The sequence below is a fragment of the Amycolatopsis sp. NPDC043885 genome (assembly GCF_056435685.1).
The window spans coordinates 1,516,425-1,628,071 of sequence record NZ_JBWKEA010000001.1 but is presented as its reverse complement, the minus strand read 5'-3'; the positions used below and the strand labels follow the sequence as shown (position 1 = coordinate 1,628,071).

Genomic DNA, 111,647 nt, shown 5'->3' with positions numbered 1-111,647 from the left:
GCGCCCGCCCGACCACCCGGACGTCGCCGAGCCAGCCGTGGAACGCCTGCTCGACGATCGAGTCGTAGGCGTAGGCGCCGATCAGCCACGAGCCACCGGGGTTCGCGATCCCCGCGGCCGGCGTCTTCGGGTTCCGCAGCACCGGGCAGCCGTCGACGTAGAGCGTCGTCCGCCTGCCGTCGTTGACCGCCGCGACGTGGATCCACTCCTCCAGCGTCAGTTCGTGCCCCCAGCAGGTCGAGATCCCGTTCTGGTTCACCGGGAACACCGCCCACTGGAACGCCGCACCGTCCGAAAGGGACAGTGTGGCCGAAGGCTCGCCGGGATCGTCGCCGGTCTTGCCTGCCTTACCGCCGGCGCCCTGCCTGCCGAAGATCGCGGCCCAGGCGTGCTTCCCGTCCTTGAAATCCGCGGGCAGCTTGACGAACGCCTCGACGGTGTAGCCGCGCGCGAACGTCTCCGCGTTCATCGGCGCGGAGTCCGCCGTGCGCAGATACCCGCCGCGAGCCGGTTTCTTGCCGCCCTCGAACCGCAGGCTCGACCTCGACGGCTGCCGTCCGGAGAACTCGCCGGAGAATCGCAACGCCTCGGGCGCGCTGTCGGGCAGGGTCACCCGGACCAGGTCGTTGCCCCGGCCCGAAAGGTCACGAATACCGTCTACGGGCGCGCCGTCCCGGCCTTCGAACCGCCAATAGGCCACGGTCCCGCGGATCAGTTGCCGTTCGGCCGGCCGCGCGGGCGGCACCGGAACCGGCGCGAACCCGGCGAACCTCGTCTCGAAGTCGATCTCCAGGCTGAAGTAGTCCGCCGGACCGGTGCGTTCGATCTCCCGCCGTTGCAGCTCGTTCAGCCGCGGCGCCTGGTCCGCCAGCCACGGCGAGACGGTGCGGACGTCGATCACGTTCCGCGCCAGGTCGAACCGGTAGAGCCGGATCATCGCGCTGCCGCCGTAGTAGCGGTCCTGGTAGTTCGTGATGTGCAGATGGACGTCGTGGCCCGCGTGGTTCCGCCTGACCGCGCGTCCCGGCGGCCAGAAGTGCCCGTTGAGTGTCAGGAAGATCTGGTCGTTCCCGGCGATCAGCTCGTCCCACACCTTCTGCCCGAACTCCGAGAACCGCGCCTGTCCGGCCTCGTCGGCCCATACCAATTCATGGATGGTCAGGATGGCCGGGAGCCGCGGATTCCGCGCGAGCACCGAGCGTGCCCATTCCAGCCCGCCCGCCGACGGCCGCCAGTCGAGCGCGAGCAGCAGCCACTCACGTCCGCCCGCACGGAAGACGTGGTGGCTGTTGTAGCCGTCCGGGCTCGCGCCGCGGAAGGTCCGCGAACCCCGCTGCCGGTGCGGCCCGAACGCGTCCAGGTACGGCGTGCGGCCGCGCTGGTCGTCGGTGGAGGACTTGATGTCGTGGTTGCCCGCCAGCGTGCTGTACGGGAAGCGGCGCCGGTCCAGGTGCTGGAACGAGCGGCTGATCTGCTCGAACTCGCCGGGCCGCCCGTTCTCGGTGAGGTCGCCGAGATGCGCCAGGAAGACGATGTTCTCGTCGCCGCCGGTGACGTACCGCAGGGTGGCGTCCAACGGCGCGGGGTCACCGCGGTCGGCGTCGAAGAGGTACTGGGTGTCGGGCAGCACCGCGAGGGTGAAGCGGCCGTCTTCGAAGTCCGGGCCGTGATGGCCGAAGGTCGCCGAAGCCGCGGGAGCACCTAGCGCGGGTAACGCGGAGACCGCCGCGCCGGCGCCGAGCAGGCCCGCGCCGCGCAGGAAGGTCCGTCTGGATGAGTCGTTCACGGCCGCAACCTACGGTCGCGGAGGCAACGCGTCCGCCAACCGCGGATGAACACTTGCCCCGCTCGGTAGCTTCGTCCCATGGGGAACGTCAAACGCTGGCCCGTGCTCGCCGGGGTCGGTGTGGTGGTGGCCGCGGCAGGCTGGTGGATCGTGGACGAGATGCCGTCGGTGGACGACGCCGTCGCGAGGGAGGCGCTGCCCGGAATCGACGAGCATCTGCGCGCGTTCGCCGGTTCCCGGGACGCGGGAATCCGCTGGGTGTGCACGCAGAAGGTGATCGAGACCAGGCCGGACGGCGACCTCGTCAAGATCGGCCTGGTAGCGAGCTGCGACGAGGTCGCGAAAGAGGGCGACGGTCTCGTCACGCACGGCGGATTCCGGCGGCAGCCGATGGTCTACCGCGTGGAGCGGACGCCCGGCGGATACCGCGTGCTCGACCGACGGGTCGCGAAGGACGGGGCGGGCTACTCGCCTTCGGTCAAGGAGATGTTCTCGTGGGTCGGCGCCCGCCGGGTGCTCGGCGGCGCGAGCCCGGACGACCCGAAGTCCGTGTCCGCCGCCGCGTTCGGCCTGCCCGAAAGCACCCCGGTGCGCACGGGCCGGTGATCAGTCGCCGTTGCGGTCGATCTTCTTCGGCACCACGAACCACATGACGACGAACAGCACCACCGTCACCACTCCGAGGATCGTCATCGCGATCGGGCCGAAGACGACCTTGGCGATGAGCGCGACGGTCGTCGTGATGGCGGCCGCGAGACAGCCGAGCCCGACCAGGACGGAACGGTTGCCGACGGTGAGGATCCGCTCACGGTTCCCGGTGCGGAACAGCAGCCGGTGCCACGCGGCGGGCGCCGTCAGCAGCACCGTCGAACAGACCGTGAGCAGGACCGCCGTCAGGTGGACGGATTTCTCGAACCCGCTCGCACCGTGGAACTCGTCGGTGAACACCACCGTGAGCAGGAAACCGAAGAGGATCTGGACACCGGCCTGCGCGACCCGCAGCTCCTGCAGGAGCTCACTGACGTTGCGGGTCAGGCGTTCGTTCTTCGTCTCGCCGGTGTGCTCGACCATTCAGCGGCTCCAGGACCATCGGTTGACGTCTGACCTTTTCGTGCCAGCCGAGCGACGTCACTGACACGACCACAACGGCGAGGCCCAGCCACTGAGTACCCGACAAATCGGCGTTCAAGCACAATACGCCGATGACCGCGGCCGTGACGGGGAACGCCAGCTCGGCCAGCGTCGCCCTGGCCGCGGGCGTCGACCGCAGGCCCACGTAATACAGGCTCAGCGCCAGCAGGCCGGGGACCAGCGCGAGCAGAGCGAGTCCGAGCGCGTTGTCCCAGCCGACCGCGAACTGACCGCCCTGGTACGCCACGATCCCCGCCGCGACCGGGAGCCCGACCGTGAAGCGCAGCGTGGTGACCTCCTTCGGCGCCAGTTCGGTGGAGAGCAGTCGTCCGAGCACCGTGCCCGCCGCCCACAACGCGGCCGCGCCGATCGCCAGCAGCGCCGCCTTCGCCGCGGCGACCTGGATGTTCAGCGGATCCTTGAAGGCCAGCAGCCAGGCACCGAGCAGCGCCGGGATCGCGAACAAGGCGTACCCCGGACGGACCCGCTCACGGAGCACGAAATACGCCGCCAGCACGGCGAACACCGGCTGGAGCTTCTGCAGCACCAACGGCGTCACGGGGTCGCCCAGTTTGAAGGCCGCGGTGAACATCGCCGTCGCGAGCGCGGAAGACCCGCCGCCGATGGCGAGCACGGCCAGCCATTCCCGCGGGCCGGTCCGGCGCAGCGCCCGGACGGCGCCGGGAATGAAGGGGCTCAGCACGAGCACCACCAGCAAGTGCTCCCAGAAGACGACCGTGGCCGCCGGAAGCGCCTCGGCGAGCGGGAGGCGCAAAAGCCCGTCGGTACCCCAAAGAGCGGCGGCGACCGCGACCAGCCAGGTGCGATCCGGAGGATTTGTACTCACTTACCCTGCCCATAGTTCGAGAATGATCGCCCGACCGAGTGACCACTCTGGCGTGTCCGATTCATGCGGACTAGGCAAGGGGCATGCGCCCCGTCCCCGCACTCTCGCTTGTCCTGTCCGCGGCCGCACTGGCCCTGACCGCCGGCGCCGGACCGGCCACCGCCGTCCCCGGCTCCCGCGTCCACGTGATCACCGCCAAGAGCGGTCTCACGAGCTACAAACCCGAACTGGTGCCGCCCGGCGCCCGCGCGCACGTCTTCGGGTTGACGTCCAAGCATCTCGGCACCTCGACCGCGATCCTCGTGACCGGCCTGCTGCCGAACCGTGAATACGGTGCCCACGCCCACACGAAGCCGTGCGGCGCCACCGGCGACCTCGCCGGACCGCACTACCAGAACGTCGAAGACCCGGTGAAGCCGTCGGTGGACCCGGCCTACGCCAACCCCCGCAACGAGATCTGGCTCGACCTCACCACCGACGCCACCGGCCGCGGCGCCGCCGTGTCCAAAGTGGACTGGACGTTCACCGACCGGCGCGCGAACTCCATCGTGATCCACGAAACGCATACGCACACCCACCCGGGCCACGCCGGGACCGCGGGGGCCCGGCTGGCCTGCGTGACCGTCGGCTTCTAGAACCCCCAGGTCCGTTCGGGCCGGATCCTGATCCGGACGTGGTACTCCCGGTCGAATTTCGGGACGTCGTAGTCGATCGCCGGATAGTGCTTCTCGTACTTTTCGAGGAAGCCCGGCTGCTCCGACGCGAGACCGTCCGGCAGGATCTCGGCCTTGCCGCCGATCACCAGGATCGAGCCCCCGTGCTCGTCGCTGTTGAAGTGGAGGCTCACCTCGGGGTTGGCCTCGATGTGCCGGGTCTTCGCCGTGTCCGGCTGGCTGAAGACGATGAAGTCGTCACCGTCGAGCACGAACCACACCGGGCGGGGCGAAGGGCGTCCCTTCGGGCTGATCGTGGTCAGCCAGGCGACGTTCTCCTTCGCCCGCTCGGCGAGCCGTGGGTCGGGTCGGTAGCTCATGAACCGACCAACCACGACCCGGCGGCATTTCTTCCTCGTCCGCTCAGCGGGACGCGACGAGTTTCGCGTACCGCGTCCCGGCGCCGAGCAGCACCAGGCCGGCGATGAGGAAGGCGGCGACCCTGGCCAGGCCGTCCAGCGCGGCGAGGTCGAACAGCACCAGCTTCAGCACCGCCGCGCCGACCAGTACGAAGCCGATCACCCGCAGGTTGACCGCGGAGATGCCGCGGACGAGCAGCACGAGCGCGGCGACCGTCCAGGACACCGTGATCACCACGTGGCCGACCAGGAACCCCGAGCGGCCGGGAACGGCCAGCATCGCGCCGCACAGCACCATCGCGCCCGCGCCGTAGAGCCCGCAGACCCCGGCGAAGAGCCACGGCACCACGTTCTCCGCCGCGGCCTTGAACAGCCCGAGCCGGTGCGCGACCCACGGAAGCGTGATCGAGACGGCCAGGATGGCGAGGGCCACCAGGAAGGCGGCGGCGAGGTCGGCGTCCGGACGGTTCCGGATCAGGAAGAAGAGCGTCGGCGGGACGTCGAAGACCAGCGCGATCATGCCGCCGATGACAGTGAAGCCCAGCCCGCCGAAGAGCGCCACGTGCTTCTTCGTCCACAGCGCGAGCAGTGCCAGCAAGACCCCTTCGCCGATGAGGATCGCCGAACGGGCACTGCCGTCGAACAGCGTCATCGTCGTCTGGAGAGCCGCGACCAGCCCGGCGGCGCCCGCGAGGTCACCCGTCCAGCCGTCGAGCCACTGTCCGGCCGCCCACACCGCGAGCAGCACCAGCGCGACCGAAGCCGTGACGAGCACGGCCGGGGTCTTCGGCAGGAACAACGCGGCGAGCAGCGAAGGCGCGGGGGCGACGGCGAGCAGGGCGAGCGCGGCGGCGTCCCCCGGCCGCTTGGCGGTGACGATCAGGGCCAGCGCGAGTCCCACGCCTCCCGCGGCCAGCGCGGCGGCGGTGTTGGCCGTGCTGCCGCCGAGACCGGCGAACGCCGTGCTGAAGACCGACGCGACCAGCGGCGGGATCCCGGCCGCGACCGCGACCGACGGCCACGACTGGCGCAGCTGCACCGGCGTCGAAGCGACCTGGACCACGAGCAGGAACGCGACCAGCTGCGGGGTGAAACCCTGCGTGATGATCGGCGCGCAGACCACGCAGCCGAGCACGACGGCCGTCGCGAGCAGCGACGACTTCCACCGCACGGCCAGCAGCAATCCGCCGACCGCGATCAGGAGCCCGATCGCGAGACCGGCGTAGGACGGCAGGTACTCGTACATCGTCGTCGCGGCGATGGCGTCGAGGTACAGCGCGCCGATCCCGGTCGCGGCGAGCGCGAACGCACCCGTGCGGCCGGCCGGCGTGCGGTGCAGGCGAAGCCCGATCCCGACCAGCGCCGCGCCGAGCACGGCACCGCCGATCACCCGCGGCAACGGGCCGAACCAGCCACGCTGGATCGCGAGCACGAGGAACAGCACGATGCCGAGCAACGTGACCGCGCCGCCGATCCAGGCCAGCAGTCTGCTGCCGGCGCCTTCCTTGCCCAGCTTCTCGGCGAGCGACACCTTCGGGGCAGGCTGGTACGGGCGGTAGGGCTGCTGATACTGCTGGCGGTACTGCTGCTGCCATTGCGCGTACTGGGCCTGCTGGTACTGAGCCTGCTGGTATTGCTGCTGGTAGTGGGCGTACTGCGGGTGCTGCTGGTACGGAGGGTGAGGGTACGACTGCTGCGGGGCCTGCTGGGCCTGGGGCTGCTCGGCTTGCGGCTGCGGTTTCTGCTGGGCCTCGGGCTGCTCGGCTTGCGGCTGCTGCGCCTCTTCGGCCTGCTTTTGGGGCGCCTGCTCAGGCGCCTCTTCGTGCTGCGGCCCCGCCGCGGACTGGACGGTCCGCAACTCCGTGCCGACCCGCGCGAGGCGGGCCCCAAGGTCGTCGATCTCCCCGGCGAGCCTGAGGAGCACATCCCCATCGGTGGTCATGGCGATCAGCATGCGGCCTGAGGACCCCCGAGGGATCCGTAGCACTACTCAATCGTGATGACGATGTGGTCGCGACCTGCGAGATCATCGCGATCGGGCCCACACCCGGAGGGCTCGCAGAAGGTCGATGTACCGGAAGCCCGGCCAGTTGGCGTCACAGAAGTACAGCTGGGAATCCTTCGCCTGCCAAAGCAGGAATCCGGACAGCCGGACCTCGCCGCTGGTCCGGATGATCAGGTCCGGATCGGGACTGCCCACTGTGTACAGATGCGCGGAAAGGGCGTCCACGGAAACGGACTCCGCGATCTCCACCAGGGGCTTGCCGTCCGCGGCCCCTTCGAGCACGAGATCGCGTACGGCGTCGACGATCTCCTCGCGGCTTCCGTACCCGATGGCGAGAGTCAGCTCAGGCCCCGTCGCACCGCGAGTGTCCTCTTCGGCCTGCTTCAGCACTTCGGCCGTGGACGACGGCAGCATGTCGAGACGCCCCACGGGAACGACACGCCAGTTCGCACCCGGCGCGGTGAGCCGGTCACGGACGACGTCCTCGATCACCTGCATCAAGAAGGCCATCTCCGGCGACGCGCGCTTCGTCAGGTTGTCGACCGAAGCGAGGTACACCGTCACGTGCCCGATACCGAGGCCTTCGCACCACGTCATCAACCGGGCGATGTGACGGGCGCCGTGCCGATGCCCCTCACGGACGTCCTCGAACCCCATCGCACGGGCCCAGCGACGATTGCCGTCGATGATCACGCCGACGTGCCGCGGCAGCGGGCCTCGGCGGAGGCGGGCGCGGAGCCGTCGGGCGTAGAGGTCGTCGAGTCTGGTCCGGACGCTCATGGAGGCGAAGCTACCGAAATCGGGGGTCGGCGCGCTGAACGCTCATGAGCTACGCTGGACGCGGAGTGTGACGCCGTGGGCATCACACGAGTCGCAGGGCCAGGTGCACCCGGGGAATACCGGGACCCTGGCCTTACGCATATCCGGGATCAGGCACGTGTGTCGACCTCCAGCTCGATCGCACACGTGGCCAGTTGGTCGGCGTAGTCGGGGAATCCTTGTCTTCGAGCGCGGACAGCCCCGGCGACGATGTCCGGAATCCACAACAGCGGCTCGTCCGCGCCACGAACGTGCCGACCCGGGCGTCAAGTTGGGCTGTGCGGCCTTCAGCGACCAAAAGGCCGACGTCGAGTAGGTGCAACTCCATCACCAGTCGCTGCATACACAGGGAACGGCCACGTTCCTGGCGTCGCACCGGCACCGGAGTACCCACCGCCACCAGGTGCAGTTCCTCGAAGTCGGCGACCTGTTTGACGACCCCTCGCTTCTGAGCATCGGCCAAGACGTTCCAGTGCAGCTTCCCCGTGCGTTCGGCCCTCATGTCCAGCATGGCCTTGCGCAGTTCGGCATGCCGTTCGACGGGCAGGACCGCGGCCGCGAGTACGTAGAAACCACCGTCGTCGTCTTCCCTGAACGATTCGTCGGCGAAGGCCTGCAGCACGGACATCCGCCGAGCCTAGGGATTCCCGCCCGGCTCGATAGGTACGGTCCGGCGCCCGGATTCGCGTTGCCGCAAGACCGCGCGGATCGTGTGAACACTCGGCCACCGTGTGGATTTTGGGACATCTGACGTCCCAAAATCCACACAGTCACGGCACGGGCTCACCGACGGCCTGTCGAGCTCTACTCCGAAGGCGTTCGCACAGTGCACTTCGACGACCTCCACTTTCCCGGGCTGACCGTGTGGAGAGACGAAGACGTGGCAGTCGAGAACGAGAAGTACCGCTTCCACCGTCTGCGCATCGAGCTGAGATCGCCGAAACACACGGGCGTGGTCGTCGCCGGCCGCTTGACCTATATCGACGGGACCTACCCCGACGGGCAGATGAAGTGGACCGTTATCGCCCCTCGCGGCGAGGAGATCGGCCACGGTGACCAGCCCACCTGCGAGTGACAGACACCACAGGCGACAATGGAGACGTGACAGCCACCCTGCGCAAGCCCAGCCTGAAGATCGGCCCCTACGAGGTCGATCCGCCGGTCGTGCTCGCTCCCATGGCGGGCATCACGAACGTCGCGTTCCGGCAGCTGTGCCAGGAGTACGGCGCCGGCATCTACGTCTGCGAGATGATCACCGCCCGCGCGGTGGTCGAGCGCCACCCCGGCACGATGCACATGATGACCTTCGGCGAGAACGAAAAGCCCAGGTCCATGCAGCTTTACGGGGTCGACCCCAAGACCATGGCCGAGGCCGTCCGCATCATCACCGGCGAGGGGCTCGCCGACCACATCGACAGCAACTTCGGCTGCCCGGTGGCGAAGGTGACGCGCAAGGGCGGCGGCGCGGCGTTGCCGTTCAAGCGCAAGCTGTTCGCGGACATCGTGCGTGAGTCGGCGAAGGCCGCGGCCGAGGCGGGGGTGCCGTTCACGGTCAAGTTCCGGGTGGGCATCGACGACGACCACCTCACTTACCTCGACGCCGGGCGGATCGCCGAGGCGGAGGGCGCGGCGGCGGTCAGCCTGCACGCGCGCACCGCCGCGCAGCGTTACTCCGGACAGGCCGACTGGACGAAGATCGCGGCCCTCAAGGAAGCGGTCACCAGCATTCCGGTGCTCGGCAACGGCGACATCTTCTCCGCCGAGGACGCGTTGCGCATGGTCGACGAGACCGGCTGCGACGGTGTCGTGGTCGGCCGCGGTTGCCTGGGCAGGCCGTGGCTGTTCGGCGAACTGGAAGCCGCCTTCGCCGGGCGCCCGCAGCCGACGCCGCCGAACCTCGGTGAGGTCGCGAAGGTGCTGCGCCGCCACACGGAACTGCTCGTCGAGCACGACGGCCACGACAAGGCCATGCGCGACATCCGCAAGCACATGGCTTGGTACTTCATGGGTTTCCCGGTCGGCTCCGAGCTTCGCCGCGGCTTCGCGATGTTGTCCAGCATGGACCAGCTCGACGATCTCATCGCCAAGCTCGACCACGACGCGCCCTTCCCCAGCGCGGCCACCGGGCCGCGCGGGCGGCAGGGTTCGCCGGGCAAGGTCACGCTGCCGCACGGCTGGCTCGACGACCCGGACGACGACTGCGTCCCCGAGGCCGAGGACATGCACTCGGGGGGCTGAAACGAAAAACGCTCCCGCCGGTCGGACCGGCGGGAGCGTTTTCTTTCACGACTCAGGTGCCCCTGGTCTTGTAGGCGAACTTCCACTGGCCGGTGTCGACCTCGAAACACCGCATGGTGATCGTGTAGTACCGGGCCATGTTGCTCTGCTCGATCTGGCAACTGTTCAGGCTGGAATACGGCCCGAGCTGACAGCCAGGATTCCCGTCACAGACCCCGGCGACCGAGACCGGTGCCTCTTCGGCCACCGCGACATTCGCCGCGGTGATACCGATGCCGCCCGCGAGCGCGACTGAAGCGGCGCCGACGGCGAGCCGGCGCCTCCAATTGTTCGACATGTGTTACCCCAGTTTCCCCAGTGCGGCCGGGCATCGACCGCCGCGTTATTAGACGATCAAGGAACCCTCCTCGTCAATCCCTTGCCGCCTGCCGGAAACCGGAGGCCCGTAAAGTCGGCGTCGTGATCGAGCAGCTGAGCATCCCCACCGCGGCCGGTTCCTTCGACGCCATCGCGGCGGGCCCCGAAGACGGCCGCCCTGTCCTGCTGCTGCACGGGTTTCCCGAAGCCGCGGTGGAATGGGAGCACCAGGTCGCGACGCTCGGCGTGCTCGGCTATCGCGCGGTGGCCCCGGATCAGCGCGGCTACTCCCCGGACGTCCGGCCGGAACAGGCGTCCGAGTACGGGATCGACGACCTCGTCGGCGACGTCATCGCGATCGCGGATCGCTTGGGGTGGAAAGAATTCGATCTTGTCGGACACGACTGGGGCGGCGCTGTCGCGTGGTGGACGGCCGACGCGCATCCGGGCAGGCTCCGGAGTCTCGCCGTGATTTCGACGCCGCATCCGGCGGCGCTGGCGGAGGCCATGAAGACCGACGAGGACCAGCATCTCCGGTCGGCGTACATGACCGAATGGCGGCAGACCCGGGTCACCGAACGGCGGATGCTCGAGAACAACGCCGACGCGCTGCGCCGCATGTTCGACTGGAAGGTGTCGCCGAGCAAGGTCGACGAGTACGTCCGGCGTCTGTCCGAACCGGGCGCGCTGACCGCCGCGCTCAACTGGTACCGCGCCGGCCGCCCCGGTGGGAAGATCGGCCCGATCGAGGTGCCGACGCTCTACATCTGGAGCACCGAGGACGCCGCCTTCGGCTCGACGGCCGCGCTCGACACCGCGAACCGGGTCACCGGCCCGTACCGCTTCGAGATGATCGAGGACGTCTCGCATTGGGTGGTGGAAGAGGCGCCCGAGGCCGTCACTTCTTTGCTCGTGGAGCACCTTTCGTCCCACTAACAGGGGTAACTCTGGTCGCGGTACCGGTTACAGCGAGCCTGCTGGTTCAGTGGGGCCGGTGAACAACATGACCGAAGTGGACACCGAACGCATCGTCTACGTCACCGAGGACGGTGAGCCGACCGGCGAAACAGCGCCCAAACTGGCCGCCCACCACGAGAACACCCGGCTGCATCTGGCCTTCTCCTGCTATCTGTTGCGCAGCAGCGACCAGGCCCTGCTGATCACCAGCCGCGCCGCCACCAAGAAGGTGTGGCCGAGGGTGTGGACCAACAGTGTCTGCGGGCATCCCGCACCGGGTGAACCGATCGAGGAGGCCGTCCGGCGCCGGGCCGCCTTCGAACTCGGCTTGTCCCGGCTGAACGGGCTCAGGTGTGTCCTCCCTTCCTATCGCTACTCGACGCCACCGTTCGAAGGCGTGGTCGAGAACGAGTTCTGCCCGGTCTTCGTCGCCTGGGTCGACGAAGATCCGGAACCGCATCCGGACGAGGTCGGCGACTGGCGCTGGCTGAGCTGGAATGATTACGCACTGTTGCTGAATGACGATGTGACTGACGTGAGTTACTGGGCGAAAGATCAGTTTTCGCAGCTCAAAGACGCGGAGCCGTTTTCGTCCTTACAGAACGGCACTCCGGTGCGTGACAATGACGCCGAGCCGTCGTCCTCTTGAGCGATATTCGCTTTGGCCCGTACTCATACCTCAAGAGATCCCTCCTATACGACGAAAACCAATTCGTGGCGGAGGTGAGCGTGGCAGCCGACGACGAGGCCGCGCTCCCATCGGGCGCGCCGACCACCGATCTGCTCACTTTGCATGAGTCGATCGCGCGAGTCCTCGCTACACAGGGTGATTGGCGCCGCGCGTACCACCACCTCAAATCCGCTTTGGACCTCGCCAGGGCAGGCAGCCTGCGGGACACCCTGACGTCCAGTTACAACCGCCGCTACCTCGATCAGTGGCTCCACGGCCCAGCCGTCGACCACCGCGGCCCGCCCGGCGTCGCCATCGCCTTGGTCGACCTCGACCTGTTCAAGGACGTCAACGACACTTTCGGGCATCTGGTCGGCGACCGCGTGCTCCGCGAGGTGGCCGACCTCCTGCAGCAGGGGCTCCCGCCGGAGGCGTTCTGCGCCCGCTACGGCGGCGAGGAGTTCGCGCTCGTCATCCCCGACGTCGACGCCGCCCGCGCCGTGCGCATCGCCGACACCGCCCGTATCCGGGTGGCCCGCCATCCGTGGCGCCGGATCCGTCCCGGCCTCGCCGTGACGATCAGCGTGGGACTCGCGCACGAAAGCCGCGCGGAACCGGATATCGCGGCGGAACCGGAACGGCAGTTGCGCAGCGCCGACGCTTTGTTGTATATGGCGAAACGGGCCGGGCGAAACAAAGTGGCCTATCAGGACGAAGAATCATCACGGACGATTCCGCAGCCGCTGAACGCGGCCGAGTCGGCCGGCGCCTAGCCACTCACTGGCCACTCGCCGCCACTCACACAGTAAGCGTCGCACTCTGCGTAGTGGTTTCGCACCTTTTAACGCAGCTTTAACCACGACCGCTCACCCGATCGCATGGACCGTTCGGCGCTTCTCGGTACCTTGAGTGAAGAAAATTCCGGGATGGTTGTCGTCACGAACCCGAGGTGTCCGTACGATAACGAAAGAGCTTCGACGAGTCGTGAAAGGAGACCGAGTGCCCGACGAGCACCACAACCCGGGGACCGGTCGCCACAGTCACACCGACAGAAGCGCCGGTGAGCGCGGCCGCAGGGCACGGCGACGCTCGATGGACACCCACGGCGGGATCAGCGTTTCCGACGTCGTCGCACGTCACACCGGTGAACGCCCGGTCTTCGATCCCACCGCCGAGGCGCCCGCTCCACGCCGACTCCGGCAGAGCGAACCGGCGTCCGAGCCTCCGAGACCCGGTGCTCGCGCCGCCCGGACGGAGCCGCCCGCGCCGCGTCGTCCGGCTGCTCCCGTCGAAAACCCGGCGCCCGCGCCTCGCGCGGCCAAACCCGCCACGCCGCGGGCACAGATGCCACCGCGGAACCCGCAACCGGCCGAGACCCCGCGTCCGCCTCGTGCGCGCCAGCCGCGCCGCACCTCACAGGCCGCGCCCAGCCCCGAAGCGCCGACTCAGCGCCGTCCGCCGTTGGTGAACCCGGGCGCGCAGCAGCAGCCCGCGGCACCGCCGTCCCCGCGTCGTCCCCGCCGCCCGGTGCAGCGGCCGGTGCAGCAGGTGCCGGTCCCGCCGAGGTCCGAGATGGACCGGCTCACGATGACCGACGAGCTCGAGGCGATCGACGACGCGACGATCACCAAGCGCAAGATCGACCACACGCTGGCCCGGTTCTCCGCCGCGCACGACGAACTCGAGGCCGAAGAGGCCAAGAAACGCGAGCGCCGCGAACGGCTCGCCGCCCGCCCCGCCGCGCTGCTGGAGCAGACCCGCACGGCACTGCAGCGGGTGGTCACGACCACCGATTCCGCACCCGCGGAAGCCGCCGAGGAATCGGCGCCGCAGACCCGTCTGCAGGAGAAGAAGGAACGCAAGACCAGGCAGACGGCCAAGGCGGGCCGGATCGCCGCCGCCGTGGTCGCCGCGCTCGTGTTCCTCTCCATCGGTTCGGCGTGGGGCGCCCAGACCTGGTTCGACGCGAAGTTCAACACCGTCGCTTCGCTCGACGAAGACTCGGCCGACATCCAGGACGCCGCCGGCCAGACCGGCGACGAGAACTTCCTGATGGTCGGTTCCGACAGTCGTGACGGCGCGGCCGCCGAAGACGGCGTCGGCGACGCCGACGGCACCCCGGGCGCCCGTTCGGACACGGTCATGATCGCGCACGTCCCCGCCGACCGGCAGCGGGTCGTCATGGTGTCCTTCCCGCGCGACCTCGAGATCAGCCGTCCCGAATGCAAGCGCTGGGACCCGGCGACGTCGTCGTACTCGGAAGAGTCCGCGCCGGCGCAGAAGATCGCGAAGCTGAACACCGCCTACGCGGTCGGCGGCCCGCAGTGCGTCACGAAGGTCATCCAGCAGATCACCGGCATGAAGATGAACCACTTCGTCGGGATCGACTTCAACGGCTTCAAATCCATGGTCGACGCCGTGCAGGGCGTCACCGTGTACAACGAGAAGCCGGTCGACGACACCACGCTCGGCATGATCATCCCGCAGGCGGGCGAGGTGCGGATCTCCGGCGACCAGGCGCTGAACTATGTCCGGGCGCGGCACGTCAAGGGCGACCCGACGTCGGACTACGGCCGGATCAAACGGCAGCAGGCCTTCCTCGGCGCGTTGCTGAAGACCGTGATGTCGAAGGAAGTCATCCTGGACACCGGCAAGCTCAGCGGGTTCATCGACGCGTTCGCCAAGGCCACCTTCGGCGAGAACCTCGGCATCAAGCAGATGATGACGTTGGCGAAGTCGATGCGCGGGATGGGATCGGACAAGGTCAAGTTCCTGACCGTGCCCACCACCGAAGAGGCGAACAAACGCGGCAACGAGGTGCTGGTCCAGAGCAAGGCGAAGGCCGTCTTCGACGCGCTGATCAACAACACCCCGCTGGAAGAGAAGGCGCCGGCGCCTCCCGCCGGCGAAACGGCGTCCACTCCGACCAGCTCCGCCAAGTCCGGCGGCGCCAAGAAGAGCAGCAGCTCAGGCTGAGGATCATTCGTTAGTCCGGGTTCACGTCGGGTTCACTCTGGGATGCGGCTTTTGACCCCAGTTCCGGCGTAGGGTTGGGCCATGCGTGAGGCTTACCATGTCGAACTCGAACAGCTCGCCGAGAACCTAGCGAGCATGTCACTCCAGGTCGCCGACGCGATGGAGCGGGCGACCCGGGCGTTGCTCGAGGTCGATCTCGGACTCGCCGAGCAGGTGATCAGCGACGACGCGAAGGTCGACGACGCGCGCGCCGAATGCGAGGAGCAGGCGTACGCGCTGCTGGCCCTGCAGGCACCCGTCGCGACCGACCTGCGGACCGTCCTCGCCGCGATCCACGCGGCGGAGAGCCTGGAGCGGATGGGCGATCTGGCCCTGCACGTGGCCAAGGCCGCGCGCCGCCGTCACCCGGATCCCGTGCTGCCCGACGAGGTGAAGGCCGACTTCGCCAAGATGGGCGAGGTCGGGGTGAACCTGGCCCGCCAGGTCGAGCAGGTCATCAAGTCCAAGGACGTCGAGGCCGCCCGCACGATCGAGTCGGACGACGACGAGGTCGACGAGATCCACAAGCACCTGTTCACGGTCATCATGGACCGGAACTGGGACCACGGCGTCGCCGCGGCGGTGGACGTCACGCTGCTGGGCCGCTTCTACGAGCGCTTCGCCGACCACGCCGTCTCGGTCGCGCGCCGGATGATCTTCGTGGTGACCGGCAAGATGCCCGGCTACGGACCCGACGAGCTGTAGGCACTTCGCTCTGGAGCCAAGGGGCCCTTCACCGCATCTCACGCGGTGAAGGGCCCCTTCGTCACGTCAGCGCCGGGCCTCACGTGGGTCGTGAGTGGCGATTCGGGTTCTAACCCGAATCGCCACTCACGACCACCCGACTCAGCCGAAGCGGCCCGAGATGTAGTCCTCGGTCGCCTTCTCGTCCGGGTTCGAGAAGATCTTCTCGGTGTCGTTCAGCTCCACCAGGCGCCCCGGCTGGCCGACGCCCGCCAGGTTGAAGAACGCGGTCTGGTCCGACACCCGCGCCGCCTGCTGCATGTTGTGCGTCACGATGACGATCGTGTACTCCTTCTTGAGCTCACCGATCAGGTCCTCGATGGCGAGCGTCGAGATCGGGTCGAGCGCGGAGCACGGCTCGTCCATCAGCAGCACGTCGGGCCGCACGGCGATCGCCCGCGCGATGCAGAGCCGCTGCTGCTGACCACCGGAGAGGCCGCCGCCCGGCTTGTTCAGCCGGTCCTTGACCTCGTTCCACAGGTTCGCGCCGCGCAGGGCGCGCTCGGCGACCTCGTCGAGCTCCTTCTTGCCCTTGGTGCCGCCCAGGCGCAGCCCGGCCACGACGTTGTCGCGGATGGACATCGTCGGGAACGGGTTGGGCCGCTGGAACACCATGCCGATCGTGCGGCGGACCTGCACCGGGTCGACCCCGGCGCCGTAGATGTCCTCGCCGTCGAGCAGCACCTCACCCTCGACGCGGGCGCCGGGGATGACCTCGTGCATGCGGTTCAGCGTGCGCAGGACGGTCGACTTGCCGCAGCCCGACGGGCCGATGAACGCGGTGACGTTCCGCGGCGGCACCGAGAGGGTGACGCCGTCCACGGCGTGGAATTTGCCGTAGTAGATGTCCACGTCTTTGACGTCGATTCGTTTGGCCATCTCAAACAGCTCACTTCTTCTTCGGGGCGACAAGACGGGCAAAGAGCATGGCGAGGAGGTTCACGATCGCGATGATCAGTACCAGGGTGAGCGCCGCACCCCAGATCCTGTCGAACGCGACGGTACCTTCGTCGAACGGGTTGCTGACCCGTTCGTTGTTCATCAGAAGCGGCAAAGCGGCCTGCTCGCCACCGAAGATGTCCCAGTTCACGTAGGCCGAGTAGCCCACGAGGACCAGCAGCGGCGCGGTCTCGCCCATGACCCGGGCGAGCGCCATCATGATGCCGCCGATGATGCCGGACAGCGCGGTCGGCAGGACGATCTTCATGATCGTCTTCCACTTCGGCACGCCGAGCGCGTAGGAGGCTTCGCGCAGGTCGTCCGGGACGATCCGCAGCATCTCCTCCGAGGAGCGCACGACCACCGGGATCATCAGCAGCACCAGGGCCAGCGACACGGCGAAACCGCTGCGCGGGAGGCCGAAGGTGGTGATCCACAGGGCGTAGACGAACAGCGCCGCGACGATCGAGGGGACACCGGAGAGGATGTCCACCATGAACGTGGTGATCTTCGCGAGTTTGCCGCGGCCGTATTCGACCAGGTAGATCGCGACCAGCATGCCGATCGGCACCGCGATGATCGCGCAGACCAGGCCCTGCAGCACCGAGCCGATGACGGCGTGGGCCACGCCGCCGCCGACCTCGTCCGACAAAACCGAGCCGAAGTCCTCGGTCCACCAGTTGCTGTAGGGGATCCGCTTGACACCGTTGATGACCACGGTGGCGAGCAGCCACACCAGCGGCACGACGGCGATAAGGAACGACAGCCAGATCAGCGCCGTGGCGAAGCCGTTCTTGACCTTCCTGGCCATGCTGACCTGCTGGAAGGCGGGGGTGGTGGCGGGGGTCTTCTCGAGCGTGGTGGACATGCTCAGTCCCCCTTCTTGGCGATGACGGATCGCGCGATGAAGTTGACGACGAGCGTCAGCAGGAACAGCACGAGACCCGCCGCGATGTACGCGCCCGCCGAGATCTCGTTGTTGAGTTCCGCGTAGTCCGCCGCGATCTTCGAGGCGAACGTGGCGCCGCCGTCGAAGAGGCTCCAGGTGAACTCGCGGCCGACCGCGCCGGTCAGGATGATCGCGAGCGCGATCGTCTCGCCGAGCGCGCGGCCGAGGCCGAGCATCGAAGCGCCGATGTAGCCCGCCTTGCCGAACGGGAGCACCGTGGTGCGGATGACCTCCCAGCGGGTGGCGCCCAGCGCCAGCGCGCCCTCGATATGCGGGGTCGGGGTCCGCTCGAACACCTCACGGGACAGCGAGGTGATGATCGGCAGGATCATCACGGCCAGCACGATGCCCGCGGTGAAGATGGTGCCGCGCAGGTCCGGCGAGACGTTGCCCGCCGCGAAGAGCGGGATCCACGAGAAGGTGTCGTTGACCCACTGGGAGAAGGGCTCGATCGCGGGCGCGAAGACCATCAGGCCCCACAGGCCGTAGATGATCGAGGGGACCGCGGCGAGCAGGTCGATCACGTACGCGAACGGCCGCGCCAGCCGCTTCGGCGCGTACTGGGTGAGGAAGAGGGCGATCCCGAGCGAGATCGGCATCGCGATGATCAGCGCCAGCAGGGACGAGTACACCGTGACCAGCAGCAGGCCCATGATCCCGAAGCGCATGTCGTCGGGGGTGGTCTGCCAGACCTGGCTGGTCAGGAAGTTCACGTTGTCGGCCTGGAGCGCCGGGATGGCCTGCACCAGCAGGAACAATCCGATCAGGCCGATCAGCGAGACGACGAAGACGCCGGCTCCGGTGGTCAGGATCTGGAAGATGCGGTCACCGGGTCGCACCGTCCTGGAATTGGGGCTCGCGAGTCGCACCGAGGACTTCTCGGGCGGTGACGCGGCAGATTGCTCCGAAATCGGGTCCTCCGTGAAGGTCTCGCGGACGCCAGAACGCCCACCGGGGTCGCCGGTGGGCGTTCTGGGCGAAGATGAATCGCTCATCGACTACTTCGTTTACTGATCAACCGGAAAGGTTGGCAACAGGGTCAGGCGATGGCCTTGACGGCGGTCAGGACCTTGTCCTGCAGGCTCTGCGGGATCGGCACGTAGCCCTTTTCCGAAAGCGGCTTCTGACCGTCGGTGGCGGCGACGTTCAGGAACGCCTTGACGGCCTTGGCGACCTCGGCGTCCGCGTACTTGGAGCAGACGATCTCGTAGGTCGCGAGGATGACCGGGTAGGCGCCGGGCACGTTGCTGGAGTAGATCGCGTCCAGGTCGAGGGCCAGGTCGTTCGAGCCCTCCTTCTTGAACTTCGCCGCGTCGAGGGACTTGGCGACGTTCGCCGCGTTGAGCTCGACACCGCCGGAGCCGCTGTCGATGAGGGCGGTGCTGATGCCGTCCTTCGCGAACGCGGACTCGACGTAGGTGATGGCGCCGTCGGCGGACTTCACGGCGTTGGCGACACCGTTGGACTTCTCCGCGCCGTTGCCGACACCGCCGTTGAACTTCTTGCCGTCACCCTGGGTCCAGGCGCCCTTGGACGCGACCTTCAGGTACTTCTGGAAGTTGTCGGTGGTGCCCGACTCGTCGGTACGCGAGATGACCTGGATCGGCTTGTCCGGCAGGTTGAGGCTCTCGTTGCCCTTGACCGCCTTGATGGCCGGGTCGTTCCACTTGGTGATGCCACCGTTGAAGATCTTGGCGGTGACCTCGGGGGTCAGGGTCAGCTTGTCGACCCCGGAAAGCTTGTAGGCGACGGCGACCGGGCCGACGACGAGCGGGAGGTTCCACGCGTCGGAGGCGCACCGGGCCTTGGCCTTCTCGGCCTCTTCGGCCTTGAGCGGCGAGTCCGAACCGGCGAAGTCCACCTGGTTCGCGTTGAACTGCTTGATGCCGGCGCCCGAACCGCTGGGGTTGTAGTTCACCTTCTGGCCGGAGCACTTGGCGGCGTAAGCCTGCACGAAGATGTCGATCGCGTTCTTCTGCGCGGACGAGCCCTCGGCCGAAAGCGGGCTCTTGCCGCCGCATTCGACATTGGCCGCGCCACTCGGAGCGGCGGCGGCGCCCGTGCTGTCGGGCTTGGTCGCCGCCGGGTCGGATCCACAGGCGCCGAGCACGAGGGCGGCGGTGGCCACGATGCCGATCGCGCCCGCGGGCCGCATGATCTTCACTGCATTTCCTCCACTGGGAGACTTTCGCCGGATCGGTGGAACGGGAGCGTTCCTTCCGGACCCGGACACTAAGCACCGACAGTGGACAGGCGGCCGTCTAAGGGTGAACGACAGGTGAACAAGGCGGCCGATGTGAGCAGCGCGACTACTCCGAAAGTGGCCCGTGTCCCAGCCGTGACCTGCGCGTCTGCTCTCCGTGACCGGTCAAGTGCCGCACGTGTGAAGACGGTTACCGAGCGTATTGGACGTCGACCTCGTATCGGGTGAAGCCGAGCTTCGAATAGACCGCGAGCGCCGGCGCGTTGTCACCTTCGACGTACAAGATCACTTGGCCCAGCCCGCGATCACGGAGGTACCGCAGCCCGGCGAGCGTGAGTGCCTTCCCGAGACCGCCGCCCTGGGCGTCCGGATCGATGCCGACGACATAGACCTCGCCCGCGGGCTCGCCGCCGAACCGGCCGGGGACGGCGTCGTGGACCTTCGTCCAGTGGAAGCCGATGACCTTCCCGTCCTCTTCCGCGAGGAAGAAGCCCTCGGGGTCGAACCAGGCTTCCTTCTCGGTCGCCCGGACCTCGTCGACGGTCAGGGCGCCCTGCTCGGGGTGCCAGTCGAAGGCGCGCGCGTTGACGCGGACCATCGCTTCCTCGTCCTGACCGGGGACGAACGTCCGCAGCGTGACGCCTTCGCGCGTCACGGGTTCCGGCCAATCGGCCGTCTCGACGTCCGCGTGCAGGATCAGCAGTTCCCGCGCGCGCTCGAAGCCCTCGGTCCCGGCTATGTGGACGGCGGCGGGGTGGTCGCCGTGCGCCCAGACGCGCAGCGGCTTCCCGTCGACGTGGTCGACGAGCGCCCTGGTGGCCGCCCGGCCGTGACCGGACCGGCGGTGCGCGGGATGGACGAACAGTTCGGCGACCTGGTTGCCGTGCGAGTCGCCTTCGGTGTCCAGATGCGCGTACACGACCAGCTCACCGTCGACGTGCCCCAGCAGGTGCTGTCCACCGGGGAAACCGGAGTCCAGCGGATCGCCGTCGGCCTCGCGCACGGCGAGGAGGAAGTCGTGGATCTCTTCCGTGTCCGGTTCACCGGTCCAAGCCAGATCGAGCATGAAATCGACCCTACCCGGGAACCCGGCACCCGCCTGGACGTCTTGTCAGACAGGAAAGGGGACTCAGTGCGCGGAAAGCTCGCTCGGCTCGTAGACGCTCGCGTCCGGGGCGATGGCCTGCTTGGCGGCCCCCTTCGAAGGCCGCTCGAACTTGTAGCCGACGTTGCGCACGGTCCCGATCATCTGCTCGTGCTCCGGCCCCAGCTTCGCGCGCAGGCGCCGGACGTGGACGTCGACCGTGCGCGTGCCGCCGAAGAAGTCGTAACCCCAGACCTCCTGCAGCAGCTGAGCACGGGTGAACACCCGGCCGGCGTGCTGGGCGAGGTACTTGAGGAGCTCGAACTCCTTGTAGGTCAGTTCGAGGGTGCGCTTGCGGAGCTTCGCGGTGTACGTCGCCTCGTCGATGACCAGCTCGCCGACCCGGAGTTCGGCGTCGACCTGCGCGGCGCCGCCGTCGCGAGTGGTGACCAGCCGCAGCCGGGCGTCGACCTCGGCGGGACCTGCCGTCGGGAGAAGGATGTCGTCGGTACGCCATTCCGCACTGACCGCGACCAGCCCGCCTTCGCCGACGACGGCGATGACCGGCGTGGAGGTTTCGTCCTCACCGGCACCCTTGAGCAGGCGGCAGAGGCTCTTCGCGGAGGCGAGATCGCTCCGGGCGTCGAGGACGATGACGTCGCGGTGGCCGGCGTCGAGCAGCGCGGTCACTTCCGGAGCACGGACGCGTACGGTGTGGGGCAGCAGATCCAGAGCGGGCAATACCGTGGTGGCATCTGCTTCCGCGGTCAGTACCAGAAGGTCCAGGCTCATCGCCGCACCGCCTTCAGTCGTGGTCGCCTCGAACGTGGCTACAGCCGGTGCTTGGTGAGAATAGCGGGTGAACAGCCGAGGACCTACCCCGTGCTGGATCGATCACACCTGGCCAAAGAGGTTTACGAAGGAGATTCGACGCGATGGTGAGCAGGCCCGTGGCGCAGCACGACCGACCGTCTTCCGGCCGGTCCGCCAAGCGAGGGAAGCGCCGTGGCCGGGGCTGGCTCATCGCCCTCGCGGTGCTGGTGGTGCTGCTGGTCGGGGCCGATTTCGGGGCCGCGGCGTTCGCCGAGCACACGATCTCCCAGAAGGCACGCCAGCAGCTGGAACTGGCCAACGATCCGGCGGTCACGGTGCACGGTTTCCCGTTCCTGACCCAGGCCCTTTCCGGTGACTACAGTCACATCACGATCAACGCCCAGGGCGTCGCCGTTCCGCCGAGGCTGCGGGACGTGGACTTCAACGCCGACATGAGCGACGTCACGGCCCCGCTGTCGGACCTGACGTCCGGCAACACGAAGTCGATCGTCATCGGCACGCTCAAGGGCGAGGTGACGATCAAGGCCGCGGACATCGCGCGGCAGGCGCCGCTGGACAAGATCGAGAACCTGAAAATCGAGCCCGTCACCGAGGACTACGTCCGCAACGGCGACAGCGGGCAGGGCGAGACGAAGCCGACCGCGACGAACGAGAACGGCGAGCCGGTCGACACCGCCAGCACCGGGATCCGGGTTTCGGGCAACGTCCAGATCGCCGGGCAGAAGGTGGAGATCTTCTGCTTCGCGATGATCGAACTGGACGGGCAGAAAATCCGTCTCGAACCGAAGCGGCTCCAGTTCGGGAATGACAAGGAGACCACCGTCGTTCCCCAGGCAGTACAGGACGCGCTGCTGCCGAACTTCAACGCGACCATCGACACCGGCGCGATGCCGTTCTCGGTGACCCCGACGTCGGTGCGCGTGAACAGCGGCTCGGTGACCATCAAGGGTGAAGGCAAGAACGTCGCCTTCAGCGGAGCGAAGCCCCAGGGGTGATCTGCGAATGACCGGAGTGTGGGTGCTGCTGGGCGTCCTCGTGCTCGGCGGGGTCGCCGGCGCGCTGTTGCAAGCGCGCAACGGCCGCATCCGCGCGGCGAAGTCCAGTGCGCCCACCCTGCCCGGTCGCGTCTCGGACGCCCTCGCGCCCGAAGGTGTCACCCTGGTCCAGATCTCCACGACGTTCTGCGCGCCGTGCCGCCACACCCGCGCGATCCTGTCCGCGCTCGCGGAGAAGACCGACGACCTGACCCACGTCGATCTGGACGTCACCGAAACCCCCGAAGTCGCCCAGGCGCTGTCGGTGCTGCGAACCCCGACGACCTTGGCCTTGACCGCGGACGGCCGGGAGGTCTTCCGCGTCGGCGGCGTTCCCCGAGGTCAGGAGCTTCTCGAAGCCCTGGAGCCCCATCTGATCCCGGATTCCGGGAAGCGTCCCAAGGTGTGAACACGGTTCCCAACCTGAGGGAGCTCTGCGTACCCTCGTGCCCGTGAACCGGCTGCCCCGAACTTTGCTGACCCAGCGCCGCGCAGTGGACCTGTGCCGCGTTCGCAGCAGCCTGTGTCCCGGCGTTCGCTGAACCACGCCTGCGCGTGCCCGTCCGGCACGCACCTCTTTCCCTCTCGTTCGCAGGAGGAACCATGTCCGCAGGACCGGCCGTCGACCCCCGTGGTCCGCGTTTCGCCGCCATCCTGACGACGATCGTGCTCGCGGTCGTGCTCATCACCCAGTGGTGGCCACTGCTCGCGGCGCAGGCGGTGGTGTTCGCGATCGGCGCCTTCATCGGCCTGAAGCCGGCGCCGTACTCCCTGATCTATCGCTACCTCGTCGCGCCGCGGCTCGGCCCCACGACCGAACGCGAGGACGCCGCCCCGCTGCGGTTCGCGCAGGCCGTCGGGTTCGTGTTCGCCGTCGTCGGCACCGTCGGGTTCGCCACCGGCCTGACCGCGCTCGGTTTCGTCGCGACGGCGTTCGCGCTGTTCGCGGCCTTCCTCAACGCGGCGTTCGACTTCTGTCTCGGCTGCGAGATGTACCTGCTCGTCAAACGTTTCAGTCCCAGCCCTCGCGCGTCCTAACCCAGAAAGAGAGTCAGCTCCATGAGCCGTGAAGACGTCCTGGTCACCACCCAGTGGGCCGAGGAGAACCTGGACACCCCGGGTGTCGTGTTCATCGAGGTCGACGAGGACACGACCGCGTACGACAACGGACACATCCGCGGGGCGGTGAAGTTCGATTGGCGCAAGGACCTGCAGGACGGTGTCCGCCGCGACTTCGTCAACAAGGAGGGCTTCGAGAAGCTGCTGTCCGAGAAGGGCATCTCGAACGACGACCGCGTGATCCTCTACGGCGGCAACAACAACTGGTTCGCCGCGTACGCGTACTGGTACTTCAAGCTCTACGGCCACGACAAGGTGCAGCTGCTCGACGGCGGCCGCAAGAAGTGGGAGCTCGACGGCCGCGAGCTGAACTCGGACGAGGTAAAGCGCGAGCCGGCCGAGTACAAGGCCAAGGAGCAGGACCTCTCGATCCGCGCGTTCCGCGACGAGGTCGTGGCCGAGATCGGCAAGAGCAACTACGTCGACGTGCGCTCGCCCGACGAGTTCTCCGGCAAGCTGCTCGCCCCGGCACACCTGCCGCAGGAGCAGTCACAGGTCCCGGGCCACATCCCGGGCGCGCTGAACGTCCCGTGGGCGAAGGTCGCCAACGAGGACGGCACCTTCAAAACCGAGGAAGAGATCAAGGAGCTGTACTCCGACGAGGGCCTCGACGAGTCGAAGGCCACGATCGCGTACTGCCGGATCGGTGAGCGCTCGTCCATCGCGTGGTTCGCGCTGCACGAGCTCCTCGGCTACGACCAGGTGAAGAACTACGACGGTTCGTGGACGGAATACGGCTCGCTCGTCGGCGTGCCGGTCGAGTTGGGAGCTAAGTGATGGCTGACGACAGCTGCGGCGCACCGGCCCAGGAGGCCACGCCCGCCGATTACGACACCCGCGGCCAGGTCGTGCTGGCCGGCAAGGTGACCGGTTCGGAGGGTCCCGTCGGCGGCGCCTTCGTGCGGTTGCTGGACGGCGGCGGCGACTTCACCGGCGAGGTGGTCTCGTCGGCCGACGGCGATTTCCGCTTCTACGCGGCCCCCGGTGACTGGACGGTGCGCGCGCTGCACCGCTCCGGCAACGGCGAGGCCTCCGTCACCGCGCAGGGACCCGGCGTGCACCAACTCGCCATCTCTGTGTCATAGGTCGCGCGCTGACGGAAAACGTGCCGAAGGGGCGTCGTTCCGCATTCACCTCACGGTGAGTGCGGAGGGCGCCCCTTCATCGCGTTTCCGTGGGCCTCCGGCCCAAAAGAGGCGCGCGACGTGAAGTCTCCGTCGGGCGCGGAGCGCCCTTTGGGAGACCGTGTGGGCACTACCACCACCCCTTCGCGGGGCCGTGCCGGTCGGCAGCGACTAAAGTGCGTGGCGTGGAGATCCTGTTTACGACCCTGCTGGTGCTCGCCGGCGTCGCGATCACCTGGTTCGCCGTGTACGTCGTCTACCGGCTTTACGCGGACCAGCGCTGACCGATGACGGCTAGTGGCGACGAGGCCATCCAGGCCGCGGAGAAGCGCGCGGAAAGCACGCGCGACCGGAACCTTCCGCAGTTCGACGACATGCCCATCCCGGGCGACACCGCGAACCTGCGCGAAGGAGCGAACCTCAACGACGCCTGCCTGGCGCTCCTGCCGCTCGTCGGTGTCTGGCGCGGCGAGGGCGAGGTCGACTATCCGACCATCGACGGCCCGTACCGGTTCGGCATGCAGCTGACCATCGCGCACGACGGCCGCCCGTTCCTCACGCACGAGGCACGAGCCTGGCTGCTCGACGAGGACGGCAAGGTCATCCGTCCCGCCGCGCGCGAATCCGGGTTCTGGCGTCCGCAGGCCGACGACACGATCGAGCTGCTGCTGACCCACAACACCGGCATCGTGGAACTCTTCTACGGCAAGCCGCGCGGCAAGGCCTCGGTCCCGGCCTGGGAGCTCGGCACCGACGCGGTCGTCCGCACTTCGACCGCCAAGGACGTCACGGCTTCGCAGCGGCTCTACGGCATCGTCAACGGCGAGCTCGGCTACGTCGAGGAGCGCGCGATGATGGGTCAGGACCTGCAGCCGCACACGTCGGCGCTGCTGCGTCGCGTGGTGGGCTGACCCCGTTCCCATGCGGTGGCGTGCCTACGGCGAGCACGCCGCCCTGCTCGACTGCGCCTCCCTCGCCGAGTCGATGGCGGCGCACGCGACGGTCACGTCCGCGCGTCCGCCCGGGATCGCCGAACTCGTGCCCGGCGCCCGCAGCCTGCTCGTGGTGGAAATCCCGGGTTCGGCCGCCCTCGCGGCCGTCCGCGAACTGCTCGCGGACGCCGACCTCGAACATCCACCGGAAGGCCGATCCCGCGAGATCATGCTCGACGTGACCTATGACGGCGAAGACCTCGAACTCGTCGCGCGGGACGCCGGAGTGTCCGCTGAGGACGTCGTCCGGCTGCACACCGGCGCCGTCTACACCGTGGCCTTTACCGGTTTCGCGCCCGGATTCGGTTACCTGACAGGGCTTCCCGAGCCGCTGCGGCAGCCACGGCTGTCGGCCCCGCGCACTCGCGTGCCGCCGGGCTCGGTCGGCATCGCGGGCGAGTTCACCGGTGTGTACCCCCGTGTCTCGCCCGGTGGCTGGCGGTTGATCGGCCATACCCGGACCGTCCTGTTCGATCCGCGCGCCGACCCGCCCGCGTTGCTGGCGCCCGGCGACCGCGTGCGGTTCCGGAGTGCCGGATGAGGGCCTTGGAAGTGGTCGAGACCGGTCCGCTCGCGCTGGTACAGGACCTCGGCAGGCCCGGTTTCGCGCATCTCGGTGTCCCGCCGTCCGGCGCGCTCGACGTCTCGGCGCTGCAGCTGGCCAACCGACTCGTCGGCAACGACGAAGCCGCCGCGGGAGTCGAGTGCCTGTTCGGCGGGCTACGGCTGCGCGCCACGACGTCCTGCACCATCGCGGTGACCGGCCCCGCCGTCGCCGTGGAGGTCGACGGGCGCCCAGTCGGCTCGCACGCGCCGGTTTGGCTGGCGGCGGGGCAGGTCTTGGCGATCGGTGCTCCCGCCTCCGGACTGCGTTGCTACCTGGCGGTTTCCGGCGGGATCACGGTCGACGCGGAACTCGGCAGCCGGTCGCGGGACGTCCTGTCGGAGATAGGGCCGGCGCCGCTGAAAGCGGGCGACGTCCTCCCGCTCGGCACGCCGTCCGTCCCCGGAGGTGCCGACGTCGTGCTCCCCACGGTGGCACCGGCCGAGCTCGTCGTGCCGATCGACCCGGGGCCGCGGGCGCACTGGTTCGAGAACCCGGCGTCCGGGCTCGCGAAGACCTGGACGGTGACGGCGGAATCGAACCGCGTCGGACTCCGGCTCGACGGGCACGCGTTGACTCGCGCGGCCGAATACGCGGAGCGGGAACTGCCGAGCGAAGGCCTGCTGACCGGCGCCGTCCAGGTGCCGCCGAACGGGTTGCCGGTGGTGTTCTTGGCGGATCATCCGACTACCGGCGGTTATCCGGTGGCGGCCGTGGTGAGACAGGCGTCACTCCCGGCCCTCGCGCAGGCCCGACCCGGAACCCTTCTCCGCTTTCACTCGTCCACGAGGGTGTGGAACAGGTAAAGGTCGACGGTGGCACGGGTGTCATCGACACGAATTCGGTCCCCACCCAACCAGAGCTTCCGCAGTCGCTGCGGATCGCGCTGGCCACCGGTCAGATGCGGCGCCCGCTCGGCGATACGCTCCGCCCGCTTCTCGATCTCTTCGCCGACGGCGAATACCAGGTCGCCGGACCCGAAAGGCTGGCCGAGGACCGCTACCTGACCCCGAGCGCCGACTGGCCGCCCGCCGACGTGTCCCGCGTCGGCTACTACCGGACGGCGATCAAGAGCGGGCACCGGCCGGTCGCCATCGTGCTGGAGACCACCGACGCGGCGGTGATCCTCGACGGGCACCACAAGATCGCGGCCTACCGCGAAGAAGCGATCCTGCCGCACCTGCTGATCATCAGCCCGCTCGGCTGATGGACGCCCCGCGGTTCCGCGATCCGCAGACCCGGATCGAGGACTTCGCGGACGAGCCGATCCTCGTCGTCTGCCCGCGCTGCGCCAGCCGTGCCTCGGCCACACCCGATCGGCTGACCTGCGCGGGCTGCGCCCTGGTGCTTGTTCCTCCCGACCCCGACTACCGCGCGTGGAATCGTCCGGTCGACCCGTTCTTCCGCGAGCCCCTATGGCTGCGCGCCGACTGCTGCGGCGGGCACACCCTCTGGGCGTTCCACGCTCGGCACCTCGACCTGATCGAACGGTTCGTCGCGGCGAAGCTGCGCGCGACGCTCAGCTGATCGCGTACTCGCTCTCGTACGCGGCGGCCAGCTCGGCGTGGATCGCGCTGGAGTCGGTGAGCGCGACGCCGTCGAGCGTGTGCACCCTGGTCAGCTTGCGGACCGACGACGCGAGGAACAGCCCTTCGCCCTCGGTGAGATCGGAGACCTTGAGCGGCTCGACCTTGACCGACCAGCCCGCCCGTTCGGCGCCGCGGAACAGCGCCGCCTGCGTCGTCCCCGGCAGGATTCCGATGGTCGCCGGCGGCGTGTAAAGCGTCTTGTCCTTCGCGAGGACGACCGTCGAAGTCGGACCTTCGAAGACCGTGCCGTCGGCGGCGGTGAAAATCACATCGCTCGCGCCACGGCGGCCCGCCTCGCGCAACGCGGCCATGTTGACGCCGTAGGAAATCGACTTCGCGCCCAGCAGCAGCCACGGCGCGCGCTCGGCGAGGTCGGGCTCGAAACCGCGTTCGAGGGTGATCGCCGCGACGCCTTCGACACGGGCCCGCTGGACCTTCTCGTCGATCTCCACACCGAGCGCGAACCCGAACGGCTTCGCCTCCGGATCGCCGTCGATTCCCCTGGTGTACACCAGTTTCAGCGCGATCTCGGCCGGGCCGGACCAGTTGTCGATGACGACCTGCGCGGCGCGCTCCCAGGCGGCGAGGTCCGGCTCCGGCAGGTCGAGCATGGCCGCGGAACGGGCCAGCCGCTCGAGGTGCGGGCGGAGCTCGCGGGGCCGTCCGTCGACGACGAGGATCGTCTCGAACACGCCGTCGCCGCGAAGCAGTCCCAGATCGTCCACCCGCAGGTGAGCGGCTTCGGGGTCGGCCAGGGTCCCGTCGAGGAAGGCAAGCACGCGCATGGGGACACGGTACTCACTAGCATGGGTTTCATGCCCTACCGCTCCCCCCTGCTCGACCTTCCCGGACCGATCGCGGCACCCGACGGGCATCCGGAAGAAGGTGTCCCGTGGCATTGGGGTGACCCCTTCGCCGAGCAGCGGACGGCCGCGCGCGGCGCGGTCGTGATCGACCGTTCGCACCGCGAAATCCTGGCCGTGACTGGGGAAGAACGGTTGTCCTGGCTGCATTTGGTGATCTCGCAGCACGTCACCGGGCTCGCCGAAGGCACCGGCACCGAGGCGCTCGTGCTCGACAGCCAAGGTCGCGTCGACACGCACATGGTGCTCGCGCACGCGGACGGCACGGTGTGGCTGGACAGCGACAGGGGCGCGGTGGCCACCAGCGCGCTGCCGTCCGGTGGCAAGCAGACTTTGCGCGAGTACCTCGAAGCGATGAAGTTCTGGTCCAAAGTGGACATCCGCGATGTCTCGGACGAGCTGGCGCTGCTGACCGTCCTCGGTCCCGACGCGGACCGCGTGCTGGACTCCGTGGGCGTCTCCGTGGGCTCGGACCCGTACTCGGTCGTGGCGATCCCCGGCGGTTTCGCGCGGCGGATGCCGTGGCCGGGACGCCACAGCGTCGACCTCGCCGTCCCGCGCGCCGAACTCGCCGACTGGTGGCGGCGCCTGACCGACGCGGGCTCGCGACCGGCGGGCAGCTGGACGTTCGACGCGCTGCGGGTCGAGTCGCTGCGGCCGCGGCTGGGCCTCGACACCGACGAGCGCACGATCCCGCACGAAGTAAACTGGGTCGACTCCGCCGCGCACGTGGCGAAGGGCTGCTACCGCGGACAGGAGACCGTCGCGAAGGTCCACAACGTCGGGCGGCCGCCGCGGTACATGGCGCTGCTGCACCTGGACGGTTCGCCGGAGATCACGCCGGAAACCGGCGATCCGGTGGTGCTGGGCGAGCGGACGGTCGGCCGCGTCGGCAGCGTGGTGCAGCACCACGAGCTGGGACCGATCGCGCTGGCGCTGGTCAAACGCTCGACGCAGCCGGGTGCGGAGCTGCTGGTGGGCGCCGAGGACCGCGTGGTGCAGGCGGCCATCGATCCGGACTCGGTGCCTGGTGAGGCGTCGGCGCCCGGGCGGGAAGCGGCTCAGCGGCTGCGGGGGTAGGCGGGGTCCTCTGCGGCTCGGCTCGGCTCGGCTCCGCGCCGTTCCGTGAAGGCCTCCTTGCCTACCTTGAGGGTAGGGAAGGAGGCCTTCACTACCTGCAGGTGGGTCACTTTCGCCTCACTCGTCACAGCGACCTCACTGGCCACGGCGACGACTGCGCGTGAAGGCCCTTCCCTCGACTGAGCGCTGCAAACTCGCCCTTCACTCACGACCCAAGTACATGAAGGCCCCTTCCTTGCGCCTAACGCCATGAAGGGCCTTCAAGTACTTCCATCCCGCCCACCACAGCCATCCACAAGTTGTCCACAACGTTGCCCACCTGTGGACAACTTCGCCGACCAGCACTTTTCCGCCTCCACCCCCGGTAGACTGGACCAGGGGCCGCCCCCGGGACGGGTGGGGGGCGCGCTTTGGAAGGAACCGAAAGAGCGGCAGCGGCGGAGGGTGCCGTCGGGGGCGGAGATCCTTGTGGTATCGCTCCCTGCGGAGCATCTTCGCTGGAGCGCGATAAGCTACGCGGGTGATCGAAGTCCGGCCCGGTGGTCGCCGTCGTATCGACCGCGTGCTCGGCCCTGGGTATCTCAGCGACCTCGGCGAGCTGACCCTTTCCGTGCTGCGCGAGCGCCGTGACGAGGCCGCGCAGGAGGAGACCGACCTGTCGTACCTGCGGCGCCTGCTGCACGCGCGGATCGACATCGTGCGGGCCGAGCAGGAGCGCAGGAGTTCGGGCGGCGAGAGCAGCGTCGTCGAGCGGCTGGTCGCGATCCTGGCGGACAACGCGATCGGCCCGGCGACGGGTTCGGGCAGGCACCAGCGGCTGGAGCCGTCGCGCGCGGGTGAGCACCGCCGGTTCGCCGAGGCGCTCATCGGCGACACGGACCTTTCCGACGTCAGCACTCTGTCGGACGAGGAGCTGATCAACGCCCTCAACCGGTACGCCGACGAAGAGGTTTCGGTCTCCTCGTACCGTCGCGAGGTCCAGGGCGTCATGGACACCATCAACGCCGAGATCGCGACCCGCTATCGCAAGGGCACGGCATCGGTCGACGACCTGCTCGACACCGAACGCGGCGGATCCGAGTGACGAACCCGGTCCTGGTCGAGGTCGTTCGATCCGGTTTCGTGGAGAGCGTGCACCGCGGCGCGCTCGTGATCACCGCCCCGGACGGCTCGGTGCGGTTCTCCGCGGGCGACATCGAGCGGCCGGTCTACCCGCGTTCGTCCAACAAGCCCCTGCAAGCCGTCGGGATGCTCCGCGCCGGACTCACGATCGGCGACGAAGAGCTCGCGCTGGGTTGCGGATCGCACAACGGCGAGCCCGGCCATGTCGAGGGCGCCCTCGACATGCTTTCCCGCGCGGGACTGACCGAGGACGCGCTGGCCTGCCCGCCCGCTTTCCCGCTGCACGAGCCCAGCATGCTGGCCGTGGCCTCGGCCGGGAAACGCCGCGCCGCCATGAACTGCTCCGGCAAACACGCCGCGATGCTCATGACCTGCGCGCAGCTCGGCTGGCCGGCCAAGGACTACGAGGCCGAGATCCATCCGCTGCAGAAGATCATCCAGGCCACCGTCGCGGACCTCACCAGCGAGACGATCGAGACGGTCGGCGTCGACGGCTGCGGGGCGCCGTTGTTCGCGTTCTCCCTCACCGGCCTCGCCCGCTCCTTCGGCAGGCTGGTCACGGCCATCGGCGGGCCGGAACGCCGGGTCGCCGACGCCGTCCGCGCGCATCCGTGGCAGGTCGCGGGCACCGGCCGTGAGGACACCGTGCTGATGCGGACCATCGAGGGCCTGCTTTCGAAGGGCGGCGCCGAGGGAGTGCACGCGTTCGCCCTCCCGGACGGCACCGCGCTGGCACTGAAGATCGACGACGGCGCGGCCCGTGCCCGGCTCCCGCTGCTGCTCGCGACGCTGCGCCACCTCGGCATCGACCCTGGCGACGAGGCCGGCGACCTCGCGCGCGACGCGGTCCTGGGCGGCGGGAAACCGGTCGGCGAGCTGAGGGTCGCCGAAGGTCTCTACGGTTAGTTCGCGCGTTCCCGCGCGGCCAGGTCGCCCCAGAAGTCCCGCAGGTCGGCGAACAGTTCCGCCAGCTCGTCGACATTGCCGGTGCGGAGCGCGTCGAGGATGTCGTGCACCTCTTCGGCGGTCGTGTCGGCCTGGAGGATCGGGTCGGCGAAGAGCTGCACGAGACCGCCGTAGTCGAGCTCGACCGCGGAGCCGGGGTGGAAGCTGTCGAGCCAGCGTCGCGTCTCGAGCAGCACCCGGCCGGGTCCCGAGTCACCGAAGGTCGCTTCGAGCAGGTCCCCGACCTCGCGGGCGCGATACCGTGCGTCGGCGATGGAGACCCGCCACGACACCTCGCGTTCGGGGTCGTCACGGCCCTTGCCGAGTTTGACCCGGCGCATCCCGGGGTCGAACAGCACGAACCACGGAAGCGGGACGGTCCACGTCGTCGACAGCGTGTGCGAAGCCGAGGCGGACAGATCGCCGATGGCGGACTTCGCCCGCGAGCGGATCGTGTCGAGTGAAGCGCCGCCGGCGTCGAGCACCGCGTTCTTCAACGCGGGGTGCGCGTCGCCGAGGAAGGTCACCAGCGCCGCGGCCGAGCGTGCGCGGATCTCCATCGGGCAGATCAGCGGCCCTGGGCCGGCGTCGCCGTGCTCACCCTCCGGCACGTCCTCGGGATCCAGGACGAGGACATCGGTGACGAGACTGGGCGCGGCCCTGCCGTCCCCGAGTTCGGCGGGCAGCAACCGCCCCACATGCTGTGACTTGAGCCACAATTCCTGCTCGCGCGTCCCCGCGGCCGAACGATCGAGCCGGGCCGCTTCGACGGCCTCGAGCAGGCGTTCGTCCGGTGGATCCCCCAGCGCGAGCAGGGGCTCATAGACGCGGAGATAAGCCGCGAACGGACGGGGCACACGAGCATCGTGGCACGCCGACCTGCGACTATCGCCACCGACCGGCCGGTAACCGGCGTTCGGTGAACACTGTCGCCACCGGCACACCGTGCCACGTCGCATCCAACCCCCCGGACACGGTACGGTGTCAGCAGGAAAGAATTGTCGAGACGATGCGGGGCCGCCGATTCCCCCGGCCGCCCCGCCCCTGTGCGAGGGGGTCGAGCCATGGGGCGCGGCCGGGCTAAGGCCAAGCAGACGAAGGTGGCGCGCGAGCTCAAGTACAGCTCGCACGAAACCGACTTCGATGCTTTGCAGCGCGAGCTGTCCAGTAGTTCCTCGGAAGACAGGCACGAGGACGACAAGCGGTATGACGACGACCCGTACGACGGGTACGACGAATACCGCCGCTGAGCAACGCGTGACACGCGAGGGTGGATCCGGGCTTGCCCCGGGGACCGCCCTCGCGTGTCGCGTGCTGCCCAAAATATGAGGAGGTGCCATGTCTGACGTAGCGCGAGTAGGTGTCGTCGGGGCCGGGCTCATGGGCTCGGGCATCGCCGAGGTGCACGCGCGGGCCGGGCTGGACGTGATCGTCACCGAGGTCAACCAGCCGGCGCTGGACTCCGGGCGGGCGCGGATCGAGAAGTCGCTGCAACGCGGCGTCAAGAACGGGAAGCTCTCGCGGGAAGACGCCGACGCGGCGCTCGGACGGCTCCGCTTCACCACCGAGATCGGCGAGTTCGCCGACCGCGACCTCGTCATCGAGGCCATCCTGGAACAGGAGCAGGCCAAGGTCGAGGTGTTCCGGTCGTTGGACAAGATCGTCGAGCGTGAGGACGCGGTGTTCGCGTCCAACACCTCGTCGATCCCGATCATGAAGCTCGGGATGGCCACCGGCCGCCCGCAGCAGGTGGTCGGCATCCACTTCTTCAACCCGGTCCCGGTGCTGCCGCTCGTCGAGCTGGTGCCCTCGCTGCTGACCAGTGACGACACCGCCCGCCGTGCCGAGGAGCACGCGACCACGGCGTTGAACAAGACGGTGATCCGGTCGCAGGACCGCGCCGGGTTCATCGTGAACTCGCTGCTCGTGCCGTACCTGCTTTCGGCGATCCGGATGATCGAGTCGGGTTTCGCGTCCGCGGAGGACATCGACCGCGGTATGGAGCTCGGCACCGCGCACCCGATGGGCCCGCTGCGGCTTTCGGACCTGATCGGCCTGGACACCATCAAGGCGATCGCGGACTCGATGTACGCCGAGTTCAAGGAGCCGCTGTACTCCTCGCCGCCGCTGCTGCTGCGCATGGTCGACGCCGGCCTGCTCGGCAAGAAGACCGGCCGCGGGTTCTACAGCTACTCCTGACCTGGTTTCCTCCGCGTTCAGTCCTCTGAATGCGGTTCTTGCACGCGCAACTACCGCATTCAGAGGACTGAACGCGAGGGTCCTAGACTCGGGGGCGTGGGACAGGGACAGCTGCGCGCGGGTCTGGTCGGTGCCGGTCCGTGGGCGAAGACGGTGCACGCGCCAGGTCTCGCCGATCACCCCGGGATGACGTTGCGCGCGGTCTGGGCCAGGCGTCCCGAGGCCGCGAAGGAGCTGGCCGAGGCGCATGGCGCCCAAGCCGTCGACAGTTTCGACGAGTTGCTCGACCAGGTGGACGCGGTCGCGTTCGCGGTGCCGCCCGCCGTCCAGGCGGAGCTGGCGGTCAGGGCGGCCGAGGCGGGCAAGCATCTGATCCTGGAGAAGCCGATCGCCGCCGACCTCGACGGCGCGCGGCGGCTCGCGGACGCGGTGGAGGCCGCCGGTGTCGCGGCCCTCGTGGTCCTCATCCTGCGGTTTTCGCCGATGACGCGCGAGTGGCTCGACGGTATCAAGGAAGCGGGCGGCTGGCGTGGCGGCGGGGCGCGATGGCTTTCGGGCGCGCTGCTCGGCGGTCAGTACCAGTCGTCGGCGTGGCGGCACGACTCCGGCGCGCTCGCCGACATCGGCCCGCACGCCCTCGATCTGCTGGACGCGGCTCTCGGAGAGATCACCGAGGTGCTCGCCGCGAACCGGACCGATGACGATCTGTGGCAGTTGCTGTTAGCCCACGAGGGTGGCGCGACCAGTACGGCGACCCTGTCGCTGCGGCTGCCGATCCAGCCGACGGTCGTCGAAGTGGCCGTTTACGGCGAGCACGGCTACCGCACCTTGGGCCGCAAGCCGGGCTCGGCGGGCGAGTCGTATACCGCGCTCCTGGACGATTTCGCCGCGATGGCCGCGAGCGGGACGGCCTCGCACCCGTGTGACGTGCGTCGCGGACTGCACCTGCAGAAGCTGCTCGAGCACGCGCGGGAGCTCGCCGGACACGGCAAGTAGTACACAGGTCACCCACAAGGCTTTTCCTTACGCGATAAGGCCTTCTTCCGAAGAGTTCGCGGTCATCCACAGGTTTGTCCACAGGTTCCTTTGTGGACGGTCACCAGCATGGGAAAACCTTTTCCGCCACCGGGAAAGATCACCTCTTAGTGCGTTCGCTCCGCCGTGCCGAGTCGATCTTGTGATGCGAAGGTGATCTTGGGCGCTCCGGAAAGGAAGGCCATGGGTGAGCTGCTCCGCGCTTTCGGCGGGATGATCCCGTTGACGATCATCGCGATTCCGTACGCATTGCTCGGGTGGCCGCTCCTCGCGGCTCATCGACGGCGAAGACGTGCCGACCCCTTCTCCGCGTCGGCGACGGCCGCTGTCGACATGACGCTCGCCCTGGCCTGTTTCCTGGTGTTGTGCCTGGTCACGATGCCGGTGTCCGGCGCGCAGGGCAGCAGGCTGAACCTCGAACCCGGCACCGACCTGCGGCTGGCCCTGTCCGACAGCGCCAATCTCTGGCAGGCGCTGGGCAATGTCCTCATGCTGAGCCCACTCGGCGCCCTGCTCCCGGTGCGGTCCCGCCGCCTGCGGTCGCTGGGCCGGATCGCGCTGGGCGCGCTGGCCGTCTCGGTGCTGGTGGAAGGCACGCAATATCTGATCCAGGCGGGCAGGGTGACCTCGGCCGACGACATCCTGCTGAACACACTGGGCGCCGTGGCGGGCGCCGCGCTGAGCAAACGTCTGTGGCACCGCCTGGACGTCCGGCCGCCGGTGCGGATCCCGGTCCAGGTCCGGCGGGTGTGCGACGCCCCCGTCCGGCTACGGGTGCCGAGATCGGTATGGGACGAGCGGTATTCGAGCATCGCGCATCCGCAGCGGAGGTAAATCGGTTGACCGTCGTGCGAGAGTGATCGCGAAAGCCTGCGTACCAAGAAAGAGGGATGCCTCATGCCTGACGCCTTCGGTGGCGTCGGCACGAGCTAGCCGGCGCATACGCCAGCTCCACCACGCACGCGGATCCTCCCGTGCGTCTCCTTCTTCTGCCCGAAAGGCTTTCCACCAGTGCTTTCCGAGACGATTCGTGCTTTGCAGTCCTACATCCGCCTCACCGCGGCGAAGTTCCGGGAGACCGAGCGGATCGGGCCGTTCCTGGCCACGTACTACCTCGAGGCCGACAGCCCCTTCCTCAACTACGCGATCCCCGATGACGACGCCGTTCCCACCGAGGACGACGTCGCCGCCCTCACCGAGGCGTTCCGCGAGCGCGGGCTCGTGCCGCGTCTGGAGTTCCTCACCGAAGCGGTTCCGGCCGCCGAGGCCGTGCTCGTCGAGTGCGGCTACACGCTGGAGCGGCGGGTTCCGCTGATGATCTGCTCCCCGGGGCAGGTCGTCGCACAACCGGAACCGGCCGGGATCAGCCTGATCACCCCGAAGACCGACGGCGAACTCCGGCAGATGATCCGGGCGCAGAACGTGGCGTTCGAGGAGGACGATCCCGATCGGCACCTCGACCCCTCACCGGATCAGCTGAGCGGCGAGACCCTCTCGGTGACGGCCGTGGCCGAGACCGGCGAGGTCGTCGGGGGCGGGGTCGCGACCCCGATCCTCGACGGCGCGACCGAGATCGCCGGGATCGGGGTGATCGAGGAGTACCGGAGCCGCGGGATCGCCGCGGCGATGACGGAGTACCTGACACGTGAAGCCCACGCTCGCGGTGGCCGGTCGGTGTTCTTGACGCCGGGCGCCGGGCAGGCGGAACGCGTCTACGGCCGGGTCGGCTTCAAGACCGCCGCCGAATGTGTGCACCTGTCAATCGTCTGAGTAGCCGCCGCGGCGTGATTTCTTGACCTCGCCGCGGCGCTTCTTCGACGCCAGGCGGCGTTCCTTCGAACCTCGCGAAGGTTTGGTGGGACGCCGCTTGGCTGCCGGGGGCGCCGACGCGTCCAGCAGCAGCGTCACCAGCCGCGCCCGCGCGGCTTCCCGGTTCATCAGCTGGGAGCGGTGTTCGGACGCGGTGATCGTGACGACCCCGTCGACCAGCCGCGACGAAAGCCGGTCCAGCATCCGCGCCCGGAGATGCTCCGGGACGGACGCCGAACCGGCCACGTCGAAGGACAGTTCGACCCGCGAGTCCGTGGTGTTCACGCCCTGCCCACCCGGACCCGACGACCGGGAGAACCGTTCGCTCAATTCGGCACCCGGGATCACGAACCGGGTGCCGACCACCACGTCATCAGCCACGGACCCAGTGTTCCACCAGGGCCAAGAGAATATTCAGAAGCGCGGGTGGTCACCGGAGAGCACGGCACGCGGGCCGTCCGGGTCTTCCGCGGGCTGCACGTCGCCGAGGATCCACGCCGGCACGTGCCGCGCGGTCAGCATCGCCAGCGCACGGTCGACGTCGTCGGCGCCGACGATCGCGACCATGCCGACGCCCATGTTGAACGTCTTCTCCAGCTCGGCACGCTCGACCTTGCCGCGGTGGCCGATCAGCGCGAACACCGGCGCCGGGGTCCAGGTGCCGCGTTCGAGCCGCGCGACCAGGCCGCGCGGCATGACTCGGGCGAGGTTCTGCTCCAGGCCGCCGCCGGTGATGTGCGCGAACGTGCGGACGTCGGCCTCGGACGCCAGCGCGAGGCAGTCCTTCGCGTAGATCCTGGTCGGCTCCAGCATCTCCTCGCCCAGCGAGCGGCCGAACTCCTCGACGTGCCCGTCGAGCGGCATGCGCGCGATGTCCAGCAGCACGTGCCGGGCGAGCGAGTAGCCGTTGGAGTGCAGGCCGGACGAGCCGAGCGCCAGGACGACGTCACCGGGGCGGACCCGCTCCGGGCCGAGCACGTTCGACGCCTCGACGACGCCGATGCCGGTGCCCGAAAGGTCGTAGTCGTGCTCGCCCATCAGGCCGGGGTGCTCCGCGGTCTCGCCGCCGAGCAGCGCGCAACCCGCCTGGACACAGCCCTCGGCGATGCCGCCGACCAGTGCCGCGATCTTCTCCGGGACAACCTTGCCGACGGCGATGTAGTCCTGCATGAACAGCGGCTCGGCGCCCGTGACGACCAGATCGTCGACGACCATCGCGACCAGGTCGATGCCGACCGTGTCGTGCTTGTCGAGTGCCTGCGCGACGGCGATCTTGGTGCCGACCCCGTCGGTCGACGAGGCCAGCACCGGCTCTTTCCACTTGTCCAGCTTCAGGGAGAACAACCCGGCGAAACCGCCGACCCCACCCATCACCTCGGGCCTCGTGGCCCTCTCGGCGTGCGGTTTGAGCAGCTCGACGGCTTTGTCACCGGCGTCGATGCTGACGCCGGCGGCGGCGTACGTGGCGCTCGTGGACTCGCTCACGGAAGCGGACTCCAACTCTGGAAGAGAGGTCTAGGGACGCCGGATGGCGTCCTCAGCACCGTACCCGGCAGGGCTGACGGGCTTCGCCGCGCCATTGACCGAGTCCAGGCTCTCCAGCAGGTGCTTCCCGATCAGCGCGTCTTCGGGCAGCGCGATCGGGTACTCGCCGGAGAAGCACGCGGTGCACAACCGCGACTTCGGCTGCTCCGAAGCCGCGACCAGCCCGTCCAGGGAGATGTAGCCCAAGGTGTCCGCGCCGATGGAGCGGCGGATGCCGTCGAGGTCGACGCCGTTGGCCACCAGTTCGGCACGGGAGGCGAAGTCGATCCCGTAGAAACACGGCCAGCGGACGGGCGGCGACGCGATCCGGACGTGCACCTCGAGCGCGCCCGCCTCCCGCAGCATGCGGACCAGGGCGCGCTGGGTGTTGCCGCGGACGATGGAGTCGTCGACGACGACGAGCCGTTTGCCGCGGATGACGTCGCGCAGCGGGTTCAGCTTGAGGCGGATGCCCAGCTGGCGGATGGTCTGCGACGGCTGGATGAAGGTACGGCCGACGTAGGCGTTCTTCACCAGGCCTGTGCCGTAGGGAATGCCGGAGCCCTGCGCGTAGCCGATGGCGGCCGGGGTGCCGGATTCGGGCACCGGCATGACCAGGTCGGCGTCGGCCGGGTGCTCGGCGGCGAGTTTGCGGCCGATCTCGACGCGGGTGGCGTGCACGCTGCGGCCGGCGATCGAGGTGTCGGGGCGGGCGAGGTACACGTACTCGAAGACGCAGCCCTTGGGCTCCGGGTTCGCGAACCGCGAGGACCGCAGGCCTTCGGCGTCGATCGCGATGAGCTCACCGGGCTCGACCTCGCGGACGAACGACGCGCCGCAGATGTCCAGCGCGGCCGTCTCGCTCGCGACGACCCAGCCGCGTTCGAGCCTGCCGAGCACCAGGGGGTGCACACCGTGCGGGTCGCGCGCGGCGTACAAGGTGGACTCGTCGGCGAAGACCAGGCAGAAGGCGCCCTTGAGGGTGGGCAGCAGTTCCAGCGCGGCGGCTTCGATGCCCTTGTCGGCGGCGTTGGCCGCGAGCAGCCCGCACACCAGGTCGGAGTCGCTGGACGAACCGGTCAGGCCCGCGTGCGGTTTGAGCCCGGCTTCGACCGTGCGATCCCGCAGCTCGGCGGTGTTGACGAGGTTTCCGTTGTGCGCGAAGGACAACCCGCTGCCGGTGGCGGTGGTACGGAAGATCGGCTGCGCGTTCTCCCAGATGGTCGCGCCGGTGGTCGAGTAGCGGCAGTGGCCGACGGCGATATGTCCTTGCAGTGACTGCAGGACCTGCTCGTCGAACACCTGGCTGACCAGGCCGAGATCCTTGAAGACGACGATCTGCGAACCGTCGGAGACCGAGATGCCGGCCGCTTCCTGGCCGCGGTGCTGAAGTGCGTAGAGCCCGTAGTAGGTCAGCTTCGCGACCTCTTCTCCGGGCGCCCAGACACCGAAGACGCCGCATTCCTCGCGGGGTTCCGGATCGGGCTGGTCGGTCACGGGCTGTCCGGCGACGGACGGGTCGGAAACCACCGAGGTGCTCCCAGGGAGAAAGAGGGCAGGCCGCCACCAGTGTAAACGGTGAGCAGGAGATCAACGCGCCGCACGAAGTGGCACTGGACACGCTTCGCGCGATGACCGTGAGTGAACCCGCAGCGGCGATCGACGTCGGCAGGGGCGGGCCGGCCTTCCAAGCCGCGATGGCGGACAGGGCGCCCCTGCTACCTCGATAGGGGGTCTTCGACCGGAGCGGGTTCCTTATGACCGTGAGTGACGGGCGGGTGTCAAGGCCCGGCACTCACGACCCCCGACCAGCCGGCCGCTCCCCCTCGACAGAGGCGGTCGACTGTGCTTAGGAGTGGTCGCGAGTGGCGATTCGGGTTCTCACCCGAATCGCCACTCACGACCACCGGGAGCGAAACGGATCAGCTTGCGGCGAGCCACTTGGACGTGCCGCCACGGCCGGGAACCCAGCAGCCCTTGGCCGCGGTCTCCGGGACGTACAGCGAGCCGGGGGTCCGCTCGTCCGGAAGCGCGAGCAGTGCCGTCAGCACCGTCGCCGCGTCGCCGGCGAACCGCCACAGCCAGACCTCGGGCTCGAGGATGTCCTCCTCGGTCCCGGGCATGCGGGTGGCGACGACGTCGTCCTCGGCGTTGAGCCGGACCACGTCGACCACGTTGTCGTGGACTCGCACGCCGACCACGGCGAGGACCTCGCCGTTCGCGTCGCACGGGTGCACGAACTGGTACCCGCGGTGGATCAGTTCCTGCAGGCCGCTTTCGATATCGGTGATCTCCGCGGTGATGGTGTCACCCGAGGACGTCATCGAATTCGCCGTCCTTGGCACCCGCGAGGAACGCGGCCATCTCGGCCTGGGTGTAGATCAGGGCCGGCCCGGCCGGAAAGCGCGAGTTGCGCATCGCGATCTCGCCGGAAGCGAGCGGCGCCATCTCGACACAGTTGCCGATCGCGTTGCTGTAGCTGGCTTTGCGCCATTGGGCGCCGGTCAGACGATCGGCCGGGATGCCGTTGTCGAACTGTTCAGCCATGGTCCCCACCTTCCCCGACAGAAGACTTCGGGCAATGCATCTGCATGTGCATTTGCCTGTGATCCCAAAGTTAGCACGTGTGGCTGCAGCGGTAAATGCACGTGCAGAAGTTTTTGCAGAATTCGCGGAGGGTGGTGTCTTAAGTCCTCAGCCGTCCCACTAAAGAGTTACGAGCGCAGCCCCTGTTGGGTGAACAACTACCACTTGTGGCCACTTTTTCGAGGACACGCAAGGAAACCTCGGCCGTTCCCGGATACGGCAGGCAGCCCCACAACGGTGAGCGGCTCAGATTTCGGCGCGGCGCTTCATCAGCATCTGGCGGCTGCGGTCCGGCGTCTCCGCGTCGACCGCGAGCATGTCCAGCGCCCGGCTGTACCGCTCGATCTCGTCGCGCTTGTCGATGTAGTGCGCGCCGGTCAGGTACTCGGTGTAGGCGATGTTCGGCAATTCCTCTTCCGCGAACCTGAGCAGCGAGAACGCGCTGTCCGCGGAGTAGCCGCTCCGGTCGTACGGGAGGACCTGCACCGAGATGTTCGGCTGCTGGATCATCTCCAGCAGGTGGTCGATCTGGCCCTTCAGCACCTCGCGGTCGCCGATCGGCCGGTAGAGCACCGACTCGTCGAGCACCAGCCACAACCGCGGCGCGTCCGGCCGCGACAGCATCTTCTGCCGCCGCATCCGCAGCGCGACCCGGCGGTCGACCTGCTCGTTGACCATGTCCTTGCGGCCGTGGCTCATGATCGCCCGCGCGTAGTCCTCGGTCTGCAGCAGACCCGTGACGTACAGCGGCTCCCACACCTGGATCCGGGCCGCGGCCTCTTCGAGCCCGACGAGGTCGTTGAACCAGCTCGGCATCAGGTCGCCATAGCGGCGCCACCAACCCGGCTCGTTCGACTCCTTGACCATGTCGAGGAACTGCTGCCGCTCGCCGGGATCGGTCATCCCGTACATGGTCAGCAGATCGGCGACGTCGCGTTCCTTGAAGCCGACGCGGCCGAGCTCGAGCCTGCTGATCTTCGACTCGGATCCCCGGATGCTGTAGCCGGCCTCCTGGCGTGTGATGCCCGCGTCCTCACGCATCCGGCGGAGCTGAGAGCCGAGGATCATCCGTCGCGCGGTGGGACCCAGGGACTGCTCACCGCCAGGCGGGGTGACCGCGTTCATCGACCGGGGACCTTTCGCACGACGACACTCACAGGGGAACAAGCCGATTACTGAAAGTACACGTTTGGGCCTCGACACGACAGGGATGGCTCGGTTTACCGGTCGCGTACGTGGTTCTACTCTACGTAGAGCCCGAGACTTCCGACACAGTTTTGTGAGGTTCAAGATGCCCGACGCCCCGACCCGGACGGAACGAGTGCCCGTGGGTGTCGACCCGACCCGGGCCAGCATCGCCCGGGTGTACGACGCCTTCCTGCTCGGCAAGGACAACTACGAGATCGACCGGGAGGTGCTGCGCAAGGTCCAGCAGGCCGCCCCCGAAGCGCAGGACCTGGCGACCGAGAACCGCGGCTTCCTGATCCGCGCGTGCCGGTTCCTCGCCAGCCAGACGGGCATCACCCAGTTCCTCGACCTCGGATCCGGCCTGCCCACGGCCGAGAACACGCACCAGGTCGTGCAGCGGATCAACCCGGAGATCAAGGTCGTCTACGTCGACAACGACCCGGTCGTACTCGCCCACGGGCGCGCGCTGCTCGAAGAGAACGAGAACACCCACTTCGTCTCGGACGACATCTTCGAGGCGGAGCGGATCATCGAGAACCCGGACATCCGGCGGCACATCGACTTCACGCAGCCGATCGCGTTGCTGCAGCTCGGGACCCTGCACCACTACAACGGGCCGCACGACGAGCCCGCCAAGATCATGAAGAAGTACATCGACGCGCTGCCGTCGGGTTCGTACGTGGCGATCTCGCACTTCTCCGACCCGGAGGACGAGCTGTCCGAGGTCGCCCGCAAGATGGAGGAGTTCTTCATCCACAGCCCGATGGGCTCGGGCACCTTCCGCACCAAGGCCGAGATCGAGGAGCTGTTCCACGACCTCGAGATGGTCGAGCCCGGCGTCCGGCTGTGCGCCGACTGGTGGCCGGACGGCCCCCGGATCAAGGAGCTGAACGTGGCCCAGCGGACGATCTCGGGTGGCATCGGCCGCAAGGCTTAAAGACCGCCCTTCCGTCGTGCAATGAAAGGTCCTTTCCTTGCAAATTTCGCAAGGAAAGGACCTTTCATTGCACGACGGGGCGGGTTCAGAGGCGGACCAAGGGCAGCCAGCGGGCCAGGTCGGCCCTGCTCCCGGAGGCGGTGACCCGCCCCGACTCGACGGCCTCGGCCCAGCCGAGCAGCCCGGCCGCCAGTTCCAGCCACGTGCGCGGATCCGTTTCGACGACGTTCGGCGGCGTCCCGCGGGTATGGCGCAATCCTTCGACACACTGCACAGCCGCGAACGGCGGCACCCGCACTTCGACACTCTTCCCCGGAGCGTCCCCGGCCAGCGTCCGCAGGCTCAGCCGCACCGCCGCGGCCAGCTCGGGACGGGCCGGTTCCGGACCGGATCCGCTCAACCAGGGGGAAATCGCCGCGATCGCGGCTCGTAACTCAGCGGGGTCGACCGAACGCGAAGAGGCCATGGGAGAACAGTAGAGTGAGCGCGAACAAACCTTCAGGCACCCGGAACGTGGGGATGGCGATGGCGCAGCGGGACGAGGCGGATCGGTTGGCGTCCAGCCCGGCGGGCAAGCGGAAACGGGCCAAGCCGAAGATCACCGAAGAGATGCGCGCCAACGCCAGGGCCAACCCCAACAGCTGGCTTTATGTCATCGACGAGGCCTTCGACCCCGACGGCCCGGTGCCGTCCTGGGCGGTCGTCGGCGCGTACCCGGTGAACGGCGGGGGCGAGATCGTCGAGGACTTCCACCCCAACGATCGCTACCGTCCCTCGCCCAAGGCGCTCGGTTTCCCCGAACCGCGCAACGAACTCGAGCAGCTGCTCCAGCTGGTGCGCACGAACCACCGTCCGGCCGCCGACCTGCCGCGGGTCATCCTCGACTCGACGCTGTTCGTCTACGCCCTTTCGCCGGTGCAGCGCACGGTGATCGGCTTCCACAACACCGACGGCAAGGTGCTGGTTCCCGCGTACACGGCGAAGTCGCTGGTGCCGCGCGAATGGCCGCACGCCAGGGCGGTACTGGGCCGGGACATGGTCCCGCTGCTCGCCGGGCACCCCGTGACGATCAATCCCCACGACCGGCTCACCGCGATCATCCCCTCGGAGCACCTCGACAAAGCCCTTTCGGACGAGCGTCGTTAGGGACGATTAACCCACTCGGCCCAATTTATTCAGGCCGAACGCCACTCTTTCGAGTGATGTTCGAGTCGCTGATTCCCTTTCCGCGGGGGATCGTGACGACGTGATGAGTCGCAGAGTGTGTTCAAAAGGCTGGGGGGCCGTCCTCGCGGCGGGGGTTTTGCTGCTCGCGCAGACCCCCGCCGTCGCACGGGAAAGCGGGCCTCGTTACGACGGGGCCGAGGAGCACTACGCCGGTTCACAGATCGCGCTGCACGAAGGCGTCAACGTGTCGGTGGGGCCGCTGTACGGCGGCGAAGCGCAGACGCTCGGCCACGACGTCAGTGGTCATCAGGGCGAGGTCGACTGGCCCGCCGCCGCCCGGACCGGCGCGAAGTTCGTCTACGTGAAGGCGACCGAGGGCACCGGCTTCGTCAATCCCCGGTTCGCCCAGCAGTACAACGGTTCCTACGGCGTCGGCCTGATCCGCGGCGCGTATCACTTCGCTCGCCCCGACATCTCGGACGGCGCCGCGCAGGCGCACTACTTCGTCGACCACGGCGGCGGCTGGTCCAAGGACGGCAAGACGCTGCCGGGCGCGCTGGACGTCGAGTACAACCCGTACGGCGAAACCTGTTACGGCAAGACGCCGGCGCAGATGGTCGCGTGGATGGCGTCGTTCGCCGAGACCTACCTGTGGCGGACCGGGCGGCATCCGGCGATCTACACGTCGACGAGCTGGTGGAAGCGCTGCACCGGGAACAGCACCGTGTTCTGGCAGAACCCGCTGTGGATCGCGCGCTACAACACGGAGATCGGCGAGCTGCCCGCGAGCTGGAAGACCCACACCATCTGGCAGTTCTCGAACAAGGGCAGCCTGCCCGGCGACCAGAACTGGTTCAACGGCACGGTCGATCGCGTGCGCGCGCTTTCGCTCGGCTGAACACTCACCCGAGTGGGCGTTACAAGATCACATAACCAGGACTACTTGGAAATGAAAATCACCCACGTGTAGTACCAATTTCACGGAAGTTAGTGACAAACCCGGCACTCGTCGTCAACAATCGTGCCCGGACGGCTACCACCTGCAAGGTCGCCGTCCTCAGCGAGGGTTATCCGTGAAGGGATTGTCGTAATGCGCACTTCCCGAAGAATCGCCATCGCCGTCGGCTCCGCGCTGCTCCTGCTCAGCAGCACGGTCCAGGCGTCGGCCGCCCCGTCCCCCGAGATCATGTCGATCGAACAGGATCTTCAGCAGAACGACCACACGATCGGATCGCAGATCCGGCGGGTGGAAGGCGACACCTCCACCCCGGACTCCAAGGCCAAGGCCGCCCAGCCGCAGCCCGAGGCCGGCGTGCTCGCGACGGTCGCGGGGATGGACGTGGCCAGCTATCAGGGCAACGTCGACTGGAACTACTGGTGGAACCAGGGCAAGCGCTTCGTGTGGACGAAGGCCACCGAAGGCACGAGCTACAAGAACCCGTACTTCGCCCAGCAGTACAACGGTTCCTACAACAAGGGCTTCATCCGCGGCGCGTACCACTTCGCCCTGCCGAACGTCTCGAGCGGCGCGGCGCAGGCCGACTTCTTCGTCAACAACGGCGGCGGCTGGTCCAAGGACGGCAAGACCCTGCCGGGCGCGCTGGACATGGAGTACAACCCGTACGGCGCCACCTGCTACGGCCTGAGCCAGTCCGCGATGGGGGCGTGGATCCGGGCGTTCCACGACCGCTACAAGGCACGCACCGGCCGCTGGCCCGTCATCTACACCTCGACGAGCTGGTGGAGCACCTGTGTCGGCACGTCGCAGAACTTCGGTGGCACGGTCCCGCTGTGGATCGCGCGGTACGCGTCCACCGTGGGTGCGCTGCCCTACGGCTGGGGCTACTACACCGTGTGGCAGTACACCTCCAGCCCGCTCGACCAGAACACCTTCAACGGCGCTTATGACCGTTTGCAGGCACTGGCCAACGGCTGAGCTGCGCATTCCGTGAACAAGCGGCTCCCGGCCTCGGCCGGGAGCCGCTTTCGCGCGCCGCTTTCAACGCACGGTACCTTCCGAGCAGAATGCCCTGAAATCCCTGGCACGGGCGGATCCGGAACCAGCGCTGACCGCCGGTCGTCTGATCAGAAGCCTCAGGCCCCAGTACGGAAGGCGAGACCGATGACCTACCCACCCCAGCCAGGCCAGCCCTATGGCCAGGACCCCCAGGGACAGCAGCCGCACCAGGGTGGCTGGGACCAGACCCAGCAGTACGGTCAGCCGCAGCAGTACGGACAGCAGCAGGGCTGGGACCAGACGCAGCAGTACCAGCAGCAGCCGCAGCAGGGCTGGGACCAGACTCAGCAGTACCCGCAGCAGCCCCAGCAGGGCTGGGACCCGAACAACCAGGGCTACCAGCAGGGCTTCGGCGGCCCGCCCGCGCCGCCGTCGAAGAGCAAGACCGGTCTGATCATCGGGATCGTGATCGGGCTGGTCGTGCTGATCGCGTTCGGTGTCACCGGGTTCGTCGCGCCGGGCTTCCTGCTCAGCAAGGACGATGGCGACGGTGCCACCGCCGCGCCGCCGCCCGCGTCGTCGTCCGAGCAGGCGCCGACCTCGGCGCCGAAGAGCAGCCCGAAGTCGAGCGCGCCCAAGAGCAGCCCGAAGAGCACCGAAAGCGGTGGCACGGGCTCCGAAGGCAACCCGAAGGGCATCCAGAACCTGAAGGACTTCCTGGCCAAGGTGAGCGCCGGCGACAAGGCCGGCGCGCTGGCGCTGGTGTGCGCGGACATGAAGGCGACCATGGGCGACTCGATCGACATCATGGCCCCGGCGCCGTCGCAGCTGGAGGTCACCTCGACGGCCGGCATCGGCGACGGGTTCATCACCGGTGACATCGAGGGCACGGTCAAGGGCAAGAAGGTGAGCGGGTCGGGGATCTCCTCGGACGACAACCCGGACAAGTCCTTCTGCGTCCGCAACTTCTTCGTATTCTGAGCGGATGAAGCGGTTTCTCCGCTCCCCATTGCTCTGGACCTTCGTCGTCTCGCTCGTACTGCTGCTCGCGGTCGGCGGCTGGTTGCTGACGGATCCGGCGACCAGCCGCAGCGAGGCGCTGAAGACCGGCGGCATCGCCGGGGGCGCCATCGTCGCGTTGTACGCGTTGTGGCTCAACGACCGGCGGCGCCGGGTCGAGGAGCGACGGCAGGAGGTCGAGCGGCAGCGGCAGGAACTCGAGCTGCGGCGGGCCGACCAGGACCGGGACCGGATCTCGGACGAACGGTTCGCGAAGGCCGTGGAACTGCTCGGCCACGAGGCCGACCAGGTGCGGGTCGGGGCGCTGCACGCGCTGGCGGGGCTGGCTCGCGGCCGTGAGATCTACAAGCAGACCGTGCTGGACATCCTGTGCTCGTACCTGCGGCGGCCGTTCGAACATCCGCGGTACAAGGACACGGCGAAACGGGACGGGAACACCGCGCCGGAAGCGGGCACCGCGGAGCAGGAGCAGGAACTCCAGGTCCGGCAGACCGCGCAACGGCTGATCGGGGAACTGCTCCCGGCCGCGGATTCCGAGGGGAACGCGTACGACCTCGACCTGACCGGCGCGGTACTGGAGTACTTCGATCTCTCGGAGCGGAAGATCGGCAAGCTGCTGCTCCGCTACGCGGGTTTGTACAGCAGCACCAACCTGTCCGGCTGTGTTTTCCGCGGACCGGTCTACCTGACCGGCGCGGGCACCGAAAAGGAGAAGCGCATCGGCTTCTTCCGGTGCAGTGACGCCAAGTTCGAACAGCGGGCGTGGTTCAGCGGGGTCCGGTTCTCCGAGGACGTCGAGTTCCGCGACACCGTGTTCGCGGGCGAGACCTCCTTCAAGGACAGCGTTTTCGCGAAGGACGCCGTCTTCGCCGACGCGGAGTTCAAGGGGACGCTCGATCTGCGTCGCGCCCGGTTCGAGGGCTTCGGGGACCTGAGTTTCCGTAAGCCGCCCGGCACGGTGTCGCTGTACAACACGTCGGTGGAGCCGGCGAGGGATCACGAACTCCCCGCGGGCTGGGCCGTCGAGACCCTGCCGGACGGCCGCGCCCGGCTCACGGTGAAGGACTGATGAGGCGCCTGCTCTCCTCGCCGCTGCTCTGGACGTTGCTGTCCTCGGTCGTGGTGCTCGTCGGGGTCACCGCCTGGCTGCTCACGGATCGCGCGACCAGCCGCGGCGACGCGCTCAAGACCGGCGCGCTGGCGGGCGGGGCGATCGCCGCGCTCTACGGGCTCTGGCTCAACGACCGGCGACGGCGTACCGAAGAGGACCGGCACGAGATCGAGCGCAGCCGGATCTCCGACGAACGCTTCGCCAAGTCGATCGAGCTGCTGGGCAACGAAGCCGATCAGGTCCGGATCGGGGCGATGCATTCGCTCGCCGGGCTCGCCAGGACACGTCCGGAGTACCGGCAGACGGTGCTGGACGTGTTGTGCGCGTACCTGCGGCGGCCGTTCGAGCATCCGAGTTTCGATCCGGGGCTCGACTGGGACGACAAGGAAAAGCGGGCGGCGGCGGAACGGGAACGGCTGGTCCGGCGTGCGGCCGAGCGGTTGATCCGCGACATCCTTCCCCACGCCGGGACCACCGGGGCGACGCTTTCGCTCAACCTGAGCGACGCCCGGCTCGACAAGCTGGGGCTGCTCGGCAGGCGGGTCGGCTGGTTCGGCGCGGATCGGTGCGAGGTGCTGTCCTATCTCGACCTCACCGACGCTCAGCTTTCCGGGAAGTTCCTGCTCGAGAACGCGACCATCCACGGCGCGTTCGAGCTCACGAGGGCGAGGTTCGAACGGAAGGTGTCGCTGGACAACACGGTCGTCGCGAGACCTGTCGACTTCAGTGTGGCGACCTTCGAAGAACCGCCTTCGCTGGAGGGCGCGAAGTTCCCGGCCGGCTCGGTTCTTCCCGAAGAAGGCTGAAGGGCGCCTTCCCCGCATCACATGCGGTGAAGGCGCCCTTCGCTGCGTCCTATGCGGGGAAAGTCCCCTTCAGCTCAGTCGAACAGGGCCGGGAGCGTCTTCTCCCAGGTCTCCCGGAGCTCGTCCAGCGTGAACTCCGTGATGTCCTGGAGTTCGAGCGAGCCCGACTCCGGGTCCACCACACCGGTCTTGCGCCACGGCAGGCCACGCGCGGTCAGCATCTCGGTGAACCGCAGTTCCTCGGTGCGCGGCACGGCGACCAGCACCCGGCCCGCGGACTCGGAGAACAGCTGCACGAACGGGTCCTGCTCCGCGTCGAGGAAGACGCGGGCACCGCACTGTCCGATGAGGACGGTCTCGACGAGCGTCTGGATCAGGCCACCGTCGGAGATGTCGTGCGCGGCGGAGATCATGCCGTCGCGGGAACCGGCGATGAGGATGTCGGCGAGCAGCTTCTCGCGCGCCAGATCCACGCGCGGCGGACGGCCGCCGAGGTGGCCGTGCAGTTCGCGCGCCCAGGCGGAACCGTCCAGCTCGTCGTGGGTCTCGCCCAGCAGCAGCAGGGTTTCCCCGGCCTCGGCGCCGATTCCGGTGGGGATGCGGCGGGTGACGTCGTCGAGCACGCCGAGCACGCCGACCACCGGCGTCGGCAGGATGGCCGTGTCACCGGTCTGGTTGAAGAAGCTGACGTTGCCGCCGGTGACCGGGATGCCGAGCTCGACACAGCCGTCGGCGAGACCGTGCACGGCCTGCTCGAACTGCCACATCACGCCAGGGTCGGTCGGCGCGCCGAAGTTCAGGCAGTCCGACACCGCGACCGGCTTCGCGCCACTGGTGGCGACGTTGCGGTACGCCTCGGCCAGCGCGAGCTTCGCGCCCTCGTACGGGTCGAGGTAGACGAACTTGCTGTTGCAGTCGGTCGAGACGGCGACACCGCGGCCGGTGGACTCGTCGATCCGGATGACACCCGAGTCCGACGGCTGCGCGAGCACGGTGTTGCCGCGCACGTAGCGGTCGTACTGGGAGGTCACCCATTCCTTCGACGCCTGGTTCGGCGACGAGATCAGCTTGAGGATGTCGGCCCGCAGTTCGTCCGAAGTGGACGGACGCGGCAGCTTCGCCGAGGTGTCGGCCCGCAGAGCGTCCTGTGTGGACGGACGCTGGATCGGGCGGTCGTACACCGGGCCCTGGTGCGCCACGGTGTGCGCCGGCACGTCGACGACGACCTCGTCGTTCCAGGTGATGACCAGGTGCTCGCCGTCGGTGACCTCGCCGATGTCGGTGGCGATGACGTCCCACTTCTCGCAGACCTTCATGAAGGCCTCGACGTTCTCCGGCGAGACGACCGCGCACATCCGCTCCTGCGACTCGCTGGAGAGCACCTCCGCCGGGGTCATCCCGGTGGCGCGCAACGGAACCCGATCGAGGTAGATGTGCATACCGCCGTCACCGGCGGCGGCCAGCTCCGACGTCGCGCAGGAAAGCCCGGCACCGCCGAGGTCCTGGATGCCGACGACGAGCTTCTGGGCGAACAGTTCGAGGCAGCACTCGATGAGCACCTTCTCGGTGAAGGGGTCGCCGACCTGGACGCTGGGGAGCTTCTTGCGGCCACCCGAGCTTTCGTCACCCGAGAAGGTGTCGCTCGCGAGAACGGACACGCCGCCGATACCGTCGAGGCCGGTGCGCGCGCCGAACAGGATGATCTTGTTGCCCTTGCCCGAGGCGAACGCCAGGTGCAGGTCCTCGACGCGCATCGCGCCGACGCACAGGGCGTTGACCAGCGGGTTACCGGAGTAGCTCGGGTCGAACACCAGCTCGCCGCCGATGTTCGGCAGGCCGAGGCAGTTGCCGTAACCGCCGACGCCGGCGACCACGCCGGGCAGCACGCGCCGGGTGTCGGGGGCGTCCGCCGGGCCGAAGCGCAGCGCGTCCGCCACCGCGAGCGGGCGCGCGCCCATCGCCATGATGTCGCGCACGATGCCGCCGACGCCGGTCGCGGCACCCTGGTACGGCTCCACGTAGGACGGGTGGTTGTGGCTCTCGACCTTGAAGGTGACCGCCCAGCCCTCGCCGATGTCGACGACGCCCGCGTTCTCGCCGATGCCGGCGAGCATCTTCTCCTTCATTTCGGGAGTGGCGGTCTCGCCGAAGTAGCGCAGGTGCTTCTTCGAGGACTTGTACGAGCAGTGCTCGCTCCACATCACCGAATACATCGCCAGTTCGGCGTCGGTCGGACGGCGGCCGAGGATCTCCCGGATCCGGGCGTACTCGTCGTCGGCGAGGCCGAGCTCGACGTACGGCTGGGTCAGTTCGGGGGTCGCCTCGGCGCGTTGAGTGGTGTCAACGGTGCTGGTCACGGTGTCCGCATCAGGGTTCGCCACGGCCTTAAGAGTAGGCGAGCGCATGGGGCCGCTCGCGGTCGCCCACGGATAAATCGGTCGCGCCCGCGACGGTGATCCGCTTACCGTCGGCAATCGTGCTTTCCGCCACATATCCGCTTCCGCGACTGCGCCTGCCCGCCAAGCCGACCGCCTGGCGGTACCTGGTCAGGATGATGCTCGCGCGCCCGGGACTGCTCGCCGTCTCGGCGATCAGCGGTGCGCTGTGGTCGCTGCCGATCGCACTGCTGCCGGTCGCGATCGGCCGGGGCATCGACGCGATCGGCCGCGGCGACGGCGATTCCGTCTGGCTGTGGGGGCTCGCGGCCGCCGGGTTCGGGATCGCGCAGACGATCGCGGGCACGGTGCAGCACTTCGCGTCCTACGGTTGCTGGATCCACGGCGCCGGGGTGACGCAGCGCCTCGCCACCGAACACGCGGCGAAGCTGGGCGCGAATCTGCGGGATACGACCACCACGGGTGACGTGGTCGCGATCACCACCAGCGACATCAACCCGATCGGTGATTCGTTCGAGGTGCTCGGACGGGCCTTCGGTTCGCTGATCGCGTTCATCGTGTGCGCGACGGCGCTGCTGTCGACGTCCCCGCTGCTCGGCGTGGTCGCGCTGATCGGTGTCCCGCTGGCGGTGGTCGGCATCGGACCGCTGCTGAAGCCGCTGGAGAAGCGTCAGACGAAGCAGCGCGAGGAGAAGACCGACGTCAACGCGCTCGCCGCGGACATCGTCTCCGGCCTGCGGATCCTTCGCGGTGTCGGCGGCGAGAAGCAGTTCCTCGACCGCTTCCGCCGCTCCAGCCAGCGGGTCCGGGCGGCCGGTGTCCAGGTCGGGCGAAGCGAGGCGTGGCTCGCGGCGGCCGAGGTCGCGCTGCCGGGCCTGGTCACGGTGGTCATCACCTGGCTGGGCGCGCAGCTGGCGATCAACGGCACCATCGGCGTCGGCGAGCTGATCACGTTCTACGGCGTCTCGGTGTTCCTGGTGATCCCGGTGACGACGGCGACCGAGTTCGCGGGCGTGCTGAGCGCCGCGCTGGTTTCGGCGCGGAAGGTGTGCAAACTGCTGACCACCGAGCGCACGCTCGCCGAGCCGGAGCACCCGGTGCCGCTGCCCGAAGGCCCGCTGGACCTGTACGACGAGACGTCCGGGATCAAGGCCGAGGCCGGGAAGCTGACCGTCATCGACGTCGGGGCCGACGCCGAAGCGGTGGCATCGCGGATGGCGCGGTTCACCGATCCGAGTGAACCTGCCCTCGTCGGCGGGGTTCCGGTGGACCAGGTCTCCCTCGACGAGCTGCGGCGGCGGGTCGTGTTCGCGCACAACCAGGACATCTGGTTCTCCGGCGTGCTGCGCGAGCAGGTCACCCCCGCCGAGCCCGGCGACGTCGAGATCACCGAAGCGCTGTACGCGGCGGACGCCGAGGACATCGTGGACGCGCTGCCCAACGGCGTCGACGAGGTGATCGGCGAACGCGGACGTGAGGTCTCCGGTGGCCAGCGGCAGCGGCTGAACCTGGCCCGCGCGCTGGCGACCGACGCCGACGTCCTGCTGCTCGACGAGCCGACCTCGGCCGTCGACGCGCATACCGAAGCCCGCATAACCGAACGCGTCGCGAAGCTGCGGCGCGGCAAGACCACCGTCGTGTTCAGCCAGAGTCCACTGTGGACACATGTGGCCGATGTGGTCGTGAGTACGAAAGTGGTCGCCTGAAGACGGAGTCGCACCGCGCCGGTGTCGGCCGGAGGCCTCACGAATCCGTTGCCGGGCCGCGGGCCCTGTCCACATCGGGGGGTAAGGAAATGACAGCATGAAGAAGCTGCCGCTGGCAGACAAGAAGGACGTTCGACGGTGGATCAAGGAGACCGCGCGGGCCAACAAGCGCGAGTTCTCCGTGATGCTCGGCCTGTTCTGCGTCGCGACCGCGATCGGGCTGGCCGGACCGAGGCTGCTGGGTGCGCTGGTGGACGAGGTCGTCGAGGGTACGACGACCACCACGATCACCTGGCTCGCGGTCGCGTTCGTGGTGGTGCTGGGCGCACAGGCCTGGTTCAAGGGTCTGGCCCGGCTCCGCGCGCGGGTGTTCGGTGAGCGGATCCTGGCGCGCAACCGCGAGGAGTTCGTCGGGAACGCGCTGAACCTGCCGCTGGGGACGGTCGAGGCCGCGGGCACCGGTGACCTGCTCAGCCGGGCGACCACCGACGTCAGCCGCATCGACCACGCGGTGCGGTTCGGCGCGCCGGAGATCCTGATCGCCGCCGTCACGGTGGTGTTCACGGTGGTGGCGATGGTGATCACGTCGCCGTTCCTGGCGCTGGGCCTGCTGGTCGCGCTGCCGCTGCTGGTGCCGGTGAACCTCTGGTACCAGCGGCGGATCCCCGACGTGATGCGGCGGATGCTCGACAAGTGGTCCGAGCTGCAGTCCACCACGCATGAGACGGCGGAGGGCGCGCGGACGGCGGAGGCGCTGAGCCTGACCGGCCGCCGGATCCGGACCGGGCACGACGGCCTCGACGCGTCGATGCTGGGCGAGCGCAAGATCCGGGCGCTGCAGATGCGGTGGATCCCGTCGCTGGAGATCAGCTACGTGCTGCCGGTGCCGGTGATGCTCGGGCTGGGCCTGCTCGCCTACTCGAACGGCTGGGAAGGGCTCGGCACGATCACCGCGATGCTCCTGTACTCGCAGGTCATGACCGGCCCGCTGAACGAGGCGCTGTTCTGGCTCGCGGACATGCAGGTCGCCGGGGCCTCGCTGCGGCGGCTGCTGGGCGTGCGGCCCGCTCCGTCTCCGGCGACGGCCTCGGAGACTCCGCGCGGCCAGGACATCGAGGTCCGCGACGTGCGCTTCGGCTACAACGCGGACCGCGAAGTGCTGCACGGGATCGACCTGCGGGTGCCCGCCGGTGAACGGCTGGCGATCGTCGGCCCGTCCGGTGCCGGCAAGTCGACCCTGGGACGGCTGCTGGCCGGGATGTCGGCGCCGACGTCGGGCTCGGTGCGGATCGGCGGCGCCGAAGTGTCGACGCTGCCGGACGACGTCCTGCGTGGCGAGGTCCTGCTGCTGACGCAGGAGCAGCACGTCTTCGCGGGGACGCTGCGGGACAACCTCACGCTGCCCGCCGGGGACTGGACCGACGACCGGCTGCTGGCCGCGCTGGCCTCGGTCGGCGCCGCGGAGTGGGTGGCGAGCCTGCCGGACGGGCTGGACACGAAGGTCGGGGCCGGGGCGGTCGCCGTCCCGGCGGCGATGGCGCAGCAGCTGGCGCTGGCGCGGGTGGTGCTGGCCGACCCGCACACGCTGGTACTGGACGAGGCGACGTCGCTGCTGGACACGGGTTCGGCGCGGGAGCTGGAGCGGTCTTTGAGCGCGGTGCTCGAAGGGCGCACGGTGATCGCGATCGCGCACCGGCTGCACACCGCGGCCGCGGCGGACCGGGTCGCCGTCATCGAGGGCGGCCGGGTGACCGAGCTGGGTTCGCACGCGGAGCTGCTGGCCGCCGGTGGCCCCTACTCCGCTCTGGTGGCCGCCGCCTCCTGACGCATTTCGTCCTCTGAATGCGGTGAGCGCATTTAGAGGACGAAATGCGTGGGTGGGTCAGGCGGAGACGAGAGCGTCGACCGCGCTGTAGAACATGCCGAGCCCGTCGTCGGAAGGCCCGGTGAGGGCGTCGATGGCGTGCTCCGGGTGCGGCATGAGCCCGACGACGCGGCCGTTCTCGCTGCGGATCCCGGCGATGTCGTTGCGCGAGCCGTTCGGGTTGCCGCCGACGTAGCGGAACACCACGCGGCCCTCGCCCTCGAGCTCGTCGAGGGTGGCCTGCTCGGCGACGAAGCAGCCGTCGATGTTCTTCATCGGGATGAGGATCTCGGCGTCCTTGTCGTACCGGGTGGTCCACGCGGTGTCGTTGTTCTCGACACGCAGCCACTGGTCACGGCAGATGAAGTGCAGGCCCGCGTTGCGGATCATCGCGCCCGGCAGCAGCCCGGCCTCGCACAGGATCTGGAAGCCGTTGCAGATGCCCAGCACCGGCATGCCCTTGTGGGCGGCCTCGATCACCGACGACATCACCGGCGCGAACCGGGCGATGACGCCGGCGCGCAGGTAGTCGCCGTACGAGAAGCCCCCGGGGACGACGACGGCGTCGACACCCTTCAGGTCCTCGTCCGCGTGCCACAGCGGCACGGCTTCGGCTTCGGCGTAGCGGACCGCGCGGGCCGCGTCACCGTCGTCGAGCGTGCCGGGGAACGTGATGACCCCGATGCGGGCGCTCACGCGTCCACCCGCTTGATGGTCCACTGCTCGATGACGGGGTTCGCGAGGAAACCCTCGGCGATCTTTTCGAGCGTCGCGTCGTCGACGGAGTCGTCGACCTCGATCTCGAAGTGCTTGCCCTGACGGATCTCGGCGATCCCGGTGAAGCCGAGACGGCCGGCGGCGCCGAGCGCGGCTTGGCCCTGCGGGTCGAGGATTTCGGGCTTGGGCATGACGTCGACGACGACTCGGGCCACGGCAGGCTGCTCCTTATTCACGCAGGTCGTGGGTACCGCCAGAGCCTACTTCACTACGGTTGCCGCATGACCTACGGGCAGTACACACCGCCGAAGAAGTCGAAGGCCTGGCTCTGGATCACGCTGGCGCTGGTCTTCGTCCTGATCGCGGGCGGTGTCGCGTTCACCGGCTTCGTGACGCCGGGGTTCTTCAAGGCCAAGGCCGACACCACCTCGCGCGCGACGCCGGAGCAGCTGAGCCAGTCCTTCGCGAACGGCGTCGGCGAAGATCGTGTCAGCTCGCTCTGGTGCCCGATCCGCTCGAAGCGGTCCTACACCTTCGAGCAGGTCATGGCCGTCTCCGAAGGCGCACAAATCAGCACGCCCGCGCGCCAGCGTGCGCCGCAGGAGTACTCGGCCGCGCTCACGACCGGCGGCCAGACCGTCGGGATCGCGATGATCCCCGGCGAGGGCGGCTGGTGCGTGCGCGACGCCAAGATCGGCGGCGAGCCCGAGCCCTTGCCGGGCATCGAGACGAAGCCGTCGCCGCGGCCCGACGTCAAGACCGGGGAAGAGGCGGGGAACAAGTTCGTCGACGCGATCAACGCGCGCGACATCCCGGCCGCGTTGTCCGTGCTGTGCGAGAAGGTGCCCGACACGACCCGCGACGGCGTGCAGCAGATCATCCACGGCGAGGCGAGGTACACCGTCGACAACGCCGACGTGCTGACCACCGCGAAGCAGACGATCCTGCACCTCACCGGCGAGGTCGACGGCGTCCGGAAGCCCGGCCGGGTCGAGACCGAGGACGATGCCGAGGGCGGCCCCTGCGTGGCTACTTTTTCACCCGACTCGGACTAAGTCCGCACCGATCCTTCGTCTGGGGGAATGCTCGGAGCCGCCACGCTGGGCCAAGATGAGCCTTTTGGCGGGCGTCAAGCCCGGGCGAGCAGCAGGAGGCACCGTGGACGATCAGGATTCCTTCGACTACGTGATCGTCGGCGCGGGCAGCGCGGGATGCGTACTGGCCAACCGGCTGAGCGAGAATCCGTCAGCGCGGGTGCTCCTGCTCGAAGCGGGTGGCGAGGACGACGCCGACGAGATCCACATCCCCGCCGCGTTCCCCCGCCTGTTCAAGACGAAGTGGGACTGGAACTACGAAACGGTCGAGCAGAAGCACACCGGCAAGACGCTGTACTGGCCGCGAGGGAAGGCACTCGGCGGCTGTTCTTCGATCAACGCGATGATCTACATCCGCGGCAACCGCGCGGACTACGACGGCTGGCGTGACGTGCACGGCGCCGAGGGCTGGGGTTTCGACGACGTCCTGCCGTACTTCAAACGGGCGGAGGGGAACCAGCGGCTCGGCGGGCCACTGCACGGCACCGACGGGCCGCTGAACGTCGAGGACCGTCGCTTCACCCACGAGCTGTCCCATGCCTGGGTGGATTCCGCGGTCGCCTGGGGTCTCAACCGCACCGACGACTTCAACGGCGAGTCACAGGAAGGCGCCGGCGTCTACCAAGTGACGTGCAAGAAGGGCAGCCGCTGGTCGACGGCCGACGCCTACCTGCGGCCGGCCTTGTCGCGCCCGAACCTCACGGTCCGGACGCATGCGCAAGCCACCCGCGTCGTCTTCGAAGGCACCCGCGCCGTCGGTGTGTCCTATTTGGACAAAGGCGCCAAGACGACGGTGCGCGCGTCGACCGAGGTCCTGCTGAGCGGCGGTGCGGTGAACTCGCCGCAACTGCTGATGCTTTCCGGGGTCGGCCCTGCGGAACACCTGCGGGAGCACGGGATCGACGTCGTCGCCGCGCTTCCCGGCGTCGGCGGCAACCTGCACGACCACCCGGCCTGCGGGATCATCTGGTCGACCCGCGGCACCACCGACCTGGTGGACGCGGCGACGCCGGGCGGCCTGCTGCGCTACCAGCTCACCAAACGCGGCCCGCTGACTTCGAACATCGGCGAGGCGGGCGCGTTCTTCCCCGCCGCGGACGGTGTTTCACCGCCGGACATGCAGATCCACGTGGCGCCGACGTTGTTCTACGACAACGGGATGCGTGAGCCGACAGTGTCGGGCTTCACGTCGGCGGCGACCCTCGTGGACGTCGCGAGCCGGGGACGGCTGCGGTTGAAGTCGGGGAATCCGTTGTGGAAGCCCGAAATCGACCCGATGTGCTACGCCGAGTCCGTGGACATGGAGAAGTTGCTCGCCGGGCTGCGCGCCCTGGTGGAGATCGGGAAGTCCGGCCCGCTGGCGCGGTATCTGGACAAGCCGTTCCTGCCGGAGCGGCACGACCTGACCGACGGCGAACTGGCGGACTACGTGCGCGAGAGGACGCAGACGCTGTACCACCCCGTCGGGACCTGCTCGATGGGGACGGGCGAGAACGCCGTGGTCGACCCGTCGCTGAAGGTGCGCGGGGTGGAGGGGCTGCGGGTGGTGGACGCTTCGGTGATGCCCGTGGTGCCTCGCGGGAACACGAACGCGCCAACGATCATGGTGGCGGAGAAGGCCGCGGACCTCATCCGGGGCTCGTGACCGGTCCTTTCACGCCCTCACAAGCGCAATGAAGGGGCCTTTCATAGCAAAATTTGCTATGAAAGGCCCCTTCATTGCACGGGGGTGATGGACAGCTGGCTCAGCGCTTGCCGTGCAGCACCGTAATGAGCTTCGCCACCAGGGCGTCGGTCTTTTCCTTGCGGGAGAACGAGGTCAGCACGATCGGCGCGGTGAACCGCTGCCGCGCGACGGCCTTCGGCCGGGCGAACTCGCGCAGGCCTTCCGGGCCGTGGATCCGGCCGAAGCCCGAGTCGCCGACGCCGCCGAAGGGCAGCGAAGCGATACCGGCGAAGGAAAGCGGTGCGTTGATCGACGTCATGCCGGTGCGCAGCCGACCGGCCAGTTCGAGGCCGCGCGACTTCGAGAACACCGCCGATCCGAGGCCGTACTTCGTGTCGTTGGCCTTCTCGACGGCCTCGTCCATGTCGCGGACCTTGGCGATGGTGACGGTCGGGCCGAACGTCTCCTCCTGGACCGCCAAGGAGTCCTCGGGCACGTCGACGAGCACCGTCGGCTGCACGTAGCGGTCGCCGACCGCGTCGACGCCGCCGACCAGCGCCTTGCCGCCGCGCTCGATGGCGTCCGCGATGTGGCGCTTGATCACCGAAAGCTGCGAAGGCATCGTCACCGGGCCGTACTGCGCGGCCGCGTCCGAGCCGGCCCGCACGTCCTTCGACTTCTCGACGACCTTCGCGACGAACTCGTCGTGCACGCGCTCGTGGACGTACACGCGCTCGATGCCGATGCAGGTCTGGCCCGAATTGGAGAACGCGCCCCAGACGGTCGCGTCGGCGGCGGCCTCGAGATCGGCGTCCGCGTCGACCAGGACCGCGTCCTTGCCGCCGGCCTCGATGATCACCGGTGTCAGCGTCTCGGCGGCCGCGGCCATGATCTTCTTGCCGGTGGCGGTCGAACCGGTGAAGGCGATCTTGTCGACGCCTCCGCTGACGAGCGAAGCGCCGGTCTCGCCGAAGCCGGTGATCAGCTGCAGCACCGGCCACTCCGGGACGACCTCGTTGAACGCGTCGACCAGCCACTTCCCGACGCCGGGCGTGTACTCGCTGGGCTTGAAGACGACGGTGTTGCCGGCGGCGAGGGCGTAGGCGATGGAGCCGAGCGGCGTGAAGACGGGGTAGTTCCACGGGCCGATCACGCCCACGACGCCGAGCGGCTGGTACTCGACCGTCGCCGCCTGGTTCGACATGACCAGCCCGACGGCGCGGCGCTGCTTGCCGAGGATCTTGCGCGCGTGCTTGCCCGCCCACGCGATGTGCTCGATGGCGAGGACGCTCTCCAGTTGCGCGTCGGCGATCCGCTTCCCGGTCTCGTCGCGCACGACCTGGCAGAGCTGCGGCAGCCTGCGGGTGATGACGCCCTTCCAGCGGCGAAGGCGTTCGGCGCGGCCGTCGTAGCCGAGCCCGGCCCACCATTCGGCGGCGTCCCTCGCGCGGGCGATGGCGGCGCGGACGTCCTCCTTGGTGTGCACCGGGTAGGTGCCCACGACCTCGTCGGTCGCCGGGCTGAGGGAATCGAAGGTCTCCCCCACGCTGTGCGCGGTCGGCTTCGGCTGGACTGCGGTCATCGACTTCTCCCGTGTCTCGGCTCAAAGCCCAGGCTACGACGTTACTGACGGCGTGCCAATAGCTCGCCTGGGGCGTGCCACCAGCATCGCACAGGAGACGACGGCCGCAAGGACACCGAGAAGCGGGGCCATCCAGACCGGCAGTACCCCGATCGCCAGCGAGCCCAGCCCGAAGCCCGACGCCTGCACGGTGAACGCCAGCGAGAACCCCTCCGACCGGCGGCGTTCCGGCAACAGCTTCTGCAGGTTGACCGACGAGACCGCCATCAGCGGACCGGTGCAGAGCCCGATCAGAGCGACCCCGCCGAGCAGCCCGGCCCAGCCGAGGCCCGCCGACACCACGAGCCCGCCGAGCACGAAACCGGCAAGGAACAGCCGCGGATCGCCGAGCTTCCCTCGCGCCGCGTACAGCGCGCTCCCGGCCAGGCTGGCGGCACACAACACGACGATGACGATCGCCGCCGCCGAATCGGGGGCGCCGAGGCGCTGGACGAGCGGCAGCAGCCCGACCTCGATGGTCGACAGCAGGAGCCCGACGGTGAACAGGCCCGCCAGCCAGGGCACGCACGCGGCGACCGGGATCGGCTGCCGCTCGACCGTCCTCTGCGGATCTCGCGGGACGGTCCGCCGCGGCACGAGCAGCGCCGCGAGCAGGGCGACGACGGCCATCGCGAGGACCGGGACGACCGGACCGGACGTCGCCAGGAGCGCCACCAGCAATGGCCCGCCGACGATGACGCCTTCGAGGATCATCGTGTCGATCGAAACGGCCCTCGGCAGTTCCTCTTCGGTCACCGTCGCGGCGAGCAGCGTCCGGAAGCCACCGTTCAAACCGCCCGCGACCAGTCCCGGCGGGATCGCCAGCGCGAGCAGCACCCAGTCCCGCGCTCCGGTCGAAGCGACCGCGGCCAGCAGGAACAGTCCCGCGGCGACCAGCGGAAGCAGCACGACGAGACCGCGTGCGGGTCCGACGCGGTCGAGCAGCCGCCCGGTAGGCACGGCACCGACCATCTCGGCGGCGACGAACACGGCCATCATGATCCCGCCGAGCCGGTACGAACCGGTCGTCGCGGTGGTCAGCACGGTGAAGGCCAGCGGCGCCATCATGGCGGGCAGCCGGTTCAGCTGGACCCCCGCCGACCAGCGCCAGTACCCGGAATTACGCAGCAACGTCATGCCACGAACACTGCCGAACCCGGCCTGGTCGAACCATTGATTAGGGATTAACCTAATCCGATGATCGAGCTGGTCCTGACCGCGGAGAGCGCCAACCGCGTCCGCTTCGGCATCTCCCCGCTCGACGAGACCATGGGCGCGATGCAGACGCTGCTCGGGCGGCGCGGGCATCCGAGTCACCTGCCGTGGCTGCGCGAGGCCGCCGCGAAACTGCCGGACCTGCCCATCGACGGCTTCGCGAAGGTGATGAGCGCGCGGCACTACATCACCGATTTCCTCAGCCCGCCGCCGAGCGGCCCGGAGACCACCGCGTCCGCCCAGCTCGCCGAAATCCGCCGTACGGCGCCGGAGCAGGTCGCGCGCGAACTGTCCAAAGTAGACGCCGACCTGAGCGGGCTGCCGGAAGATCCCGCCGAGGCAAGGGATCTGCTGGCGAGCCAGATGGAGATCGCCTGGACCGAACTGGTCGAACCGCATTGGCCCCGGATGCGCCGATTCCTGGTCGCCGACATCGAGGAACGCTCGCGACGCCTGGCCGCCGGTGGTATCGCACTGGTCCTCGAGGACATCCACCCGCGTGTGCGGCTCGTCGACGACGTCCTGGTGATCGAAATGAAGGAACGCGGCCGTGTCCACCTCGACCGACGAGGATTGCTGCTGATCCCGGGCGTCTTCGCGTGGCCTTCGGTCGGGGTGATCACGATGGAGCCGTGGCAGCCTTCGCTGCTGTACCCGGCTCGCGGGGTGGCCGAACTCTGGTCGGATCCCGAACGTCCGCCCGACGCGCTCGCCGGAGTGCTCGGCAGGACGAAGGCCGCGCTGCTCACGACGCTCAACGAACCCGCGAGCACCAGCGAACTGGCCCGCGGACTGGGCTTCTCGGCGCCGACGGTCTCGCAGCATCTGACCGCGATGCGCGCGGCGGGCCTGCTCGAAACCCGGCGGCGCGGCCGCGAAGTCCGCTACCGGCGCACCGAACTTGGCGACGCACTGCTCCGGGCATAGGCTGGAATCGAGCTACCGCGAAGGAGAACACCGATGCGTATCGTCCACTTTGGACACGCTTGCACCCTTCTGGAGACCGAGGGCGCGCGGATCCTGATCGACCCCGGCACCTTCTCGGCGGGCTTCGAGGGTGAACGTGAGCTGGACGCCGTCCTGATCACCCACCAGCATTTCGACCACCTCGACATGGACAGGCTCCCCGCGCTGCTGGCGGCGAATCCCGGCGTGCGGCTGATCGTCGATCCGGGTTCCGCCGAAGCGGTGGGGAAGATCGGCGCCGAGTTCCAGATCGCGAACCCCGGTGACGCCTTCGAAATCGGGTCCAGCGGCATCAACGTCGTCGGTGGCGAGCACGCGGTGATCCACGAGGAGATCCCGGTGATCCCGAACGTCGGCTACCTCGTCGACCACGGCGCGTTCTACCACCCCGGCGACTCGTTCTTCGTGCCGGAACAGAAGATCGACGTCCTCGGCCTGCCCACCGGCGCTCCGTGGCTCAAGGCCGGCGAGGCGGTCGACTACCTGCGTGCGGTGTCGCCGCGCCTCGCCGTCCCGATCCACGAAGCCGTCCTCTCGCGGCCGCAGATGCACTACGGCCTGTTCGCCAACCTCGCCCCGGAAGGCACCGAGGTGAAGGTGCTCGACGTCGGAGAGCCGGTAAAGATTTAGCCAGCCAGGCGAAGCCTGCCCGTTGAGGGAGGCGGTGGGGCGTGGTCCGGGTTAGGCCCGGTACGCGAGTTTCCGCACCAGGATCTCCGCCGGTCCCCGATACGACCGGCGGTGCATCAGGTAAGCGACGACGACCGTCATCAGCCACACGCCGAGCCCGCAGGCGGCCGCGACGAACGTGCTGCCGCCCAGTCCCAGCATGAACGGTGGCGCCAGGATCAGCCACGCCACCGACTGGAACAGGTAGGCGCTCAGCGTGCGCTGGCCGAGCGCGGAGATCGCGGTGACCACGACACCGCGGCGCTTCTTGCCGACCGCCATGCCGACGAGCCCGAACAAACTGACGTAACCGATCGCGCCGAACAGACCGGCGCCTTCGTACATCAGCTTGGCGAGCCCGGCGGTTCCTTCGTCGAAGCCGACGTAGTCACCGGCGAAAAGGCTCATCGGCAGCGCGCCCGCGATCGCGACGCCGAAACCGCCGAACACGCCGAAGAGGAGCAGCTTCCGGTTCGGCTCCTCCAGCACGCGTTTCTTCGCGGCCCAGGCGCCCACCCAGACGAAGAGGATGGACGACAGCAGGACCGCCGTGGTCATCGGCCATTCGACGAGCCGTTCCCGCACGGCGTCGCCGTAGGTCGGCGCCAAGGACGAGGCGCCCTCGATGGACGGGACCGGCGCGCTCCCGGAGTTCCCGGTGAGCACCAGGTACATCAGCACGGCGAGGTAGCAGACGCCGAACCCCAGGTACGCCACCGGTATCCGATAGAAACCCTTGCCACGCTTCAGAAGCAGCAGGGTGAACACCACGCCGATCACACCGTACGCGCCGAGCACGTCGCCGGAGAAGAACAGCACGCCGTCGACGGCGCCGAAAACCAGGAGCCACGCGTGACGACGGAGCAGGACGCCACGCGTCCGCGGCCATGGCTGCCCCAACGCCTCCTGGCGGTCGGCGAACTGCACCATCCCGTAGCCCAGCATCATGCCGAACAGCGGCAGCGCGCACGCGTGGACGAGCAGGAACAGCAGCACGAAGTACGGCCGTTCCAAGCCTTCCGGCGTCTGATCGACGCCCGGCGTGTTGCCGAGGAAGATGCTCGCGGTATGCGCCAGCGCCACGAGCAGGAGCGCGAAACCCCTGGCCAGGTCCGGGGCGAGCACTCGCTCGCTCGTCGGTGTCGATGTCATGGTTCCCCCTTTAGTATCCAACGTACACTAATTAATGTCCGATGGATACTAAAGGCGGGAGAGGTGCGTTGTCAGCTCGGGTCGACGAGCGCGGCGATGCCGTCGAGCACGACGCCGAGACCGAAGTCGAAGTCGGAGTTCTGTTCGGAGTCACCCAGCCCCGAGGTCAGGAAGCCCGCCGCGTCGGGAAAACGTCCGGGGTCGATCAGCTCGGCGAGGCCTTTGCCGTAGGCCTGCTCCGCCTGCGCCTGACTCAGCCCGCTGTCCTTCCTGCCGTCGGCGAGCTGGATGGCCTGCGCGCACGCGAGGCGGACGTAGCCGCCGACCAGCACCAGGACCCCGCCCTTGGTGCCCCAGTCGAGGCCCGTGTCGCGCAGCGTCCGCAGGATCGCGTCCATCCACGCGACCGCGTGCGGCCCGGCAGGAGGGCCGGCGAGCGGCAGCTCGACCAGCCACGGGTGCTTCATCAGGACATCGCGGTTGGCCTCGGCCAACGTGGTCAGCTCGGCTCGCCAATCACCGGCGGGCTCCACCGTCGGCGGATCGCCGATGGCGAAATCGGCCATCAGCTCCAGCAGCTCCGCCTTCGAACCGATGTGGCGGTACAGGGACATCTTCGTGACGCCCAGGTCCTTCGCCACGCTCGCCAGCGTCACGTTCGCGACGCCTTCGCGATCGGCGAGGTCCACCGCGGCCGCCACGACGCTGTCGATGTCGAGTACGGACGGCCTGCCGCGTGTCGGACGCTCCGCTCGCCGCCAGAGCCGCATCAGCGTCGCCGGTGCGTCCCCCTCGTCGGTCATCCCGACAATTTAACCCGCGTTCGCGAGAGCGAGCCGTAGGTGGTTCCGAATGCGCGGTTCTCCAGCGAGACGTCGACGGCGTCGAGGAACGCCTGCCGCAGCCCCGGCCGGGCGAGGTCCGCGGCGTCGATGCCGAGCCGGACGAGCCCGCCGCGGCGCGCGGCCCTGGCGGCGGCCAGCACGAGCGCGAAACACCGGACGGTCTCCGTCCGGTGCGACGGCCCGCCGAACTCCTGCACCCTGGCGCGCTGGACCTGGCCGGATACCAGATCCCGCACCGAGACCAGGTCCGCGCACAGCGTGAACCCGTGCTCGCGCAGGGCCTGCAGAGTGCCCTCGGACGCGATCCAGCGCGGCGGCGCGAACCCGTCGACGGCCATGCCGTTGGCGTCGAGCGCCGCCTTCGCCGCGATGAGCCGCAGCCGCGCCTCGTGCGCGGGAAGAGCCGCGAACTCGGCGCGTTTACCCAGGTAGACGGCACGATGGGTGGGCGGGACCTGGTGGTCGTAACCGTGCAGGAGGACGGAGTCGCCGTGGGTACGGCGCGTCCGGACCCACTCGGTCACGGGGCCCTCGCCGGTGCGAGCGGCGTAGAGCACCGACAACGGGACCCTGCGCCGGTCGAGCTCGGCCGCGAGATCGGCACAGCGGTGCAACGTCCGGGTGGTCACGCCGGACAGGGAAACCAGCAAACGTGCATCCACCCCGCCAGTGAGCCAGCCCGGGCTTTCGGCGGACTGACGTCGGAGTGAACTCCGCAGGTCAGGCGGGCCAATCCTGCAGCGACCGGCCGGTGATGCGTTCGTACGACTCGATGTACCTCGCCCGCGTGGCGGCGACGATGTCCTCGGGCAGGCGCGGTGACCCCGGTCTGTCCCGGCGATGCCAGCCGGACGCGGGACTGGTGAGCCAGTCCCGCAGGGGCTGCTTGTCGAACGACGGCTGCGGGCGGTCCGGCGCGTATCCACCGGCGGGCCAGTAGCGCGAGGAATCCGGGGTCAGGACCTCGTCTGCGAGCACGAGGTTCCCCTCGCGGTCGATGCCGAATTCGAGCTTCGTGTCCGCGAGCAGGATGCCGCGTTCGGCGGCGAACTCCGCGCCGCGGCGATACACCGCCAGCGTCGCCTCGCGGACCTCCTCGGCCAGTTCGCGGCCGAGTTGCCCGACGACGTCGGAGAAGGCGATGTTCTCGTCGTGCGAGCCGTGGTCGGCCTTCGTCGCGGGAGTGAAGATCGGTTCGGGGAGCCGGGACGACTCGGTCAGGCCCGGGGGAAGTTCGACGCCGCAAACCCTGCCGCACGCGCGATAATCGGCGAGACCGGTACCGGTGAGATACCCGCGGGCGACGGCTTCGAGCGGCAGCATCGCCAGCCGCCGCACCAGCAGCGCGCGGCCGCGGACCTCGGCGGGGATGCGTTCGTCTTCGTAGGAGACCAGGTGGTTGGGGAGGACATCGGAGAGCAGGGAGAACCAGAACACGCTCATCGCGGTGAGCACCCGCCCCTTGTCCGGGATGGGCGTGTCGAAGACGACGTCGTAGGCGGAGATCCGATCCGAAGTGACGAGCAGCAGATGCTCGTCATCGACGGCGTAGAGCTCACGGACCTTGCCGGCGGCGATCTTCGGGTATTCGAGCGTCGTCACGGCTGCACCCTAGCGATCAAGGATGATGGCTGATCATGCCGATCCACTGCGTTTCGTTCACGACCGACTACGGGCTGAGAGACGGTTTCGTGGCCGCGTGCCACGGCGTGATCGCGCGGATCGCGCCGTCCGTACGGGTGATCGACGTGAGCCACGAGATCCCTCCGCAGCAGGTCAGGACCGGCGCCGAGGTCCTCGCCCAGACCGTGCCGTATCTGCCGGAGTCGGTCCATCTCGCCGTCGTGGACCCCGGCGTCGGCACGGCGCGGCGCGGTGTCGTGGTGGTCACCGAGCGCGGAATGCTCGTCGGCCCGGACAACGGACTTCTCATTCCCGCCGCCGAAACACTCAGCGGGGTGATAGCGGCGTACGAACTCGCGGCCCCGGAGTACCGCCTTCCGGTGACTTCGTCGACGTTCCACGGACGCGACGTCTTCGCCCCCGCGGCGGCGCATCTCGCGCTCGGCGTCGCCCCGGAGGAGTTCGGGCCACGCGTCGACGATCTCGTGCGCCTGCCGGACCCGTTCGTCGCGGTGTTCCCCGGCAAGCTGGTGGCCGAGGTGCTCACGGTCGACCACTTCGGCAACGTCCAGCTCGCCGCGAGCCCCGCCGACCTCGAACTGGCCGGGCTGTCCGGCACGGTCTCCGTCAGCAGCGAACACGTTCTGGTGAAAGCGCTGGTCGGCGACACCTTCGGCACGGTGCCGCCGGGCCGGAACGTGCTCTACACCGATTCCGCTGGACGGCTCGCGGTCGCCGTGAACGGCGGCTCGGCGTCGGACGTGCTCGGGCTGGGGCCTGCCCAGGAGTGCACGATCACCTCGTCGCCGACGGACACCTGACCCGGGCCGGTCACCGCCATCTTGATCCCGAACGAGACGCCGCCCTCGGGCTCGCGGCGGTAGTCGGCGAGCGAACGGATCGGTTCCGGACCGGCCTTCTCGCCGGTCCCCTGGTCGACCATCGGCACCGTGCAGCGGACGCAGACCTTGGCGTACCCCAGTTCGAGGCCGCCGGCGGTGAGCGAACGGACGTCGTCCTCGCGGTGCGGTTCCGGCCAGCCCGAGACGACGATGTTGGGCCGGAAGCGGTCCATCGGCACGGCCTCGGCGCCGCGCGACGCGATACGCTCGTTCAGACCGTCCAAAGAGGACTCGGAGGTCAGCAGGATCGCGTGCGCGTCGGCGAAGACCGCGGTGCCGGGGATCTCGCCGTTGGTGACGCGCTCGTGCTCCGGCGCGAGCCCGACGAACACCGACGGCAGGCCGAGGACGGTGGAGAACCACTCGGCGGCCTCGTCACCCTGGCGGACGCCCTTGCCCTGCCAGGTGAACGTCGCCGCGGGATGCCGCGGTCCGTCCGTGACCGTCTCGACCAGGAGATCTTCGACGCCGGGAGCGGCGAGCCGCAGACGGGCGCCGTCGTCCAGGACCTCGGCCCGGATCGCGGCCATCACCGGATGCTTCCGCTGGCTGCGGAACTCACCCTCCGGGGAGACGACCATCCAGGCACGATCGAACCGCAGGCCCGCCCGGGTGACGTCGGCCGTTTCGACCGCCGTCCCGGCGCAGCCCTTGACCGGGTAATAGACCAGCTTCGCCACTCTCGCCATAGCCGCAGGTTAACGACTCAGGCCTCGTGAGTGGTAATGACGGTTAGAACCGTCCTTACCACTCACGAGACGTGCCCCACCACGCCACCGCCGCCCTTGCTCGCCGGCTCCCTACAACACCTGCGACAGGAACCGCTGCAAACGCTCGCTCCGCGGAGCATCGAAGATCGCCTCCGGAGCACCCTGTTCGACGATCTTCCCGTCGTCCATGAACGCGACCTCGTCGGCGACGCCACGCGCGAAACCCATCTCGTGGGTGACCACGAGCAGCGTCAGGCCGCGCTCGGCCAGCCCCGCCATCAAGGTGAGGACGCCCTTGACCAGCTCCGGGTCCAGCGCGCTGGTCGCCTCGTCGAACAGCATGACCTCGGGCTCCATGGCGAGCGCCCGCGCGATCGCGACCCGCTGCTGCTGCCCGCCCGAGAGCGCGCTCGGCCGGTACGGCGCCTTGTCGGCGAGGCCGACCTCGGCGAGACGGGCCTGCGCGATCTCCGCCGCCTCCTCCTTGCCGAGCTTGCGGACGCTGCGCAGCGGCAGCGTGATGTTGTCCAGAACGCTGCGGTGCCCGAACAGGTTGAAGTGCTGGAACACCATGCCGACCCGCTGCCGCAGCGCGTCCGGGTCGGACGAGATGACGCTCTCGCCGTCCAGCAGCAGGTCGCCGGAATCGGGCTCCTGGAGGCGGTTCACGCAGCGCAGCAGCGTCGACTTACCGGAGCCGGACGGGCCGATGATGCAGGTCGTGCGGCCCTTCTCGACCTTGAGATTCACACCCTTCAGCACTTCGAGGGTGCCGAAGGAGACGTGGATGTCGCGGAGCTCGACGCTGGAGGAACGTACGGCGGACGTCATGGCATCGGCACCTTTCCGGTGTTCAGGAGTTCCGGCTCGCCGCCCTCGTCGTCGACCCGGATCTTCTTGCCGGTGCGCAGCTTCTTGTCGATGTAGTTGACCAGATGCGTCAGCGGCACGGTGATCACCAGGTACACCGCACCCGCCGCGACCAGCGGCGACAGGTTTCCGGTGTTCGCCGCGAGGTCCTGCCCGATGCGGAACAGGTCGCGCTGCTCGGCGAGGAAGCCCAGGAAGTACACCAGGCTGGAGTCCTTGACCAGTGCGATGAACTGGTTCACCAGCGCGGGCAGCACCCGCCGCACGCCCTGCGGGATGACGACGAGCGTCATCGCCTTGGTGTAGCTCATGCCCAGCGCGCGGCTGGCCTCCATCTGTCCTTTTTCGACACTCTGGATACCGGCGCGGAAGATCTCGCCGATGTACGCGGCGGCGATCAGGCTGAGCGCGAGAATGCCCAGCGGGTACGGGTTCCGCGACAACGACGGGATGAGGATCCCGCCGCCCTGTCCGATCACCAGGATGGTCAGGATCGCGGGCAGACCGCGGAAGATGTCCGTGTACACCCTGGCCGGCCAGCGCAGCCACGCCTTGCTGGAGAGGCCCATCGTGGCCAGCAGCATGCCGAGCACGGTGCCGATCAGCGCCGAGAACACCGACAGGATCAGCGTGTTCAGCAGACCGGTCCCGAGGAGGTCCGGGAAGACCTCCCAGATGTACTCCCAGTTCAGAAAGCTGTTGAGGAAATCGTCCACTTACTTCTGCCCGGCCTTGAACTCCGCGGGCACCGGCGCGTTCGGCTCGAAGCGCTGGTGCACCTTTTCCCAGGTGCCGTCGGCGATGACCGCCTTGAGCCCGGCGTTGATCTTGCCCGCCAGCTCGGTGTTGCCCTTCTTGACCGCGAACCCGTGCGGGATGGTCGTGGTGATCGCCTTGACCACCTTGAGCTTCGCGTCCGGGTTCTTCGCCGCGTAGTCCTCGGCGGTCGCCTGGTCGAAGATCGCACCGTCGATCGCGCCCGATTTGAGCGCGGCGAGGGCGGCGGCGTCCTGCGGGAACTTGACGGCCTGCGCGGTGGGCGCGTTGGCCGCCAGCCAGCTGTCCGACACCGTGCCCTGCACGACCCCGATCCGCTTGCCGGCCAAGGAGTTCTCGTCGGTGATACCGGTGCCTTCGCGGGCCTCGATACCGAGCGACTGGTAGTTGTACGGCGCCGAGAAGTCGACGGTCTTGCGGCGTTCGTCGGTCTGCGAGATCCCCGAGCTGCCGATGTCGAACTTGCCGTTCGCGACCTGGCTCAGCAGGGTAGAGAACTCCGTGGAGACGAACTCGAGTTTCAGGTTCTGGTGCGCGGCGATGGCCTTCAGCAGCTCGTTGTCGAACCCGGTGAACACGCCGTTTTCCTGGTAGGCGTTGGGTTTCGAGTCGCTGAGCGTGCCGACGCGCAGCGGCCTTGTACTGGAGTTCTCTCCTCCACCGCACGCCGCCAGCACCGCCACCAGGGCGGCACCGACGACGGCGGCGAGTGACTTCTTCATCGTGATCCTCACGCCTTGAACTGGTCCGGGACCGGGGCCGTCGGCAGGAACTTCTCGTGCAGCTTGACCCAGGTGCCGTCGGCGATGACCTGCTTCAGGCCCTCGTTGATCTTGGTGAGCAGCTCGGCGTCGCCCTTCTTCACCGCGAAGCCGTGGGGCACGTCGGTGGTGAAGGACTTGACGACCTTGAGCTTCACGTCGGCGCTCTCCTTGACGTTCGTCTCGGCGATCGCCTGGTCGAGGATGTAGGCGTCGACGGCGCCGCTCTTGAGCGCGGCCAGCGCCGGGGCGTATCCCGGGAAGCGCACGGCCTGCGCGTCGGGCACCGTCGAGGTGAGCCACTTGTCGCCGACGGTCGCCTGGATGACCGCGACCCGCTTGCCGGACAGGCCCTTCTCCTCGGTGATCGGCGAGCCGTCCTTGGTCTGGATGCTCATGACCTCGAAGTTGTACGGGCTGGAGAAGTCGACGTTCTTCTTGCGCTCGTCGGTCTGCGCGATGGCCGAGCTGCCGATGTCGAACTGGTTGTTCGCGACCTGGCCCAGCAGCGAGGAGAAGTCGGTCGAGGCGAACTCGAGCTTCAGGTTCTGCTTGGCGGCGATGGCCTTCAGCAGCTCGTTGTCGAAACCGGTGTAGTTGCCGTTCTCGACGTAGATGTTCGGCGGCGCGTCGCTCAGTGTCCCGACGCGCAGGGTCTTCTCGGTGGCGGACTCGCCGCCACCACAGGCGGCGAGCACGGCGACGAGGCCCGCTGCCAGCGTGGCGAGCAAGGTTTTCTTCATGGTTTTCAGACCCCCGCGTTCTGGACGGGCAGGCCGGGGCCGCCCTGTTCGAGTTCCTTGGGCAGCGGCTCGGTCTTGAAGAACTGAGCGTGCAGGCGGGCGACGGTGCCGTCCGCCACGGCCTTCGCGAGGCCGTCGTTGAGCTTCGTCAGCAGTTCCTTGTTGTCCTTGCGGACGGCGAACGCGGACGGCGTGTCCTTGGTCTCGACGGTGTAGCCGAACTCCAGCGGCACGTCCGGATTCTGGTCGATGTACTTCTGCCCGATGTCCTTCGGCACGACCCAGCCGTCGAGGCTGCCCGCCTTGAGCTGCGCGAAACCGGCGTTGTAGTCGGGGAAGCGGACGACGTTGGCGCCCGGGACCTTGCCGCTGGCGAAGTCGTCCTGCACCGACGCCTGCACGACGCCGAGCCGCTTGCCGTCGAAAGCGCCGACGTCCTTGAGGGACGCGCCCTTCTTGGTGAGGATCGTGGTGAACCCGGTGCTGTAGCCGTTGCTGAACGCGACGGTCTTCTTGCGGGCCTCGGTGGTGGAGATCGTGGAGCTGCCGATGTCGAACTTGTTGGAGGCGACGGCGGCGAGCAGGCCGGCGAACTCGGTGCCGACGAACTCGACCTCGAAGCCCTCGCGCTTCGCGATGTCGCGCAGCAGCTCGTTGTCGTAGCCGGTGAAGGTGCCGTTCTCCAGGTAGATGGACGGCGGCGCGTCGGTCAGGGTGCCGACCCGCAGCTTCCGGTCGCTCGCGTCACCGGAGCCACAGGCGGCGAGGGCGAGGGTGGCCGCTCCGGCCGTGACGACGGCGACGAATTTCGACAGCGTGGATCTCATCGCTTCTTCCGTGGGTTTCGGCGCGCAAGGCGCGATACAAACACGCCAGGCCGCCTCATGGGCGGCCTGGCGCTCCGGGTTCAGCGATCGAGATTAGGCATTTCGCCCGATCGAGTAACTTCGTCTCACTCTGTGAACGCCCCGTGGTGGGGCTGCTCACACGTCAGAGGATCGGTGCCGGCGAGTAGCCCGCAGCCTCCGGGAAACGCTCCAGAATGCCTGCGACGCGCGACGCGATCGCGGCCACCTGACGGGGCGCGACACCGGTGAACGAGATCCGGTCCGCGAGGAGTTTGTCCAGCTCACCGCGGTCGAGCGGGATACGCTCGTCGGCGGCGAGCCGGTCGAGGAGGTCGTTCTCCGCCAGCCCCTGCTCCCGCATCGCGAGCGCGACGCCGACGGCGTTCTCCTTGATCGCCTCGTGAGCGGTTTCACGCCCGACACCCGCGCGGACCGAGGCCATGAGCACCTTGGTGGTCGCGAGGAACGGCAGATAGCGATCGAGCTCACGTCCGATGACCGCCGGGAAGGCGCCGAATTCGGCCAGCACCGTGAGGAAGGTCTCCAGCAGGCCGTCGAGCGCGAAGAACGCGTCGGGCAGCGCGACCCGGCGGACGACGGAGTCGGACACGTCGCCTTCGTTCCACTGGTCGCCGGCGAGTTCGCCGATCATCGACAGGTAGCCGCGCAGGACCACGGCGAGCCCGTTGACGCGCTCACACGAACGGGTGTTCATCTTGTGCGGCATGGCCGACGAGCCGACCTGCCCGGGCTTGAAGCCCTCGGTGACCAGCTCGTGGCCCGCCATCAGGCGGATCGTCTTCGCGAGGCTCGACGGGGCGGCCGCGAGCTGGACGACGGTGGACAGCACGTCGAAGTCGAGCGAGCGCGGGTACACCTGGCCGACGCTGGTGAACACGTTCTCGAAACCGAGGTGGGCCGCGACCCTCGACTCCAGTTCGTCCAAAGTGGACTCGTCGCCGAGCAGGTCGAGCATGTCCTGCGCGGTGCCGACCGGGCCCTTGATCCCGCGCAGCGGGTAGCGGCCGATGAGGTTTTCGAGCCGGTCGAAGGCGACCAGCAGTTCGTCCGCGGCGGTGGCGAAGCGCTTGCCCAGCGTCGTCGCCTGCGCGGCGACGTTGTGCGAACGACCTGCCATCACCGTGTCGGCGTGCTCGACCGCGATCGCGGCGAGCCGGGCCAGCACCGCCCCGACGCGGCCGCGCACCAGCTCCAGCGAACGCAGCACCTGCAGCTGCTCGACGTTCTCGGTCAGGTCACGCGAAGTCATGCCCTTGTGGACGTGCTCGTGCCCGGCGAGCGCGTTGAACTCCTCGATGCGGGCCTTCACGTCGTGCCGGGTGACCCGCTCGCGCGCGGCGATCGAGTCGAGGTCGACCTGCTCCAGCACGCGTTCGTAGTCGGCGACGACACCGTCCGGCACCTCGACGCCGAGGTCGGCCTGCGCGCGGAGCACGGCGAGCCAGAGCTCACGCTCCAGCACGACCTTGCGTTCCGGGGACCACAGTTCGACCAGCTCAGGCGAGGCGTAGCGGCCGGCGAGCACGTTGGGGATGCGGGGCTTGTCCGTCACGCGGCCAGACTAACCCGCCCCGCGTTTCGTCCTCTGAACGCGGTAGTTGGCGTCACGAACCACCGCATTCAGAGGACGAAACGCGAGAGTTCAGGCGAGGGCGGCCTGCAGCATCCGGGCGGCGGCGGCCCGAGGCTCCGGGTCGACCTCGATCAGCGCGTTGACCACGGCACCGTCGACGAGGGCGACGAGCCGCTCCAGCTCGGTGGAGTCCACAGGCGTGCCGGAGCGCGCGAAGATCTCGTGGAGCAGCTCGTACAGCTGCGCGGACAGCGTCCGCATCAGCGGGCGGAGGTACGGGCGGCGGCCTGTCCCGACGAGGCGTTCGTAGCGCAGGAGGACCGCTTCGGCGTCGGCCTCGCGATCCGGGCGGAGCGGACCGAGGAGCATGTCCAGCACCAGGTCGACGGTGGCCTCGACACCGCGGTGGCGGGTCGCCAGCTCGTCGAGACGTCGCCGTCCGGTCTCCAATTCCACCTTCGCGTGATGTTCCACCGCGGCGGTGACCAGCTCTTCGAGCGAATCGAAGTAGTACGTCGTCGAAGCCAGCGGCAACCCCGCGCGTTCGGCGACCGCACGATGCCGCACGGCGTCGAAACCGCCCTCGGCCAGCAGCGACGCGGCGGCCTCGATGAGTTCGGCACGGCGTCGCTCACCCTTTGGCGTGGTCGCTGCGGCGGTCATGGCGGGCTATTTTGCCAGCTCGGTCAGTAGCGGGCGGCGAGCACGCCGACCAGCCTGTCGACGTCGGACTCGGGGAAGGCGGGCCTGCCCGAGCCGTCGCCGAGGCTCACCACGACCACAAGAGAGCCCTTGGGGGTGGTCCGCCGCGCCTCGGCCGCTCCGGTGGGCATCACCGGGACGGACGAGCCCGCCGGGTAAACCGCGGCGGAGACCGTGCCGCCCGGCACCTGGAACCCCGCGGACCTGGCTCCCGTCGTACAGAGGTCGCCGGGCGTCGACTTGGCGACATCCACGGGGACCGGGAGCTCGCCAGCGAGGGCGGTGGCGAGCTCCCGGTCCACCTGGTCGCACCCGTAGGTGCCTTCGGCCGTCTTCTGGCCGGTCCTCTCTGGCCCGCCGCCCCCCTGCTGAGGCGGCGGGTTCGAGAAGTTCGAGGGGTCCCCGCTATCAAGAGGACGTGCGGACTGCGCCCCGGGTTGCTCCGCGGAAGCCGCTTCGTTGTCGGATTTGACCGCGCTCCCCGTCTGGAGCTCGGTTCCGCCGAGCACGCCGGACATGCCCACTCCGGCCAAGGCCAAAACCACCGCACTACAGGCCACCGCGATACCGTTTCGGCGTCGAGCGGTGGCGCGTTTGGAGGCGCGGACCACGTCGGCGGTGTCGAAGGTCGGCGACGGCGCTTCGCCGGGGGCGTCACGGAACAACGCCTTCAGGTCATTCTCGTCCATCCCGTGCCACCTCCTCCTTCTCCATGACCTGCCTGAGGTTCGCCAGCCCGCGCGCGGTCTGGCTCTTCACGTTTCCTTCGCTGCAGCCGAGCGCCTTCGCCGCCGCACCGACGTCCAGCCCCTCGAAGAACCTGAGCACCAGCACGGCCCGTTGCTTCGGGGGCACTTCGCGCAACGCGGCCAGCAGGTCTTCCCTGGTGACGACCTGTTCGCCGAGGTCGAAGCCGTCCTGCGGCGGCTCGGGCAGCTCTTCGGTCTGCCACTCCCGCCGCCACGGCCGCCTCGACTCGTCGATGGCCGCCCTGACCAGCGTCTTCCGTACGTAGGCGTCGGTCGCCGCCCGTTCTCTGATCTTCTTCCACCTCCGGTGCAGCGCGACGAACGCCGTCTGCGCGAGGTCGTCCGCACGATGCCAGTCACCGCAGAGCATGTACGCGGTCCTGCGCACGGAGTCCCGCTTCGCGGCGAAGTACTCCGCGAACTCTTGTTCGTCGCGCTGGTTCACGCGGTTTTTGTCTCCGCTCTTGCCTCGTCGGTGGGTAGGACGGAACCGGGGGCGTCCACGGTTGCATGAGCGGGCGTGGCGGACCAGCCGGGGAGGAGATTCATGGCGGGCCCGTCGATGTGATGTGATCGTACCGTGACCTCGCGCTCTCTCCCGCAGATCGATTTCCGCTCCGACACCGTGACCCGGCCGGACGACGTCATGCGCCAGGCCATGGCGAAGGCCGAGGTCGGCGACAATGTCCTCGACGGCGACCCGACCGTCGGCGCGTTGGAACAGCGCGCCGCGAAACTGCTCGGCATGCCCGCGGCGCTCTGGACACCGACCGGGACCATGGCGAACCTGATCGCGCTGAGCAGCCATCTCCAGCGCGGCGACCGGTTCCTCGCGCCGCGCGGCGCGCACGTGATCACCGACGAACTCGGGTCCGCCGCCTGGCTCGCGGGTGGTATGCCGGAGCCGCTGGAACACGACGCCGGACCGGGCCGTCCGACGCCGGAGACGCTTTCGGCCGCGATCGGCGTCCCGCGCGGGCCGTACTACGCGATGCGCACGCCGCTGCTGTGCCTGGAGAACACGCACAACACGGCCGGTGGCGCGGTCACCCCGCCCGACGAACACGCCCAGCTGGTCGCGGTGGCGAAGGAGGCCGGGCTGACCGTGCACCTCGACGGCGCCCGCATCTGGCACGCGTCGGTCGCGCTGGGGATCCCGCCCGCGGCGCTCACGGTCGGCGTCGACACCGTTTCCGCTTGCTTCTCCAAGGGACTCGGCGCGCCCGTCGGCTCGGTGGTGGCGGGCAGCACGGAGTTCGTCGAGAAGGCACGGCGGATGCGCCAGATGCTCGGCGGCGGCATCCGCCAGGGCGGCGTGCTGGCCGCGGCCTGCATGGTCGCGCTGGATCGCATCGGCGACCTCGCCGAGACGCACGAGAACGCGACACGGCTCGCGACCGGGCTCGCGGAACACGGCTGGGAGGTCAACACTCCCGAAACCAATATCGTGCAAGTGACCGCTCCCGACCTCGAAGGCAGGCTGGCGTGGCTGGCCGGGCTCGGGATCCGGACGCTGCCCAGCTCGGGCCGGATCCGGTTCGTGGCGCACCGGGACCTTTCGGCGGCGGACATCGAGGAAACCCTTCAACGCATCAAGACCGGGGGCTGAACGTGAACTGGATCGTCTTCGACTACGGCGACGTCATCAGCGCGCACACCGACGCGCTGCCGACCCTGGCCAAGGCCTTCGGCCTAGAAGTGGCCGACTTCGAACCGCACTACTGGGCCGAACGGGTCCGGTACGACTCCGGCGGCACGGACCTCGAGTACTGGCAGAGCATCGGCCGCGCGCTGGACGTCCCGGTGGACAAGGCGTTCTCCGACGAACTGACCGCCATCGACGTCACCGGCTGGACGCACGTCGAGCCCGACGTGCTCGAACTGCTGGAAGGACTGCACGAGGCGGGCGCGGCGCTCGCGCTGCTCTCGAACGCGTCGTCCACCTTCGGCCGCTGGGTGCGCGAGCAGGAGTGGGCGAAGCTGTTCCGCGTGAAGCTCTTTTCGGGTGACCTCGGCTGCATGAAGCCCGACGCGAAGATCTATCGGATCCTGCTCGCCGAACTCGGCGCCGAACCGGCCGACTGCCTGTTCTTCGACGACCGACAGTCCAATGTAGACGGTGCGCGGGCGGTCGGGATGCGGGCGGAACGCTGGGTCGGCGTGACCACGGCGAAATCCGGCTTCGGCTCTTCGGAGGAATAATTCACCCTCGCCGCTCATCCGCTTACGCGCGGTGAAGCGGATGACCTACGCTGAACTCGTCCGAACCGATTCACCCCCGGTAGGTGCCCATGTCCGCGGATCAACGCCCGTTCGTGCCCGTCGATTTCGACCGGCCGAGCATCGCGCGGGTCTTCGACGCACTGATGGGCGGCCAGGACAACTACGAGGCCGACCGGGTGGTGCTGCGCCAGATCCTGGAGCTCGCGCCGGAATCCCAGGCGATGGCCAAGGAGGTCCGGCACTGGCTGGTCCGGACCGTGCGGTACCTGACCGACCGGGAAGGCATCGACCAGTTCCTCGACCTCGGTTCCGGCTTCCCGACCGTGGAGAACACGCACCAGGTCGCGCAGCGGTACAACCCCGAGGCGCAGGTCGTCTACGTCGATCACGATCCGGTGGTCCAGGCGCACGGCCGCGCGCTGCTGGCGGCGAACGACTTCGCGCATATGACGGCCGCCGACCTCACCGAACCGGCCGAGGTCATCGAGGAGCTCGCCCGCACCCACCGGCTGGAGTTCGACCGGCCGATCGGGCTGATCCTGTGCGCGATCGTCCACCACATCCCGGATCTCGACGAGGCGCGGAAGATCGTCCGCGCCTACGTCGACGCGCTGGCGCCGGGCTCGTTCGTCGCGCTGCTGCACCAGCACAATCCCGCCGACGGCTCCGAAGCGGCCGACATCGCGACGTCACTCGAGAAACGCTTCGACGGCACAGGGCTGGACACGCTGTACCGGACGCGCGAGGAGATCGAGTCCTTCTTCGAGGGACTCGATCTCATGGAGCCCGGCCTGACCTATCCGCACCTGTGGTGGCCGGACGGGCCGCGCTTCACCCCGCTTTCGCCCGTGAACTTCACGTCGCTCGGCGGGGTGGCGCGTAAGCCCTAACGGCGGAGTTGCTTCGGGGTGCCCTTGCCCTTGATGGCGCCGTACGCGGCCGTGCCGAGGAAGACCGCGCCGCCGATGACGGCGATCCAAAAGACGGCCTTCACGAGGAAACCGAGCACGGATCCGAGCACCATGAAGGCCACCCAAGCCAGGATCAGCCCGCCGACGATCTTCCAGAACATGGCATCCTCCGATTGCCTCACCGTGCCCGTGCGGGCCCGGTGAGTCCAGGTTGTCAGGCGGAGCTCGCGAGCGCCTTCGTTCTGCCTAACGTTCAGGGTGAATTCCGGGTTCCCCCTGAGCGAGCCAGTCGCCGAGCCTGCGGACGCCCTCGTCGATGTCCTCGCGCGAGCCCGCGAAGGAGAACCGCACGAACCGGCCGCCGTCGCTCACGTCGAAGTCGATCCCGGGAGCGATCGCGACACCGGTGTCGGCGAGGAGCCGCTGGCACCAGCTGAGGCTGTCGTTCGTGTACGCGGAGACGTCGGCGTACGCGTAGAAGGCGCCTTCGGCCGGCGCGAGCTTGTCGATGCCGATGCCTTTGAGGCCGGCGAAGAGCACATCGCGGTTGGCCCGGTAGCGCTCGACGTGGCCGTTGGCCTCCGCGTACGCCTCCGGGGTGAACGCGGCGACCGCGGCGTGCTGGGAGACCGCGGGCGGGCAGATGGTGAAGTTGCCGGTCAGGACGTCGATCGCGCGATGCAGCCGCTGGGGCGCGAGCATCCAGCCGAGCCGCCAGCCGGTCATGGCGAAGTACTTGGAGAACGAGCCGAGGACGAGCGCCTCGTCGCCGTACTGCCAGGCGCAATCGAGTCCGGCGCCGTAGGAGATCCCGTGGTAGATCTCGTCGCTGATCAGCTGCACGCCGTGTGACGCGCACCAGCCGCTGATCGCCGCCAGTTCACCCGGCGGCAGGACGGTGCCGGTTGGATTGCTCGGGCTGGCCACGATCAGCCCCTTGATCGGCCCCAGCTCGTCGAGCAACGCGACAGTCGGCTGGAAGTTCGTCTCGGCCCCGGTGGCGAACTCGACGACCTCGCAACCGAGCACCTTCAACAGGTTGCGGTAGGCCGGATAGCCGGGACGCGCCATCGCGACCCGGTCGCCCGCCTCGAAGGCGCTGAGGAACGAGAGCAGGAAGCCGCCGGAGGAACCGGTCGTCATGATGACGTCCTGCGGGCTCACGTCGACCGGGTAGGTGCGGTTGTAGTGCTCCGCGACGGCCTCACGCAGTTCCGGGATGCCGAGTTGCTCGGTGTAGCCGAGGTTGTGGTCCTTCAGCGCCCGCTGCGCCGCTTCGAGCACGGGCCGCGGCGCCGGCGCGGACGGCTGCCCCGCGAGCAGCGGGACCAGGTCCCCGTGGCTGCGCTGCCGCGCCTGCGCGGCCGAAAGGACGTCCATGACGTGGAACGGCGGGACGGCGGAACGTGCGGCAGGGCCAGGGAAGGACATGCGGGTGAGGCTAACTTGCCTGCGAGGAGAACCCATCGAGGGCGTGGGTGGCCCAGTCGGCGTGGCGGCCAGCCCCTCCGTCGGTCGTGAGTGGCGTTTCGGGTTCTCTTGAGGGGTGAGTCAAATGTGGCGTGACCGAGCCTCTGCGGTGAAGGGCCTCTTCGCTGGGGTCAAAGAAGAGAGGCGGCAGTCAGCTGCGCTCTGAGCGTCTACAAGGACGCTTTCAAGTGACGAAATGTCTGCTTCAAGGCCATATGCCCGGTTTGGCGAGGGGTCGTGGGGGGGGTTTTTGGGTTCCCACCCAAAACCCCCCCCCACGACCCCCTCGCCAAACCGGGCAAATCACCCAGTCGGACACTGTCACCGCGGAAAAAGTCCGTAATGAACAGTTGGAAAGGTGCCTGGTCGGCGAGTCCCGCCCCTACCGCCAACTCCGGCACGCCACGTTTGCCTTACCCCTCTATAACCCGAAACGCCACTCACGAGGTCGCTAGTAGCCCTGGTACCCGCCGCCGCCGGCCATGGACTTCAGCCCCGGGTGCCCCTCGAAGCCGCCGTATCGCGAGAACGTGTACCGAACGCCCGCGATGATGTTGTCCACCGGGTTGTAGATGTCGTCGTGCCCGGGAAGCTTGTGCGCGTTGAAGGTCGGGTCGATGCACTGCATCAATCCCTTGGACGGCGTGCCCTTCGCCGCGTTGGAGTCCCAGTTGTTGATGGCGTTGGGGTTACCGCCGGACTCCTTCTCGATGATCGTCCAGATCTTCTGGATATCCGCCTCGGTCACCGGGATCCCGTTGGCCTGCAGGATCTTGATGGCCTCCTGGATCCACTGCTGGACGTTGCCCGGCGGCGTCGTCGACGGCGGGCCACCGCTCGGCCCGAGGCCGCCGCCCCCACCGCCACCGCCACCTCCTCCACCGCCGCCACCGCCTCCGGCGTGGAGACCGCCGGTGCGCTTGGGGACGCTGCCGTCCTTGCCGGGCATCGGGACCTTCGAGTAGCCGCCCTCGATGTCCTTCTTCATCAGCTCTTGGGACTTCTGGATCATCTGGTTGGCCTGGTCGAGCAGGCCCTTGACCCGGGTGTCGGCGTCGCCGGCGATCTTGTTGATGTCGGTCTTGGCCTTCTGGATGATCTCGTCGGCCGAAGGGCTCGGCGCCGGCTTGTGATCCTTCTCGGCCTGCGCGGCGGCCTGGATCGCCGCGTTCTTGTCCGTCTCCGCCTGGGTGTTCCGCTTGTTGATCGCTTCCTCGGCGCCCTTGTAGGCGTCGGCGACCTGGGTCTTGATGTTGCCGAGATCGGCGTGGACACGGTCGAGGTCGTCGACGACCTTGCCCAGCTGCTCTTCGACGTTCTTCCCGGCCTTGGTGATCGACTTGACGTACTCGAAGAAGGCGTCCGCGGCGGGCCCGGCCCAGACCCCGCCGTTCAACGCTTGGGTCGAGTTGGACAACGCCGCGCTGTGGTCGCCCGCGTTGTCAGCGGCCGTCTTGAACTGCTTCGAGGCGTTCTGAATGGCGGCCAGGTTCACCTTTTCGATCTGCTCGGCCTTCTTGACCAGTTCGCCCCAGCCGTCCGGCACCCCGGCGCCGACACCGTTCAAACCCACTGCTCAAGCCCCCTTGTTCTCCGGCCCCCGGCCTGGCGAATCGTCACAGGTCTCCGTGCACCTTCAGGTTGTCCACGTGGACCGCTTCGGTCTCCTTGATCAGCCCCGCCGCCTTTCGCAGCACGAAGGCGGTGGCCTCCATCAGCTGACCGGCCGAATCGAATTCGTTGTGGACTCCCTGTTTGAACTTGCCGACCGCGCCCTGCGCGTCGCCGTGCTCGTCCACTCCGCCGAAGGGGCTTTCCTTCTCGTCATCCATCCCGGTGACGCCTTTTTTGGTCTTCTCGAACTCGTCCTTGAGCTTCTCCACCTGACCGGCGGCGATCCCCATGGATTCCGGGTCGTACACAGGCACGGTTCGTCATCCCCTTCACGGAAAAACTCGTATCCGCCCGATCAGACGCGCGGCCGATCAGGACGGTTCCCGCGCATACTTTAAGACCTCGGCAGTGAGGCGTGCGCGTATCCACGCCAACTTCCACCCCGCCGATATCGGCTTCGCGAAACAGCCGAATCGGGCAAGTCAGAAATCGGCGACTTCCCGGATCCGGGTCGCCAGCAACTGGTTGTCCGCCGGGGTGATGGTCGCCCAATCCCGCCCGTCCCGGTTCCGCGCGACCTGGAACAGGTACCGGCCCGCGTCCGTGTCGTAGAAGGCGACCACGCTGTCCGCGCGCCGGGGACGGCCGTCGCGGCCCGCGCGTTCGACACCGAACTGGCCGCGCGCCTCCTGGCCGAGCAGCATGCCCGCCACCTCCTGGGCCTGCCAGAGGGGCACGTCCAGGTCTTCCAGCGCGGTGACCAGGGCTTTCGCGTCGCCGCGGGCGGCGGCGTCGGCCTGGACGAGGACGTCGTGCGGGATGCTGATCGACTGGCCGACGCCGGGGCCGAGATCCCCCGCGACCGAGACCGCGGCCTCGGCGAGGGAGCTCTCCCTGGCGGGGATCAGCCACACCTGACCGGAGTCGATCACGCCGAGCAAGGCCTGGTTGCCGACGCTCACCGCCTGGCCCTTGATCTCACGGTCGGTCCACACCCAGACGTCGATCGCGACGCGGGGGTGCGCGAACAGGTTCAGCATGTCGACCAGCTCGCCCGACGCCTGGTGTCCCCGCGCGAGACCTCGCGCGCGCAGGGATTCCCAGGCCTCTTCGATCAGCGCCGCCCGCTCCGTGTGGGTCGTTCCGGGGCTCGGCACGTCGAGTGCGACATGGCGGCCGGGCAGCCGTTCGGCTTCCCAGAGCATTTCGAACTCGAGTGCGGACAGCACCAGGCTGCCGTTGTCGTTCGGCACAGGTTCAGCGCGCTTCCCGGTTGCCGTGGTCACCGATCACGTCCGGCGAAACCAGCCGCTCGTCGGTGAACAGATCCTTGTCGTCGACGCCGTAACGCCTGATGTGCTCCGCGTCCTCTTCGACGTCCTGGGTGGCCGCGCGCTCCATGAACTTCGACTCGGGCTTCGGCTGCTTCGCGCCGATCTTCTCCGAGCGCCGCATGGCCTCCTCTTCGGGAAGCTCGCCGATCGGGAGCTGGCGGGTCGGCTTCACGCCGCCTTCCTGACGGGGACGGCGGTCGCGTTCCCTGTCGCCGCTCAGCGCACCACCGGCGACACCGGCGCCGAGCGCCGCGGCACCGGCACCCAGGTCGCCCGCGGCCGGGCCGGTGATCTTCGGGACGGCGGGGAAACCGCGGCCGGATTCGTTGCCGGGGGCCATCGGCGCCTGCGGTCCGGAGCCGACCGAGCGGCCCTTGCCGAGCGCCTGGTCGCCGCCCGCGCCACCACCGACGTTGCCGAAGACACCGGGACCCGAACTGGAGCCCGGGCCCTTGCCGACAGCGCTGTCGAGACCGGGGCCGGTGCCGAACGCTTTGCCGACCGGCTGCGCCGACGTGGTGCTGTTCGGCGGCGCGCTGCCGGTGGACTGACCCGGCGGGACGTTCGGGGTGTTCGGCGCGCCCGGCGGAACGAACGGCGGCGAGGTCGGCGAGCCGGTGACCGGGTACGACGGCCTGCCCTGTTCGGGCTGTGGGGACGGCCGGTTCGGCGTCACCCAGCCGGCCCCCGGCGAGGGAGCCGGCCTCGACGTGCCGGACGGCGTGGTCGGGGCGGCGGCCGCGGGAGCCGTGGCCCCGGCGTTCGGCGCCGACGCACCGGTTTTGCGTGCCGTCCCGCCGCCCATGGCGACGCCGTAGGCAGGGGTCGGCGCGTCGTAGGACGGCGCCTTCGGGTTGCCGACGGGCTGCGCGACCGGCGGCACGTACTTCGATTCGACGGCGGCCGACGCGGGCCGCACACTGCCGTCCGGGGTCAGGTCCGTGGCCGTGCCCGCCAGGTCGAGCGGGGCGGAACCACCACCCGCTCCGGCGGCCGTCGTGGTCTGGGTCAGGTTCATCGCCTGCGGGTCGGCCAGCGTGTCGGTCGACAGCAGGTTCTCGCCGCTCGTCTTGGCGTAGTCGTTCAACGCCTCCTGTGCCTGCGCCCGCGCGTTGTTCGCGGCGCTGACGCTCTTGGCGTGGTCGGTCTCGAACCCGATGAGACTCAGGACGACGTCACCGATGGTCAGGCCGCCGGCGCCCTTCCGGACCACTTCCGGATCCGGGAGCTTGTGCAGGGTCCGGTTGAAGGCCTCACCCTGCGCGAAGATCATCTCCGCGGAGTGCGAGACCTTCGAGTTCGCGTCCTGGGAGAAGCCGGCCTGTTCGGTGAACACCTGACCGGCGGCACCACCGGCCTCGCTCTGCCATTCCACGCCGAGCTTGCCCAGCTCGTCACGCAGCGTCTTGTCGGTGTCCGCGAGCGCGCCCGCGACGGATTTCAACGCGTCGACGGCGATACCGATACTGCCGGTGCCGTCACCGCTGCGGAAGCGTTCGATCTCGGTCGCGATCCCGGTGTCGGTGTAGCCGTCGAACCGAAGATCGCGGAGCCTGCCCGCGAGGTCGGAAACGTTCACGCCGCCCTCCCTAGTTGCGTGCTTTCAAGGTCTGCAAAGCCGAATCGGCCGCCTGTGCGGACATTTCACACAGCTGCGGCATGGTGAACGCGCCGGCGGTGACGGCGACCGCCCGCACCGCCAGCGTCTGTCCCTGAGCGACACCCACGAGCGTTTCGCAGTCGCCCGGCGTGCCGGCGTCACGGTGGTTCCGGATGGCCGGGAACCCGCCGACCGCCGTCGGTTCCGTCGTCATGCTGTTCTTGCGGCGCTTGCCGGTGAACCACTCTTCGACGTCCGCGGTGATCGTGCGGACGTAATAGCCATGGAAGGGCTGCGCGGCGTCCGAGTCGAGGACACAGGTCGGGCCGTCGATCGGTTCCGCCGCCGCGCGCGGTTTGCTGTTGATCTTGAGCTGGTCGAGCTGCGGATCGGTGAGCAGGGCACACGGATCGACGCCCTGCAGGCTCAGTTCGGCGGGCCTGGCAGGCAGTGCCGACGCTTTGGCGCCCTGCGTGGCCGAGGCCAGCGCGGGTTCGTCGGGGAACGCCTGCCCGCCCGTGTCCGTGGCGCATCCGGCCAGCACGAGGGTGAGCACCCCGGCAGTCACCAGCACACGAGGCCTACGCCCGGTGTACACCACGGTCCCCGAACGCGGCGGCCTTGTCCGCATCACTGGTCTTGTACTCCTTGGCCGCCGTGCGGAGCTGGTTGACCAGGCCCCGCAGACCGGCCACGTACGCCCGGACCTGCGCGGCGTACGACTGGTCGCCGTCGGCCACGAGCTCGTTCCAGACGCTGGTCGCGTGCACGCTCACGGTGTCGTTGGCCGGAGTGTCGATCCGCAGCTGGTCGAGCCGCGTCATGAGCTTGTCCTGCAACGCGTCGACCTGCTCTTCGACGATCTTCGCCACTTCGAGCAGCTTCGACGGGTCGACTCTGATGTCGGCCACCGACGGTGGCGTCGGGACCGCCGACGTGAGGTCCTGGACCTTGCTCGATGCTGCCATTCCCCACCCCTTGGAAACACGCACGGTGACCGTTCGCCCTGTCGAGGCTACCAACGCGGATGTATCGGCTGCCTAAGCTTTGCAGGAAATACCGGGTTAGACGCAGCGGCCGCCCGAGCGGTTCCGTCCGGAATTCACGAGACCGGGGTGGCGATCTCTCCCTTGGCGGCGAGCAGGGCGATGTCGGTGCGGTGGTGGGAGCCGGCCAGGTGGACCTTCTCGACCGTCGCGTAGGCGTCCTTGCGGGCGGCCTTCAGGTTCTTGCCGGTGCCGACGACCGACAGCACGCGGCCGCCGGAGGAGACCACGGCGCCGTCGTCACGGCGGCGGGTGCCGGCGTGGAGCACGCCTTCGAGCTCACCGCCGGTGATGACGTCGCCGGTCCTCGGCTTGCCGGGGTAGCCGTCCGCGGCGAGCACGACGGTGACCGCCGCGCCGGAATCCCAGTCCAGCGGCGGCAGTTCGGCGAGCTTGCCGGTCGCCGTCGCGTGCAGGACCTTGCCGAGCGGGCTGCGCAGCAGCGCCAGGACGACCTGGGTCTCCGGGTCGCCGAAACGGCAGTTGAACTCGATGACCTGCGGGCCCTCGGAGGTCAGCGCGAGACCGGCGTAGAGCAGGCCGGAGAAGGTGGCGCCGCGGTTGTCGAGTTCGTCGACCACGGGCTGGACGATGCGGGCGACGACGTCGTCGACCAGGTCCTTCGGCGCCCACGGCAACGGCGCGTACGCCCCCATGCCGCCGGTGTTCGGGCCCGCGTCGCCGTCGCCGACGCGCTTGAAGTCCTGCGCGGGCAGCAGCGGGACGACCGTACGGCCGTCGACGAAGCAGAAGAGAGAGGCCTCCGGACCGTCGAGGAAGGACTCCAGGAGCACCGGGTGCCCGCCGTCGAGCAGCATCAGGGCGTGCTTGCGCGCGACGTCGATGTCCGTGGTGACCACGACGCCCTTGCCCGCGGCGAGCCCGTCGTCCTTGACCACCCAGGTGGGGCCGAAGCGGCCGAGCGCGGCGTCGAGGCGGGCCGGGTTGTCGACGACCTCGCAGTGCGCCGTCGGCACCTTCGCGGCCGCCATGACGTCCTTCGCGAACGCCTTCGAACCCTCGATCCTTGCCGCGGACGCGGACGGACCGAAGCAGGCGATGCCCGCCTTCCGGACCGCGTCGGCGACACCGGCCACCAGCGGGACCTCGGGACCGACCACCACCAGATCCGCCTGCCACTGCTTGGCGAGGGCGGAGACGGACTCGGGGTCGGCCGCGTCCACGCCGAGTTGTTCGGCCACCGCCGCGGTGCCGGCGTTGCCCGGGGCACAGGCCAGCGCGGTGACGGAAGGGTCTTCCGCGACCGCGAGGACGAGTGCATGCTCACGGGCGCCGGACCCGATTACCAGTACGCGCACGACGCACAGGGTAACCGGGCCGGAGACGCCCTGTCGGCGGAGCCACGTGAAACCCGCCCCGGCCGGAGGCCCCGCTATCGTGGCGGCGGGGCACCATAACGTCTGACCTGCGAAAACACGAACCTGACTCGGCGATGCGATCGCGGTCGCGGGTCACCGATCAACACAGCCCCGAACACGTCGCCGTCCTCGAGCGGGTGGTTCCATCCGGCGTTCACCCGGCGGTCAGCGCTCCGCCGGTCCGTCTTCGCCGTCCGGACGCCTCCTGCGTCAAGGGTTGCGCGGTACCCCGAGTTCAAGCGAAAGAGGTTACCCACCATGCGAAAGCGCCTGGGCGTGCTCGCCCTGTCCGGACTCGCCGTACTCAGCGTCACAGGGCTGGCAGGCGCTGCCGAGCCGAGCGCCCAAGATGTGTCGGCGCTGGCGAAGGGTCACGATGGTCCGGTGATCGTCGGACACCGCGGCGCCCCCGGCTACCGCCCGGAGCACACGCTCGCCTCGTATGAGCTCGCCTACCGCCAGGGCGTCGACTGGGTCGACGTCGACCTCGTGCCCACCAAGGACGGCCAGCTTGTCGCGCGACACGAGAACGAGATCGGCGGGACCACCGACGTCGCGAAGCACCCCGAGTTCGCGAACCGGAAGACGACGAAGGTCATCGACGGCACGTCGTTCACCGGCTGGTTCACCGAGGACTTCACACTCGCCGAGCTGAAGACCCTGCGCGCGACCGAGCGGATCCCGCAACTGCGGCCGAACAACAAGATCTACGACGGCCGCTACCAGATCGCCACCTACCAGGAGGTCATCGACCTGACGCGCCGCCTGGGCCGCGAACTGCGCCGTGAACTGGGGACGTACCCGGAGATCAAGCACTCGACCTACTTCTCCTCGATCAAGAACCCGACCGAGCCGAAGCTGGTCGAGCTGCTCAAGCGCAACGGGCTCAACCACCCGAAGGCGCCGGTGATCATCCAGTCGTTCGAGGTGTCGAACCTGATCGCGCTTTCGCGCCAGGTGCGGGTGCCGCTGCTGCAGCTGACTTCGGCGACCGGCGCTCCGGCCGACTTCGTCGCCAAGGGCGACCCGCGGACGTACGCCGACCTCGTGACGCCGGCGGGCCTGAAGGAGATCTCGAAGTACGCGGACTACCTGGGCCCAGAGAAGGCACAGGTCATCCCGGTGGTGAACGGCGCACTGGGGCAGCCGACCAAGCTGGTCGCCGACGCGCACCAGGCAGGGCTGAAGGTCGGGCCGTACACGTTCCGCAACGAGAACAACTTCCTCCCGCAGAGCCTGCGCTCGTCGGCGAACCTCGCCGAATACGGCAACGCGTTCGCCGAGCAGGAGGCGTTCCTCAAGGCGGGTGTCGACGGGTACTTCGCGGACCACCCGGACACCGCGCTGGAGGCCGTGAAGGCGTTCCGGGGGCGCTGAGGTCTCGACCCAAGTAGCCAGGGCGCCGGTACCGGGTGGGTCCGGTGTTCGTGGCGCAGGTCAGCGGCCCTACGTGACGACCGCCCCGGGACGCCGACTGTGTGGATTTTGGGGCGTTGGACGACCAGAAATCCACACAGTGCCCGACGGAGACGTGAGGGGTGTGTGGAAATAGAGACGCTCAACGTCCCGTTTTCCGCACACCCCTCACTCGCGGTAACACTCACCCGCCCACCAACCACGCCGAGTGGCCACATGAGGCGAAGGCGCGGTCCCCCAGCGATCGATCGCGATTACCACGCCGCCTTTGCCCACCCCCTGGAGAGCGCCCGAACCGCCACTCACGACCCACCCGGCCAGGGCTGATCGGCGGCCTCTCTACTCCCGTCGCCGTCCTTGCGCTGCGGCGGTGAGTGTCCTGAACGACCCTTTCCTGACAGCTGGGGACGGGTTTCTTGACGGGACCTTGACATGCGCAGGTCGACGGGCCTAATTTCGGCGGATCTCAATGGTCTGTCCGCATACCTTTTAAGTGGGTGCCCGATGGATGTCTCTGACAAGCAGGCCGCAGAACCCGCCGACGAAGACAGTGCCCGGCTCCACCAACTCGGCTACGCGCAGGAACTCCGGCGCACGATGTCGGCCTTCTCCAACTTCGCCGTCTCCTTCACGATCATCTCGATCCTCTCCGGCTGCCTGACCCTCTACGGATTCGGCATGAAAACCGGCGGGCCCGCCGCGATGATCTGGGGCTGGCCGCTGGTCGGCCTCTTCGTCATCCTGGTCGGGCTGGGCATGGCCGAGGTCTGCTCCAGCTACCCGACCGCGGGCGGCCTCTACTACTGGGCGGCGAAGCTCGCCCCGCGCAACGGCGCGGCGTGGTCATGGTTCACCGGCTGGTTCAACCTCATCGGGCAGATCGCCGTCACCGCGGGGATCGACTTCGGCGCGGCGCTGTTCCTCAACGCCTTTCTCGACCTGCAGTTCGGCTTCGAGGCGACGCCGGGCCACACGATCCTGCTGCTGGCGATCATCCTCGTGATCCACGGACTGTTGAACACCTTCGGTGTCAAGATCGTCGCGCTACTGAACAGCATCAGCGTGTGGTGGCATCTCGCGGGTGTGCTGGTGATCGTCGGGGTGCTGATCATCGTTCCCGAGAAACACCAGGACGCGTCGTTCGTCTTCGGCGAGTTCGTGAACAACACCGGCTGGGCGTCGCCTGTCTACGTCTTCTTACTGGGCCTCCTGCTCGCGCAGTACACACTCACCGGATACGACGCCTCGGCCCATATGACCGAGGAGACCAAGAACGCGGCGAAGGCCGGACCTCGCGGGATCATCAACTCGATCCTCGTCTCCCTGATCGCCGGCTGGATCCTGCTGATCGGCCTCACTTTCGCCATCCAGGACTATGAGGGCGCCGTCGGCTCCGAAACCGGGGTGCCGCCCGCGCAGATCTTCATCGACGCGACCGGCGCGACGACCGGCAAGTTCCTGTTGCTGATCTGCATCGGCGCACAGCTGTTCTGCGGAATGGCGTCGGTGACCGCGAACTCGCGGATGATCTACGCCTTCGCTCGCGACGGCGCGATCCCGGGTTCCAAGTTCTGGCACCGCATCAACAAGCGCACCCAGACTCCGACCAACGCGGTGTGGCTGGCCGCGGGCGGCGCGCTCCTGCTCGCCCTGCCGTACCTGTGGAGCGCGACCGCCTACGCGGCGGTGACCTCGATCGCCGTCGTCGGCCTTTACGTGGCCTATGTGATCCCGGTGTTCCTGCGGGTGCGCAAGGGCGACGACTTCGAACCCGGACCGTGGAACCTCGGCCGCTGGGGGAAGCTCGTCGGGACCGTCGCGACCGTCTGGGTGTGCTTCATCTTCGTGCTGTTCATGCTTCCGCAGGGATCACCGATCACCATCGACAGTTTCAACTACACGCCTATCGCCTTCCTTGTCGTACTCGGTGGTGCGGCGGTGTGGTGGTTCGCCTCGGCGCGCAAGTGGTTCACAGGCCCGAAGGTGCAGGGCTCCGAGGAAGAACTCGCCGCGGTGGAAAAGGAACTCAAGGAATTGGGGTAGCGGTCTCCTCCCGGGAGCGGCCGGCGCGGACTACGGTCACCGCGGCCGCTCCCAGCGCCCCGACTCCGGCGAAGGCGTAGAAACCCCACGGGTACGCGATTCCGGCAGTCAGCAGCGCGCCGCCGAGGATCGGGCCGCAGATCGCGCCGACGCGGCCGACACCGGCCGCCCAGCCGATCCCGGTGGCACGCATGACGTCCGGGTACGTCTTGCCGATGTAGGCGTACACGAGCACCTGCGCGCTGAACACGAAACCGCCGGTGAGGAACACGGCCACGTACAGGCCGACAGCGGGCAGCTTCACACTCAGCAGGGCCAGGAACACCGCCGCCCCGAGGAACCAGAAGATCACCGCCGGCCGCACGCCGACCTTGTCCGCCACCCGGCCCGCGACGAGCAGGCCGACGACGCCGCCGAGGTTCAGCGTGAGCAGCAGCCCGAGCGCCGCGCCCAGCGGATACCCGGCCTGGCGCATGATCTCCGGCAGCCAGGTGTTGAGCCCGTAGACCAGCAGCAGCCCCATGAACGACGTCACCCAGAACGCGATGGTGGCGCGCAGGAACCCGCCGCGGAACAGCCCGCCGACAACCTGTGTCGCCGACTTCTCCTGCGTCTCCCGCGCCCGCTCGAAAGACTCGGATTCCGGCAGGTACTTGATCATCAGCGGTATCAGCACGAGCGCGGGCAGCGCGCCGGCCACGAACATCGCGCGCCAGCCGAGCGGCTGGATCAGCCAGATGCCGAGCAGGGCCGTGAGCACCGCGCCGACGTGGTAGCCGGTCATCACCGTGGTGGTCGCGCTGCCGCCCTTCCCCTTGCGGGCGTACTCGGTGACCAGCGCGATCGCCGTCGGCAGACAGCCGCCGAGACCCAGCCCGGCGAGGAAACGCAGCAGACCGAAGACGAACGCCGACGGCGAGATCGCGCAGAGCGCGGTGAACGCCGAGAAGGCCGTGACCGCGATGATCAGCGCCTTGCGACGGCCGATGAGATCGGTGATCGTGCCGATCGCCATCGCACCGATCATCATGCCGATCAGGCCGAACGTCGAGATCACCGACGCCGTGCCGGGTGTCAGGTCCCAGACGTGGTCACGGAGCAGCGCGGGCAGCACCGTGCCCAGGACGACCAGGTCGAATCCGTCGAGCAGTACCGCCGTCCAGGCGAGTGGGACCACCCACGAACGGGCCGCGGCAGGGGACATTGGAGACCTCCAGCTGTGTTCGCTATGCGCACGAGTATGCACAATCCGAACGTTGTGAGCAAGGCCACTGGGCCCCTGGATGTCCTGAACGCCCCTTTTCATGACACGTGAGTCAGCGCTGGGCGAGGTCTCCGAGGACGCTCCAGGTGCGAAGCCGCTCTTCCGCGTTCCGGATGCCGCTCTGCGTCGCGACGACCTCGGTCGCCCCGGCGTCGAAGTACCGCCGGATCTCGGCCGCGACGGTCTCCTCGTCCCCGGCGATCACCAGGTCACCGGCGGAATCCACGCCCTGGGCGTCGAAGATCGCGCGATAGGAAGGGATGTCGCGGAAGAAGGCGTACTGCCGGTCGACCTGGGCGCGTACGGCGCCGGGATCGTCGGTCACGACGACCGGGACCATCGCGATGATCCGCGGCGCCGGACGACCGGCGGCGGCCTTGGTGATCTCCGGGACGATGAGCCCGGAAAGGGCTTTCGGTCCGGCGAGGAAGGGGATCGTGCCGTCGGCGAGTTCGCCGGTGACTCGCAGCGCCTGCCGTCCCATCGCCGCGATGATCACCGGGATGCCCGAAGACCCCGCGACAGACAGCGAAGCCGCGAAGCCCTTGGCGTGCGCCCGGACCGTCTCGCCGCGGAAATCGACTTCGCCGCCGTCGAGCACTTGCCGAAGGATCGTGAGGTACTCGCGAAGGTGCTTGATCGGCGACGGGTACTCGATGCCGTACGCCGGTTCGAGCCAGTTCTTCGCACCGGTTCCGAGGCCGAGGACGAATCGGCCGCCGGTGGCGGCCTGTGCCGTCTGCGCGAGACCGGTGATCAGCAACGGATGTCGGGGGTAGATCGGGACGACGCCGGTCCCGACGGTGATTCCCGCGACCGCGCGCCCCGCGAGGGCGGCGACGGTGATCGCGTCGTGCTCCATCTGCTGCGAGAACCAGACGGACGTCAGGCCCGCGTCGGCGGCCTGCCGGGTCTGCGTGATGAGTTCGTCGACGATGTTGACGGCGTCCGCGGTGTCCCCGGACGGGAGTGCCACTCCGATGGTCATGTTCAACGCTAACCATGCTGCCTAAAGGATATTTCGCCGTTCACCAGTTGGGATCATGCGCGCGGATCCCGGTGTAGACCCACCCTGGGCGGCGTCCGACACCTCGATTTTGGAGAGACCCGATGTCGTTGACCGATGTCATCGAAGGAACCAAGACCGCCGTCTCGTTCAGCGTCGCCAACGCGCTGCCCCCCGGAACCGCGACGCGGGTCGACGTGCGGGTGCGCGACCACTCGTTCGCCGTCGACGAGCCCGCCGCGCTCGGCGGCACCGACACCGCGGCGAACCCGGTCGAATACGTGCTCGCCGCGCTGGGCTCGTGCCAGGTGATCACCTATCAGTTCTGGGCGGCGAAGCTCGGTGTGCCGCTCGAAGGCGTGAAGGTGACCGTGGACGGCGACATCGACCTGCACGGGTTCTTCGGGTTCTCGGAGACTCGCCCCGCGGGCGCGGAGGTTTACGAGGACCTGAAGCGGCAGGTGGACGAACACTGCCCGGTGCTGGACCTGTTCCGGAACCCGACGCCGGTGAAGACCTCGCTCGCCTGAGACGCAAGGAAAGGTCCTTTCATTGCAGATTTTGCAATGAAAGGACCTTTCCTTGCACGCGCGAGGGGTCAGACGAACTCGTGCCGCACGATCGTCTGCTCGCGGCCCGGTCCGACGCCGATCGCCGAGATCCGCGCGCCCGACAGCTCTTCGAGCCGCTCGACGTAGGCCCGTGCGTTGGCCGGCAGCTCTTCGAAGGTGCGGCAGCCCGAAATGTCCTCGAACCAGCCCGGCAGCTCTTCGTAGATCGGCAGCGCGTGGTGCACGTCGGTCTGCGTCATCGGCATGTCGTACGTCCGGAAGCCGTCGACCTCGTAGCCGACGCACACCGGCACCTTCTCCAGGCCGGACAGCACGTCCAGCTTGGTGAGGAAGTAGTCGGTGATGCCGTTGACCCGCACCGCGTAGCGCGCGATGACCGCGTCGAACCAGCCGGTGCGCCGCGAGCGGCCGGTGGTGACGCCGAACTCGCCGCCCTGTTTGCGCAGGTACTCGCCGGACTCGTCGTCCAGCTCGGTCGGGAACGGGCCGGAGCCGACACGCGTGGTGTAGGCCTTGAGGATGCCCAGCACGGTGTCGATCTTGCCGGGGCCGATGCCCGAACCCGCGCTCGCGCCGCCGGAGGTCGGGTTCGACGACGTCACGAACGGGTAGGTGCCGTGGTCGACGTCGAGGAGGGTGCCCTGCGAGCCTTCGAGCAGCACGGTCTCGCCGCGTTCGAGGGCCTGGTTGAGCTGGAGGCGCGTGTCGGCGATGCGGTGCGCGAACTTCTCGCCCGCGGCCAGCACCTCGTCGGCGACCTGGTTCGCGTCCAGCGCCTTGCGGTTGTAGACCTTGACCAGCACCTGGTTCTTGAACTCCAGTGCCGACTCGACCTTCTGCCGGAAGATCTTCTCGTCGAGCAGGTCCTGCACGCGGACGCCGACGCGGGCGATCTTGTCCTGGTAGCAGGGGCCGATGCCGCGGCCGGTGGTGCCGATCTTGCGGCTGCCGAGGTAACGCTCGGTGACCTTATCGATCGCCACGTGGTACGGCATGATCAAATGCGCGTCGGCGGAGATCAGCAGCTTGCTGGTGTCGACGTCGCGTTCTTCCAGCCCGGCGAGTTCGTCGAGCAGCACGCCCGGGTCGATGACGACACCGTTGCCGATGACGTTGGTGACACCCGGCGTGAGGATCCCGGACGGGATGAGGTGGAGGGCGAAGTTCTGCCCGTCGGGAAGGACTACGGTGTGGCCCGCGTTGTTACCGCCTTGGTAACGCACGATCCACTGGACGCGGTCGCCGAGCAGGTCGGTGGCCTTGCCCTTGCCCTCGTCCCCCCATTGGGCCCCGATCAGCACGATGGCCGGCATGTGACACTCCAGGTGTTCGGCGACTGGTGGTTTGGCGCTGGTAAATGCCGGTGCATGAGCGTAACGGAGGGCCTTCGGGTGCGCGGAATAGTGGTGGTCTGTCCGGAGGGCGAGCCCACACTCCCGGAGATCGACGACGTCGAAATGGTGCACGTCCCGAGCCGCCCCGGCAAGGCGGATATCGACCCCTTGCTGGGGGAACACGATCATCTGGTGGTCGCGGGCACCGACGCGGACCTCGCGGCCGTCGCGCTGCGGCTGTTACGAAAAGAACAGCTCTCGGGCGTGTCGCTCGGCTTCGTGCCGTCGTCTCCGGACTCCGACGTCGCCCGTATCTGGAGCCTGCCGACGCAGCCGCTGCGCGCCCTCTCGCTCGCCCTGCGTGGCGAGGTCGACCCGGTGCCGCTGATCCGCGACGACACCGGCGGGGTGCTGGTCGGGCGCGGGGTGATCGGGATGATCCGCGGGGTGGCCTACTGCGACGAGCACACCGTCCTGCGCGGGCCCGCGCGCTCGATCGAGGTCGAGCCGGACACGAGCGGCCCAGGGCTGATGGTCCGGGTGACCAAGGGGACGCTGTTCAAACGGCCTTCGACGCATTACGCGCGGGCGTTCCAGCTCGGCTGCATCCCGACCCGGCCGAGCATCGACGGCGTCGCCCATCCACGCGCGATGAGCCGGTGGACCTGGTACCGGCACACCGAAGACCTCCGGCTGGTCCGCGGGCTGGACTAGCCCGTTCGGCTCAGAACCATCAGCTGGACTTTCCGAAGATTTTTCGGCGGCGGACACCCTGTCCTACCTGCTCGTGACACCCTCCGTTCACGAATAGCCAGCAGAGTGTCATCCGATGGTGTTGCGTGGGTCATATCCGTGCCGCATGGTGACCAGGTCCCCAAACCTGACACGGAGGCAGCAATATGCCAACTGCGCTTGCCGTTCGTCGCTCCTTCACCGTCCTCGCCGTCTCGGCGATCGTCTCCGCGGGCGTGGTGGGTGTCGCCGAAGCGACACCCCCGGGCATCCCATCGGCGGACACCGCCAAGACCCAGCTCGCCGCGCTGACCGTCAAGCCGGACGGTTCGTCGACCGGGTACAGCCGCGACAAGTTCCCGCACTGGTCCGACCAGGGCAACAGCTGCAACACCCGCGAGGTCGTGCTGAAGCGGGACGGCACGAACGTGCAGCAGGACAGCAGTTGCGCCGCCGTCTCCGGCAGCTGGTTCAGCCCGTACGACGGCGCCACCTGGCGCGCGGCGTCCGATGTGGACATCGACCACGTCGTCCCGCTGGCCGCCGCGTGGCGCACCGGGGCGTCGTCGTGGACCACCGCGCAGCGGCAGGCGTTCGCGAACGACCTCAGCGCGCCGCAGCTGATCGCCGTCACCGACAACGTCAACCAGGAGAAGGGTGACAAGTCGCCGGACGCCTGGAAGCCGCCGACCGTCGGCTACTGGTGCACCTACGCGAAGATGTGGACCACGGTGAAATACAAGTACAAGCTGAGCATCAAGTCGGCGGAGAAGACCGCGCTGACGGACATGCTCAACCGCTGCTAGACCTGCTCTGTCCGTGAAGGCCTCCTTCACTACCTTCAGAGTAGGGAAGGAGGCCTTCACGGACTTTCGGGGCTGTCAAGCGGAAAGGCGGGACGTTTCGCGGGCTGGGAGCCGAACTCAGTATGTGGGCGGGCCTCAAGGCCGTGATTAGCGTGAATCGGTCAGGCGCAAGCAAAAGCGCCCTCCCCGTTCCCGCTGGAGGCCACCCGGCGTCCCGTCCCGCCGCCACTTCCTTACTCGCGCTCACCGCACTTTTCGCCACCGCCTGCTCGTCCGCGGGCGGCTCGACGGGTGCCGACGCGGGGCCACCCAAACCCGGAGGCACGCTGCGCCTCGGGATCTCGTCGAGCCCGGACTGCGTCGACCCGGTCTCGCCGGGGAAACTCGCGCCGGAAGCGACGAAGACCCCGCGTTCCTCGTCCGCCGACACACGCGTTTCGGCGCCCAGGAAGGAAACGAGGCCGGCTTCCTGGAGGGCGAGCAGTTCTTCGAGCCGCCGCGGAGGCGGGCCGCTCGCGAAACAGGAGAAGAAGCCGAGGAACCAACCGTCCAAATCGGACAGTTGCGAAACCGCGTCGAACCGTCCGGTCCCCACCAGCGCGGGAAGCTGGCCCATCACGGACAGCAGTGCCGTGAACGCCCCGAGATCCGCGCTGTACTCGGGGTCCGCCCGTCGGCTCAAGTCGGCTTCGACGTACTCGCGCAGTTCCTTGCCGTACTCCTCCGCGGTGCCGAAGTCCTTGCCCGCCATGGGCCGGTCGAGACGATCCAGGTCCAGCCGGTCGTCCGGCGCCGGGATCGCTTCGCAGTGCCTCGAGTTCGGCGCGCAGGCTGTCGTCGATTCCGGTGTCGAGCCCGCCCGAGCGGACCAGCCGCGCCCACTCGATCAGTGACGGGCCCGGCCTGATCGGGCCGTGGATCCGCACGGTGTCGTCGGTGAAGACCGTGACGTCCTCGGGCATGGAGTTCATACGCAGCAACGGCGACTGTTCGTAGCGCCAGACCCGTCACGCCCCGGCGGAAAGGGATCGACGAGATGTGCCACCAGCCGCCGACCGCCGAGCAGTTCGGCGGCGTTGGCACCGAGCCGTTCGAGCACGCCCACCCCACGTGGACCGGCGCCGACCACCGCGAGCACATAGGGAAGGTCTGCGGTACTCACGAAGCCGAAGCCACGCCGGGATTCCGGGCGGCGTTCGGGTTCTCGAGGAAGTGGGGGGTCACGGACGAGAGGAACGCGCGATGCCGGTCGAATTCCTGGGCATCGGAGGCACCGACGACGGTTCGGAGACTCATCCGCGATCGGGTGCTGTTCGCGTACGGCTCCAGCGGGCCGGACCCGGTGCAGGCGGCCGCGTACGTCGCGTCGAAGCTCGACAAACTCCGGATCCTGTAGGCGCACCGGCCGAACGTCTCGTACCCGACCTTCGCGGCGAAGACGTTCGCCACGCTGGACCGGCCTTCGGACGGAAAGCTCACGGTGCACTTCATCACCGGCGGCAGCGACCACTACCGCTTCGCCGACTTCGTCCTCGACGTCGGTCCTGTGCGACGGCCACGCCCCGATGTGTCGTTCGGCGGGTCGTCCCCGGCGGCGTACGCGGCGGGCGGGGCGGAGGCGGACACCTTCTGCCTCTGGGGTGAGCCTCTCGCACAGACCGACGTCCCGCGGATCCAGGTCGCCTTCCGCCCGATCATCGCGCCGACCGAGGAACTCGCCTGGGAGAAGGCGTATCGCACGGTCGACGCCATGGATGGAGGGGGCCGGCAGCTGACCCGGCGGCCTTCGCTCACGAACCCGGAGAACACCGGCTCGCAGCGGCTCCTCGCGGTCGCCGCCGAAGGCGAACGGTTCGATCGGGCACTGTGGACCCCCACCGCGGCCGCGACCGGCGGCGCCGGGAACTCCAACGCGCTGGTCGGCACGCCCGAAACCGTCGCGCAGGCCCTGCTCGACTACTACGACCTCGGCGTCGACACCCTCTCCGCGCGCGGTTACGACACGATCGACTTCGGCCGTCACGTCATCCCCATCGTGCGCGAGGAGGTCGCCAAACGCGACGCGGCTTCGGCCCGCGAGGTGCTCGCGGTCGACGGTTGAGCCGCCACTGCACCGAATGGCGGTCGATCATCCATTCGGTGGAGCGCGTCGGTGCCGTCTGAGGGACCCGACGGTCGCGGAGCGGAGTCGGAACGCGTTCGCACACCATGCGAACACAAGCGGGCCCGGGGGTACCCGCGGCCGTCTTCGCGGCGCCGTACCTCCGAGCCGGGTGACGCGGCCGCGGCCGGTTCTTTCCCGGCGAAAGGCCCAAAGCCACCGAAAGCCGCAGGTCCGAGCCGAGGCACCGGTCACCGGGACATCTTCGCGAACGGCCGTGCGTCCACGAAAAAGATCTCCAACTCCAGAAACCCGGCGAAAGAACCTAGCCAATCACCAACAGTCAGGAGACACTTACGTGAACGAATGACGCTTCGTGACTAGCTCGTGACCGCGTTACTCTCGGTCACGAGTTTGTCGCGTAATAAGGACCCTATTGGGGGCAGCATGGCTTCGGCCGGACGGGTCACTTACCGAGAGGTGTTCGGTGTAGCCGAGTTCCGTTCGCTCTGGTTCGCCGAGCTTTTCTCGATCTTCGGTGATCAACTCGCCAGGGTCGCCCTCTCCGTCCTCGTCTTCACCGAAACCCGTTCCGCGACCCTGACCGGTCTCACCTACGCGTTGACCTATGCCCCGTCGCTGCTCGGCGGCATCTTCCTCACCGGGTTCGCCGACCGCTTCCCCCGGCGAACGGTGATGGTGACCGTCGATCTGCTGCGAGCGCTGCTGATCGCGCTGGTCGCGGTGCCGGTACTGCCGTTCTGGGTCCTGTGTGTCCTCGTCGGCGCCGTCTCGCTGCTGAATCCTCCGTTCAAGGCGGCCCAGCTGGCTCTGCTGCCGCAGATCCTCGAAGGCGACCGGTTCGTCGTCGGCATGGCGATCCGCAGCATGACCGTCCAATCGGCACAGCTGGCGGGATTCGCCGGCGGGGGTCTCCTGCTGACCGCGCTGGAACCCCATATCGCCCTCGCGCTGGACGCGGTCACCTTCGTGGTCTCGGCGCTGTTCGTCCGGTTCGGACTGGCGTCGCGCCCGGCCGCGGCGTCCGGCGAGAAGCGCAAGTCGTTCTTCGCCTCGATCGGTTCGGGCGGGAAGATCGTCTTCGCCAGCTCAGGGTTGCGTTCGCTGCTGCTGTTCACCTGGCTGATGGGCCTGCTGCCGGTGTACGAGGGCATCGCGGCGCCTTACGTCGCCTCGTCCGGCGGAGGCCCCGAGGTCATCGGCCTGCTGCTGGCCGCCGACCCGATCGGCAGCGTGATCGGCGCGTTCATCTACTCGCGCTGGGTGCCGGCACACGTCAGACCGAAACTGATCGGGCCGCTTTCCGCGCTGACGGCGATCCCGCTGCTGCTGTGCTTCCTGCAGCCGGGGCCGTGGGCGTCGATCGCCCTGTTCGTCGTGTCCGGCGGGCTGGGCACGGTCGCGCTCATGCAGGCGACGGCGTCGCTGACCCTCGCGGTCCCCGACGAAAGCCGCGCTCAGGTGATGGGCCTGTCGAACACCGGACTGACCACGACCATGGGTGTGAGCCCGCTGATCGGCGGCATCCTAGCCGACCAGACCGGCGCGCAGTCGACGGTCGGCTTCTTCGGTCTTGCCGGATTGCTGCTGACCGTTCCGCTGGCGGTGGCCTGGGGAAAGACACTCAGGGCGGCCCCGGAAAAGTGGATCGAGCATGACGACGCACGCGCGGAACATTGAGGTGCTCCACGCGTGGTCAATCCTGCGCAGCCGTGCGGCTGGCGCCCTGTGTCACTGCTCCTTACCGGCCATCGCTGGCACCTTTCCCTCGGTCTCTCAGAGAAAAGTACACACCTAGGGAGCTTGTCGACAGCCCGCAAGTCAGTGGAAGCTGTCGGTAAGTAGGGGGTTTCGGAGAATGACGCAACAGTCAGGGGGAAAGATGATCACATCGGAGGAACGCGCTGGACATCGTTCGGCTCTCACGGTAACGGCGTGGGAGCTTTGGAAGCGGCCCACGAACTGGATCACCTTCACGGGGCTGACGGTCGCGGCGATGCTCGCGCTGACCGGGATCTTCACCATGACCGTCGCGATCGAAACGTCGCAGGTCATGACCTGCCTGCTGCTCGCGGCACTGGCGATCGTGCAGGCCGAGGCGACCCGGCGGATCGAGCACCAGCGGCGCAGCCTGAGCATCACCCCGCACGTCAGCATGACGTCGGTCTGGGTCTTCCCCGGCGCGTTCATCCTGCCGCCGCAGCTCTCCGCGCTTCTCGTCGCGGTGATCTATCTTCACCTCGGTTTCCGCAGCTGGTCGGGGATTCGTCACGTGAATCCCCATCGGACTGTGGCGAACGCCACAACCATGACGATGTCCGCGTTCGCCGGCTGGGGGGCCGTGCAGCTCGTGGGTGACGCTTCAGTGACGGTCTCTTCGATCTGCTTCGCGGGCCTCGCCTTCTTCGTCGTCAACACCGCTCTCACGGGGATCGGGCTCTATCTGGCCGCCCCCGGCAAGGCTTCCGTCCCCAACTGCCTCGGCACCTGGGACGACAACATCCTCGAACTCTCCACGGTGTGCCTCGGCGGCCTGGTCATCGCGGCCCTTCCGTACCAGCCCGCGCTCGTCCTGCTGATCTTCCTGCCGCTGTACGTGCTGCAGCGTTCGGTGCTGATCAAGCAGCTGGAAGAGCTCGCGACCACCGATCAGAAGACCCAGCTGCTCAACGCGACGACCTGGCAGCAGGGCGCCATCCGCGAGGTCGCCCGCGCCGAGCGCGAGAACGGCCAGTTCGGCGCGCTGATGATCGACCTCGACCACTTCAAGAGCATCAACGACACGTACGGCCACCTCGCGGGCGACGACGTGCTCAAGGGTGTCGCGGCGCTGGTCAAGGCCGAAACGCGGACGCAGGACCTCGCCGGCCGCTTCGGCGGTGAGGAATTCGTCGTGCTCCTGACCTCGTCTTCGAAGCACGAGTCCGTCGCGGTCGCCGAGCGCATCCGGCAGCGCATCAGCGAAATGGTCATCAGGACCCAGGACAACGAGGGCAACCCCGTGGTCATCGAACAGCGGACGGCGTCGGTCGGCGTCGCGACGTACCCGCTCGACGGCCGGACGATCGACGAGGTCATGGCCTCCGCCGACGCGTCGGTCTACGCGGCCAAACGCAACGGCCGCAACCGCGTGGTCTCGTCCCCGGATCTGGCGTCGGTCGCCGACGTGGCTGGAATGCCTCTGGAGGCCGTCGCGGCCTAACGGAGTCTTTCCATCACGTCGGCGGCCTCGGTTCGAAGACGGACGACGCCGCCGACGGTGAATTCGGTGAGCAGGTCGATGAGCGCGTCCGCGTCGGGCGGCTCACCGTCCCAGCTCGCCTGGACGAGCGCCTCGGTCATCGCGAAGAACAGCGTGACCAGCGCCTTGTCCGCGCGGCCGGAGTCGACGCCGTGCCGGGCCCAGCGCTGCCTGCTCGCCTCGGTGTAGACGCCGGCGAGCCGTTCCCGCAGCCGGGTGAGGGCCGGGTCGCCCATGCGCTCCGCCTCGCGCAGGACGGGGAACGCGTCGGGGTTCGCCGCTACGAAGGCGAACATGTTGGCGTAGTTGGCGCGCGCCCAGGACCGCAGCTCGGGCTGAGAGAGGTCCAGGGCGGGTGCGCCGATCGCCTCGAAGGCCCGTTCCTCGATATCCGCGACGACCTGCGTGAACAACGTCGTGCGATCGCCGAACTGCTCGTAGACGGCCTGGCGGGACACGCCCGCGCGCCGGGCGATCTGCTCGATCGTCGCGGCCTGCGCGCCGTGCACCGCGAAGACACCGGCGGCCGAACTCAGCACCCGCGCGCGTTGCTCGCCGATCGGGAGTTTGCGGGGTCTCCCTCGCGGCGCCGGGCTTGACATTGTGCGCCACCTCACTGACTCTCTTTTTCGACACATCTGTCGAAAATGTTTGTGCTCAACGAGGAGCAAGCATGCGTCCAGGATCCCGGCGCGGTGTTTCCGCCGCCGTCTCAGCGGCCACCATCGCGGCCCTGCTGACCTTCGGGGCACCGCAGGCCACGGCCGCCCCGTCCTTCTACGATCCCCCGTCGCCGCTGCCCGCGGGTGCTCCCGGCGACATCATCCGGCACGAACCGTCCACCTTCTACGTCGATCCCGTGAAACTCATCAAGGCCGACGCGGACGTGCGGCGGATCATGTACCGCAGCACCGACACCCACGGCAAGGCCAACGCCGTGACCGGCACCGTCCTCACCCCGAAGAAGGCGTGGACCGGCGCGGGCGAACGGCCGGTCATCGGCTACGCGGCCGGGACGCAGGGCGTCGGCGACCAGTGCGCGCCGTCGAAAGCCCTCGCTGCGGGCATGGAGTACGAAGGCCCCTTCATCGCCGGGCTGCTGCTTCGCGGCTACGGCGTCGTCGTCACCGACTACGAGGGCCTCGGCACCCCGGGTGTCCACACGTACGTCAACCGCGCGGCCGAGGGCAACGCCGTCCTCGACTCGATCCGCGCGGCACAGCGCCTCCCCGAAGCGAACCTGCCGGACAACGGCCCGGTCGCGACCGCGGGCTACTCGCAGGGCGGCGGGGCATCTGCGTCGGCCGCCGAACTCCAGCCGTCGTACGCGCCCGAACTCAAGCTGAAGGGCTCGTACGCGGGCGCCGTCCCGGCCGACCTGGCCGAGGTCGGCAAGAACATCGACGGGCACTACGCCTTCGGGTTCCTCGGATTCACGCTGGTCAGCATGGACGCGGCGTACCCGGAACTGAACATTCCCTCTCTGCTGAACGCGAAGGGCGCCGAAGCGTTCGAGAAGGTCAAGCAGGAGTGCACCGGGGACGCGATCTTCGGACACGCCTTCACGCAGTCGAAGGACCTGACGAAGGACGGAAGGCCGCTGACCGCGTACCTCGGCGAAGAGCCGTACAAGACGCGAGTCGGCGAGCAGCTCATCGGAGCACGGAAGCCGGGCGCGCCGACGCTGGTCGTCCACAGCGCACTCGACGACATCGTCCCCTACGCGCAGGGACGGACCATGGCGCGCTCGTGGTGCGCGAAGGGCGCGAAGGTGCAGTTCTCGACTTCGCTGGTTCCGACGCACGTCGGCGGGGCGATCCGGGCTTTCCCGGAGGCTTTCGCTTGGCTTGAAGGACGCTTCGCGGGGCTGCCGGCCGTGGGGAACTGCGGCCTGTTCTAGGGCTCACCGAGTGCTATGAAAGGTCCCTTCCTTGCAAATTTTGCATGGAAGGGACCTTTCATAGCGCGCTACTTGAGGCCGGTGGCTTCCGCGGCGGCGGGGTCCGAGTCGCTGAGGAAGGTCCGGCAGCGGTCGTACTCCTCGGTCTCGCCGATCTTGCCGGCGGCCTTGCCGAGGACCGCGAGGGAACGCAGGAAACCCTGGTTCGGGCGGTGCGACCACGGCACCGGACCGTGTCCCTTCCAGCCCGCGCGGCGAAGCTGGTCGAGGCCGCGGTGGTAGCCGGTGCGGGCGTACGCGTACGCGGCGACGGTCTCGCCGGCTTCGAGCGCCTTCTCGGCGAGGGCGGCCCACGCCTCGCTGTAGTCGGGGTGCTCGGCGGCGACGGCGGCCGGATCGGTCCCGGCGTCCAGCGCCGCCTGCGCGGCGGTGTGCTCGGGGAGATGCGTCGGCTGGGGGCCGAGGAGGTTCGTCATACGGGCCATTGTGCCCACCCCGTGTGACTAGAAGAACAGGCTCCCGAGAATGCCCCCACCGGCCAGCACCAGAGCGGCGACGAGGACCGCCGCGACGAGTCGTTTCGGCATCATGGCGGCACACCTTGCCCTGCTTCGCACGCCGACCGCAAATCAGCCACCCCTACGGGTGAACCCCGATTTTCGACCCCAAATGCTCATCCCGTGATCTGGAGCAGGGAAGATGGCCCGCATGACAAAGGCGACAGAAGTGACCGGGGACCTTTCGCCGGGTGTCATCCCCCGCAGCCCGATCGCGAAGACGAGGCTGTTCTTCAAGCTCCACTGGCACCGCGGCGCGCCGGGACAGGCGACGCCGGACTGGGTGCTGAACTTCTGCTACTCGATGTGGCTGGCGGCGTTCGCCTTCAAGCTGGTCGGCTCGTCGTGGGACATGTCGTGGCATTTCATGTGGCTGCGCGACGACCTCGCCCCGCCGCACCTGATCAACACCGTCGGCACGGTGATCATCATGGTGCTGGTGGCGATCCACAGCTACACCGGGATGGGCGCCGACCGGCGGTCCCTGCGGCTGATGCAGGTCGGGCTCGTGGTGTTCCTCATCGCGGCGCCGCTGGACGTCATCAACCACCGCGTCAACGGTCTCGACCTGACCGCGTGGAGCCCGTCGCACATGATGCTCTACATCGGAACGGGCATCATGCAGGCCGGAGTGATCATGGGCTGGCTGAAGTACGCGAAGCCCGGCCGCCGGCGCACCGGTGTCCTGATCGGACTGTGGGCGTTCTTCCTGGAGAACACCTTCTTCCCGAACGGTCAGCAGGAGTACGGCATCCTCGGCCTGCGCGCCTGGGAGCGCGGCACGCCCCAGGCCGAGCCCGAGCTGCTGAACTTCGCCGCCAACCAGATCGGGCATCCGGTCGATCGGGTGGCCGTCGAGTACTTCACGATGCCGATCGACGACTGGGTCTACCCGCTGTGGGGTATCGGCGTGATGGCGCTGATCTTCGCGCTGGCGCGGCACACCACCGGCTTCCGCTGGGCCGGGACGACGGTCGCCGCCGCCTACCTCGCCTACCGGCTGGTGATGTGGCCGCTGCTGCTCGGGATGGGCTTCCCGGTCTCGGTCGTGCCGTTCTACCTGCTCGCCGTCGGCCTCGCCGTCGACCTGGCGTTCCGCATCGGCCGCGGCCATCCGCTGCTGACGGCGGGCGCGGGCGCGCTGCTGGTGACGGCGTTCGGCTACGGGATGCTGTGGGTGCAGTCGCAGTTCCGGCCGTGGATCCTCGGTGACGCGCAGACGGAGTCTGCGCCGCCGGTGGCCTACTGGACGGCCGCGGTCTGCCTGGCCGGGGTCGGCGTGCTGTGGGCCGCCGCCGGTCCGGGGACGCGGGCGATGAACTCGCTGCTGGAGAAGCGCCGCGAGAAGACGACGCTCCCCGCCGCCTGAGGCTCTGAGTACGTGAAGGCCCCCTTCATTGCGCCTAGCGCAGTGAAGGGGGCCTTCACGTACTTCCGCATTTAGAGGACTAAATGCGTACTGGTCAGAGCTTCTTGCCCGCGGAGCCCAGCGACTGAGCGGCCTCGACGACGCGCGCGGCCATGCCGGCTTCGGCGGCCTTCAGGTAGCTACGCGGGTCGTAGACCTTCTTGTTGCCGACCTCGCCGTCGATCTTCAGGACGCCGTCGTAGTTCTTGAAGAAGTGGTCCGCGATGGGCCGGGTGAAGGCGTACTGCGTGTCGGTGTCGACGTTCATCTTCACGACGCCGTACGACACCGCCTCGCGGATCTCCTCCGGCAGCGAGCCGGAACCGCCGTGGAACACGAGCTCGAACGGCTTCGAACCGGCCGCGAGGCCGAGCTTCTTCGCCGCCGCCTCCTGGCCGCCCTTGAGCACGTCCGGGCGCAGCTTCACGTTGCCGGGCTTGTAGACGCCGTGCACGTTGCCGAAGGTCGCGGCCAGCAGGTAGCGGCCGTTCTCGCCGGAGCCGAGCGCGTCGATCGTCTTCAGGAAGTCGCCCTCGGCGGTGTACAGCTTCTCGTTGATCTCGGCTTCGACACCGTCTTCCTCGCCGCCGACGACGCCGATCTCGACCTCGAGGATGATGTTCGCGGCCGCGGCCTTGGCGAGCAGCTCCTGCGCGATCTCGAGGTTCTCGTCGAGGTCGATCGCGGAACCGTCCCACATGTGGCTCTGGAACAGCGGGTGCTGACCGTTCTTGACGCGCTCCGCCGAGATCTCGATCAGCGGGCGGACAAAGCCGTCGAGCTTGTCCTTCGGGCAATGGTCGGTGTGCAGCGCGACGTTCACGTCGTACTTGGCGGCGACGACCTGGGCGAACTCGGCGAGCGCGACCGAACCGGTCACCATGTCCTTGACCTTCTGGCCGGACGCGAACTCGGCGCCGCCGGTGGAGAACTGGATGATCCCGTCGCTCTCCGCCTCGGCGAACCCGCGGATGGCGGCGTTCAGGGTCTCCGACGAGGTCACGTTGATGGCCGGGTAGGCGAATTCGTTCGCCTTCGCCCGGTCGAGCATCTCCGCGTAGACCTCGGGGGTGGCGATGGGCATCGTTTACTCCTCCTCGAAGCAGGCTGGTGCACCTCTCGGCCGCATCGTACGAGGTCGGCCGGGAGGTGCCTACAGCCGTCGCGTCAGAGGAGGACCGCGGCGAGCGCCCGGTAGACCGGCAGGGGGTCGGAGTTCAGTACCTGAATGTTGACGTGGTCCGCCCCGGCCTCGATATGCGCGGTGACGCCGCGGGCGACCGTCTCGGCGTCGCCGTGCACGGCCAGCGCGTCGACCAGCTTGTCACTGCCCTCGCCCGCCAGGTCCTCGTCGGTGAAACCGAGTTTCCGCAGGGAGTTCGTGTAGTTGACGAGGCCAAGGTAGAACTTGACGGTGCCCCGCCCGATCTCGCGGGCCTTCGCCGGATCGGTCTCGAGGACGACCTTCTGCTCGGGCGCGAGCAGCGGCCCCTCCCCGAGGATTTCCCGCGCCTGGCGCGTGTGCTCGGGCGTCATCAGGTACGGGTGAGCGCCCGCCGTGCGGTCCCCTGCGAGTTTGATCACCTTCGGGCCGAGCGCGGCGAGCGCGCGGCCTTCGACTGGCACTCCGGCGGCGTCGAGCGCGTCGAGGTACTCGACCAGCGCCGTATACGGCTTCTTGAACTCCGCGGTGTGCTCGCGGTGCCCGGCGCCGACACCGAGCAGGAAGCGGCCCGGGTGTTTCGCTTCGATGCGCTTGTAGGACTCCGCGACCGTGGCCGCGTCGTCCTTCCAGATGTTGACGATGCCGGTGGCCACCTTGATCGTCTTCGTCGCGTCGAGGAGTTCCTCCGCTTTCGCGAGGTCACCCGCGGGCGATCCGCCGAGCCAGATGGCGCCGTATCCGAGTTCCTCCAGCTCGCGCGCGAGTCCGGGGGTGAACACGCTTTCGTGCTGCCAGATGCCGATCCTGCCGAGTTCGATTCCCATGTACCGAGGCAACACCGCGAGCGGGCGATGTCTTCCCTTAAGTTCGAGCCATGGCGAAACTCGGGAATACCGACCTCGACGTCCGTGGGATCAACCTCGGCGGCAACGTCTTCGGCTGGACCGCGGACGAGCAGCGGTCCTTCGCCGTCCTCGACGCCTACACGGCGGCGGGCGGCAACTTCATCGACACGGCCGACCTTTATTCGGCAGGCGGTTCCGAGACGATCATCGGCGAGTGGCTGGCCAAGCGCGGCCGACGCGACGACGTCGTCATCGCGACCAAGACCGGTATGTGGGAGGAGCGGAAGGGCCTGTCGGCGGCGAACATCGCGGCGGCGGCCGAAGACTCGCTCCGACGGCTCCGGACCGATCACATCGACCTCTACTACGCGCACATCGACGATCCGGACACCCCGATCGAGGAGACGCTGCGCGCCTTCGACGCGCTCGTGCGCGCGGGCAAGGTCCGTTACATCGCGGCGTCGAACTACTCGGCCGAACGGCTGAGCGAGGCACTGTCCATTTCGGATCGCGAGGGGCTGGCGAAGTTCGTCGCGCTGCAACCGCACTACAACCTCGTCGAGCGGGACTACGAGCGGGACCTGGCGCCGACGGTCGAGCGCGAAGGTCTGACCACGTTGCCGTATTTCTCGCTGGCCAAGGGTTTTCTCGCCGGGAAGTACCGGTCGAAGGACGACCTCGGCGACAGTCCGCGCGCCGCCCGCGCTTCGTCCTATTTGGACGAACGCGGCGAGCGGGTGCTCTCGGCGCTCGACGAGGTCGCGGAGTCCCGCGGCGTCCCGGTCGCCACCGTTTCCCTCGCCTGGCTGTTCGCGCGGCCGACCGTCACCGCGCCCATCGCGAGCGCCCGCTCGGTCGAGCAGCTGAACGACCTCCTGCCCGCCGTCGACCTCTCGCTTACCCCCGACGAGATCGACGCCCTCACCTCCGCCTCGCGCTGACACCCCCCGCATTTCGTCCTCTGAATGCGGTAGTTGGCACCACGAACTACCGCATCCAGAGGACGGAGCGCGGACTTACTTGCGGGTAGCTTACTCCGGGTAGGTTGAGGTACCGTCCGAAAGCCTTAGGGCTCGGACGAGGAGGCAACGTGGCCAAGAACAGCGTGAACGGCAAGGTCGTCCTGATCACCGGCGCCGCGAGGGGCATCGGCGCGGGACTCGCCGAGCGCCTGGCCGCGCAGGGCGCGAAGGTCGCACTGGTCGGCATCGAAGCCAAGGAACAGCAGGCGGTCGCCGACAAGATCGGCCCCAGCGCCCACGCCTGGGAAGCCGACGTCACCAGCTGGGACGACCTCGAACGCGCGACCGCGGGCGTCGTCGAACACTTCGGCGGGATCGACATCGTCATCGCGAACGCCGGCATCGCGACCTCCGGTTTCGTCCGGTCGGTGGATCCGGCCGCCTTCGAGAAGGTCATCGAGGTCGACCTCCTCGGCGTCTGGCGCACCTTCCGCGTCACCCTTCCGCATGTCATCGACCGCAAGGGCTACCTGCTCGCGATCTCCTCGCTGGCCGCGATCACGCACGCCCCGGGCATGGCCAACTACGCCGCCGCGAAGGCCGGCGTCGAGGCGTTCTGCAACAGCTTCCGCGCCGAAGTCGCCCACCTCGGCGTGAAGGTCGGCGTCGCGCACCCGACCTGGATCCGCACCGACCTCGTCGAGAGCGCCGACCAGCACCCGGTCTTCGGCAAGCTCCGCGCCGGCATGCCCGGCCTGCTCGGCAAGACCTATCCGCTGTCCGTCGCGCTCGACCACCTCCAGGCCGGGGTCAACAAACGCGCCCGCACCGTGCACGTTCCCCGCTGGGTCGGCGGTCTCAAGCTGATCCGCGCGTTCCTGCCGCCGATCATCGAGATCGGCGCCAAGAGCCGGATCAAGAAGGCCGACGCCGCGGCGCTCATGGACATCAAGGAGCGCGGCGCGTACGAATCTTCAGTGACCGGTCAGGCAGGCCGGGCCGCCACACGAAAGGGCTGACGTATGTCCCGTCGCGACCAGATCCGCATGTCACCTGACGAACTCGCCGCGTACCTCGACGAGCAGAAGGTCATCAACGTCGCGACGATCGGCCCGAACGGCCGCCCGCATCTGGCGCCCCTCTGGTACTACCCGCACGAGTCCGGCGTCGCGACCTGGACCTACGGCACGTCCCAGAAGGCGAAGAACCTCGAGCGCGACCCCCGCGCCACCGTGCTCATCGAGGACGGCGAAAGCTACGACAAGCTGCGCGGGGTCTCACTCGAAGCCGACGTCGAGGTCATCACCGATACGGCCGTGGTCACCCAGATGGGTATCCAGCTCATGCAGCGCTACGCAGGCGCGAAGCCGGGCGATCCCGTTCCGGACGAGCTCACGGGCTTCATCGGCAAGCAGGCCCCGAAGCGGATCGGGCTGATCTTCCGGCCGACCAAGATCGTGAGCTGGGACCACACGAAGCTCGGCGGCACATACTGACGGGTAGGTAGTACTAGCAAGTAACTGTTACTTGAGGTAACGTCATCTGGGCACGAACGCCTCGAAGTGGAGGATTGCCAGATGACCGAGCGATTCAAGGTCGTGATCGTGGGCACCGGTTTTTCCGGGCTCGGCCAGGCCATCCAGCTCGAAAAAGCCGGGATCTCCGACTACGTGATCCTGGAGAAGGCGGACGAAGTCGGCGGTACGTGGCGCGACAACTCGTACCCCGGCTGCGCCTGCGACGTGCAGTCCCACATGTACTCGTTCTCGTACGAGCAGAACCCGGACTGGTCGCGGTCGTTCTCACCCGCCCCGGAGATCTTCCAGTACCTCAAGGACGTCACCGACAAGTACCGGCTGCGGCGCAAGATCCGCTTCGGCGTCGAGCTCACCGGCGCGACGTGGGACGAGACCTCGCGCCGCTGGCACGTGCACACGAAGTCGGGTGAGTTCGAGGCGCGGTTCCTGATCTCGGGCGTCGGCGGCCTGCACATCCCGCAGGTGCCCGAGCTGCCCGGAATCGAGAAGTTCAAGGGCCAGACCTGGCATTCCGCGCAGTGGAACCACGAGTACGACCTTCGCGGCAAGAAGGTCGCCGTGGTCGGCACCGGCGCCAGCGCGATCCAGTTCGTCCCGAAGATCGCCCCCGAGGTCGACGAGCTGACCCTGTTCCAGCGCACGCCGCCGTGGATCATGCCGAAGCCCGACCACGCCATGCCGGGCTGGGCCAAGACCGCGTTCCGCCGGATTCCCGGCGTGCAGCGGCTTTACCGCAACGCGCTCTACTGGTTCCTCGAAGTGCGCGCCGTCGGCTTCAACGGCCATCCCGCGATCATGAAGGCAGGCGAGGTGATCGCGAAGCGCCACATCGGCAAGGCCATCAAGGATCCGAAGCTGCGCAAGAAGGTCACCCCCGACTACACCATGGGCTGCAAGCGGGTGCTGATCTCCAACGACTACTACCCGGCGATCAACCGGTCCAATGTGGACGTCAACACCGAAGGCGTGCGCGAGGTCAAGGCGCGCAGTGTCGTCGACGGGAACGGCGTCGAGCACGAGGTCGACGCGATCATCTACGGCACCGGCTTCAAGGTCACGGATGCCTTGGAATACCTGGACATCACCGGGATCGACGGCCGCGACCTCGCCAAGGAATGGGCCACCGAGGGGATGCACACGCACAAGGGCATCACCGTTTCCGGCTTCCCCAACCTGTTCTTCCTCCTCGGCCCGAACACCGCGCTGGGCCACAACTCCGTGGTCTTCATGATCGAGTCGCAGGCGCGGTACGTCGTCGACGCGATCAAGCTCGCCGATTCCCGTGGCGCCGCCGCGCTCGACGTCCGCGCCGGTGTGCAGGAGAAGTTCCAGCGCGAGATCCAGGACAAACTCGTCAAGGGCGTGTGGACCCAGGGCGGCTGCAAGAGCTGGTACCTCGACGCGAAGGGTGTCAACCGCACGATCTGGCCGGGCTTCACCTGGCGCTACTGGCTCGACACCCGCAAGGTCGACCCGAGCGACTACGAACTCAGCGGGAGGTCGTCGTG

At 68.5% G+C, this 111,647-nt stretch carries 116 protein-coding genes and 2 pseudogenes (3 of these 118 running past the window's edge); 59 read left to right on the top strand and 59 right to left on the bottom strand.

Annotation, left to right across the window (positions count from 1 at the left end; genetic code table 11):
• Nucleotides 1–1,786: the 5' portion of a LamG-like jellyroll fold domain-containing protein gene (locus AC069I_RS08180; RefSeq protein ID WP_478224273.1), read on the bottom strand. It extends 29 nt beyond the left edge of the window; the window shows 1,786 of its 1,815 coding nt (coding positions 1–1,786); it begins with the start codon at nt 1,784–1,786; the stop codon falls past the left edge of the window.
• Between the two features lie 78 nt (nt 1,787–1,864).
• Here AC069I_RS08180 and AC069I_RS08175 point away from each other — a divergent pair, with 78 nt between their 5' ends.
• The gene (locus tag AC069I_RS08175) at nt 1,865–2,392 is read left to right on the top strand and encodes a hypothetical protein (protein ID WP_478224272.1); all 528 of its coding nucleotides are present in this window, start codon (nt 1,865–1,867) and stop codon (nt 2,390–2,392) included.
• On the opposite strand, the gene AC069I_RS08170 is transcribed toward AC069I_RS08175, so the two are convergent.
• Together AC069I_RS08170 and AC069I_RS08165 are read right to left on the bottom strand one after the other, a co-directional pair.
• Entirely contained in the window at nt 2,393–2,857 is a 465-nt protein-coding gene (locus AC069I_RS08170; RefSeq protein WP_478224271.1) for a DUF6328 family protein, read from the bottom strand.
• Complete coding sequence (locus AC069I_RS08165; protein WP_478224270.1) at nt 2,802–3,764, bottom strand: DMT family transporter; 963 nt, start codon at nt 3,762–3,764, stop codon at nt 2,802–2,804. The genes AC069I_RS08170 and AC069I_RS08165 overlap by 56 nt, the downstream gene beginning before the upstream one ends.
• Before the next feature lie 83 nt (nt 3,765–3,847).
• Between AC069I_RS08165 and AC069I_RS08160 the strand changes: the two genes are divergently transcribed.
• Nucleotides 3,848–4,399, top strand: coding sequence for a superoxide dismutase (locus AC069I_RS08160; RefSeq protein WP_478224269.1), 552 nt, complete (start codon nt 3,848–3,850; stop codon nt 4,397–4,399).
• On the opposite strand, the gene AC069I_RS08155 is transcribed toward AC069I_RS08160, so the two are convergent.
• The 4 genes from AC069I_RS08155 to AC069I_RS08140 form a co-directional block, all read right to left on the bottom strand.
• Nucleotides 4,396–4,797 (bottom strand): TIGR03667 family PPOX class F420-dependent oxidoreductase, encoded by a 402-nt coding sequence (locus AC069I_RS08155; RefSeq protein ID WP_478224268.1) that lies wholly within the window; start codon nt 4,795–4,797, stop codon nt 4,396–4,398. The two genes, AC069I_RS08160 and AC069I_RS08155, sit on opposite strands and share 4 nt — an antisense overlap.
• Nucleotides 4,798–4,840: 43 nt before the next feature.
• Nucleotides 4,841–6,790: a DUF2339 domain-containing protein gene (locus tag AC069I_RS08150; RefSeq protein ID WP_478265060.1), complete on the bottom strand. Its 1,950-nt coding sequence runs from the start codon at nt 6,788–6,790 to the stop codon at nt 4,841–4,843.
• A 72-nt stretch (nt 6,791–6,862) separates the two neighbouring features.
• Entirely contained in the window at nt 6,863–7,621 is a 759-nt protein-coding gene (gene uppS, locus AC069I_RS08145; protein ID WP_478224266.1) for a polyprenyl diphosphate synthase, read from the bottom strand.
• Nucleotides 7,622–7,754: 133 nt separating this feature from the next.
• Entirely contained in the window at nt 7,755–8,288 is a 534-nt protein-coding gene (locus tag AC069I_RS08140) for a hypothetical protein (RefSeq protein ID WP_478224265.1), read from the bottom strand.
• 198 nt (nt 8,289–8,486) lie between these two features.
• On the opposite strand from AC069I_RS08140, the gene AC069I_RS08135 reads away from it, so the two are divergent.
• Both AC069I_RS08135 and dusB read left to right on the top strand, forming a co-directional pair.
• Nucleotides 8,487–8,735 (top strand): hypothetical protein, encoded by a 249-nt coding sequence (locus tag AC069I_RS08135; RefSeq protein ID WP_478224264.1) that lies wholly within the window; start codon nt 8,487–8,489, stop codon nt 8,733–8,735.
• A 26-nt stretch (nt 8,736–8,761) separates the two neighbouring features.
• Nucleotides 8,762–9,898, top strand: coding sequence for a tRNA dihydrouridine synthase DusB (gene dusB / locus AC069I_RS08130; RefSeq protein WP_478224263.1), 1,137 nt, complete (start codon nt 8,762–8,764; stop codon nt 9,896–9,898).
• Nucleotides 9,899–9,950: 52 nt separating this feature from the next.
• On the opposite strand, the gene AC069I_RS08125 is transcribed toward dusB, so the two are convergent.
• Nucleotides 9,951–10,235, bottom strand: coding sequence for a hypothetical protein (locus AC069I_RS08125; protein ID WP_478224262.1), 285 nt, complete (start codon nt 10,233–10,235; stop codon nt 9,951–9,953).
• Between the two features lie 122 nt (nt 10,236–10,357).
• Between AC069I_RS08125 and AC069I_RS08120 the strand changes: the two genes are divergently transcribed.
• The 5 genes from AC069I_RS08120 (at nt 10,358) to phoU (ending at nt 15,602) form a co-directional block, all read left to right on the top strand.
• On the top strand, nt 10,358–11,191 hold the full coding sequence (locus AC069I_RS08120; RefSeq protein WP_478224261.1) for an alpha/beta fold hydrolase: 834 nt from the start codon (nt 10,358–10,360) through the stop codon (nt 11,189–11,191).
• A 67-nt stretch (nt 11,192–11,258) separates the two neighbouring features.
• Nucleotides 11,259–11,861, top strand: coding sequence for an isopentenyl-diphosphate Delta-isomerase (gene idi, locus AC069I_RS08115; protein WP_478224260.1), 603 nt, complete (start codon nt 11,259–11,261; stop codon nt 11,859–11,861).
• Between the two features lie 65 nt (nt 11,862–11,926).
• Complete coding sequence (locus tag AC069I_RS08110) at nt 11,927–12,655, top strand: GGDEF domain-containing protein (RefSeq protein WP_478224259.1); 729 nt, start codon at nt 11,927–11,929, stop codon at nt 12,653–12,655.
• Between the two features lie 799 nt (nt 12,656–13,454).
• A complete protein-coding gene (locus AC069I_RS08105) occupies nt 13,455–14,858 on the top strand; it encodes an LCP family protein (protein ID WP_478224463.1) in 1,404 nt (467 codons plus the stop codon).
• A gap of 81 nt (nt 14,859–14,939) precedes the next feature.
• Entirely contained in the window at nt 14,940–15,602 is a 663-nt protein-coding gene (gene phoU / locus AC069I_RS08100; protein ID WP_034312635.1) for a phosphate signaling complex protein PhoU, read from the top strand.
• A 141-nt stretch (nt 15,603–15,743) separates the two neighbouring features.
• Here phoU and pstB read toward each other — a convergent pair whose 3' ends face one another.
• The 6 genes from pstB to AC069I_RS08070 form a co-directional block, all read right to left on the bottom strand.
• A complete protein-coding gene (gene pstB, locus AC069I_RS08095; protein ID WP_005152681.1) occupies nt 15,744–16,520 on the bottom strand; it encodes a phosphate ABC transporter ATP-binding protein PstB in 777 nt (258 codons plus the stop codon).
• A gap of 10 nt (nt 16,521–16,530) precedes the next feature.
• Nucleotides 16,531–17,448 (bottom strand): phosphate ABC transporter permease PstA, encoded by a 918-nt coding sequence (gene pstA / locus AC069I_RS08090; RefSeq protein ID WP_478224258.1) that lies wholly within the window; start codon nt 17,446–17,448, stop codon nt 16,531–16,533.
• A gap of 2 nt (nt 17,449–17,450) precedes the next feature.
• Nucleotides 17,451–18,368 carry a phosphate ABC transporter permease subunit PstC gene (gene pstC / locus AC069I_RS08085; protein ID WP_016338002.1) on the bottom strand — a complete coding sequence of 306 codons (918 nt, stop codon included), beginning with the start codon at nt 18,366–18,368 and terminating at the stop codon, nt 17,451–17,453.
• Between the two features lie 200 nt (nt 18,369–18,568).
• The gene (gene pstS, locus AC069I_RS08080) at nt 18,569–19,693 is read right to left on the bottom strand and encodes a phosphate ABC transporter substrate-binding protein PstS (RefSeq protein ID WP_478224257.1); all 1,125 of its coding nucleotides are present in this window, start codon (nt 19,691–19,693) and stop codon (nt 18,569–18,571) included.
• Between the two features lie 229 nt (nt 19,694–19,922).
• Nucleotides 19,923–20,798 carry a mycothiol synthase gene (gene mshD, locus AC069I_RS08075; RefSeq protein WP_478224256.1) on the bottom strand — a complete coding sequence of 292 codons (876 nt, stop codon included), beginning with the start codon at nt 20,796–20,798 and terminating at the stop codon, nt 19,923–19,925.
• Between the two features lie 63 nt (nt 20,799–20,861).
• The gene (locus AC069I_RS08070; RefSeq protein ID WP_340686284.1) at nt 20,862–21,608 is read right to left on the bottom strand and encodes a winged helix-turn-helix transcriptional regulator; all 747 of its coding nucleotides are present in this window, start codon (nt 21,606–21,608) and stop codon (nt 20,862–20,864) included.
• 143 nt (nt 21,609–21,751) lie between these two features.
• On the opposite strand from AC069I_RS08070, the gene AC069I_RS08065 reads away from it, so the two are divergent.
• The 10 genes from AC069I_RS08065 to AC069I_RS08020 all read left to right on the top strand — a co-directional run bounded on the left by AC069I_RS08065 (nt 21,752) and on the right by AC069I_RS08020 (nt 28,050).
• Complete coding sequence (locus AC069I_RS08065) at nt 21,752–22,645, top strand: LmeA family phospholipid-binding protein (protein WP_478265059.1); 894 nt, start codon at nt 21,752–21,754, stop codon at nt 22,643–22,645.
• Between the two features lie 7 nt (nt 22,646–22,652).
• A complete protein-coding gene (locus AC069I_RS08060; protein WP_478224254.1) occupies nt 22,653–23,093 on the top strand; it encodes a TlpA family protein disulfide reductase in 441 nt (146 codons plus the stop codon).
• Between the two features lie 194 nt (nt 23,094–23,287).
• Nucleotides 23,288–23,722: a DUF4395 domain-containing protein gene (locus tag AC069I_RS08055; protein ID WP_478224253.1), complete on the top strand. Its 435-nt coding sequence runs from the start codon at nt 23,288–23,290 to the stop codon at nt 23,720–23,722.
• Nucleotides 23,723–23,743: 21 nt separating this feature from the next.
• Nucleotides 23,744–24,580: a sulfurtransferase gene (locus AC069I_RS08050; RefSeq protein ID WP_478224252.1), complete on the top strand. Its 837-nt coding sequence runs from the start codon at nt 23,744–23,746 to the stop codon at nt 24,578–24,580.
• Nucleotides 24,580–24,888 carry a DUF1416 domain-containing protein gene (locus tag AC069I_RS08045; RefSeq protein ID WP_478224251.1) on the top strand — a complete coding sequence of 103 codons (309 nt, stop codon included), beginning with the start codon at nt 24,580–24,582 and terminating at the stop codon, nt 24,886–24,888. Before AC069I_RS08050 ends, AC069I_RS08045 begins: the two co-directional genes overlap by 1 nt.
• Nucleotides 24,889–25,214: 326 nt before the next feature.
• Complete coding sequence (locus AC069I_RS08040) at nt 25,215–25,838, top strand: heme-binding beta-barrel domain-containing protein (RefSeq protein WP_478265058.1); 624 nt, start codon at nt 25,215–25,217, stop codon at nt 25,836–25,838.
• Between the two features lie 10 nt (nt 25,839–25,848).
• Complete coding sequence (gene pxpB, locus AC069I_RS08035) at nt 25,849–26,460, top strand: 5-oxoprolinase subunit PxpB (RefSeq protein ID WP_478265057.1); 612 nt, start codon at nt 25,849–25,851, stop codon at nt 26,458–26,460.
• Nucleotides 26,457–27,329 carry a 5-oxoprolinase subunit C family protein gene (locus AC069I_RS08030; protein ID WP_478265056.1) on the top strand — a complete coding sequence of 291 codons (873 nt, stop codon included), beginning with the start codon at nt 26,457–26,459 and terminating at the stop codon, nt 27,327–27,329. Before pxpB ends, AC069I_RS08030 begins: the two co-directional genes overlap by 4 nt.
• On the top strand, nt 27,317–27,730 hold the full coding sequence (locus AC069I_RS08025) for a hypothetical protein (RefSeq protein ID WP_340686279.1): 414 nt from the start codon (nt 27,317–27,319) through the stop codon (nt 27,728–27,730). Before AC069I_RS08030 ends, AC069I_RS08025 begins: the two co-directional genes overlap by 13 nt.
• On the top strand, nt 27,730–28,050 hold the full coding sequence (locus AC069I_RS08020) for a TFIIB-type zinc ribbon-containing protein (protein ID WP_478265055.1): 321 nt from the start codon (nt 27,730–27,732) through the stop codon (nt 28,048–28,050). Before AC069I_RS08025 ends, AC069I_RS08020 begins: the two co-directional genes overlap by 1 nt.
• On the opposite strand, the gene AC069I_RS08015 is transcribed toward AC069I_RS08020, so the two are convergent.
• Entirely contained in the window at nt 28,043–28,897 is an 855-nt protein-coding gene (locus AC069I_RS08015; RefSeq protein ID WP_478224245.1) for an aminodeoxychorismate lyase, read from the bottom strand. The two genes, AC069I_RS08020 and AC069I_RS08015, sit on opposite strands and share 8 nt — an antisense overlap.
• 30 nt (nt 28,898–28,927) lie before the next feature.
• On the opposite strand from AC069I_RS08015, the gene ygfZ reads away from it, so the two are divergent.
• The 3 genes from ygfZ (at nt 28,928) to AC069I_RS08000 (ending at nt 32,083) form a co-directional block, all read left to right on the top strand.
• Nucleotides 28,928–30,055: a CAF17-like 4Fe-4S cluster assembly/insertion protein YgfZ gene (ygfZ, locus tag AC069I_RS08010; protein ID WP_478224244.1), complete on the top strand. Its 1,128-nt coding sequence runs from the start codon at nt 28,928–28,930 to the stop codon at nt 30,053–30,055.
• 520 nt (nt 30,056–30,575) lie between these two features.
• Nucleotides 30,576–31,139, top strand: coding sequence for an RsiG family protein (locus tag AC069I_RS08005; protein ID WP_478265054.1), 564 nt, complete (start codon nt 30,576–30,578; stop codon nt 31,137–31,139).
• Entirely contained in the window at nt 31,136–32,083 is a 948-nt protein-coding gene (locus AC069I_RS08000; RefSeq protein ID WP_478265053.1) for an asparaginase, read from the top strand. Before AC069I_RS08005 ends, AC069I_RS08000 begins: the two co-directional genes overlap by 4 nt.
• On the opposite strand, the gene AC069I_RS07995 is transcribed toward AC069I_RS08000, so the two are convergent.
• On the bottom strand, nt 32,080–32,979 hold the full coding sequence (locus AC069I_RS07995) for a DUF8083 family protein (RefSeq protein ID WP_478265052.1): 900 nt from the start codon (nt 32,977–32,979) through the stop codon (nt 32,080–32,082). The two genes, AC069I_RS08000 and AC069I_RS07995, sit on opposite strands and share 4 nt — an antisense overlap.
• 207 nt (nt 32,980–33,186) lie before the next feature.
• Between AC069I_RS07995 and AC069I_RS07990 the strand changes: the two genes are divergently transcribed.
• From AC069I_RS07990 to AC069I_RS07970, 5 genes are all read left to right on the top strand, one after another.
• The gene (locus tag AC069I_RS07990; protein WP_007032561.1) at nt 33,187–33,372 is read left to right on the top strand and encodes a DUF3073 domain-containing protein; all 186 of its coding nucleotides are present in this window, start codon (nt 33,187–33,189) and stop codon (nt 33,370–33,372) included.
• Between the two features lie 88 nt (nt 33,373–33,460).
• Nucleotides 33,461–34,321 carry a 3-hydroxybutyryl-CoA dehydrogenase gene (locus AC069I_RS07985; protein ID WP_478224240.1) on the top strand — a complete coding sequence of 287 codons (861 nt, stop codon included), beginning with the start codon at nt 33,461–33,463 and terminating at the stop codon, nt 34,319–34,321.
• Between the two features lie 96 nt (nt 34,322–34,417).
• A complete protein-coding gene (locus AC069I_RS07980) occupies nt 34,418–35,317 on the top strand; it encodes a Gfo/Idh/MocA family protein (RefSeq protein WP_478265051.1) in 900 nt (299 codons plus the stop codon).
• A 222-nt stretch (nt 35,318–35,539) separates the two neighbouring features.
• Entirely contained in the window at nt 35,540–36,190 is a 651-nt protein-coding gene (locus AC069I_RS07975) for a VanZ family protein (protein WP_478230904.1), read from the top strand.
• Nucleotides 36,191–36,367: 177 nt separating this feature from the next.
• Entirely contained in the window at nt 36,368–37,126 is a 759-nt protein-coding gene (locus AC069I_RS07970; RefSeq protein ID WP_478265050.1) for a GNAT family N-acetyltransferase, read from the top strand.
• On the opposite strand, the gene arfB is transcribed toward AC069I_RS07970, so the two are convergent.
• From arfB to AC069I_RS07940, 6 genes are all read right to left on the bottom strand, one after another.
• On the bottom strand, nt 37,115–37,546 hold the full coding sequence (gene arfB / locus AC069I_RS07965; protein WP_340686267.1) for an alternative ribosome rescue aminoacyl-tRNA hydrolase ArfB: 432 nt from the start codon (nt 37,544–37,546) through the stop codon (nt 37,115–37,117). The genes AC069I_RS07970 and arfB overlap by 12 nt on opposite strands.
• A gap of 33 nt (nt 37,547–37,579) precedes the next feature.
• Nucleotides 37,580–38,650 carry a phosphoribosylformylglycinamidine cyclo-ligase gene (purM, locus tag AC069I_RS07960; RefSeq protein WP_478230906.1) on the bottom strand — a complete coding sequence of 357 codons (1,071 nt, stop codon included), beginning with the start codon at nt 38,648–38,650 and terminating at the stop codon, nt 37,580–37,582.
• 30 nt (nt 38,651–38,680) lie between these two features.
• Complete coding sequence (purF, locus tag AC069I_RS07955; protein ID WP_378440581.1) at nt 38,681–40,219, bottom strand: amidophosphoribosyltransferase; 1,539 nt, start codon at nt 40,217–40,219, stop codon at nt 38,681–38,683.
• Between the two features lie 392 nt (nt 40,220–40,611).
• Nucleotides 40,612–41,013 carry a hypothetical protein gene (locus tag AC069I_RS07950; RefSeq protein ID WP_478224235.1) on the bottom strand — a complete coding sequence of 134 codons (402 nt, stop codon included), beginning with the start codon at nt 41,011–41,013 and terminating at the stop codon, nt 40,612–40,614.
• Nucleotides 40,997–41,236: a DUF397 domain-containing protein gene (locus tag AC069I_RS07945; protein ID WP_478265049.1), complete on the bottom strand. Its 240-nt coding sequence runs from the start codon at nt 41,234–41,236 to the stop codon at nt 40,997–40,999. The genes AC069I_RS07950 and AC069I_RS07945 overlap by 17 nt, the downstream gene beginning before the upstream one ends.
• 285 nt (nt 41,237–41,521) lie before the next feature.
• Nucleotides 41,522–42,400, bottom strand: a complete 879-nt coding sequence (locus AC069I_RS07940; protein WP_340686264.1) for a helix-turn-helix domain-containing protein — start codon at nt 42,398–42,400, stop codon at nt 41,522–41,524.
• Between the two features lie 202 nt (nt 42,401–42,602).
• Between AC069I_RS07940 and AC069I_RS07935 the strand changes: the two genes are divergently transcribed.
• Nucleotides 42,603–43,400: an SAM-dependent methyltransferase gene (locus AC069I_RS07935; protein WP_478224462.1), complete on the top strand. Its 798-nt coding sequence runs from the start codon at nt 42,603–42,605 to the stop codon at nt 43,398–43,400.
• Nucleotides 43,401–43,485: 85 nt separating this feature from the next.
• On the opposite strand, the gene AC069I_RS07930 is transcribed toward AC069I_RS07935, so the two are convergent.
• Nucleotides 43,486–43,866, bottom strand: coding sequence for a sterol carrier family protein (locus tag AC069I_RS07930; RefSeq protein WP_478224234.1), 381 nt, complete (start codon nt 43,864–43,866; stop codon nt 43,486–43,488).
• A gap of 53 nt (nt 43,867–43,919) precedes the next feature.
• Here AC069I_RS07930 and AC069I_RS07925 point away from each other — a divergent pair, with 53 nt between their 5' ends.
• The 6 genes from AC069I_RS07925 (at nt 43,920) to AC069I_RS07900 (ending at nt 49,461) form a co-directional block, all read left to right on the top strand.
• Nucleotides 43,920–44,546, top strand: a complete 627-nt coding sequence (locus AC069I_RS07925) for a type VII secretion system-associated protein (RefSeq protein WP_478224461.1) — start codon at nt 43,920–43,922, stop codon at nt 44,544–44,546.
• 103 nt (nt 44,547–44,649) lie between these two features.
• The gene (locus tag AC069I_RS07920; protein WP_340688525.1) at nt 44,650–45,465 is read left to right on the top strand and encodes a lysozyme; all 816 of its coding nucleotides are present in this window, start codon (nt 44,650–44,652) and stop codon (nt 45,463–45,465) included.
• Nucleotides 45,466–45,657: 192 nt separating this feature from the next.
• On the top strand, nt 45,658–46,503 hold the full coding sequence (locus AC069I_RS07915; protein ID WP_478224233.1) for a lysozyme: 846 nt from the start codon (nt 45,658–45,660) through the stop codon (nt 46,501–46,503).
• A gap of 186 nt (nt 46,504–46,689) precedes the next feature.
• On the top strand, nt 46,690–47,505 hold the full coding sequence (locus AC069I_RS07910; RefSeq protein WP_478265048.1) for a Twin-arginine translocation protein TatA: 816 nt from the start codon (nt 46,690–46,692) through the stop codon (nt 47,503–47,505).
• Between the two features lie 4 nt (nt 47,506–47,509).
• Nucleotides 47,510–48,613, top strand: a complete 1,104-nt coding sequence (locus AC069I_RS07905) for a pentapeptide repeat-containing protein (protein WP_478224231.1) — start codon at nt 47,510–47,512, stop codon at nt 48,611–48,613.
• Nucleotides 48,613–49,461 carry a hypothetical protein gene (locus AC069I_RS07900; protein ID WP_478224230.1) on the top strand — a complete coding sequence of 283 codons (849 nt, stop codon included), beginning with the start codon at nt 48,613–48,615 and terminating at the stop codon, nt 49,459–49,461. The genes AC069I_RS07905 and AC069I_RS07900 overlap by 1 nt, the downstream gene beginning before the upstream one ends.
• Nucleotides 49,462–49,535: 74 nt before the next feature.
• Here AC069I_RS07900 and purL read toward each other — a convergent pair whose 3' ends face one another.
• Nucleotides 49,536–51,866 (bottom strand): phosphoribosylformylglycinamidine synthase subunit PurL, encoded by a 2,331-nt coding sequence (gene purL / locus AC069I_RS07895; protein WP_478265047.1) that lies wholly within the window; start codon nt 51,864–51,866, stop codon nt 49,536–49,538.
• Between the two features lie 71 nt (nt 51,867–51,937).
• Between purL and AC069I_RS07890 the strand changes: the two genes are divergently transcribed.
• Both AC069I_RS07890 and AC069I_RS07885 read left to right on the top strand, forming a co-directional pair.
• On the top strand, nt 51,938–53,563 hold the full coding sequence (locus AC069I_RS07890; RefSeq protein ID WP_478224228.1) for an ABC transporter ATP-binding protein: 1,626 nt from the start codon (nt 51,938–51,940) through the stop codon (nt 53,561–53,563).
• A 97-nt stretch (nt 53,564–53,660) separates the two neighbouring features.
• The gene (locus AC069I_RS07885) at nt 53,661–55,388 is read left to right on the top strand and encodes an ABC transporter ATP-binding protein (protein ID WP_478224227.1); all 1,728 of its coding nucleotides are present in this window, start codon (nt 53,661–53,663) and stop codon (nt 55,386–55,388) included.
• A gap of 57 nt (nt 55,389–55,445) precedes the next feature.
• Here the strand turns inward: AC069I_RS07885 and purQ are convergent, their stop codons facing one another.
• A complete protein-coding gene (gene purQ / locus AC069I_RS07880; RefSeq protein WP_478224226.1) occupies nt 55,446–56,123 on the bottom strand; it encodes a phosphoribosylformylglycinamidine synthase subunit PurQ in 678 nt (225 codons plus the stop codon).
• A complete protein-coding gene (gene purS / locus AC069I_RS07875) occupies nt 56,120–56,359 on the bottom strand; it encodes a phosphoribosylformylglycinamidine synthase subunit PurS (RefSeq protein WP_007032538.1) in 240 nt (79 codons plus the stop codon). Before purS ends, purQ begins: the two co-directional genes overlap by 4 nt.
• A gap of 66 nt (nt 56,360–56,425) precedes the next feature.
• Here purS and AC069I_RS07870 point away from each other — a divergent pair, with 66 nt between their 5' ends.
• Nucleotides 56,426–57,199, top strand: coding sequence for a hypothetical protein (locus tag AC069I_RS07870; protein ID WP_478265046.1), 774 nt, complete (start codon nt 56,426–56,428; stop codon nt 57,197–57,199).
• A gap of 103 nt (nt 57,200–57,302) precedes the next feature.
• Nucleotides 57,303–58,883, top strand: a complete 1,581-nt coding sequence (locus tag AC069I_RS07865; protein ID WP_478265045.1) for a GMC family oxidoreductase — start codon at nt 57,303–57,305, stop codon at nt 58,881–58,883.
• Between the two features lie 100 nt (nt 58,884–58,983).
• Here the strand turns inward: AC069I_RS07865 and AC069I_RS07860 are convergent, their stop codons facing one another.
• Both AC069I_RS07860 and AC069I_RS07855 read right to left on the bottom strand, forming a co-directional pair.
• Nucleotides 58,984–60,486, bottom strand: a complete 1,503-nt coding sequence (locus AC069I_RS07860; RefSeq protein ID WP_478230913.1) for an aldehyde dehydrogenase family protein — start codon at nt 60,484–60,486, stop codon at nt 58,984–58,986.
• 33 nt (nt 60,487–60,519) lie between these two features.
• A complete protein-coding gene (locus AC069I_RS07855) occupies nt 60,520–61,662 on the bottom strand; it encodes an MFS transporter (protein WP_478265044.1) in 1,143 nt (380 codons plus the stop codon).
• 60 nt (nt 61,663–61,722) lie between these two features.
• On the opposite strand from AC069I_RS07855, the gene AC069I_RS07850 reads away from it, so the two are divergent.
• Both AC069I_RS07850 and AC069I_RS07845 read left to right on the top strand, forming a co-directional pair.
• On the top strand, nt 61,723–62,667 hold the full coding sequence (locus AC069I_RS07850) for an ArsR/SmtB family transcription factor (RefSeq protein WP_478265043.1): 945 nt from the start codon (nt 61,723–61,725) through the stop codon (nt 62,665–62,667).
• A gap of 33 nt (nt 62,668–62,700) precedes the next feature.
• Nucleotides 62,701–63,336 carry an MBL fold metallo-hydrolase gene (locus AC069I_RS07845; protein WP_478265042.1) on the top strand — a complete coding sequence of 212 codons (636 nt, stop codon included), beginning with the start codon at nt 62,701–62,703 and terminating at the stop codon, nt 63,334–63,336.
• A 51-nt stretch (nt 63,337–63,387) separates the two neighbouring features.
• On the opposite strand, the gene AC069I_RS07840 is transcribed toward AC069I_RS07845, so the two are convergent.
• From AC069I_RS07840 to AC069I_RS07825, 4 genes are all read right to left on the bottom strand, one after another.
• Complete coding sequence (locus AC069I_RS07840; RefSeq protein ID WP_478265041.1) at nt 63,388–64,527, bottom strand: DUF418 domain-containing protein; 1,140 nt, start codon at nt 64,525–64,527, stop codon at nt 63,388–63,390.
• Nucleotides 64,528–64,598: 71 nt separating this feature from the next.
• Entirely contained in the window at nt 64,599–65,330 is a 732-nt protein-coding gene (locus AC069I_RS07835) for a TetR/AcrR family transcriptional regulator (RefSeq protein WP_478224218.1), read from the bottom strand.
• Nucleotides 65,327–66,034 carry a DUF2334 domain-containing protein gene (locus AC069I_RS07830; protein ID WP_465531173.1) on the bottom strand — a complete coding sequence of 236 codons (708 nt, stop codon included), beginning with the start codon at nt 66,032–66,034 and terminating at the stop codon, nt 65,327–65,329. Before AC069I_RS07830 ends, AC069I_RS07835 begins: the two co-directional genes overlap by 4 nt.
• 58 nt (nt 66,035–66,092) lie before the next feature.
• Nucleotides 66,093–66,974: a phosphoribosylaminoimidazolesuccinocarboxamide synthase gene (locus tag AC069I_RS07825; RefSeq protein ID WP_478224216.1), complete on the bottom strand. Its 882-nt coding sequence runs from the start codon at nt 66,972–66,974 to the stop codon at nt 66,093–66,095.
• Between the two features lie 35 nt (nt 66,975–67,009).
• On the opposite strand from AC069I_RS07825, the gene AC069I_RS07820 reads away from it, so the two are divergent.
• Nucleotides 67,010–67,816 carry an SAM hydrolase/SAM-dependent halogenase family protein gene (locus AC069I_RS07820; RefSeq protein WP_478265040.1) on the top strand — a complete coding sequence of 269 codons (807 nt, stop codon included), beginning with the start codon at nt 67,010–67,012 and terminating at the stop codon, nt 67,814–67,816.
• Here the strand turns inward: AC069I_RS07820 and AC069I_RS07815 are convergent.
• From AC069I_RS07815 to AC069I_RS07770, 10 genes are all read right to left on the bottom strand, one after another.
• Nucleotides 67,699–68,586 carry an MOSC domain-containing protein gene (locus tag AC069I_RS07815; RefSeq protein ID WP_478265039.1) on the bottom strand — a complete coding sequence of 296 codons (888 nt, stop codon included), beginning with the start codon at nt 68,584–68,586 and terminating at the stop codon, nt 67,699–67,701. The two genes, AC069I_RS07820 and AC069I_RS07815, sit on opposite strands and share 118 nt — an antisense overlap.
• A gap of 111 nt (nt 68,587–68,697) precedes the next feature.
• Nucleotides 68,698–69,438, bottom strand: coding sequence for an amino acid ABC transporter ATP-binding protein (locus tag AC069I_RS07810; protein WP_478265038.1), 741 nt, complete (start codon nt 69,436–69,438; stop codon nt 68,698–68,700).
• The gene (locus tag AC069I_RS07805; protein ID WP_478224212.1) at nt 69,435–70,193 is read right to left on the bottom strand and encodes an amino acid ABC transporter permease; all 759 of its coding nucleotides are present in this window, start codon (nt 70,191–70,193) and stop codon (nt 69,435–69,437) included. Before AC069I_RS07805 ends, AC069I_RS07810 begins: the two co-directional genes overlap by 4 nt.
• Nucleotides 70,194–70,976, bottom strand: coding sequence for an ABC transporter substrate-binding protein (locus tag AC069I_RS07800; RefSeq protein WP_478265037.1), 783 nt, complete (start codon nt 70,974–70,976; stop codon nt 70,194–70,196). It abuts the gene before it with no gap.
• Between the two features lie 8 nt (nt 70,977–70,984).
• Nucleotides 70,985–71,758, bottom strand: a complete 774-nt coding sequence (locus tag AC069I_RS07795; protein ID WP_478265036.1) for an ABC transporter substrate-binding protein — start codon at nt 71,756–71,758, stop codon at nt 70,985–70,987.
• A 5-nt stretch (nt 71,759–71,763) separates the two neighbouring features.
• Nucleotides 71,764–72,585 carry a substrate-binding periplasmic protein gene (locus AC069I_RS07790; RefSeq protein WP_478265035.1) on the bottom strand — a complete coding sequence of 274 codons (822 nt, stop codon included), beginning with the start codon at nt 72,583–72,585 and terminating at the stop codon, nt 71,764–71,766.
• A 163-nt stretch (nt 72,586–72,748) separates the two neighbouring features.
• Nucleotides 72,749–74,179, bottom strand: coding sequence for an adenylosuccinate lyase (purB, locus tag AC069I_RS07785; protein ID WP_478230924.1), 1,431 nt, complete (start codon nt 74,177–74,179; stop codon nt 72,749–72,751).
• A 90-nt stretch (nt 74,180–74,269) separates the two neighbouring features.
• Nucleotides 74,270–74,863, bottom strand: coding sequence for a TetR/AcrR family transcriptional regulator (locus tag AC069I_RS07780; RefSeq protein ID WP_478265034.1), 594 nt, complete (start codon nt 74,861–74,863; stop codon nt 74,270–74,272).
• Between the two features lie 23 nt (nt 74,864–74,886).
• The gene (locus AC069I_RS07775) at nt 74,887–75,591 is read right to left on the bottom strand and encodes a hypothetical protein (protein ID WP_478224207.1); all 705 of its coding nucleotides are present in this window, start codon (nt 75,589–75,591) and stop codon (nt 74,887–74,889) included.
• Nucleotides 75,578–76,096: a SigE family RNA polymerase sigma factor gene (locus AC069I_RS07770; protein WP_005152531.1), complete on the bottom strand. Its 519-nt coding sequence runs from the start codon at nt 76,094–76,096 to the stop codon at nt 75,578–75,580. Before AC069I_RS07770 ends, AC069I_RS07775 begins: the two co-directional genes overlap by 14 nt.
• 135 nt (nt 76,097–76,231) lie before the next feature.
• Between AC069I_RS07770 and AC069I_RS07765 the strand changes: the two genes are divergently transcribed.
• The 3 genes from AC069I_RS07765 (at nt 76,232) to AC069I_RS07755 (ending at nt 78,764) form a co-directional block, all read left to right on the top strand.
• Nucleotides 76,232–77,260: a threonine aldolase family protein gene (locus AC069I_RS07765; protein WP_478224206.1), complete on the top strand. Its 1,029-nt coding sequence runs from the start codon at nt 76,232–76,234 to the stop codon at nt 77,258–77,260.
• Nucleotides 77,261–77,262: 2 nt separating this feature from the next.
• The gene (locus AC069I_RS07760) at nt 77,263–77,853 is read left to right on the top strand and encodes an HAD family hydrolase (protein WP_125679605.1); all 591 of its coding nucleotides are present in this window, start codon (nt 77,263–77,265) and stop codon (nt 77,851–77,853) included.
• A gap of 89 nt (nt 77,854–77,942) precedes the next feature.
• Nucleotides 77,943–78,764, top strand: coding sequence for an SAM-dependent methyltransferase (locus tag AC069I_RS07755; RefSeq protein ID WP_478224205.1), 822 nt, complete (start codon nt 77,943–77,945; stop codon nt 78,762–78,764).
• On the opposite strand, the gene AC069I_RS07750 is transcribed toward AC069I_RS07755, so the two are convergent.
• The 9 genes from AC069I_RS07750 to purD all read right to left on the bottom strand — a co-directional run bounded on the left by AC069I_RS07750 (nt 78,761) and on the right by purD (nt 87,168).
• A complete protein-coding gene (locus AC069I_RS07750) occupies nt 78,761–78,946 on the bottom strand; it encodes a hypothetical protein (protein WP_007032516.1) in 186 nt (61 codons plus the stop codon). The genes AC069I_RS07755 and AC069I_RS07750 overlap by 4 nt on opposite strands.
• 85 nt (nt 78,947–79,031) lie before the next feature.
• Nucleotides 79,032–80,216 (bottom strand): pyridoxal phosphate-dependent aminotransferase, encoded by a 1,185-nt coding sequence (locus AC069I_RS07745; protein WP_478224204.1) that lies wholly within the window; start codon nt 80,214–80,216, stop codon nt 79,032–79,034.
• Between the two features lie 490 nt (nt 80,217–80,706).
• Nucleotides 80,707–81,828, bottom strand: a complete 1,122-nt coding sequence (locus tag AC069I_RS07740) for a transglycosylase SLT domain-containing protein (protein ID WP_478224203.1) — start codon at nt 81,826–81,828, stop codon at nt 80,707–80,709.
• Between the two features lie 43 nt (nt 81,829–81,871).
• Nucleotides 81,872–82,183 (bottom strand): hypothetical protein, encoded by a 312-nt coding sequence (locus AC069I_RS07735; protein ID WP_340686231.1) that lies wholly within the window; start codon nt 82,181–82,183, stop codon nt 81,872–81,874.
• 168 nt (nt 82,184–82,351) lie between these two features.
• Entirely contained in the window at nt 82,352–83,122 is a 771-nt protein-coding gene (locus tag AC069I_RS07730) for an ESX secretion-associated protein EspG (RefSeq protein WP_340686230.1), read from the bottom strand.
• A 4-nt stretch (nt 83,123–83,126) separates the two neighbouring features.
• Nucleotides 83,127–84,782, bottom strand: coding sequence for a hypothetical protein (locus AC069I_RS07725; protein WP_478230929.1), 1,656 nt, complete (start codon nt 84,780–84,782; stop codon nt 83,127–83,129).
• A gap of 10 nt (nt 84,783–84,792) precedes the next feature.
• On the bottom strand, nt 84,793–85,377 hold the full coding sequence (locus AC069I_RS07720) for a DUF3558 domain-containing protein (protein ID WP_478265033.1): 585 nt from the start codon (nt 85,375–85,377) through the stop codon (nt 84,793–84,795).
• 7 nt (nt 85,378–85,384) lie between these two features.
• Nucleotides 85,385–85,771 carry a PE domain-containing protein gene (locus tag AC069I_RS07715; RefSeq protein ID WP_034312497.1) on the bottom strand — a complete coding sequence of 129 codons (387 nt, stop codon included), beginning with the start codon at nt 85,769–85,771 and terminating at the stop codon, nt 85,385–85,387.
• A gap of 134 nt (nt 85,772–85,905) precedes the next feature.
• Nucleotides 85,906–87,168: a phosphoribosylamine--glycine ligase gene (purD, locus tag AC069I_RS07710; RefSeq protein WP_478265032.1), complete on the bottom strand. Its 1,263-nt coding sequence runs from the start codon at nt 87,166–87,168 to the stop codon at nt 85,906–85,908.
• A gap of 318 nt (nt 87,169–87,486) precedes the next feature.
• Between purD and AC069I_RS07705 the strand changes: the two genes are divergently transcribed.
• Nucleotides 87,487–88,605 (top strand): glycerophosphodiester phosphodiesterase, encoded by a 1,119-nt coding sequence (locus AC069I_RS07705; protein WP_478224199.1) that lies wholly within the window; start codon nt 87,487–87,489, stop codon nt 88,603–88,605.
• Between the two features lie 543 nt (nt 88,606–89,148).
• Entirely contained in the window at nt 89,149–90,687 is a 1,539-nt protein-coding gene (locus AC069I_RS07700) for an amino acid permease (protein ID WP_478224198.1), read from the top strand.
• Here AC069I_RS07700 and AC069I_RS07695 read toward each other — a convergent pair.
• On the bottom strand, nt 90,671–91,891 hold the full coding sequence (locus AC069I_RS07695) for an MFS transporter (protein WP_478265031.1): 1,221 nt from the start codon (nt 91,889–91,891) through the stop codon (nt 90,671–90,673). The genes AC069I_RS07700 and AC069I_RS07695 overlap by 17 nt on opposite strands.
• Before the next feature lie 112 nt (nt 91,892–92,003).
• Nucleotides 92,004–92,939, bottom strand: a complete 936-nt coding sequence (locus tag AC069I_RS07690) for a TIGR03564 family F420-dependent LLM class oxidoreductase (RefSeq protein WP_478224196.1) — start codon at nt 92,937–92,939, stop codon at nt 92,004–92,006.
• A gap of 122 nt (nt 92,940–93,061) precedes the next feature.
• Between AC069I_RS07690 and AC069I_RS07685 the strand changes: the two genes are divergently transcribed.
• Complete coding sequence (locus AC069I_RS07685) at nt 93,062–93,487, top strand: OsmC family protein (RefSeq protein ID WP_478265030.1); 426 nt, start codon at nt 93,062–93,064, stop codon at nt 93,485–93,487.
• Nucleotides 93,488–93,555: 68 nt separating this feature from the next.
• Here the strand turns inward: AC069I_RS07685 and AC069I_RS07680 are convergent, their stop codons facing one another.
• Nucleotides 93,556–94,842, bottom strand: coding sequence for an adenylosuccinate synthase (locus AC069I_RS07680; RefSeq protein ID WP_016338079.1), 1,287 nt, complete (start codon nt 94,840–94,842; stop codon nt 93,556–93,558).
• A gap of 54 nt (nt 94,843–94,896) precedes the next feature.
• On the opposite strand from AC069I_RS07680, the gene AC069I_RS07675 reads away from it, so the two are divergent.
• Nucleotides 94,897–95,577: a hypothetical protein gene (locus AC069I_RS07675; RefSeq protein WP_478224194.1), complete on the top strand. Its 681-nt coding sequence runs from the start codon at nt 94,897–94,899 to the stop codon at nt 95,575–95,577.
• A 185-nt stretch (nt 95,578–95,762) separates the two neighbouring features.
• Entirely contained in the window at nt 95,763–96,401 is a 639-nt protein-coding gene (locus AC069I_RS07670; RefSeq protein WP_340686219.1) for a GmrSD restriction endonuclease domain-containing protein, read from the top strand.
• 373 nt (nt 96,402–96,774) lie between these two features.
• On the opposite strand, the pseudogene AC069I_RS07665 reads toward AC069I_RS07670, so the two are convergent.
• Nucleotides 96,775–97,539, bottom strand: a pseudogene (locus AC069I_RS07665) (FAD/NAD(P)-binding protein); the annotation flags it as partial.
• Between the two features lie 104 nt (nt 97,540–97,643).
• On the opposite strand from AC069I_RS07665, the pseudogene AC069I_RS07660 reads away from it, so the two are divergent.
• From AC069I_RS07660 to AC069I_RS07650, 3 genes and pseudogenes are all read left to right on the top strand, one after another.
• Nucleotides 97,644–98,502 (top strand): annotated as a pseudogene (locus AC069I_RS07660) (LLM class flavin-dependent oxidoreductase).
• Nucleotides 98,503–98,949: 447 nt separating this feature from the next.
• Nucleotides 98,950–100,203: an MFS transporter gene (locus AC069I_RS07655; RefSeq protein WP_478224193.1), complete on the top strand. Its 1,254-nt coding sequence runs from the start codon at nt 98,950–98,952 to the stop codon at nt 100,201–100,203.
• A 202-nt stretch (nt 100,204–100,405) separates the two neighbouring features.
• Complete coding sequence (locus AC069I_RS07650) at nt 100,406–101,725, top strand: sensor domain-containing diguanylate cyclase (RefSeq protein WP_478224192.1); 1,320 nt, start codon at nt 100,406–100,408, stop codon at nt 101,723–101,725.
• Here AC069I_RS07650 and AC069I_RS07645 read toward each other — a convergent pair.
• Nucleotides 101,722–102,303, bottom strand: a complete 582-nt coding sequence (locus AC069I_RS07645; protein WP_340688523.1) for a TetR/AcrR family transcriptional regulator — start codon at nt 102,301–102,303, stop codon at nt 101,722–101,724. The two genes, AC069I_RS07650 and AC069I_RS07645, sit on opposite strands and share 4 nt — an antisense overlap.
• 134 nt (nt 102,304–102,437) lie before the next feature.
• Between AC069I_RS07645 and AC069I_RS07640 the strand changes: the two genes are divergently transcribed.
• Nucleotides 102,438–103,664, top strand: a complete 1,227-nt coding sequence (locus AC069I_RS07640) for a lipase family protein (protein WP_478224191.1) — start codon at nt 102,438–102,440, stop codon at nt 103,662–103,664.
• 68 nt (nt 103,665–103,732) lie between these two features.
• On the opposite strand, the gene AC069I_RS07635 is transcribed toward AC069I_RS07640, so the two are convergent.
• Complete coding sequence (locus AC069I_RS07635; RefSeq protein WP_007032496.1) at nt 103,733–104,140, bottom strand: DUF3151 domain-containing protein; 408 nt, start codon at nt 104,138–104,140, stop codon at nt 103,733–103,735.
• Nucleotides 104,141–104,372: 232 nt separating this feature from the next.
• On the opposite strand from AC069I_RS07635, the gene AC069I_RS07630 reads away from it, so the two are divergent.
• Nucleotides 104,373–105,590, top strand: coding sequence for a hypothetical protein (locus AC069I_RS07630; protein WP_478265029.1), 1,218 nt, complete (start codon nt 104,373–104,375; stop codon nt 105,588–105,590).
• Between the two features lie 94 nt (nt 105,591–105,684).
• Here AC069I_RS07630 and fbaA read toward each other — a convergent pair whose 3' ends face one another.
• Both fbaA and AC069I_RS07620 read right to left on the bottom strand, forming a co-directional pair.
• Nucleotides 105,685–106,713 carry a class II fructose-bisphosphate aldolase gene (fbaA, locus tag AC069I_RS07625; RefSeq protein ID WP_034312446.1) on the bottom strand — a complete coding sequence of 343 codons (1,029 nt, stop codon included), beginning with the start codon at nt 106,711–106,713 and terminating at the stop codon, nt 105,685–105,687.
• Nucleotides 106,714–106,796: 83 nt separating this feature from the next.
• Complete coding sequence (locus AC069I_RS07620; RefSeq protein WP_478224189.1) at nt 106,797–107,618, bottom strand: LLM class F420-dependent oxidoreductase; 822 nt, start codon at nt 107,616–107,618, stop codon at nt 106,797–106,799.
• A 50-nt stretch (nt 107,619–107,668) separates the two neighbouring features.
• Here AC069I_RS07620 and AC069I_RS07615 point away from each other — a divergent pair, with 50 nt between their 5' ends.
• Complete coding sequence (locus tag AC069I_RS07615; protein ID WP_478224188.1) at nt 107,669–108,580, top strand: aldo/keto reductase; 912 nt, start codon at nt 107,669–107,671, stop codon at nt 108,578–108,580.
• 149 nt (nt 108,581–108,729) lie between these two features.
• Entirely contained in the window at nt 108,730–109,620 is an 891-nt protein-coding gene (locus AC069I_RS07610) for an SDR family oxidoreductase (protein ID WP_478224187.1), read from the top strand.
• 3 nt (nt 109,621–109,623) lie between these two features.
• Nucleotides 109,624–110,097 (top strand): pyridoxamine 5'-phosphate oxidase family protein, encoded by a 474-nt coding sequence (locus tag AC069I_RS07605; protein WP_125679571.1) that lies wholly within the window; start codon nt 109,624–109,626, stop codon nt 110,095–110,097.
• An 81-nt stretch (nt 110,098–110,178) separates the two neighbouring features.
• Nucleotides 110,179–111,647, top strand: the 5' portion of a protein-coding gene (locus AC069I_RS07600) for a flavin-containing monooxygenase (RefSeq protein WP_478224186.1). It continues 1 nt past the right edge of the window; the window shows 1,469 of its 1,470 coding nt (coding positions 1–1,469); the start codon lies at nt 110,179–110,181; its stop codon straddles the right edge of the window (only 2 of its three bases are visible, at nt 111,646–111,647).
• Nucleotides 111,645–111,647 carry the 5' end (the start) of a metal-dependent hydrolase gene (locus AC069I_RS07595; RefSeq protein WP_465371132.1) on the top strand. It continues 864 nt past the right edge of the window, so only the first 3 of its 867 coding nucleotides appear in the window; its start codon is at nt 111,645–111,647; its stop codon lies beyond the right edge, outside the window. The genes AC069I_RS07600 and AC069I_RS07595 overlap by 4 nt, the downstream gene beginning before the upstream one ends.

Coding starts and splice junctions, on each gene's coding strand:
- AC069I_RS08175 (WP_478224272.1), top strand. CDS start 1,865: ATGGGGAACGTCAAACGCTGGCCCGTGCTCGCCGGGGTCGGTGTGGTG.
- AC069I_RS08170 (WP_478224271.1), bottom strand. CDS start 2,857: ATGGTCGAGCACACCGGCGAGACGAAGAACGAACGCCTGACCCGCAAC.
- AC069I_RS08160 (WP_478224269.1), top strand. CDS start 3,848: ATGCGCCCCGTCCCCGCACTCTCGCTTGTCCTGTCCGCGGCCGCACTG.
- AC069I_RS08155 (WP_478224268.1), bottom strand. CDS start 4,797: ATGAGCTACCGACCCGACCCACGGCTCGCCGAGCGGGCGAAGGAGAAC.
- AC069I_RS08150 (WP_478265060.1), bottom strand. CDS start 6,790: ATGCTGATCGCCATGACCACCGATGGGGATGTGCTCCTCAGGCTCGCC.
- uppS (WP_478224266.1), bottom strand. CDS start 7,621: ATGAGCGTCCGGACCAGACTCGACGACCTCTACGCCCGACGGCTCCGC.
- AC069I_RS08140 (WP_478224265.1), bottom strand. CDS start 8,288: ATGTCCGTGCTGCAGGCCTTCGCCGACGAATCGTTCAGGGAAGACGAC.
- AC069I_RS08125 (WP_478224262.1), bottom strand. CDS start 10,235: ATGTCGAACAATTGGAGGCGCCGGCTCGCCGTCGGCGCCGCTTCAGTC.
- idi (WP_478224260.1), top strand. CDS start 11,259: ATGACCGAAGTGGACACCGAACGCATCGTCTACGTCACCGAGGACGGT.
- AC069I_RS08105 (WP_478224463.1), top strand. CDS start 13,455: ATGGACCGGCTCACGATGACCGACGAGCTCGAGGCGATCGACGACGCG.
- phoU (WP_034312635.1), top strand. CDS start 14,940: ATGCGTGAGGCTTACCATGTCGAACTCGAACAGCTCGCCGAGAACCTA.
- pstB (WP_005152681.1), bottom strand. CDS start 16,520: ATGGCCAAACGAATCGACGTCAAAGACGTGGACATCTACTACGGCAAA.
- pstA (WP_478224258.1), bottom strand. CDS start 17,448: ATGTCCACCACGCTCGAGAAGACCCCCGCCACCACCCCCGCCTTCCAG.
- mshD (WP_478224256.1), bottom strand. CDS start 20,798: ATGCTCGATCTGGCTTGGACCGGTGAACCGGACACGGAAGAGATCCAC.
- AC069I_RS08070 (WP_340686284.1), bottom strand. CDS start 21,608: ATGAGCCTGGACCTTCTGGTACTGACCGCGGAAGCAGATGCCACCACG.
- AC069I_RS08065 (WP_478265059.1), top strand. CDS start 21,752: ATGGTGAGCAGGCCCGTGGCGCAGCACGACCGACCGTCTTCCGGCCGG.
- AC069I_RS08060 (WP_478224254.1), top strand. CDS start 22,653: ATGACCGGAGTGTGGGTGCTGCTGGGCGTCCTCGTGCTCGGCGGGGTC.
- AC069I_RS08055 (WP_478224253.1), top strand. CDS start 23,288: ATGTCCGCAGGACCGGCCGTCGACCCCCGTGGTCCGCGTTTCGCCGCC.
- AC069I_RS08050 (WP_478224252.1), top strand. CDS start 23,744: ATGAGCCGTGAAGACGTCCTGGTCACCACCCAGTGGGCCGAGGAGAAC.
- AC069I_RS08045 (WP_478224251.1), top strand. CDS start 24,580: ATGGCTGACGACAGCTGCGGCGCACCGGCCCAGGAGGCCACGCCCGCC.
- AC069I_RS08040 (WP_478265058.1), top strand. CDS start 25,215: ATGACGGCTAGTGGCGACGAGGCCATCCAGGCCGCGGAGAAGCGCGCG.
- pxpB (WP_478265057.1), top strand. CDS start 25,849: ATGCGGTGGCGTGCCTACGGCGAGCACGCCGCCCTGCTCGACTGCGCC.
- AC069I_RS08030 (WP_478265056.1), top strand. CDS start 26,457: ATGAGGGCCTTGGAAGTGGTCGAGACCGGTCCGCTCGCGCTGGTACAG.
- AC069I_RS08020 (WP_478265055.1), top strand. CDS start 27,730: ATGGACGCCCCGCGGTTCCGCGATCCGCAGACCCGGATCGAGGACTTC.
- AC069I_RS08015 (WP_478224245.1), bottom strand. CDS start 28,897: ATGCGCGTGCTTGCCTTCCTCGACGGGACCCTGGCCGACCCCGAAGCC.
- ygfZ (WP_478224244.1), top strand. CDS start 28,928: ATGCCCTACCGCTCCCCCCTGCTCGACCTTCCCGGACCGATCGCGGCA.
- AC069I_RS07990 (WP_007032561.1), top strand. CDS start 33,187: ATGGGGCGCGGCCGGGCTAAGGCCAAGCAGACGAAGGTGGCGCGCGAG.
- AC069I_RS07985 (WP_478224240.1), top strand. CDS start 33,461: ATGTCTGACGTAGCGCGAGTAGGTGTCGTCGGGGCCGGGCTCATGGGC.
- AC069I_RS07975 (WP_478230904.1), top strand. CDS start 35,540: ATGGGTGAGCTGCTCCGCGCTTTCGGCGGGATGATCCCGTTGACGATC.
- AC069I_RS07950 (WP_478224235.1), bottom strand. CDS start 41,013: ATGACGTCCTCGGGTGACACCATCACCGCGGAGATCACCGATATCGAA.
- AC069I_RS07945 (WP_478265049.1), bottom strand. CDS start 41,236: ATGGCTGAACAGTTCGACAACGGCATCCCGGCCGATCGTCTGACCGGC.
- AC069I_RS07940 (WP_340686264.1), bottom strand. CDS start 42,400: ATGAACGCGGTCACCCCGCCTGGCGGTGAGCAGTCCCTGGGTCCCACC.
- AC069I_RS07930 (WP_478224234.1), bottom strand. CDS start 43,866: ATGGCCTCTTCGCGTTCGGTCGACCCCGCTGAGTTACGAGCCGCGATC.
- AC069I_RS07925 (WP_478224461.1), top strand. CDS start 43,920: ATGGCGATGGCGCAGCGGGACGAGGCGGATCGGTTGGCGTCCAGCCCG.
- AC069I_RS07920 (WP_340688525.1), top strand. CDS start 44,650: ATGAGTCGCAGAGTGTGTTCAAAAGGCTGGGGGGCCGTCCTCGCGGCG.
- AC069I_RS07915 (WP_478224233.1), top strand. CDS start 45,658: ATGCGCACTTCCCGAAGAATCGCCATCGCCGTCGGCTCCGCGCTGCTC.
- AC069I_RS07910 (WP_478265048.1), top strand. CDS start 46,690: ATGACCTACCCACCCCAGCCAGGCCAGCCCTATGGCCAGGACCCCCAG.
- AC069I_RS07905 (WP_478224231.1), top strand. CDS start 47,510: ATGAAGCGGTTTCTCCGCTCCCCATTGCTCTGGACCTTCGTCGTCTCG.
- AC069I_RS07900 (WP_478224230.1), top strand. CDS start 48,613: ATGAGGCGCCTGCTCTCCTCGCCGCTGCTCTGGACGTTGCTGTCCTCG.
- purL (WP_478265047.1), bottom strand. CDS start 51,866: ATGCGCTCGCCTACTCTTAAGGCCGTGGCGAACCCTGATGCGGACACC.
- AC069I_RS07885 (WP_478224227.1), top strand. CDS start 53,661: ATGAAGAAGCTGCCGCTGGCAGACAAGAAGGACGTTCGACGGTGGATC.
- AC069I_RS07870 (WP_478265046.1), top strand. CDS start 56,426: ATGACCTACGGGCAGTACACACCGCCGAAGAAGTCGAAGGCCTGGCTC.
- AC069I_RS07860 (WP_478230913.1), bottom strand. CDS start 60,486: ATGACCGCAGTCCAGCCGAAGCCGACCGCGCACAGCGTGGGGGAGACC.
- AC069I_RS07855 (WP_478265044.1), bottom strand. CDS start 61,662: ATGACGTTGCTGCGTAATTCCGGGTACTGGCGCTGGTCGGCGGGGGTC.
- AC069I_RS07850 (WP_478265043.1), top strand. CDS start 61,723: ATGATCGAGCTGGTCCTGACCGCGGAGAGCGCCAACCGCGTCCGCTTC.
- AC069I_RS07845 (WP_478265042.1), top strand. CDS start 62,701: ATGCGTATCGTCCACTTTGGACACGCTTGCACCCTTCTGGAGACCGAG.
- AC069I_RS07840 (WP_478265041.1), bottom strand. CDS start 64,527: ATGACATCGACACCGACGAGCGAGCGAGTGCTCGCCCCGGACCTGGCC.
- AC069I_RS07835 (WP_478224218.1), bottom strand. CDS start 65,330: ATGACCGACGAGGGGGACGCACCGGCGACGCTGATGCGGCTCTGGCGG.
- AC069I_RS07820 (WP_478265040.1), top strand. CDS start 67,010: ATGCCGATCCACTGCGTTTCGTTCACGACCGACTACGGGCTGAGAGAC.
- AC069I_RS07815 (WP_478265039.1), bottom strand. CDS start 68,586: ATGGCGAGAGTGGCGAAGCTGGTCTATTACCCGGTCAAGGGCTGCGCC.
- AC069I_RS07810 (WP_478265038.1), bottom strand. CDS start 69,438: ATGACGTCCGCCGTACGTTCCTCCAGCGTCGAGCTCCGCGACATCCAC.
- AC069I_RS07800 (WP_478265037.1), bottom strand. CDS start 70,976: ATGAAGAAGTCACTCGCCGCCGTCGTCGGTGCCGCCCTGGTGGCGGTG.
- AC069I_RS07795 (WP_478265036.1), bottom strand. CDS start 71,758: ATGAAGAAAACCTTGCTCGCCACGCTGGCAGCGGGCCTCGTCGCCGTG.
- AC069I_RS07790 (WP_478265035.1), bottom strand. CDS start 72,585: ATGAGATCCACGCTGTCGAAATTCGTCGCCGTCGTCACGGCCGGAGCG.
- AC069I_RS07780 (WP_478265034.1), bottom strand. CDS start 74,863: ATGACCGCCGCAGCGACCACGCCAAAGGGTGAGCGACGCCGTGCCGAA.
- AC069I_RS07775 (WP_478224207.1), bottom strand. CDS start 75,591: ATGGACGAGAATGACCTGAAGGCGTTGTTCCGTGACGCCCCCGGCGAA.
- AC069I_RS07755 (WP_478224205.1), top strand. CDS start 77,943: ATGTCCGCGGATCAACGCCCGTTCGTGCCCGTCGATTTCGACCGGCCG.
- AC069I_RS07750 (WP_007032516.1), bottom strand. CDS start 78,946: ATGTTCTGGAAGATCGTCGGCGGGCTGATCCTGGCTTGGGTGGCCTTC.
- AC069I_RS07745 (WP_478224204.1), bottom strand. CDS start 80,216: ATGTCCTTCCCTGGCCCTGCCGCACGTTCCGCCGTCCCGCCGTTCCAC.
- AC069I_RS07715 (WP_034312497.1), bottom strand. CDS start 85,771: ATGGCAGCATCGAGCAAGGTCCAGGACCTCACGTCGGCGGTCCCGACG.
- AC069I_RS07705 (WP_478224199.1), top strand. CDS start 87,487: ATGCGAAAGCGCCTGGGCGTGCTCGCCCTGTCCGGACTCGCCGTACTC.
- AC069I_RS07700 (WP_478224198.1), top strand. CDS start 89,149: ATGGATGTCTCTGACAAGCAGGCCGCAGAACCCGCCGACGAAGACAGT.
- AC069I_RS07695 (WP_478265031.1), bottom strand. CDS start 91,891: ATGTCCCCTGCCGCGGCCCGTTCGTGGGTGGTCCCACTCGCCTGGACG.
- AC069I_RS07690 (WP_478224196.1), bottom strand. CDS start 92,939: ATGACCATCGGAGTGGCACTCCCGTCCGGGGACACCGCGGACGCCGTC.
- AC069I_RS07685 (WP_478265030.1), top strand. CDS start 93,062: ATGTCGTTGACCGATGTCATCGAAGGAACCAAGACCGCCGTCTCGTTC.
- AC069I_RS07680 (WP_016338079.1), bottom strand. CDS start 94,842: ATGCCGGCCATCGTGCTGATCGGGGCCCAATGGGGGGACGAGGGCAAG.
- AC069I_RS07675 (WP_478224194.1), top strand. CDS start 94,897: ATGAGCGTAACGGAGGGCCTTCGGGTGCGCGGAATAGTGGTGGTCTGT.
- AC069I_RS07670 (WP_340686219.1), top strand. CDS start 95,763: ATGCCAACTGCGCTTGCCGTTCGTCGCTCCTTCACCGTCCTCGCCGTC.
- AC069I_RS07655 (WP_478224193.1), top strand. CDS start 98,950: ATGGCTTCGGCCGGACGGGTCACTTACCGAGAGGTGTTCGGTGTAGCC.
- AC069I_RS07650 (WP_478224192.1), top strand. CDS start 100,406: ATGATCACATCGGAGGAACGCGCTGGACATCGTTCGGCTCTCACGGTA.
- AC069I_RS07640 (WP_478224191.1), top strand. CDS start 102,438: ATGCGTCCAGGATCCCGGCGCGGTGTTTCCGCCGCCGTCTCAGCGGCC.
- AC069I_RS07635 (WP_007032496.1), bottom strand. CDS start 104,140: ATGACGAACCTCCTCGGCCCCCAGCCGACGCATCTCCCCGAGCACACC.
- AC069I_RS07630 (WP_478265029.1), top strand. CDS start 104,373: ATGACAAAGGCGACAGAAGTGACCGGGGACCTTTCGCCGGGTGTCATC.
- fbaA (WP_034312446.1), bottom strand. CDS start 106,713: ATGCCCATCGCCACCCCCGAGGTCTACGCGGAGATGCTCGACCGGGCG.
- AC069I_RS07620 (WP_478224189.1), bottom strand. CDS start 107,618: ATGGGAATCGAACTCGGCAGGATCGGCATCTGGCAGCACGAAAGCGTG.
- AC069I_RS07615 (WP_478224188.1), top strand. CDS start 107,669: ATGGCGAAACTCGGGAATACCGACCTCGACGTCCGTGGGATCAACCTC.
- AC069I_RS07605 (WP_125679571.1), top strand. CDS start 109,624: ATGTCCCGTCGCGACCAGATCCGCATGTCACCTGACGAACTCGCCGCG.